Below are 115,343 nucleotides of genomic sequence, written 5' to 3'. Positions count from 1 at the left end.
CTGACCGCTGTTAAATTGCCCAAGTTGCTTGATTAACCGACTATCCCGCTGACTGAAGCCCGCGGTATCAATTAATATTAGCCGTTTATGGCGTAACTGAAAGAGTTGCTCTGATAATTCTTCACTACTTTGTGCTTTTCTAGTGGTACAACCAATGATTTTACCGTAGGTTGCCAGTTGCTCGTAAGCTGCAATACGGTAGGTATCAATGGTAATCATCGCCACTTGTTCCGCGCCGTACTTTTGCGCATACCGTGCAGCAAGCTTAGCTACCGTGGTAGTTTTTCCGGTACCAGTTGGCCCTACTAAAGCCACGACTCCAGTTTGATTTAGAATATCATTTCCACTGACATTCACGCGATTAGCTAAAAGATTAAGAAGGTACACCCAGGCCTCTCTTTCCGTATAGTGACCTGGCGTATAATGCACGAGTTGCTCCGCAAGTGGTGTACTCAGGCCCATGCCGGTTAAACACCGCATGAGGTAACTGTGAACAGGTTTTTGCTGGCGCTTTTTAGCGTCCATTAGGTCAGCCACCTGATGCTGCAATACGCTGCGCAGGGAGGCCAGTTCAGCTTTAATCCCATCGAGTTCATTGCCCGATGCCGCAGATTGAGAAGCGTTTTGCGGCGCGATAAACTCGGGGTTCATTTGCGAGGCTGGGGTATCGAATATAGATTCAATCTGTTCTGCATCACCGGAAAATAATGGCGCGTTATCGAAGGACATTGCATCACTTGTAGTCGCGGTGCCAGGCTGACTAGCCGACGCAGAAGTGCGTTGAGGTTGTGCCGATGCTGCGGTTTGTTTCTCCAGCAAAGCGCGAAGACTGTCTGAGCCGTCGTCGCCAATAATTTCGCTTAGCGTGGGAGTGGCCTTAGGCTGGGCCGGTTTTGCCGTATCATGGCGGGGGGTTAACTTCAGTTTGGCTTCCGGCTCTTTGTCGTAGGCGGCAACCAGCTCGATGCCGTCTGCCACTTTTCTGTTTGACATGATAACCGCATCGCTTCCCAGTTCCGCTTTAACCTGGCTCAGTGCCTCGCGCATGTCTTTACCAAAAAAACGTCTGATTTTCATTTCACCCTCTCCACACCCGGTGTCAGATTATTGACCCACTGAGCTGACTATTTTAATTTGTTTATCATCCGGTATTTCCTGATATGACAACACGTGTAATCCCGCGACTGAATACTTGAGGAATCGGGACAACACCGGTCGTAACATACCTGATGTCAACAGGACTGCGGGCTCGCCTTCCAACTCTTGCTGCTGCGCGGCCTGCTGCAGAGACTGCTGAAGTCTGTCGGCCAGTCCTGGCTCTATGCCAGCACCTTCTTCTCCACCTGCTTGTAGAGACTGGTGCAACATTTGTTCCAACTCTGGTGCCAGAGTTATGACGGGAACTTCCTTATTGCCTTGGCTAATCTCCTGAATGATGAGGCGTTTAAGCGCAATCCTAACCGCCGACACAAGTACATCAGGGTCCTGACTACGGGGTCCATACTCAGAAAGCGTTTGTACAATCGTGCGCATATCGCGAATAGGAACCCCTTCAAATAACAAGGTTTGCAGTACTTTTACTACCGTGCTCAAGGGCAGGATATCGGGTACCAGACCTTCCACAAGTTTAGGACTGTGCTTGGCCAGCATATCAAGTAATTGTTGAGTTTCCTCGTGGCCCAGTAACTGATATGCGTTGTTGCTAAGAAGCTGGCTAAGATGAGTGGCCACCACAGTAGCAGCATCGACCACCGTGTAACCAAGAGTTTGGGCATGCTCGCGCTGATTTGGCCGGATCCATACTGCATCCAGGCCAAATGCGGGATCTTTTGTAGGACGGCCGTCGAGTTGTCCAAACACCTGCCCGGGGTTAATTGCCAGTTCTTCATCGTGGCTCACCTGAGCGTCACCAATGGTCACGCCTAGCATGGCGATCGTATATGCGTTGGGGTCAAGGTCTAAATTGTCCCGAATATGAACAGGAGGAACCAAGAAACCCAGTTCCTGTGACAATTTCTTGCGGACACCTTTAATTCGGGTAAGTAACTCACCGCCCTGGCTTTTGTCAACCAATGGAATAAGCCGATAGCCAACCTCAAGACCAATGGTATCCACCTGCTGTACGTCATCCCATCCCAACTCTTTTATTTCAGGGGTGATCTGCTCACTGGCTTCTGATTTCACCGGAACACCTGGTTTCTCGGCTTCGCGTTTCCCCCTGTTATTCTGCCAGTAGGCATAACCTGCCGCTATTGCAGCAAAGCCCAGAAAAGCTATGTGTGGCATGCCGGGCACAATGCCCATGACAAATAATACCGCGGCTGCAATATACAGCGCCTGAGGATTGCCCAACTGGGCGCGAATTTCCTTGCCCATCTCCTGGGTTTCGTTTTCCCGCGTCACAATAATGGCGGTAGCCACAGAAAGCAGTAAGGATGGAATTTGCGCGACCAAACCGTCACCAATGGTAAGAATAGTATAAACCTCAAGGGCATTACCAAACGATAAGTCGTGCTGAATCATACCGATAAACAGGCCACCAACAATGTTGATGAGCATAATAAACAAGCCCGCAACAGCATCGCCTTTTACAAACTTCGACGCACCATCCATGGAACCATAAAAATCGGCTTCTGCGGTGATCTCTTCACGGCGACTGCGGGCTTCATCTTGATCGATATAACCCGCATTGAGATCGGCATCAATGGCCATTTGTTTTCCAGGCATAGCATCAAGAGTAAAGCGAGCGCTTACCTCTGATATACGGCCTGCTCCAGCGGTTACTACCTTAAAGTTAATAATCAGGAGGATGGCAAATACCACGACACCGACGGCGTAGTTACCGCCAATAACGACCGCGCCAAACGCTTCAATGACTTTACCTGCAGCATCCCCCCCCTCGTGGCCATACAGTAAGACCACCCGTGTGGAGGCCACATTCAGCGCAAGACGCAGCACAGTTGCAATAAGTAAGACTAAGGGAAAAATGCCAAAATCTACGGGTTTCTGTGTGAATACAGCAACCAGAATAATAACCAGACTCAACGCAATATTAAAACTGAACAGCACATCAAGCAAAAACGGCGGCATGGGTAAAATAACCATCCCCATGATTGCCAGAAGTACCACAGGTGCGCCCAATCCGTTGGTGAAGGTTTGCAACTGGTCTTTATCAAACCGCTGAAGGTAACCGGGTAACTGCATGGTATGAAAATCTCGCTAACAGAAAATTGACGCTCAATTCGAGTATGAAGAGAGTTCTACAACTACCATGCCAGTTTGTACGATTTAGCCTGCTTAGCGACGTAATTCAGGAGGGACGGGCAAATCTTTTTTAAGGGGTTTAGGTCGCTTGCCTTTACCGGCTTTGAACGCCCGTAACTGAAAGACATACGCCAAAACCTGAGCCACAGCCATAAATAGCTTGTGGGGTATTTCGTGCTCAACTTCTGTCGAGTAGTAAATTGCCCGCGCCAGCATGGGTGAGGGCACAATTGGCACCTCATGGGCGTCGGCAATTTTACGAATATGCATTGCCAGCTCATCTACGCCTTTCGCGACCAAAACAGGCGCCCTGCCGCCGTTGTCGTCGTATTTAAGTGCGACAGAATAATGCGTAGGGTTAGTTACTACAACATCGGCTTTTGGCACTTCCTGCATCATTCGACGCGCGGCAGCCTGATACTGCAACTTGCGAATACGACTCTTAACCTGCGGATTCCCATCTGCATTTTTGCGTTCGTCCTTTACTTCCTGTTTGGACATTTTCATTTCTTTATTGTGTTTGTAAAGCTGATAGGGTACGTCAAACGCTGCAATGGGAATCATCCCTAATGTCATTATCAGAAACGCCCACTCCAACATATCCAGCGCGTGAAACAGGTTTAGGGGGTACAACTCCATATCCAGGTGCAAGGCTTCGTCCTGAAAATACAGCAATGCACCAAACGCCATAGAACCAATAACCAGAAATTTGGCGAAAGCCTTGAGTAGCTCTACCAGGCCATTGACACCAAACATTCGTTTAACCCCTGCTAATGGGTTCATTTTGGCAAAGTTAGGTTTCGCAGAATACCAGGTAAAATTGTAACCACCCAAGGCAATAGAGCCGTAAATGCCGGCGATCATGGCGACTATCATGTAAGTGAGTACCGGTCCGGCCACCGACGTCAAGGCAAATCCCCATGCTTGAAACATATAAGTAGTATCGTACGTTTGCGAGCGCGAGAGCTGAAACATACTTTGCATCATGCCAAATACCGCTTTGGCGATGGTTCCGCCCATCACCAAAAACATCACACCGCTGACAACCAGAACCAACGTGGTGGACAACTCTCGGGATCGCGCCAGCCGCCCTTTCTTTCGGGAGTCATCAAGTTTCTTCCCCGTGGGGTCTTCTGTTTTTTCCTGTTCGTCTGCCATATCTACTTACCTTACACAGGACATATCTGTAGGAGCTCACACATAAACTGCTGAGCTCGCTGCCATTGACTGGCAAAGTGAGACGTAAAGTTATCGAGGGTTATCCATATAATGATAAGGCCCATAATTTGAGCGATGGAAAAACCAATACTAAAAATGTTTAACTGGGGGGCAGCTTTTGTCATCACACCAAAAGCCAGGTTAACGATGAGCAAAGAGACAATGGGAGCCAAAGAAATGGTCACAGCGGAAATAAACATCCATGCTCCCCACTCAGCAATGCTTTGAAATTGCTCTTTTGTCCACCATACTTCGCCAATGGGAAAGGCATCAAAACTCATGGTAATCATTTGTATCATGGCCAAATGACCATCCATCGTCCAGAACAACAAGGTAGCCAGTATGAGATAAAACTGGCCCACGGCCGGTACGTTAATCCCGTTTACCGGATCGACAATTGAGGCAAAACCAAGCCCTGTTTGCATTGCAATTATCTGTCCGGCAAGAACAAAGGTATTGAGCACCATCATCGAAATAAACCCAATGGCAATACCAATAATGAGTTGTTGTATTACCACGACGAAAGCTGCCACATCAACCAGGTTATCAACGGGTACTGGTTTCACCACTGGCATAATTACCAGAGTTAAAAAGATAGCGAGCAGTGCTCTTACCGTCGTGGGAATGGATTTAGCACTCAAACCAATCATAGCTGCAAACATGCCACTAATGCGCATAAATGGCAGTAGCATGTCAGCGAGAAACTGATTGACGGTGGCAAGCTCGACATTCATGAAAAACTAACCGACCACCTGAGGGATTTGGTCTACCATATGAAATGTGAAGTCCATGACCTTTTCCACCAGCCAGTTTCCTCCCCAACTCAGTGCCAACAAGGTGACTATTAAACGCGGCAGAAAGCTCATGGTTTGCTCATTAATGGACGTGGCGGCTTGAAACACAGCGACAATTAAACCAACGATCATACTTGGTACAATCACAGCAGATACCAGCAATATAACCATAAACATTGACTCGCGAAGAATTTCAACAAAAACTTCAGGTGACATATGCCCTAGACCCCCATCCCGAAGCTGGTAGCCAGCGTGCCGAAAATTAGGTTCCAGCCGTCCACCAACACAAACAGCATCAGCTTAAACGGCAACGACACTATCATTGGTGACAGCATCATCATACCCATGGCCATTAATATTGAAGCGACAACCAGATCGATAATGAGAAACGGTATGAACAGCATAAATCCAATTTGAAATGCTGTTTTCAGTTCACTGGTCACAAAAGACGGGATAAGAATCGTCATCGGAACATCTGCCGGCTCCTGATATTTATCCTCATCACCAGCAATCCGCACAAAGGTCTCCAGATCTTTTACCCGGGTTTGCGACAACATAAATGCCCTCATAGGCTGCGCGGCCTCATCTAACGCCTCTCTTGCTGTCATTGTCTCCTCAAGGTATGGCTGAAGCGCCCGCTCGTTCACCTCTTCAAAAACCGGTGTCATAATAAACATAGAAAGAAACAAACTGACGCCGATGAGAATTTGATTTGATGGCGATTGCTGCAAACCAATCGCCTGCCGCAAAATCGACAGCACCACAATAATTCTGGTAAAGGAGGTCATCATCATGATAAACGCCGGGATCAGACTGAGCGCTGTCATAATGAACAGTGCTTGCAACGTCATGGAGTAATCCTGCGAGCCATCGGGGTTAGTGGTAACAGTAACGGCGGAAATACCCTGTTGTGCCCAAGCTGGTGTAGCCAATAATACACAAAGCAACAGCGTGAAAAACCCGGCCGTAAACCAACTATTTTTCATCTTGTCTGCCTTCTTTTACTGATGGGTTGAGGGTGCCCGCCATGGCCTTTATGAGTTTTTCTTTGAAGTCAGCCCCCTGAGAGGACAATGGCTCTGGCGGGGACAACGGCGTCTCCAGCTTTGCCAGATGATTAATAGTATGAGCAGTTACCCCAACTATGTGCTGTTCATCGCCAACCTGAATTACCATAATGCGTTCTCGGGTACCGGCTACCATACTCGCCACCACCTTCATTTGACCGCTACTGGCATGAGTGACATTAAACCGACGCATAAGCCATGCGAGGGAGAAAATAATCCCCACAACCAAAAGTAATGATAGGAAAATTGACAGTACTGACGTGGGATTTGTAATTGAACTGCCGCTGTCTGCTACAGCTGCGTGGCTAAATAATAGGGGCAGCATAACGCAACCCCCTGTTTTAGAAAGCGTTTTACCTGAGCTTCTTAATTCTCTCGATTTGACTAATAACATCCGTTAACCGAATACCAAATTTATCGTTGACGACTACTACTTCTCCATGAGCAATCAACGTGCCATTTACCAAAACATCCAGTGGTTCGCCTGCCACCCTGTCAAGCTCAACCACGGACCCTTGGTTCAATTGTAGCAGGTTGCGGATACTTATCTGGCTTCGTCCCACTTCCATAGAAATGGTAACCGGAATATCTAAAATGGTATCCAGTTTCTTCTTTTCTTCTTGGGTGATGGGCGCGTCGTCGGTAAGTTCATCCAGTTCGGCCACCTGAACGTCGTCATTACCTTCTCCATCCCCCGCCTCGGCATCTGCCTGTTCGGCCATGGCTGCTGCCCAATCGTCCATTCCGTCATTTTCACTCATGACATTGCCTCTTTATTTGCAACCTGTGTCACAGGTCTTCTTCAAGTACTTGTAGCTCTGCGTCATTATCAATAACGCGCCCGCCACGTGTTAACAGTTGTAGTTCCGACTTAACTGACGTCGGTCTGGGGATTTTGTCTGAAATTTTCAGTGCCAGATTGTCCCGGGAACGCCCCAGTTTCGCTCTGAATGTAGGCAGATCTTCTATCAGTACGGTAATGTGTTCTGGCATTTCAACCGGAATAATATCGCCGGCCTTAAATTCCATTACCTCTCGCAGCGGTACATCAACCTCAAGCATATGTGTGGTTAGGGCCACGTGAACATCGAGAATTTCATCCCGCAAGGCTTTGCTCCACCTAAGATCAGTATCTTCTTTATCGCTTTGTACGCCTGCATCCAACAGCTCTCTGATGGGTTCCAACATCGAATAAGGCAAAGATACGTGAAAATCGCCGCCCCCTCCGTCCAACTCAATATGGAAAGAGCTGATGACCACCACTTCCGTGGGACTAACGATGTTTGCCATTGCTGGATTTACTTCTGAGTCAAGATACTCAAACGACACATCCATCACCGGCGCCCAGGCCTCTTTGTAGTCTTCAAAAATGATTTTGAGCAACATCTGGATAATCCGTCGCTCAGTTGGCGTAAACTCCCTTCCTTCTATTTTCGCGTGATAGCGTCCATCCCCTCCGAAGAAGTTGTCCACCAAAATAAACACTAACCGGGCTTCCATGGTAATGAGCCCCGTGCCTTTTAGAGGACGGAACCTCACCATGTTCAAGCTGGTAGGCACAAACAAGGTATGAATATACTCACCAAATTTGATCATCTGTATGCCGTTAATGGACACCTCGGCTGAACGCCGCATCATATTGAACAGACTCACCCGCAAATGCCGGGCAAACCGTTCATTGACAATTTCCAGTGTCGGCATTCGCCCACGAACAATGCGGTCCTGCGAGGAGAAGTCATACTCCAGGGCCGACGCATCGGATGGGGTTTCGGAGACCTCTTCTTCTTCGACGTCATCAACACCGTGTAGTAGCGCGTCAATTTCATCTTGTGATAGTAAATCGCTCACCGTGTTATCCTGTTATTGCATCACAAAGCCGGTAAATAACACTTGCTCTACCACATCTGAGCCCGTGTACTTTTTCATCGCAGCCTGCACTTCCTCCAGCGCTTTTTCCCGCAGTTCTATTTTTCCGGCTTCGGTAACTAAATCGTCTGCGTTACTGGAACTAAACACTTTTAAAAGGGTTCCCTGAATTAGCGGGATATTGACCTTCGCCGCTTCCTCATTTTCGCTTCCGCGCACTAATAATTGAATTTTAATTTGCACCGTTCTTTCCCGACCGCTGCCTGGAATGTGAAAAGTGATTGGCTGAGGAATAGCCACGTACAGCGCGCTGCCCACTTCGGCACTGCCTGAGGTATTTTCAGTTTCGTCAGCCACTAGCGCGCCGCCTTCACCTTCAGCGAGTTGCGCCGCGGCGGGTTCATCCTCGCCAGCAAACAGAAAGAAATAAGCAGCTGCGCCCCCACCGAGAAGTACGACAACAATGATGACAATCAGCATCAACTTGCTTTTCTTGCCACCTTCTTCTTCAATTTGTAACTCTTCGTCTGCCATGGATTACGCCTTTTCAACCATTTTCGCGAGTATTATGAGACATTAAAGATAATGTGCAACACACATCAAATATGCGCATGCACCATTAAGCATAGTCGTCGATGCCACCTTGCGCCTGTCTGGTTAACGGCTGTTCGCTAATTTGCGTATCGTCATCAGGTTCACCGGCAAACTCACCCTGTCCTCCCGGGCCGTTGCCGGACTGCCCGTCGCCAGTCCCTTGTTGCTGCTGTTGACTGACAACCGATTCGCCTAACGCAATTCCCTGCTCAGCCAGCATATCACGCAGCCTTGGCTCGGCCTGTGCCAAAGCCTCTTTTGCCTGTGGAGATTGCACCACAAAACTTACTGATGCCGAATCGCCTGCCACGTTCACCCTAACCTGCATACTCCCAAGCTCAGGAGGATCGAGACGAATCTCAGCCATTGCGTTTCTGGCATTCACCATCCAACGAATTTTTTCTGCCAGCTGTTGCTGACCTTCCGGCTGATGAATATTCACTGGCTTATTGTTGTCTTGAATATGTTTATCGTGTTGCTCTGCGGTAATTTGTTGTACCTCGTTCACTGCACTTATCGAAGTTTGACCCGCACTTTGTAACGTTGACGCAGACGACGTGGTACTTTGCGTAACATTGATCGCCACTGCCGCGAGCATACCAATTTGTCTCAACTCAGCACTAACCAGTTGCTCTGCCTGTTCCCGCCCCATCACTTCCGCATTGACGATTTCCTGAGTGATCACACTCTCTAAGGTCGCGGTTTCTGTGCCGGGCTCGGATAGTCCTTTTTGATACTGACTAACCGCTTCTGCAATACTCTGCTTCATTTCCGTTTTTTGGCTGTCACTCACGCCTGCTGGTAAGGCAGCAGCAACGCGTTCAACAATCGCGCCTGAGACAATCTCCCGGGTTGCATCTTTTCCATCAGAGATCAAAGCAGTCGTTACTTGATCTATGTTAATGTCGCTATCCCCGGAGCTGTCACCCATGCCGGCCAGCACCTTGGCAAGGTTCTCGGCCCCCGACCCGGTTTCGCTTTTAGGCTGGTTATCGCTGCCCGCTTGCCCCTGAGTATCGCCGGAAAGTTCAGCTTGGAGCATAGCCACCAGCAGACCGGCATCACTAGAAACATCCGTTTCAGTACCTGCTGCCGTTTGTGCCTCAGACCCACTTATTTCACGTTTGCTTTTTGTCTCAGAATGATGACCCAGCATCGCCAACAATGCCGCCGCCATTTGTGTCACCTCGGTGTTGTCAACTTGCGCTTGCTGCCCTCCCTCTTCTGACTCGCTTTCCGCGTCCATTAGTGTAGCAATCGCGTCAATAATCTTGTCAGCCAGGGCCTGTATCTCGTCGCCTTGGGTTGCACTCTGGTTTGACACTTCCCCGTTTGTTTCAGGGGTGCCTTTAAGCAATTCAATGAGATGAGCAAACTCGTCGGCAATATCAGAGGCGGCTTCAGGCAATGCCGGGGCGATATCCCCATCATCAAGCTCTGTTACAAGCTCTTCGCCGTTGTCCACAGATATTTTAACGCCGGATGTTGTTTCCTGGTTGCGTATGGAGTCTACATAAGCAAGCCAGTCAGTTTCTTCTGTTTGATTGCGTGTATGGGGGCGTTCTGATTCCACCAGTTGCTGCTCAGGCTCAGCTAGCAAATCTTCTTTGTCCCCATGACTGACATCACGTGCATCTCCATTTACGACATTTTTTTCGGGTAACTCATCTGCATCCACATCCGCCTTAACCCAGTTTTCTTTGGCTTTATCCGACGTTTCAGACTTACGCCAGTGCACGTCAGTAACATCATCCGCATTTTTCGCCTTATTCGCGCTACTTTTATTCTCGGGATTAGCTTGTGCGAAAGCTTCTGCAAACGCCGTCGAATTTTCACCGGCTGTATCTGCAGTTTTACCCGTGTCGATCGCTATCGGCAACGCGGCAATATCTGAACTCTTCGTGGCAACTTGTTGCATCATTAACTTGCACCTCTTCCCCCTGTTTGCCGGCTTTAGTGTCAAAAAAGCAGCGATTCGACGGGGTTGGAATTTTGGACACTAATACTTGAGCAAGAGCTGTTCCAACTGTGAGAGGTTGACCGGAATTTCGCATAAGTTTTTGCAATATACAGAAAAATATGACCCGTGTTGCTTGTCCTGCAACTGAGACGTTATTTAGCGTGGTGGGCCCGAAAGTGACGTTGCATGGCAAACTCGTCCATCATCGCCTGTTCAGCCCGGTTAGCTTTTGCAGTCGCGTCCTGAGCTTTTTTCTCCAGCAATAAATCAACCGCCTTTCTGCGTTTTTGCTGCTCCAGCCAAGCCCGCTTTCTTTGGTCGGCTGCCAATGTGGCTTTTGAGATAACATTTAGCTGCTGTTGACAGGCTTTTTCCAATTGTCCGACGAATGTGAGATGCTGATGGTAAGCTTTGGCGCCTACGCCACCTTTCGCGTTTAGCTGAATTTGACGCAAATAGTCAAGCCGATACTGCTGTAGACTGGACAACTTTTGTCGTTGCTGAGCAACTTGTTGTTGTGCCATCTGATAGAGTTGCGCCGCTTTTTGTTCCTTTTCTTTTTCGAAGCGGGCCACAAGTATTAACTGTTTCGATGCCATCAGCCTTTCCCTAACCCACCGGCAAGCGCTGTCATGCCTTGCAGGCAATCGTCATACGTGAGCACTTGTTTCATCCCCTGTTGCAAAAATGCGTTAATTGCAGGTTCTGCACGAATGGCAAGGTCGATTCTCGGATCAGAACCTTTAGCATAAGCACCGATGGAGATGAGATCTTTGTTTTGCTTATAAGTGGAATAAACCTGGCGAATACGTCTTGCCTGCTGCATGTGTTCATCACTGGTAACCATAGGCATAACACGACTTATCGATGCTTCAATATCGATGGCCGGGTAATGTCCACTATCAGCCAGGCTTCGCGATAGCACAACGTGGCCGTCTAAGATAGCTCTTGCCGCATCGGCAATAGGATCCTGTAAATCGTCCCCTTCTGTGAGTACTGTGTAAAATGCAGTTATAGAACCTTGCGTGTCACTTCCATTGCCAGCCCGTTCCACCAATGCAGGCAAACGCGCAAACACAGAAGGTGGGTAACCCTTTGTAGCAGGAGGCTCGCCAACGGCCAACGCAATTTCGCGCTGGGCCATAGCATAGCGCGTTAAAGAGTCGATGAGTAACAATACGTTCATACCCTGATCGCGAAAATACTCCGCGATACAAACCGCCGTTTCACACCCTTTTAGACGCATTAGCGGCGAAGTGTCCGCAGGAGCAGCAACGACCACTGCCCGCTTGCGCTCTTCTTCGGTGAGAATGTCGTGAATAAATTCTTTTACCTCGCGCCCCCGCTCTCCCACCAAACCGACCACGACCACGTCGGCTTCGCAACCTCGGGTCATCATTCCCAGCAACACAGACTTACCCACACCTGACCCTGCGAACAAGCCCATTCTTTGTCCTACACCAACCGTATTGAGGGCATTGATAGCTCGCACCCCGACATCCATCGGTTGTGAAATCTGCCTGCGGCTAAGGGGGTTCATAGGAGGACGTGCAACGGGTACTCGCGTATCGGCCTTCACCGGCCCAAGACCGTCTAAAGGTTGACCATTGCCATCTACAACCCGGCCGAGTAACCCCAGCCCGACAGCCAACCCACTTTCCCGGTTTAACGGCAGAACTCTGGAGCCGGGAACAATCCCCCGCACTGCCTCGGTAGGCATGAGATAAGTAATATTCTCGGCAAACCCCACGACTTCAGCTTCAATTTCACCTTCGACAGTTTGCACCATACACTGGCTGCCCACCGGTAATTGACAACCCACTGCCTCTAGGGTCAAACCAATTCCCCGCACCAATTTTCCCGCCGCAACGACGGGGGGCTGAGGGATATCACCAGTGAGGTTTTCAAAGTAATTTCCCCACGGACTACTCATTGGCCAGACCCTGTTCCAGTAGGAATTTATCCAACACATCCCGACAACGACGTTCTATGGATACGTCCACGGCATTTTGTGCGGTGGTAATATCGCATCCGCCCCTTGCCATTGCGGGCGTTTCTATGAGTTGCCACCCTTTTTCTGACACCGAATCTTCGCCGTAATGGCTTTTTACCAGTTCAATGTCATCTGGATGCATCGCGATTTGATAATTTGTTTCACTGGCTGGCAGAGCTTTAAGACCTTCGGACAAGGCCTGCAGAATACAGCTTTCGTTTGTGGTAACCTCGGTGCGAACCACCGCTCGGGACAAGGCGACAGCAAGCTTGACTAACTGCCTGCGGGTATCATCGTTTACTTGTGCCAGAGGTGCAGCAAGATTATCGGCGAGAGCCGACCACGCACTGGCGAGTTCGTTTATGTGCGCTTCTCCTTGCTGCAGCCCTTCATCTTTTCCAAGTTGCAAGCCTTCTGCGTAGCCGGCTTGCTTACCTTCTTCAAAGCCGGCAGCCTGACCTTGTTCAAACCCAGCTTGTTTTCCTTCGTTAAATCCTTCGTCATGGGCCGCTTGGCGGATTGCTTCAATTTCCTCCATAGTTGGAGGTTGAATTTCCTCTTCCTCAGGCTCTGGTGGTTCGTATTTCCAATCACTGCGACGATTTAACGCATTGGTTTTTCCCTGCTCTTCTGCGCTTTTTTCAACAGAAAGAAAAGGGAGATCCCAGGATTTCGCTTCCAGGAATTCATCGTCCGAATGGGGCTTATCACTCATGAAAACTCCGCGAAACAAGGCCGGTTACAGGAACTCTTCACCGCCACCACCGCCCAGCATAATTTCACCGGAATCAGCCAGTCGACGGGCAACAGACAAAATTTCTTTTTGCGCCGTTTCCACTTCAGATAAGCGAACCGGCCCCATGGCTTCCAAATCGTCCATAAGCATTTCAGCAGCCCGTTTGGACATGTTTTTCGCGATTTTATCTTTGAGCTCTTCATCTGCCCCTTTAATCGCTTTAAGCAGTGAATCCTGCTGAACTTCCCTCAAAATAGCTTGAATACCACGATCATCCACATCAATCAGGTTGTCGAAGACAAACATTAGATCCTGAATTTGCTGACTCATTTCTTCATCCTGCTCGCGTATGGCATCCATCAATTGCCCTTCAATAGACGTATCCAGGTAGTTCATAATGTCAGCAGCAGATTTCAAGCCGCCCATTTTGGCCGCTTGTGTACCGGCCTGACCTGCGAATTGTTTTTCCATGATTTCATTCAGCTCTTGCAGTGCCGCAGGTTGAACCTCCTCCAGATTAGCTATACGCATGAGCAAATCCAACCGTACTTTTTCCGGGAACTGCGCCAGAATTTCAGCGCTTTGCTCGGGTTCCAGATAGGAAAGCACGATGGTTTGAATTTGCGGGTGCTCGTTGCGAATAATACTGGCGACCTGTTTTGAATCCATCCATTTAAGGGAGTCGAGCCCTTTTGCGCCACTGCCCATTAAAATTTGGTCAATCAGATTTGCCGCTTTGTCTTCACCAAGTGCTGCAGTGAGCGCGCGTTTGACAAAGTCCTGGCTCTGGAATCCAATGGTACTGTAATTTTGAATTTCATCGATAAAATGCTTGTGCACCGAGGTGATCTTCGGCTGAGTCATATCGTCGACTTTTGCCATTTCTGCACCGAGCTTCTGGACCTGCTTAGGTTCAAGATGCTTTAAAATCTGCGCGGCGTCCTCTTCGGACAAACTCAGCAACAGAATAGCTGCTTTCTCAATACCTTCAAGCTTACTGATGTCGTAGCTTTGTTCGCCGCTATTGGCTAATTCTTCAGGCATTATGCTGACCCTTAATCGTCTTGCATCAACCAGCCCTTAACAACCTGTGCTGACAACTCCGGCTCGTTGGCCACCAGCGCACGCACGGCTTTAAGAACATCTTCGTCTTTGTGGAGGTCGGGTAACATCAACGAGCCATCAGCGGCAAAGCCAACCTGCCCCTCGTCAAACTCCTGCGACAACATGCTAATTGTATCGTCGCCCAAATCCAGTCCTTCATCAGCATCAAAGTTCTCTGCGTCTTTGGTATCTTCAGGGTTTATTAATCGGCGCAGCATCGGTCTGATCACAAACAGGATAAGCACGATGATAATTAGACCACCCACCACAAGCTTCAGTATAGGCAACATTTCAGGACGTTCCCAGAAAGGCACCTCTTCAAGGCCTTCTTCGTCCATTCGGGTAAATGGCACACTCACCACTTCCAGTGAATCTCCCCTGGCCACGTCAAACCCAATACCTCCCTGCAACAACCTGCGAATGTTGAGTAACTGCTCCTGACTTTTTGGCGTCGTCGTTACGCTACCATCCTCGGCAACAACCCGGTCGTGGTCTACCGCCACAGATACACTTAAGCGCCTTACTACCCCAGTTTGTTTCTTCGTATGACTAATGGTGGTGTCAAGTTCATAGTTTTTCTGGGTTTCGCGATTGTTACGCCCCGGTACTGGCAAGCTTTGTCCGTCGCCTGCCACAGCATTTTCCGGTATAGCAGAATCCAGTGGAGGCTGATTACTTAGTGCTCCGGGAATTCCTCCCGCGATAGAGCCCACGCTACTCGACTCTATGGACATTTCGCTGCGAACAGCAGGTAAATCTGGATTATAAGTACGCTGTGTTTGCTCCATGGCAGTAAAGTCCATGGTGACGTCAGCTTGGGCCGTATAGTTGCCAATACCCAATACAGGAATAAGAATCGCATCAATTTTCTCGAGGTACTTTTGTTCGCGTTGGCGCTCTACTTCATATTCCTTGCGGGCACGGGCACTCATAGAATCTTGTGAGCCCGAGTTTAATAGCCGTCCGTTGCTGTCGGTAACAGTCACTCGGGACGGTTCCATCATTTGCACAGCTGAAGCTACGATATCGATAACCGCGTCCACCTCTTCACCGGCAATAACTTTACCTCGTTTCGCCGTTAATACCACGGTTGCGCTGGCTTTTTTCTCCCTGCGTGCAAAGACATTTTCCTTGGGCATCGCCAGTAAAACCCGTGCTTTCTGAATACTGTCCATGTCCTCAATGGTGGCGGCAATTTGTTGTTCGCGCGCATGCTTCAACCGCTCTACTTCCACCCGCTGCGACACACCAAACCCCATATCCTGCATAATGATATCGGTACCAGCGTCATCTGCACGTACCAAGCCTTGCCGGGTCATCCCCAATCTAACAGATTGAAATTCATCGGTGCGCACGTAAATTGTGTTGCCTTGCAACTGGTAGTCAATTTGATTGGCGTCGAGATAATCGAGGGTTTCAATCAGTTCCTCGGTTTCCATTTTTGCCAAAGGCCGGTAATCGGGTTCCTGGGCCCAAATAAGAATAAACACCGCAATGGCCACGCAGATAACCAGCACCACAACAAGCGCCATTTGACGCATCATGTCGGCACTGCCAAGTGTATCCATAAAACCGGATTTATTTTCAGCCTCACTCGTGGTCAATTCGTCACTGGAGTCAGTCACCGTTAGATTGGTACCCGTTGCTTCAGCCATAACCTAATACTCCACTAAACCGGCATGTTCATGATTTGTTTGTAGGCTTCAAGTACTTTATTTCTCACCTGAACAGTCGCTTCAAAAGCAATACTCGCCTTTTCTTTGGTGACCATCACTTCCGCCAAACTCAGTGAAGGGTCTCCCATCTCGAAGCGTTGTTGCATGGACTTTGACTCCATCTGCATATTATTTACGCCATCGATAGCATTTTTTAGCATGACGGAAAAATCGTTGGCAGACGTGTTGACGCCATCCAATGATTGCTGAGGTAACTCGGTAGCCTGCAGACGAGTTTGCCCTATCATGGCTTGCATTTCCTGATACAAACTATTGGCCTTGACGTCCATAACCACTCCTGAAATTAAATAACTGTCAGAAACTTGTCTGACTCTTGCTTCTTAAACAGACAAAAGCAAGTCTGATACCAAGTTTAAATATCATCTATTAATCAATCACTTGAGATGTTCGCCAAATAAATGACAGCGGAGATAGGGTCAGTCGAAAAAAGCCACAGTACTAGACCGTGGCGAGAGGCTCAGGCATGGCGTTGCTATGCCTGAAATAAGATAGAAGGTGGTTACGCGGGAACGTCAATTCCTTCTTCGCGCATTCTGGCGAGTTTGTAACGCAGAGTACGAGGGCTAATTCCCAGCTTTTCAGCAACGTCTTTTCGCTTGCCGTTGCACAACTGAAGTGTGTCCAAAATAATTTGATGTTCTTGTTGACGCAATTCAGAGCCCAACTTGCTGTCATCTTCCTGTTCTTGCGGCTGCAAGCTTTGATGGCTAGCCAACGTAGCAGCCATATCAATCATAAGATCGGACGATTCAATCATATCGCCATCACACAAAATTAGCGCCCGTTGAATGACATTATCCAGTTCTCGTACATTGCCCGGCCAGTTATACTGATTGAGCTTATTTCGCGCCGCACCAGACAGCATAATTTTCTGATTATGGGGGTGATGCCGACTAATCAGATGTTCTGCCAAGGGCACAATATCACCCGGCCGCTGCGCCAGTGGTAACCATACAATAGGAAATACATTGAGGCGATAATACAAATCTTCCCTGAATTCGCCGGCTTCTACAGCCTGACGCAAATCACGGTTACTGGTAGCAATCACCCTGACGTTAAGTGAAATGGTTTTACGACCACCTAAACGCTCAACTTCTTTTTCCTGTAAAACCCGAAGTAATTTCGCCTGTAGGGCTAAATCCATTTCGGTAATTTCATCAAGGAGAATAGTGCCGTTTTGCGCTTGTTCAAACTTACCCGGGCACGCCTGAATTGCACCGGTGAACGCACCTTTTTCGTAGCCAAATAGGGTAGCTTCCAGCATGTTTTCTGGTATCGCCGCACAGTTAATGGCAACAAATGCTTCCCCGGCCCGGGCGGATTGGTCGTGAATATAACGCGAGAGCACTTCCTTTCCTGAGCCGCTTGGCCCTAAGACCATCACGGTCGCATCAGTGCCTGCCACTTTCCTCGACAGAGCCAACAACTGAATACTGGATGGATCAGCCACAACAGGTGTGCGAGACTCAACTCTGTTTGCTGGTGCATACCTGCTTACCAGATTTAACAAAACTTCAGGCGCAAATGGCTTTGACAAATAGTCGGTGGCACCATCGCGCATTGCCTGAACCGCATCATCAATAGTGGCATAGGCCGTCATCAACAGTACTGGCATCTGCGGGTAACGAGATTTAATATTTTTAAGCAGTGTAAGGCCATTCATCTCACCCATTTGGATATCGCTCACTACCAAATCGATTTTATGCTCGCCAAGCTGAAGCAAGGCACTTTCGGCACTGCTTGCCTCAACAACACGATAGTCGGCCAACAGCAATGTATCGAGCAAGGCTTCACGCAAACCCGCGTCATCTTCAACAATGAGAATAGTAGTTTGACTCATGAAACTTCTCCTGTAACGTCAGCGGACTGAACCAGAGTGCTTTTTTGAATTAAGGGCAAGGTAAGAGAAAAACACGCACCACCTGCTGGCAAATTGACAACACTTAATTGCCCCTTGTGGGCAGTGGCCACCGACTTCACTACCGCCAAACCAAGACCTGTGCCGTGGGTCTTGGTCGTGAAAAAGGGTTCAAATATTTTATCTCGCAATGAATCTGGCACACCTGGTCCAGCATCAGTGACTGACAGAATGAGCATCCCGTTGCGCTCACTTGCAGAAACAGTGACACACCCCCCTTTAATACTCACCTGAGCGGCATTATGTATAAGATTGAGTAGCGCGCCCTGTAAAGCAGTAATATTACCTCTCAGTAGTGAGCTTTGGTCAAAATCACGAAACACGAGCTGCAATTCAGCCTGCTGAGCCAGGGAGGTAGCCGTAGGTTCAATGGCCGCTTTCAATTGTTCCAAAGAAATGTCTGCGACCACCTGCTCTTCTCCAGATTTTGCAAAAAGCAGCATATCGTTAACCTGGCTTTCCAGTTCTTTTAGGCGCAACGAAAGTTTATCAGCAAAGTTCATGGTTGCCGCTTCACCCAACCCCTTGCGTTTCATGTTTGCAGCGTAGAGCATAGCTGCAGAAAGTGGTGTTCTGATTTGATGCGCCAAAGAAGCAACCATTTTGCCAAGAGCTGATAAGCGCTGCATGTGACTGACTCTGGCTTGTAGTTGGCGGGTTTCGGTCAGATCGGTAAGAACAATGAGTTGTCCTGGCTCGTTTTCCAACGGGGTAATAGACAACTTAACCCGACGGCCGTCTATTAACGACACTTCATGGCCGTCGTCAGCCCGTGGTTTAAACGAACGACTGATAATGGTTCGCCACACTTGCCCTTCCAGCGGTTCTCCGAGCAAATCCCGCGCCTGGTCGTTGGCTTGCCTCACGATTCCATGACCGTCAATGACAATAACACCCGCGGGCATCACCTTGAGTAAGTGAGACAGCCGACTGGCTTGTTTTTTCAAGCTTGGCACATCTTCTGTTGCGTGAGATGAAGGTGTTCCGGCACCAAAGTGAAATTCAGAAAACTGCTCAGACCCCTGGAGTAAACCAGCGAAACCTTGCCCATCATATGCCATTAGAAACCTCGTCAAAAACCAGACATTACGTCATAAACGAGTCAATGCATTTGGTGTGCCAGTTTTATTTTTATTTAAAATCAGTGAGTTATGATGATCTGTATGGATGAGAATGTTGTCAATTATCTGACGACACTGATTCTTCACGGTGAATATCATACTTGCGCATTTTTTCGACCAAGGTCGTGCGACGCATACCGAGTTTATCGGCTGCCCTTGCCACAACCCAGTCTTGTTGCTCCAACGCCTGGATAATGAGATTAATCTCAAGCTCCGACAGATATTCCTTCAAATTTACGCCCTCTTCAGGCAGTTGAGAAGAATCTTCGCTGTGAGAATACCCCGGTGGTGTTGCCCCTTGATCACTGTCTCGGCTTGCTTCATCCGCCGCAGATTCAGCAAATAACGCATTAAAGGCATCTCGTTCAAGTAGCTCTTCGGGGTAATCTGGTTCGTAAACCTGTATATCTCCATACTGATATTTAGCTGGGAGATCTTGAATATCAACGATTTGCGCGGGATAGAGTATGCTAAGCCGTTCAACCAGATTGGAAAGTTCGCGGACATTACCGGCCCAGTCGTGTTCCATAAGTGAGGATATGGCCATCTCGGTAAACTTCACAACAGACACGCCATCACCCTGAATTCGACTGATGAGCTCTTGCAACAACAGTGGAATATCTTCTCGGCGGTCACGTAATGCGGGGCTATCAATGGGAAAAACGTTTAATCGGTAATACAAATCCTCTCTGAATTTGTCATCCCGAATCATGGTTTCCAAGTTCCGGTGTGTAGCAGCGATAATTCTAACATTCGCCTGAATTGGCGTGTGCCCACCTACGCGCTCAAAGGTTCTTTCCTGTAAAACGCGCAACAACTTAACTTGCATTTGCAGCGGCATATCACCTATTTCGTCTAAAAACAGCGTACCGCCTTCTGCGAGTTCGAAACGACCTTTACGCGCACTAATCGCGCCGGTGAACGCACCTTTTTCATGTCCGAATAATTCACTTTCCAACAGTTCGCCGGGAATAGCACCACAGTTTACTGGAATAAAGGGCCCGTCTCGGCGAGCAGACATGAAATGTACATTCCGGGCGATAACTTCTTTTCCGGTGCCAGATTCACCAAGGATCAAAACTGTCGCGTCAGTGGGTGCAACTTGCTCGACTAACTGTCGTACAATTTGAATTTGTTGACTACGCCCAACCAAACTGCGGAAAAGACGGGTTTTCATACCTGCGGTTTTCGTATGGCCTGGTCGGTGGCGGGTATATTCCTGACAGCGATGGATAGCCTGGGTAAGCACAGGGTAGGTAATCGGTAATGTGACACAACTGACTAAATTGCAGTTCGCTGTTATCTGGCCATCACGAGATTGAATAGCAACAAAAGGAATGTGTGGAAATTGCGCAACCAATGCTTGAAGCTGCTCACCACCACTGGCGTCAACCAAAACGGCTTCAACGGAATGCGTATTCAGATAATTCAAACAATCAGCAAATGACTGGCCGTAACAAGCCTCACCCATAAAAGTGATAACCGTTTCCAGTTTTTGAATGAGTTCGCCGTTATCACTAACGAGCAGAATTTCCTTCATCAATTCCTCTAGAACGCGTTTTTATTATTTACAGTTTAGCGCATCTGTCTGATTGTAGCGGTAAAAGATAAGTTCGCAAACACCCATTCGCTTTCTAAACGCAAAAAAGCAGGCCAACCTGCTTTTTTGTTTAAATTTCCTACAAGCGCAGACTCACTAGTTCAGCAACGCTAATACCTGACCTTGTTGCTGGTTAGCTTGCGCTTGAACGGCCGTGGCAGCCTGCCCTAACACACTATTGGCAGCATTTTCTGACGCTGCCTGGGCGTAGTCAAGATCTTGAATTCTGCCTCGCGCTTCCGATGTATTTACATCGGCCTGGCTCAAATTACGTGCTGTACTCGCCAGCTGATTCTGCGTCGCGCCTAAATCTGACTGCGCGGCACCTACAGTTTCCAACGCTGCATCCGCAGCTTCGAGTACTGAATCCAAATCACCTGATGTAACATCGATATTTAGCAGGTCAGTAAGATTACTGCCTACATCCGATGTATTAACCCCAACCTGTTGACCTGCGTTAGCGCCTACCTGAAAGCTAATTTCGCCATCGCTGCTGAGCAGAGGCTTTCCCGCAAAAGTGGTTTGCTCAATGGTCTGACTGATATTGTCCTGAAGCTGTGTAATTTCAGATTGAATGGCCTGTTTATCGGCATCATTGAGAATACCGTTGCCCGCTTGTAAAGTCAGTTCACGAATACGTGAAACATCTTCGTTGATACCAGACAAACCACTTTCTGCAACCTGTGCCAACGAGATGCCGTCGTAAGCATTATTAATCGCTTGGCGATTACCTTCGACCTGAGAAGTGAGCCTGTCGATGATCTGCTGCGCAGCGGCGCCGTCGGAGGCACTGTTCACACGCTTTCCAGACGCAAGTTTCTCCATCAGGTTCGTTTGCTTTTCCTGAACCTGTTGCAGTAATGATGATGATGCGGATGAATCGCTGTTTAAATTTATCATAGAAGCCCTCCTGTTCGATATTTAATCATAGCACAAGGCGAAAAAACACGCTGTTTTTTTGATTAAAACGTATTGCTCTGCATCCCTTATTACCCATTTACATACTTGTTTTGCACTCGCGTCTTTAACTGAAGATAAATTTGCATAAGTTTCCTCATACATTCCAATAATATGTCGATACAATATCACTAAAAGTCATTATCACAGGTTCCTAGTATGCAATTTACCGGTGCCGTTTTAACACAAACAGGAAAACCACTTGCGCTTGTTTCCAATATTCAAGTACCTCGACTTGGCCGGGGACAGGTGCTCGTAAAAATCATCTACACTGGGATTTGTCACAGCCAGTTGATGGAAGTTCAGGGTAAGCGCGGGGAAGACCGCTGGCTTCCCCATTTTCTCGGTCATGAAGCAACTGCAATTGTCATTGACACTGGCCAAGACGTAAGAAAAGTTAGCGCTGGAGACAAAGTGGTTCTCGGATGGCTTAAGGGGAAGGGCATTGATGCTCCCGGTGCAAAATATAATTCTCCAATAGGCACGATTAATTCTGGTGGTGTCACCACATTCAGTGAATACTCGGTGGTATCTGAAAATCGCTGTTACCTTTTGCCCGATTCACTGAACATGCAAACTGGCGTGTTGTTTGGCTGCGCACTGCCAACTGGAATGGGAATGGTGCAAAACCAGTTGCCATACACACCTGACAGTCGAATTGGAGTCTTCGGTCTCGGTGGAATCGGGATGAGCGCATTAATGGCCATTTTACAAAATGCGCCTCAGCAAGTCGTTGTCTTTGACATCAATAACGATAAACTAGCACTCGCCAGAAAAATGGGCGCCAGTGTAGCTATAAACTCCGGCGATACCGACTGGTTGCAACAATTGGACGAATACACTCAGCAGCATAAGCTTGATTATATTATTGAGTGTGCCGGCAGTTGCCGAACCATCGAAATGGCATTCAGCGCACTGAATAGGCGTGGCAAGTGCGTTTTTGCATCGCACCCTGACCACGGATACAAAATATGCATTGACCCCTTTGAATTGATCAGTGGCAAAACGATTGAGGGTTCCTGGGGGGGGAAGGCTAATCCAGAAACCTTGCTAAACGAGCAAGCCGGTCAAACAGATAACGAGTTACTCATCAAACTTATGTCGTCGCCATATCAACTCGAAAATATTAATCAAGCCATGCAGGATTTGGCCGATAGCAAGGTAGTGCGGGCTATGGTGAAGGTAGCAGACATTCGATGAACAAACAGCAATACTGTATTAATGAAGCGAAACGCATCAAGCAAACGGGCAAACGCATTTGCTTTGTTTCTGGTAATTTCAACATTATTCATCCTGGCCACTTGCGGTTTCTTTTGTTTGCCAAAGAGCAAGCTGATATTTTAGTAGTCGGCCTGTATGAAAAATCATCGTCAATTAGCGCTTATTTCTCTGATGAAGAGCGTCATTCGGCCTTATCGGCATTGTCTTTTGTCGATGAGGTGATTCTGTTAGACAACACGCTTTCTGCTTTTCTAACCGCTCTTGAGCCCGACATTGTTGTAAAGGGAAAGGAGTGGGAAAACACGGATAACATTGAACAACAACTTGTAGACAGCTACGGTGGCAAGCTGGTTTTCTCATCTGGCGAAAAACAATTCTCTTCAAAAGAGCTCCTTCAACAACAATTGAATGAGAATACCAAGCTAACCCAGCAACTCCAGAAGTATCACGAGCGATACAACATTAGCAACGCGTTGCTAACAGGCTATCTGAATCGCGTCTGTGATATCAATATTGCTGTGTTTGGCGATATTATCGTAGACGAATACCAGGAATGTTTGCCCATTGGTATGTCGCAGGAAGACCCAACCATAGCTGTCAGCCCGTTGGAGTCATATCGGTATTTGGGGGGAGCAGGTATTGTTGCTGCCCACGCCAAAAGCCTAGGAGCAGAGACTGATTTTTACAGTGTAGCCGGACGTGATGCTGCCGGCGATTTTGCACAATCAAAACTAAGAGAGTACGGTGTAAACGCCTATGTGATACAGGACAGTTGCCGACCAACCACACACAAGCTGCGGTATCGCGCAAAAAATAAAACTCTATTGCGCGTAAATAGCTTCAGAAAGCACGCCATTGATAAGCCGTTGATAGATGCAATGTTGGATAATTTTATTAGCAACATACACAAATATGATGTAGTACTATTTGCTGATTTTAGTTTTGGCGTTTTGTGCCCAGCTCTAATCAAACATCTGCAGGCACTATGCCTTCAACATGACATTCCGATGGTTGCAGACAGCCAAACTTCTTCACAAATTGGCGATTTGACTAAATTTACACACCTGATGCTCACCACCCCTACAGAAATCGAAGCCCGTTTAGCGGCACAGGATGATGATAACGGATTAATTCAAGTATCAAAGGATTTGGCCGAACAGCTTATTGCTACAAATCTTATTGTTACGTTGGGAAGTGAAGGCATTCTAATCCGTCATCGCGTCTCACTTACTGATGAATTGCTTACCGATAACTTACCGGCACTTACGGATAACGCTATTGACACTGCTGGCGCTGGCGACGCATTGTTAGTAACGGCCACATTAATGCTGTGCACCGGCGCCAGTATCTGGCAAGCGGCATTTGTAGGCAGTGTCAGTTCGGCCATTCAAGTTAATACCCGGGGTAATTTGCCGCTACCGAAGCACAAGGTGCTCTCAAAGATTAGTGAGTTAGTAGGATGAAAGCGGTACTGCTAGCGGCCGGCCTGGGAACGCGTTTACAACCTATCACCCATACCATACCTAAGTGTCTTGTGCCCATTCGCGGCAAGCCATTACTAGATTACTGGTTAGCGATGTTGGTAAATCTTGACGATATTGAACACATTTATATCAATTTGCACTACTATCACGAGCAGGTTGAAGCCCATCTGTCTAAAAACTGGCCGAACCACAAGATTACAACCTGGTACGAAGAGGAACTAATGGGCACTGCTGGTACGCTTCGGGAAAATGCAAAAACTTTAGCAAACAGCGATTTATTAGTGATACACGCGGATAACCTGTCTTTTTTCGACATGGAACATTTTCTAAGCGCACATCACCATCGACCGCGCGACACTGAGATGACAATGATGCTTTTTCACACAGATACACCCCACTTGTGTGGCATTGTTGAGCTAGACGATCAACGTCGCGTTGTACATATGCACGAAAAAGTGGAATGCCCTCCGGGCAACCTAGCAAATGGTGCCGTCTATATTATGGCGCCCGGGGTCATTGAATACATTGTCGCCGAAGGCATGTCAGATTTAAGTACACAGTTGATTCCAAAGATGCTGGGGAGGATCCTTGGTTGGTTAAATGATGATTATCACCGAGATATTGGCAATCCCGAAAGTTATCGTTTAGCGCAAGCTGATGTTGAAGCGCGTAAGTAATCCTGAGTTTATTTAGTAAATAAGAATAGATGAGCACTGAACACATGAAAAACAATGGTCAAGACGAGCACGAATTAATAGCTGCTATCTCAGGTGGCCCCCTCGTTAGAGAGTCTCGATTCCCATGCCGAAACGTGATGGGTAAGTCTGCCTTTAATTGTGTTAAACGTGTTTTCGAATACTACTGGGAAAAAGGTCAGGACATTCCATACCAAGCCCATTTTGAAGACATATACTGCGAACAGTTTGCGGCTTTTTACGGTGGTGGTTATGCCGATGCCGTTAACTCTGGATCTGTTGCTGTTTATCTCGCCGTTCAAGCATTGGCACTCCCCAAGCACTCCAAAGTTCTCATATCTCCGGTGACGGATCCTGGCTCGGTGTCAGCGGTTCTTCTGGCAGGACATACTGTTGTAATTGCAGATTCAGCACCTGGGTCATTCAACGCTTCGCCTGACAGTATCGAAGACAGCCTTGACAAACACCCGGACATCAAAGCCGCTCTACTCACACATGTGGGCGGATTACCATTGGACTTACCTGCGATCTCCGCGTTGCTAAAGATCCACAATATTCCATTAATTGAAGACTGTTCACAAATACACGGAGGGAAGATTGGAGATCAAAAAGTGGGAACCTTTGGACGAATGTCAGTTTTCTCTACCATGTATACTAAAAATCAGACAACAGGCAGTACCGGCGGGGTTGTCCTGTGTAAAGAGAAATCGGACTATTGGCTTGTTCGCAGTTTAGCTGACAGGAGAAAACCTTTTGATCACGATGACTTTAATCCAAGAGATCCTGGAGCCTTTCTCGGCGCAGGCCTGAATTTCAACGCCAACGAAATCGCCTGTGCACTGGGATCGCAATCACTGGCGAAATTGCCAGCGGTTATCGAGCAAAGACAACAGCAGGTCGATTACATCAATCGATTTTTAGAAACACTTGAAAGCGTGACTCCTGTTCAGCCCCTTGCTGGTAGTTTGCCCTCATACTTTTTTCACAATGTCGTTTTTAATGACAATTGGACAGATCACCAAGTAAACGTTTTTAAAACCGCATTGGAAGCTGAAAAAACATCGGTCAATGCCAACTACTTATACGTTGTAAGTGAGTGGAATTGGCTGAGATCCCAATACGGTATTGCTGTTGATACCCCAAATGCAACACGTCACCGAGCACGAAGTCTCAATATTCTGTTCCATGAAAAATATACGAATCGAGACCTTGACGACATTTGTCTTGCTTTGAAACGCGCCGAGCACTACACCTTACACAGTGCAAATATCGAATAACGCTAAACACTCAGTGGCAATATTTGTCTACAGCGGCCAATATATCTGATACCGCAAAGGGGTTATTTTCACTGATATCACTCCAGTCCAAATACTGGCCAGGCGCCGCACTTATTCGTTGTGCCGTTCCAGGAATAATACCGATTTTCTTAAGGTGAGCTTCTGTGTTTGAGGAGCAGGTTGGATTGTACATTCCGAACAACACATACCTGCATGCCTGTGACAATGATACCAGGGCCTGAGCACCGTTACTCGTCATCAGATTGAACCAACACAATTCATAAAGCGCAAACCTCAGATGCACAGATAAAGCGGCTTCGGGAAAGTCGAAAATCCCTTCCCACCCAAGCGGCAGCATAGCTTTATCCGTATCTCTCAGTACCACTACGTAATAACCCCGAGATTTAAGTGCCTTCGCCACCTTGTGCCAGACAGGGAGAACACTGTTTCTTTCAACGTGAGCAGGACACTCCCGCAAAGAGATAACAATAGTGTTATCTAAGTCGATATTTCTCGCCCTTGCCCATTGACAGACTTTATTTTTAGCATTGTCTGAAGCACGTAATATAGCGATAGGCGTGCCATTGTTGTAAAACCTCAACAACTCACTAAAAAAATGCGACGCCTTGGGCTGTTTGAAACTGTGGTCAGTAGGAAAAACATGGGTTGCAGTATAAAAATACTCCCTTGCCTGTCGTCGAGAGTAACAAACAACAAACCTCGCATGCGGGTCTACCAGGGATATCAACGGAATGAGTAAGTTGTTAAACCTAAAATGCATTTCCTCCTCGGAAAAAAAATCGATATCTTCTCTAAACCCCCCTTTGTCGCCCGGACAAAAGATAATATTTAATGTGCGCAACCTTCGACGATTGGCCTCGAGCTTTGCATGCACCAAGAAATTGAGAAAATCAAAAGTAGGTGGTGCAATCCGAAAATCGTATACAACCGTAAGTATTTCTTCCTCTGCATATAATTGCCCTTGCCCATCCGCACAAAAATCGTTCATTTTTAAGAGTTGCTTCTCGACATTGTCATACCAATACAGTGGATTATCCGACAATCGCTCGAGGGCTGGGAGCAGATCTGTATATTCATAGATTGCAATAACGATGGCGTCATAATTCAATGCAGCTAGCTTGGATATTGCGTTTACCGGCTTGCCGCAGAATACTCCTTCACCAGACGAAGTGAAAAAGTCTACGCGACCTTTCGGCTTATGAATATCCAAAAAATTCCGAGCACTGCCTCCAGTGCCAATTACAGCCACTCGGCTCTGTTCGTCCTCAAATATCTTCATCGTATCACTCGTTTCTCAGAATTTACTGCTTCAGATTAAACAGTAGTTGTTCTCTTTTTCTTTCCCACGTTAAGAATCGCATTTCTATTGCATCGAAATTTGTGATCAAATCGGCATGTGGAATGCGGATCGTTTTTTGTATCCCTGTAGTTTCAAACAGCCCATTACCTTTGTTGTTCGAAGAAATCGAAGTGCCTAAAAATGACAATATCTCGTTTCCTTCATGGGTAAGGTCGGCATAATCAACAAAAAGATACGGTAGCGACCGCTTAAGGGAAATTATGTATCGTTCAGCGATAAGTGCATCGTGACAAAATGTATCGATATCTTCTTCGGAAACTGAGAAATTTGGTAACTCGTAAGTTTCTCTGTTTTTTGCCTCCTCCATAAACCCGCTGTTCGTTCTTATATGCCAAATACCTGTTGCATTAACAACTTTTCTGGAAACAAAATGCTCTATCAAGCTACGGGACAAATGCACAATCTTTATGTTTTCAATCGCAAGCTTGCCAATAACCTGTTTCCAAAAACTGTGACTAGCCCACTGATACCGGGGAACTGACAACTTACTCCCCACCACAGCATTCTCAGAGCATAACTGGCTTAACGCGTGTCTAAAAGAAAAGGAGGACTCTTGCAACGCAATTGATATATGTCCAGCGCGCAACTTGTCACTATCCCGATTCACAAGCTCGTAATCGCAAAACACGCCATCACATTGATTAAGACTCTGGCTCAACAATGTGGATCCACAACGTCCCAACGATACTATTAGAAAATATGTAGGCATATTATTTCTTTTTAATCAGGAATGGACCGATAAAAGTAGCATCCATGCCACTTGAGGCAAATGTCGTTAGCGCATCTTTAGCAGTCTCAACGATAGGTTGGCCCATCACGTTAAAACTCGTGTTTAATACTGCTGGTGTATCGGTCAATTTGTAAAAATCAGAGATAAGCTCGTGGAACAAGGAACCTGGTGTTTTTGCCACAGTCTGTACTCTGGCTGAGTTGTTAATGTGATTCACCGCCGGGATTTTATTCTGCCACGCTTCTTTCACATTGAACGTTATCGTCATGAAGGGCGATAACTGATTCATTTCAAATACATCACTTGCTTTCTCCGCAAGAACCGCTGGAGCAAAAGGCCTGAATTCCTCTCGAAATTTTATCCTTGCATTAACCTTGTCTTTCATATCTGATGCCGACGGATCTGCAAGAATAGAACGATGACCCAAGGCTCGGGGACCAAATTCAGAACGGCCCTGCATCCATCCAAGAATTTCACCTTGGGATAACCGTCTCGCGGCCTCTTCTGTCGGATATTCAATAGTTTTGTAGGGCAACCCCACTAGCTTTAGCGTATTTTCCAACTCTTCAACGCTATAATCAGGCCCGTAATAAGCGTGAGAAAGCGCAAAATCAGTATACCCCTCATCGACCGCACCTAAAATCGCACAACCCAGCGGCAAACCGCGATCGCTTGCCGCTGGCTGTACAAAGAGTTCATCAATAAATGGTAACTCCTGAATTACCTTATTAGCAGAACAATTAAGTGCCACTCCACCCGCCAGGCAAAGCTTTTTCAACCCCGTTTTGCGATGTAAATGAGTCACGAGTGACACTAAGCATTCTTCCAGTGCTCGTTGAGCAGACGCCGCAATATCCTTATGGCGCTGAGTTATTTGTTCCTCCATTACCCTCGGACTACCTAGTAGCTTAATGTAGTGTTCGTTATACGCTGGTTCAAAACTACACATTAGTCGGGGAGAAAAATCGAAAATTGACTCGTTTACCACAAAACCAGTGTCAGTCGGTTGCACTAAAGAAGACAAGTCATAAACGGGACTGCCAAATGAAGCCAGCCCCATTACCTTATATTCGTCTTCGTCTGCTTTAAAGCCAAGGAAAGAAGTAATCCCTGTATAAAACTGGCCAATTGATTGCGAATCAGGGCAGCTCCCCAATATTGCTAATTTTCCATTACGACCTGTTCCATACTGAGCGCTGAGGCCATCGCCAAATCCATCCCACGAAATACACATTGCTTCAGAAAAGCCTGAACAGTAATAAGCGGATGCCATATGGGCCGTTTGATGATGTACCATTTCTATTCGCGGAACATAACCATAATAATGTTTCAGGAAACGCTGTAGTCTTGGGAGTAAGTCATTGTGCGTGACACCGGAATGTACCACCAAGTCGATATCTTTCATGGTCAACTGATTGTCTTTCAGGAGCTGATACGTGCTTCGAACAGGCAATGTCCCTCTCGGCGATTTTACCCGGCAAAACCTTTCCTCTTCATAAACACCCACAAGGTTGCCGTCGATAATTAATGCAGCACCTGGGTCATGTTGATTTGCGGTAACACCGCAATGCAATCCTAGAATGTTCATAATAATTTCGCTCTCAATAGAGTAATTGATGATTTACCATCAACAGATGATGAAGAGAAAAAGAAAATCTCTATTTTTCTTTATCGGACACCGTTGTGTAATCTGAAGAGAAATAACAGCATGAATTTGTAATTAAACACTTTCACTCAATACCGCAGTATATATCAAACATTGTGCCTGCGTTTTTAGATTTACCAACAAATACTAAAGTCTCTAGCGTGCCGGCCGACATAAACGATATCAAATACAATGTAACAATGACTGGAACCAAATATGACGCCGAATTGTTTTATGATTGCCTCTTCAGGCTCAAGTGCAACAAAATGGGTTTCTAGGGTACTCAATCTGCACCCAAGTATTACGGCTTGGCATGCAAACGAAGAAACAGAAGACAAGTTATCGCTTAAAAGCGAGGATGCCCTTGCTGCCTCACTGAATGAAAAAGTAAAGCAGAGTGGAACCTTTGTCGGTACAATACATATAACACCTTGGCACGGCGTAGAAATGCAGCCCCACATTGAAAAACTAAAGGGGAGATTCTGTGGGCTATTGCGCCACCCTGTCTACCGTATTAATTCTCAATCTGAATCAAAAATCAAAAATAATGCCCCTCCAAACTATGACAGATACCGTGGAAATTTAAACCTACTTATCAATGAGATACCTGGCTTGTTTATCGCTTTCACTGAGAAATTTGGCACTGTATTTTCATATGGTCAGGTAGAGTTTGCCGTTGCGGCATATCGCGTATTTAATTACGAAGTCGATCTTCTCACATTACCAAAACGACAATTGTTCTTTTACGAGTCTCTCACGAAGGAAAAGAGTGAATTTTCACGATTTGTGACTTACCTTTGTCCAGGTCTCAATGTAACCGAGAGTTATCTTCACGATGTTTTCAATTTCGGTAAAATTAATTCTCATCATGCCGTAGTACCGGTCAGTGTCAAAGACATCTATAACACCTTTTGGGATGAGCCCAGACGGTTTATCTTTGAATACATACTGTCGTATTTTGCTGATAAATACGATGTTATTAATAAGTATCAGGCTCTCGACTACGATTTAACCACATTTCGTTAACAATACTGAGTAACAAACCTCCCTGGTTTGTTACTCACCTATCCCCCTCTCACGTCCTGCATACCTGCAAGGATAACATCACAAAAGTATGCATCCGGTAGTTCTCACATTCAGCTTCTGACTTTGCTATGGCACTTTGTTTTATTTCAATCGAGACCACCATGTGACATCAGTGGCGAGGTATAAAAATCAGGGGAGCTCTGTTTGAGCAGCCGGGAGGAGGATTAAACCGATCATCATTGACCGGAAAAACTGTTTGTTCCGCCAAATCACATGACCTTCATGTGTTCGACTATTCGATGATATGCCCGGAACAAAGCGACCAGGCTGAGATGGATATCAGCCTCCCCACCCCGGCGTTATGCTAAACGCCAGATGGGCTCACCGATCGCTTACTCAAAAAAACCTAAAACGGCCCTTGAAACCATTGGCCGGGCACATCATGGGGAGTGTCTCTTTTTGCGGGTAAAGGAAGTTCACGCCCCAGCATGACGCCCACCTGCCGTACTATATCAGAGGCAGTGTTGTAAAAATGCGAGGTTAACCCAAAACTGGTCGGCTCTGGATGCATGGGTAAACCCAGCCTCATAGGAGCGGCTTTCAAAGCGGAAAAACACTGCTCTGCACAGCTTGCTACTAACTCGCCACCCACTGAGAAATGCTGATGCGCACTGTCACAGACGAGTACCCGCCCCGTTTTATTTACAGCATCAAATACAGGTTTCCAGCACGACACATTCAGTTCGGTTGTTTCAATTACGTCACAGCGAATACCCAATTTCGTCAAAAATTCGGCAGCCTGTATCGCCTCTAGGACCATGTAGCTGTTTGCCACCAGTGTGAGGTCCTCGCCTGTAGCGTGAACCCTCACTGGTTCACTTCTATCTGTATACCGTCTTATCTGGCTTACATCTCCGTGTTGATTGTGCAACCACCGGTGCTCGATGAATACCGTTGGGTTGTCGTCCATTATTGCTTGATAGAGTTGTTGACCAACAGCGTCTGTTTTACTTGGCACCACCACTTTCAAGCCAGGTACATGTGCAAACCAACTCTGCAAATTCTGTGCATGCGTTGGCCCCTGCCCCCAGCCCCTGCCGACAATCAGTCTAATAGTTAACGGCACTTTCAACTGACCATTAAACATATAGTGCCATTTAGCCGCGTTATTCACTAACTGGTCCATCGCTAGCAAAAAAAAGTCCACTCGTTGGTGCGTCATAAGTACTCGGGTGCCGGCTTGAGCTGCACCAATACCCACGCCAGTCATTGCATTTTCTGCAGTGGGCGTATCAAATACCCTTTTGCTGCCAAAGTCTTCTGATAAGCCAGCTGTCGTACCGAATATAGCTTTGGGATCATCTATTCCTAACCCCATACAAATCATCTGCTTGTCAGCTCTCATCGCACTAGCCTGCGCTGCACATATTTGCTTGGCAAAAGTGGTGGTTTTATTCTGCATACACATAAACTTCGTTGTTGTCAGAATCGGGAAAAGGCGCATTGATTGCAGCGTCAAACGCCTCCCCGATTTCTTTTTCAATTTTCTCAATCATACTGGCTTTAGCTTTTTTCCAATGCGGGATGGCCGACAATATATCTTCCACCGTTTGTAACGGATCGCGTTTAAACCATGATTCGCGTTCTTCCTTAGGTCTGTACCCCAGATCATCATCAAAATGGGGCCCACAGTGCTCTCTGTGCCGATAGGTGTGAAGCTCTATAAATGCCGGGCCATTGCCCGCCCGAATATGTGAAACGGCCTGTGACGCACGTGCAGCGACTTCCCGAACATCGTTTCCATTCCCTTCGAGAGAATATATGCCTATTGCCTCTGCCAATGCCTTAATTGAGCGGTTTTTCGGTTGACGACAAGCGAGGCTACTGTAAACAGAATAACGATTGTTTTCGCATACTAATAACAGGGGTAACTGTTTGACCACAGCGAAGTTTGCCGTCTCATAAAAAGCACCTTCTTCGGTAGCACCTTCACCAAAATAAGACACTGTCAACTGCGTTTCGCCGCGCAATTGCTGATGTAATGCCTGTCCAGCAGCTACGGGAATACTGTTCGCTACAATCGCAGTACTGGCTACAAATCCCGCGTCTAAGTCAGTGAGATGCATAGAGCCTCCCCGGCCCCCGGTACAACCACTACCTTTGCCGTACAATTCTGCAATCAGTCGATTGAGATTCCCTCCTTTCGCCAGGTAGTGAGCATGTGCACGATGGGAGCTAAATACCTTATCCTTAGGTAATAGCTTCGCCGAAATCCCAACAGCGCACGCTTCCTGACCAATGGATAAATGGGTGGGGCAGCGCATTTTTTGCTCGCTGTAGCGCTCAGCTATGGCTTCTTCGATAAGCCGAATGCGCAACATGCTAAAGTAGTAATCCTGAAGTTGTTTCACGGCATAAACCAATAATAGTCGCCGGTGTAACCAACGTCGTTAAAAAATGCTTTCCACTCATCAACATGCATGATGGTTTTCGCTGTGAGATTCCATTCTAACATTCGCGCTTTCTCATCTTCATTGCGATAAGCATCGACAGTAATAAACGCTTTACCTTTACTAACCCGCATGATTTCCTGCAGTGCGATTGCGCACTCTGCCTGCTCTAGATTGTGTACAGTGTTTATTGAAATCACCACATCAAATGCATTGTCATTAAACGGTAAATGGGTAGCGCAGGCTTGTTGGATCCATTCCCTCACCTCTTCTTTGGCATTCGCAACTGCATAATCAGAAATATCAACACCGCGAACATCTATACCTGGGATAGCCTCACGCATATCGTGTAGCATAAACCCCTTAGCGCAACCCACATCAAGGACGCAACTATCTGAAGTAAGTGAAAAGTGGCGTTTAAAATCAGGTATAACAGGTTGCCAGAAACGACTGTTATAGTAAAAGCCGCCATATCCATACTGACGATCACCATCAAAAAACGCCTGACCAAATTGCCTTGCAATCTGTCTAACCTCCTCGGTTTTTGTCTCCCCTCTAGCTTTTGTATCTCGGTTCGTTCTCGGGTAATTTCTCAGTAAATCAATTTCCATCGCTAAACCTTGTGTCTGTATTCCATAGGAATTTTTTTTAGCACGCCGATGTTAGCTTGCGCCCAATTTATTGTTCGATTTATCCCGTCGCTTAATGATATTTTATCCTGCCATTCCAGCTCACTCCGAATTCGGCTGGTATCTAATAGATAGGCCGCATCTTTACCAGGACGGTCGTCAGCAATTTCACAGACCGCATGAAAATCACTCTCCAGGCGCTCGCAAATCAATTCAACCAGAGCGCGAATAGACACCGTTTCCCGCGTTGAAATATGATAAGTTCGACCAATTTTCCCATTTTCACCAACTTTCAGCGTCGCTTCAGATACATCATCAATGTGTATAAACGAACGTTCCGATTGACCACCACCGTGTAGCGGCAACGTCTCACCTCGTAGTATCGACAGAATGGTTTTGGGAATGATGCGATACAGAGGCTGCCCCTCTCCGTAAACATTGGCTGCTCGGGTAGTAACAACAGGAAACTGATGAACGTCAAAAAACGTCTTTAAACTCATATCGGCGGCAGCTCTTGATACGGCGTACGGCGTACTGGGGCTAAAGGCGTGATCTTCCTTTACAAACCCGGAACAGCTTCCATACACTTCAGGTGTTGAGATATGAATATACTTTTCCAGATAATCCTTGTAGCGAAGCATATTGTGTAGTTTTACCGATGACACCACATTGGTCATTAACCAGTGTTCCGGAAATTCCCAGCTTTGACCGACCATACTTTGTGCGGCAAAGTTATAAATATGCGTAGGTTTGTGTTTGTCAAAAAGAGTTTCAAACACCGCCAAATCGTGATTTAAATCCAACTGATGAAATTGGTAGCGGCTAATGTCCCCCCATAGGTGTGGTGCCAACGCGTTGATCGACTGTGCTGAACGACTGATTCCAATGACTTCACATCCCAAATTCAGTAAGTATCGAGAAAAGCTGGCGCCACTGAACGAGTTCGCGCCAATAACAACCACAGGTTTATTCATAGTGTTCTCTCAAAGCCGTATTCACAAGCCGCATAAGCATATGCCCGACCACCAATTGCAAGTCTTCTGAAATTTGCATGTCATCAATCGCAAAGTGTATCGACGTATCGACAAGTGCCAACGCTTTGCCGCCCTGATAACCTAAAACACCGACACTTTTAACTCCTTGTTTTTTAGCTTCTTTTACAACATTAATTATGTTTGGAGAATTACCACTACCAGACAATACTATAAGCATATCGCCCGGTTCTCCTTTTGTTTTCAATTGATGTGAATAAATTTGGTCATAGCCAATATCATTGCCCAAGCAAGTAAGTACGGCAGGATTTGCTGACAATGACTCCACCTTCAAAGATATTTTTGCAGAAGGGCAGATGCCATAGAGAAAATCGTTAGCTAAATGTATGGCATTACCTGCGCTCCCGCCATTTCCACAGAAATATAAAGTATGATTATTGCGTGCTAGCGTCACTAACTCAGATGCTAGCTTTTCAACGACTGTCCAATCGTACTGTTGCAAAATATTTGCTAATTTACTGGCATAATCACCGCAGCTTAATGGGCTCATAATACGTGTTTTTCCATCCACTTTAAGTTGTACCATTGCTCTCTGTCTTGCAGTTTGCCTGCATTAAACGCTGCAATAATTTCTTCAATAGCACTCTCTACTCCTTTTTTCGGCCGGAAACCTGTTGCCAGTAACTTATCAGAGTTAACTCGGTAAGAACGAGGATCATTTGACGGAGTGGTGATAACTTCAGCACCGGTTCTTCTGGCCAGAATATCTGCAATTTCGGCAATACTAATGTTTTCGAAGCCGGCATTATATACCCCGGTAATTTGCGGATTATCCAATAAAAAAACATATAAATCTGTAATGTCGTCTATGTGAATGTTAGGTCTTAATTGTGCACCGCCAAAAACCGTAATACGACCGTTCTTAATCGCCTGCATCGTTAGCATATTCACTGCAACGTCCAATCGCATCCGTGGAGACACACCACACACTGTAGCCGGGCGAACTATTTGAACCGTCATTTTGTCTTTGTAACTCAACAGCACCCTTTCAGAAACCATTTTTGTTTTGTTGTACTCTGAGATGGGTTCAAGTGACAGTGTTTCCGTCACCTGGTCTTCTTCTTTTACGCCATAGACGCTGCCTGATGAAGCATAAATAAAATGCTCGATACCTATTCTCGCAGCGTGATCGGCAATTTGCATGGTCGCCAGAGCACTCACTTCCCAAGTGAGTTTTGGATTGAGATCACCACACGGGTCATTGGCAATCGAGGCTAGGTGTATGATGGCATCAACGCCGGCAAAAGGAATGTCACTTATGTTTCTCACATCCCCCTTGACCACCGTAAGGTTGTTGTGAGCCGCTAGAAAGTTGCCAAACCATTGTGTATCAAAAGCCACGACTTGATGGCCTGCTGCCAATAACTTCGGAACGAGTACAGAGCCTTTGTAGCCTGTGGCGCCTGTGACGAGAATTTTCATAAATAACCTTCTTTTATTTCACGCTACATAAATACAAGCAGCTTTAACTCATATAAATACATGTCGTATTTTTAGGTACTTGTTGGGCGATTATGTCTGATGAACCTACAGAGGTAATACAAATTACCTTTACAGCAGCAAGTACATCTTCTTCAGGTAACCAAACAGGTTTATCCACACACAGCTCACCGGCCACAGCATTAGAATCGATGAACGCGACAATATCGATGCCTGACTCTAAAAGTTTATTATAGAGCTTTCTAGCAACCACGCCGGTTCCCCAAATACAAATATCGCATTTGATGCCCGTTGCGATAACCTTGGCGGCAAGCTTGTTAACAACAGACATGGCAACCAGTGCCATATCTTCTATGTCACTAGTGCGAATAAGTTCTTTATTAGCTTCAACGACATTAAAAAGTCCAAAGCGTTTGTTCATCTCCAGATTTTTCGCCTTTGACAGTACCTCTTCGATGGACAAACCTTCGCTGAGTAGTATTTCAACGCCGTTTAACAATGCCCCAGCATCAAAAATATCGGCCATTTCCGGCCAAAGAAAACCGGCGACTCTATCTTCATCCCGTTGAACGCTCTTTTTGAAAGCATTTATAGATTGAAAAATAGCTTGTTTCCCTTTTATGAGATTAGACTTTGCATTTTTTATATCGCTGACAAATAAATCAAGTTTCGCTAAATAATAATAGCTTTCAATAACTTTGATCGATAACACTGGACAAAACAGGTTCGTATCAACGTCGATAATTAAACCAAAATATCTTCGTGCAGACTGCCAATTACCCTGTTTAAATTGCGTGTTTGCATAGAGAAAGGTTAACGAAACAAACCAACGAAGTAAGAATGGATTCACCGTTCCTTGTTCAAGGTCAAAACTATCAATCAACAGGCTAACATCATGCTCCCAGGCTTGGCTCTGGATATCGGTATAACCCTGAACCGTTTTCAACATCAGTACATCGCCACTACCATTTTTGAGCAACTTTTCAGCGTAGTCATATCTTACCTGAGCATTTTCTATTCGTTGGCCAATCTGAACAATTTGTCGGTGGAGCCATGGGTTTTCATATCCTCTATTAAAATCAACATAGAGGGGCAGCGCGTCGTTTTTATATTCTGGATTAGAATAAGGTTCCTTACATCGCACCTGCCACAGAGGGTGAGACAAGTCTGGCGTAGCCACAACCACCAGCCATTCGGTGTCTATTTCACCCTCACTAATAGCCACAGAGTCAAACTCTCGGCCAACACTTGTTAATTTAAATCCACCGGGGGCGGTTTGATGATTCCTAGCTTCAATGATAAATCCATACTCAGCGAACAACGCACTGAATTTGGCCCAGTCAAACTCATGAAAATGAAAGGGATTTGGATCTTTTCCAGTTTCGTCCACCCACATATAAGGTACGCTGGCGATCAGTCGTCCATCTGGCTTTAAGTTGCGCAAACACAAACGGAAAAAAGCGTGATAGTCCACGACATGTTCAATTGTTTCAAAAGACGTAATCAGGTCATATTGTCCCAAACCTACCTGTTCAAATTCATCAATATTGAGAGTTTTGTATGTCAAATTCGCATTACTGTATACGTCGTTAGCATAAGAGATACTGTTCTCACAAATATCAACCCCTAGTACTTGCCCAGCTTTTCCTGAGGTTGATAAAATGTAACTGCCATAGCCTAAACCACAAGCGCAGTCTAGAACATTATCGTTCAGTCGAATATAACGACTGGCAAATACATAACGGTACACATGGGCATCTGATCTGCCGGAACACTCCCTGAGCATGTCCATATGTAGATCCCGTTCTGTGAGTAACGCCCCCATATCAGTAAGGAAATGGCCAGACTGCCTGACTTTGCGAAATGTCGTTGTAGTATAAAATTTAGCACCGTCCTGATTGGAATAATGCCTTTGTAACCATGTGTTTCCCGCAACGTGAAAGCCCTGTTGAAACATTTGATGTTCAACATCACGCTGATTTACTACAACATTTGAAAGAGCAATAACGGTAACCAAAAGCTCTTGATGTTCACGATAACGATAAACTTTGTTTAAGCACTCAAAAAAAACATCTAGCTGCTCAACATTGCATAACAAATGCCCCTCATACAGGGTTGCCGTATCAACTATTGTTACCAGTGTTTCAGGCTCATAAGAAATCACGTCCTGAAGCTCGCTTTCAGTAAATACCAACGCAGGACTAAGTGGCGTACCAATGTTTTTTAGAAATGTCTTCTCGACGATAAAACTCATAAAAGCCCTCAAGTATCAATAAGTTTTAGGTGCTTACAGCCCGCGAATCTTCAACTGTTATCGGCCACGATTTGCCACGCTTTAATTTATACTTATTCCACAATTCAGCGTTATTCTTCCTAGGTGCTGACTTTCTTCGGCGGACCAAATGTCCACCACTTAGGAATATATTCTCGGATTTGTCTTTCAGCATCGTCTTTGCTCACCAGATGCAGCACGAAATGTCTGGCCAAAGGCATCGACTTATGCACGACACCACAATTACCTAAGCTATCGACTAGCCTCGAAAACGACACATCTTTCCGAGGTATCAGCCAATAGGTCGGGTATTCGATCATAACTGTTTGTTTTCCTATGGCTTTGAGAATCGCTTTTCCGTAGCTTTCCGTAAAAGACGACATTGCGTTACCCTGTTCAACCGCAAGGTACTTTGGAATAATAGCTTTCGCGTAGCGACCAGTTATTGCCGCCTTTATTGTCGACATCAAATTAATATAATCATGTGCTAGAACAGCCTCACCTGCCAGATAGCGCGTCGCTTCTTGTGGTAAAGACAATGCAGGAGGAAGATAAACGACTGTCGAATGGCCAGGATACCGACGTTGAAGATCAGCAAGACGTTTCTGAACACTAGATTGTACGACAACCAGTGAATCAAAAGTGGCGTAAAGCGCGCTGGCTTCACTATCATCGTCGTCATTGATGATGATAATGTCAGTATTTTGTGTAGGCCGTGAAATGACAGGTAGTGCTTCTTTTTTAGCGAACTTGTGCACTAAGATGTCCAGTTTTTCTGTCTCAATCGGCGCAAGTAGAGAGGCAAACTGTTTATTCGCCAGATTCTGCTTAAGGTATACCAGTTCTCTTTCGTAGGAAAAACTGGAAACTATATCAAACTGATAGGGCTCAGCAGTAATCTTACAAGCAATCTGTACCAGGGTGTCTTTCCACAACTCCCTCATGTCATTTAATATCGCTAAGAGCTTTTTCTCTGGAAGAGACGCATACATCATTTTGCTCAGCATAGAATTGGCATAATTGACGGTACCGTAGAGATAATAAAATAACAGTGACTGTCCGCGGGTATAAGAAGCTAACAACATTTCTTTCTGCTTATCGGTCAGGCGCTCCACGTCTGATACTTTGGAAAAAGGTGTTCTAACTAGTTCTTCAAACCGATTTAACTCTTGATTGAGGATGTCATTGTCAAAATGCGCAAAAAACTGCTTGTCGTAAGTTTCACCGCTCTCAATAGGTCGAAATACCTCCGTCGTTAACAAATCGAGAGTCTTACGTTTTTGCTCACAGGAAGATGAAATTAAAATATAATCAACAGGAAGCGGTACACTTCCCACAATTTTGGCTCCGTTGCTGGTATTGAAGCAATCAGCATTAGACTGAGCCAAAGATCGCTCTATGATAATTTTGGAAACTTTAAATTCGTATTTGGTATAGACAAATTTCTCGAAGTTACCAGGAACCACTAAGCCAGTATTGTTTTCTTTCTGATAGTTGTATTTTTCTTCACCTTTGGCATCGTAGTAACCCGACTGTGACGAGTGGTGCTTTTTCTGATTGATAAAGCCAAGGTCCACACCAAACAAATACAACTGTTCAAAGCCAATCAACGTGATAATGTTGATCACAAAATTCGATACTGTTGGAAAAGCAAATTGCAGCTCTTCATAATTGTCCCGCCCAAGGATCTGCAATGCAGACACTGTCGACGACTCACCTTCTTTAAATGCGAGGTATGTATTGTTAAATAAATCACATGTATCGGGGTGAATACCATTGCAGGAAAGCAAGTTTATTTTTTTAAGATATTCGAAATCGCCCACTCTACTGCACCAGTCAAACGTTGAGCGATTCTGTTCAATTTCGGCATGAAAATCGGGCACAACCCCATTCTTATACAGTGGCATTAAGGCTGTACCACAAGAGATAATAATTGCGTTTTGCTGCCACTCTTTAATGGCGGACATAGAGGCATCCAATGATGGTCCATTACCAACAATAAACACCGGCACTTCTCTATCGAGAATAGCCAGTTTATCTTTCGGTTTTTTTTCTAGTAGTGGATATCGGCGCTTAATGGTTTCTCTGGTATGTGCGATACCATGGCGAGCATGATCGAAGTTCTCCCCCATGGCGATCACTACCTGCAATTGCTCACGCAATTGACTAATAGTGCTGGCTAAGGCGTCGTTGTGATACGTTTGGTAGAAATAAGTACTGGCTAAAATATACGGTCCTACCGAATAAAACTGATTAATGAGGTCCTTAAATAAATTAGTGCCATCATCTCCGACATTAATATAAAGTCGCCCTTTGTTGTCATCTATATTCTTGAGCAAGCTCGACCAGTCTAAGAAAAATAGCGAAGCATAGAAGAGTTCCTTATTAGGCTCACAGATAAATAGTTTTTCAACATTATATGCATCCATCAACAACGACAGTTGTGGCCCTATCCCAAAGACAATTATGGATTTTATCGTTTGAGGCAACTCACCAGCTTTTTCTTCTGTATCTTCGAATAATTTCTGTGCTTTCTTTACAAATTGAAAGTGCAAATAATCTTTGAGTTTCTGTCCTTCGTACCCTAGTACTAATCCGTCCTTGTTCGGATAACGAGCGAAATTCGCCAGATTGTATTTCGCGTCAGTATTAGGGGTAGTACTGTACCACGCAGTCAACGAAAAACGACTGAGGACATTGACGTTGCTTTGCTTATCCGTTACTGGCAGCCAGTACTTTGGTATGAAATCAGAAAACTCCTTTGCTATATCTGGAAAGTAATGTTCAAAAGCCTTGATATTTTGTTTGAACTTCGAATTAGTATCCGTTAGTAATTCATAATCATTCAGCGGTACGCTGGGTTGCCACGCCGTTAATGTATCGTCTCTATTTTTTTGCAAATAAGCGGCAAGCCCATTTTTGCTAAAGATATTCCAACTGGTTGTCAGTAATCCATTTTCCAGACAGTTGAACACTTTTTGATTGTAATGGCGATATAAGTAGAACCCCTCAAACTGATGATGCCCAGACAATTCATTTATATCGTTCACAAGAGTGTTTCCGTCGCTATCCAACTGAAAATAAATTCGCGTCTCTTTTTTCTGCGCCAGGCTAAGAACGGGATGCCAGTTCATACCCAGAACTGAACATTGAAAAAGTTGCACTTCAGGTTCGTAAATAATCAGATGCTTTATGGCATGATTTTCTATCAGTAGCCGAATGTGTTCACCTAGGCCGATACCCAACACCACTAACACGTCGATAGCTTCAGGCAGCTCTGGCTGGGAGAGTACTTCCTTATAAACAGGTAAATCGTTTAAAGACAAAAGCGTGTCGGGCTCTGTAAGTTCTGCCTTAGCCTCAAAAAAAGAGGTATATGTGCAGTTTTGCTTTTTCTGCTCGTATTGGGCGCGAATTTCTTGTGCAGGATGAAGACCATAGAACGTTCGCCCGTTACCATAATCAACAATATTCAGTTCACCGAATTTGTTTGCAAAAACAGAAATATTTTGGCTTTTCGCTTGTTTTACTACAGGTACCAATGACGGAATAAACGCTTTAAATGCCGCTTCATTTCGGCGTAAGTTTTTCATGATCCGTTGAGCAAGTACTCTTTCGTGGGCACTTTGCTGCTCATCATCTCTGTCGAGATGAATTCTGACATCTTTAAGCATGCATCATTTCCTGCGGTTCAAACAAGTCGATATAGTTCTAACTACACCGAGTTAAAGTGTATTGCACTTAGAAAGAAAACACTAATAAATCAGTTTTTTAGCACAAAAAACTATACACTGATCATCTGAATGTCATTCAAATATTTCTTCGTAGCCGCCTGGTTTATCCGGCTTACAATTTCTTCTCTAAATGCATACGATGAGATAACAAAGCGGTTCGCTCCACGCTGAAGGGCGTCTTCAAGCGTGATCACTGAATACTCTGCAACTGAGAAAACTTCGCCAGTCTCGGCCTTGCGATCGACCACATGTAGCACTTGAATACCGTGAGCATTAAAAAAGGGTAACATTTCACGAAAGAACTCACCGGCACCATACACACTTATCGAAGTCCAGCCTAATGCCTGCAATTTATCAAGTAACACTCGAATGTAATACTTGTTATCATTTGCGAGCAGCCCCAAAGAACGGGGAATAAATGCATCGTCTACAATGGCAATCACTCCTGCTGGCCAGTGAATTATGCCCAATTCCCATCCTCGGTTCCCCAATACATTGAAAAGCGTTGTTTCCAATCCGTGTTGCTTGACTTTTTCCACCTGTTTATCGTCAATGATGGGGTATTCGCCGTCAGTGCCAAAGTTATCCTGATGATAAAGCTTGGTAAATAAGCCCGCCTCGTCAGCCGTTGGCATCATGAGATAACGCGACACAACAGCTTGGCTTGTAACTCCATTTAACACCGGCTGATTGTGGTCATAGGCAGTCTGCAAAAAAGTAAGACAGCCAGCCAAGAATTGTTCGCAAATAGCTTTATTCGCGGGTATTCCCTCTGCCAATACTGGTTCAACGCTACCCTTGTATCGTTCATAACTCAGTGTTGAACCTTTATCTCCCAACAATAGTGCTTCAATACACTCAGGTGATCGCGAAAGATTTTTGCTCAGACTAAAACGCTCTGTCCCCTCAGAAATAAACGCCCGATAATATGTTTGGCTTACGAAACGATACGCTCGAAGAGAAGCGTAAAAAAGCAAATTTGCCCCTGCAGATTCCGCGAAAATATTTTCAAGGCTGTGCTGAATAGTTCCTCCATTGCCAAAGTCAACCACTGCGCATTGTGAATAACGCACTTGCGTTTCCTGTTCCAAATAAGACATAAGCAATGATTTTTGTCGTCGGATTTTATTTTTCAGGTACTCCGAATTGGCTTTTGCCTCTCTGTACAAGCGTGCATACAATGACTCACCCTCTACAAATAAGCCTTCAATGTTCTTGAGTTCCAGATCGCTGCTAAATGAAGAGAGTATGTCTTCGGACAATTGAAAGTCTCGTATAAAGTTGCTCAGCGAGTACCCTCTATACATCATCAAAGTGTCCATGACGTTCTCCAGCCATTGAGGTTGGGAAGTATCAATACCTGGCCAAAATGCTGACTTTCTCGACACATAAAACGCAGACACGGAGAGGTCCGTCTGTCCCATTAAGGCCAATTTTTTCTCAATTAAAGGTGTGAATAAATAGCCTTCACGCATCAGACAAAGAATATGCTTACATCCTGTCAGTTTACTTTGCTGTATTACCCAGTTTGCGAATGCATCAAACACTGGCCCCCACACAAATGCCCCCAATTCAAATGCCACACTCTCTTCGCGAGATTGTCCGTTACTCTGCAACGATGCGAGCAATCTGGTGGCAGAAGAGCACGACGCGGCGTGATATTGTTGAACTTCCATAGCACTAATGTGGTTCGCATCCAGTAATGGATGAAAATGCAACGTATTGATTCCGAGCATACCCGGAGACCCGACATCGGCTTTGTCGTTGTCACCAATGTGCAACCATTTTTGGTAAGACCATCCCTGTTGCTCCGCTAGCAAGCGAAACAGGTTGCCGCTGTGTTTGGTTTTTTTATACTCAGATGAAACAAACAAGGGTAACCGACACAAGTTTTCAGAGGAAGAAAGAAAGGTATCAGTAATTTGCTTGGCAGATAAATACATATCTGAAATCAACGCCACCGTTACACCTTGATCAATCAAGGTTTCAATGACGTTACACAATGCCTGATTAAGCATACTGTATGAATTTTCCGCAGCGAGCTCAGCATCCAATAAAGCGTGACGAGTCTGTTCATCAAAGGGCAAGCACTGAAATATCTCTTCCAGGGTCACTTCTTCTGCATCTGACGCCAATCCTCTTGCTGCTCTTTCTGCTTGCTCTCTTAGTATCCTGTAGTCTTCACCCGGAATGCCTTCTAAGGCTGGGACCGACGCGACTATTTTTTCAAATAATGCAGTTGGGTAATTTACATGTCTAAAAACAAGCGTATCGAATACGTCAAACGTTACAGTACTGAGCTTTCGTTCATTAACAATATCAATAATACGTTGATAGATTGTCATTACTTCCTCTTCTTACTGGGTTTCTCGGCGTAATTTCGAATAGCCTGTCATCATCTGGCGGTAAAACACGGGCGTTTCCACGCGCTCAAACACGCGTTCAAAACATTGGTAATCTGCTTTCAGGGCGGGTAAATCGCTTACCATACATGCATTGAGGTATCGATCGATAATGGCGTCACTACTGCTCTTTGCAGATAGGATATGCTCACAAACCTCAAGTTTGAGAACTCTACCTATAACCTCTCCTTCTGTATCACTCCCGACTACTACTGGCCCCCCTGCGTCTTCGAGTACTGCAGAAATACGCATTAACAATTCGTTGTCGTGACTGTGAACGCGGTAAGCATCTGTATCAGGCAAATACTCTTTAAAGCTATGTTGCCCTTTTTCGAGAATAGCTTCGGGCTGGGCAAACCAACGACCCGCAGCAAAATCGAGAATGGCAAGCTGCGCACTTATTGCTTGCGCCTGTACCCCTTTTCTGGCAGAAAAAAAAGCTTGTTGAGCCAGCTCATGGCAACGGTGCTTTGCCAGATCTTCAAATTTCGGCTGTGACAAATACTTGGCAAAAAAACGCAGTCTGTTACGTTCAAAATAGTAGTTACTGAAGGTATTAGTGGTATTCACCGCCCCCATTTTGTGTCTGACTCTCGCCTTACTGATGGCGTGAATCTCGTGACCAGCCCGTTTTACCCGCGTACACCAGTCCATGTCATCCCAATAAATAAAGTGCGCTTCATCAAAGGTGCCCACCTGCCGGACAATCTCGGTTCGAGTCACCATACAACACGCGGGCACATAGTCGCACACCACTGTGGCTGGCAAGCTAAGCGTGTCTCTTTGCCCTTTTAATGGCGTACTGACGTTGTAATTTTCCCAGTCTATAAACGCACCGAGTTCTTGCAAGACGTCTGGATTATCCATGGTACAAATTTTAGCGCCAGCCACCCCAACTGCTGGTTGCGTTTGTAGATAGGAAACCAAAGTTTGCAGGGTGTCGTCGTCAAGCAGAATGTCGTTGTCGAGTAAAGCGGTATACTCGCATTGGGACGCCACAGCAGCTTGCATACCACGGGAAAAGCCTCCCGCGCCTCCGGTGTTGGTGTCCAGAGCTATAAGCTCCACCCAATCAGCGTAATCAGTTTGAACCATTTTCTGACTACCGTCTTGTGAGGCATTGTCGACAACGAATACTTTCATGGCAGGCCAATTTTTTTTACTTACCCAAAGGGAATCGAGGCAGCCTTTAAGGTATTCGATTTTATTGTAATTACATATCACTACAGCCAGAGACGGTTTCACTATGCCCCCTCGCGTTCCAGCCAGGCTTTTATTTGCTCTGGATCATGGCGGTTTTCATATACCGTTCGATGCTTTTCATCAAAAAAATATCCCTGGCTGGCAGATTCGGTTATCCACTGTTGAAATCTGGTTGTGTTGCCACGAAACAAAAAATACAGGGCAGCGGCATACTGATGATGAGCAATGCCTGCCTTTATAGCGTTTTCATCTACACCAAATTGCGCGGCCAGCTCACAGGCATGACAAATATCTGCCAGACTTTGCTCCCTGCGTGCCGTACTGCGCTGAGTTTGCGCGCCAAAACTGTCCTGGTGAATGCGATAACGCCCAAGTACGTTTGGAATAAAATCGATATTCGCGTTCAGGTAACCTGCGTTTAAAATATAAAACGGGTAGTCCAGTATGATTTTGCATTCTTGCGCCACGGTTTCTGTTAACCAAGCATGGCGACGAAACATCACACTACTTGCCTGTAAGTACGTGCCGTATCGGATGAGATGGGTGATGTCAGAGCGCTGAGGAATATAGGACCAGTTGTAGGAAGACTGGCTATATAAACGCATCGTTTCATTGGTGTCCGAATCGAACATATCTGATTCGTGAAACACCATTTGGCAGTCTTCGTGGGTATCAAGGTAATCAATTTGTGTTTGTAATTTGCCCGGCAGCGCCACATCATCGCCGTCGAGATAAGCAATGTAATCGCCGGTAGCAGCCTCAAGTAAGGTGCGCATGTTATTTGCCAACCCGCCATTTTGCGTTTTAAGTATGGGTTTAAGCTGAGCAAACTCCTTAGACAACCCACGAATAATATCTGCCGTACTATCAGTGGACGCATCATCGCAAACAATCACTTCAAACGGAGCATTGACGGTCTGTTCCAGAACCGAACGCAAACACTCGCCTATGTACTTTTCCAGATTATAAGCAGGCACAATCACCGATAACTTCATTCGAATACCACACGTCGCGCTAATTGACTCAATAATTCATAGCCATCCCACTGAGAAGAAAATGCTAACGCATTGCCCAGAGGAACAACTCTGTCTATTCCAGCTATCGGCGCGTGAGCAAAAATCTTGAAAAGTGAGTCTTTACTCACCCCCGCGTAGGAGAGAGTTTGCCACCGCGGGTCGTCGTACTGAAGTAACTCTCTCGCGTTTATTACGGCTTTACAGCACACGGAATACTGGCCCGTATGACGGGCTAGTAAATCCGGTTTCCACGTTTCCACATGCGCAAGGTTCAACGAACCGGCTTGTTCACTGGCACTGACTAGTCCATTAGCCTGACACCACTGGCTGTATATGAGCTGCTCGTTTCTTCGCGTTAACGACGGCGCAGCGTTTCTCGTGATTGAAGACAACTCATTAGTGAATGCATCCCAATGTTCACTGTTACCCCGCCAGAACAGTATGCGGGGAGACGAACATGCCTGTTGTTCAAAAGGTTCACACTCGCGCCAAAATAACTCTGCTGTTTGTCGAATGTCAGTTACGCCATTGAAATCAATGTAAGAGGCAGAATAGCGGTCGGCAAAACTGATGTCCCGGCACCGCGGCTTACATGGCAGGGCCCTGATCGCACTAACGCTGTCATCGCCCCCCCAAAGTACCCTGGCATCGGCCAGTAAACTGATACAAGCGTTGTCAGCGTGCTCCCTTTCAAAGCGCACAAACTGATTTGCGGCCGCCACATCTTGGTATTCGGGTAGCTGCATGACAGATCTCATCACCTTCACCAATACCCCTTGAGTATGACCTTCACGACTGGACAAACGCACAATGTTTCGATTTCCCATTAGCAAAGCGCAAATCCAGCTGTATACAAACATGGTATCCACATTGGCAGGTGTATAATGCACCACAAGACCGAGCGGCTTATGTTCGCCCACTGCCAACGTACTTAGTACTTGCTGGATGTTGGCGCGACGCAACCAAAACCCCAGCGCAACCAACTCAGGTAGTGCTCTGCTTTCGGGCTGCTTTAGCAGCGCTTTGGAGAATGTTTCTATAAACGCCAGTACCATTTCTTCACCGGCACTGCCGTTACTAGCAGTTAACGCGGGTAACGAGTCTGCGTTAACTGCGGATTCAAAAGGCAAGATCTGTTGAATAGTCATGATTGCCCCGCTGTATCACTGCAGCCGCGCATTTCAGTTTTAGGTAACCTACCTGCAATACTGAAATAGCGGCCTTTTCTACCACATGCACAATCATCTTCTCCTAATAGCGTCCCCATGTCTTCGGTAAGAATACTAAAGCCCGGATAGCTGGTGGGAATGGCAGAAATCACCTGTATTAACCCCGTTTTCCCAAAAGGCAAAGGCACTAGGGAATAGGGACAACGCACGATAACATCCGCCAGGGAAGGGGCGTGCAGGTGGCCATGTTCACACTCAACAAACACACTGCCTACCTGTTCAGCCATGCCGTAAAAGTTGTGGATGCGCGTTATCCCGGTAACTGATGTCAGCCTTTTCTTAAACGTATCATTATTGACCTGTTGATCTGAGAGCTTTTTCCAGCCACCACTGTGAATTAACACCCCCTGACTAAAATCCAGAGAATCGCCAGTGTGTTCGAGGGCCTTCACAAAGTTCAGCCACACCATGAAGGTAAAACCAAACAACAATACCGGCTTGCCCCGGTTTTTATTCGCAAAATCTCGCACAGCATCGACATTTAAACTCATGTCTGAGTTTAGTGCATAGGTGTGCTCGCGACCGAAAAAGGCCATCCCCTGAATCCCTGCCCCCCTGGCAGAAAGGTGAGGTTTTTTAAGTACATCAGGCGAATCGATGATGAGCATTGGCAAACGTTGCTTGCCAATAAATGATTGCATGATGCTGACAAGCGCACGGCTCTGCCTTGCACTGGTTTGCCGATCTAGAGAAATTCTGGCTGGCGTTTGACCCGTTGTTCCTGATGAGCGGAGCTCACGAAATACGGCGTCTTTCGGTACGCTGAGTAAATCCATAAGCTTGAATAAACGCACTGCCAAAAAGGGCAACTGATCTTCATCGTCAAAAGAAACAGGCATATTGGCGAACAAAGCGTGATAAGCCGGACAATGACTCAAGTGATATCGGTGTAATTCTTCTAGTATTGCACGCAGACGCTGGGATTTGTCTTGCTGACAAAATCCAAACACTGGCTGCGAGGCATAGTCAGCAAACAATACTTCGTAGTGCGTTAACGCATAATCCGTCATCTCACGAAGCCGCCATTTTCAATATTGACGCGTAATCTGTTTTGCCATTTGCCAACAATGGCCACTGCCCGATACCGATGACGCACCTTGCTTTTGGCGGACACGTTACTATTTTACCTAATTGGTTAATTACCTCAGCCTCATCTGACGGATGGCAAGCTACCACGATAAAATCGTCCTGACCTGCAACTTTGACACTAAACCCCTTTTCTTCAAACAGGTTTTCCAACCCGTCTAAACTCAACCGTTCACCGAAAAGCTTGACAAATCGCTTTTTGCGGCCGGAAATATAGTAGTCTCCATCTTCATCACGGCGAGCCACATCGCCAGTATAGAGACGAGACTCCGGCGTAAAAGTCCCCAATTCAGAAGCGCTGGCCACATAACCAAGCATGGTATTTGGGCCCTGATAAACAAGCTCGCCATCAACGCCCGCACTTTCGATCAGCTCCCCGTTGTCATCCACTAACAAAAAAGCACCACCAGGAACGGGCCGACCGATAGAGTCTGGTTTATCAGATACCCTGTCTGGAGATAAGTAGCTCATTCGTGCGGTTGCCTCTGTCTGCCCATACATTACAAAAAATTGCTTATTGTACTTATCGGCATAATCACTCAATGTTTTAACATGCGTACCAGCCAGCTTGCCCCCGGCCTGAGTAAAATAGCGCAACTGAGGTAGCGCACGGTTTGTAAAGCGCAACCGGATTAACATCTCATAAAATGACGGCACCCCTGACAACGACGTGATGGACGCAGTTTCAAGTAGTTGCCAAAACCCTTTGTCCAAAATGGTCATCGTGGTCAAGTGAATGGAAGCTCCAGCTTCTAGATGTGTGTTGAGTACCGAAAGCCCATATGAATATGACAAAGGCAAGGTAAGCAATGCTACGTCCGAGGCGATCATAGGCAAATAGTCAATGATTGAATTCGTATTCGCTCTCAGGTTGTCGTAAGACAGCGCTACGTATTTCCCGCCACCGGTGGAGCCTGAAGTCGTCAGGATGACCGCGAGATTTTCATCAAGGTGATACTGACCACTTTGCCATACCGTTATCTCTTCGCCATCGATAAGAAGCGCCGGCGACAATGCAAGACGCATTTGGGCCTTCCCTGCTTCTGACAACGCAGGGGAATAAAGAATGACCGGGTAAGTCAGGCGTAAACACGCGAGATAGGCACAAATGGCTGCCGGCGTATTGCCCATGCGAAGTGCGACTAAACCTCGCTGAGGTAACACTTGATTCAAGCGCGTTTCCCAACGCGCTACCTGCTGACAAAGTTCGCGGTAAGTCAATGAGGAAGCGTCAGTGATCAGCGCTTTTTGATGTGATTCGTGTTTTTCGATAGTTCGCCAGAACACTGTACTCACGGGCAGAAAAGCCCATCCACAGGCAGTACATGCCCGGTTGTGTAAGCAGATTGACGAGACAGCAAGAACACTACAGCCCGGGCCACATCTCCAGCGCGCCCTACCCGTTTCATCGCTATGCGGTCTTCAATTTTCGCTCTGGCTTCGGGTTCAAAATGACGGGTTAACTCGGTATCGACAAACCCTGGCGCAATGGCGTTGACGCGAATACCAATGGCCGCAAGCTCTTTTGCCAGCGATTTTGTGGCGCCAGTTAATGCAGCTTTGCTAGCCCCATAAGCGCTCATGCCATTTGCCCCCAACTCTCCCACCTGGGAAACGATGTTGACGATACTGCCATGACGGTGTCGCGCCATGAGCCTGCTGGCCAGTTGCATGTGCTGATATGGTGCGAGGAAGTTAACATTCAACTGATTTTTAAGTCCGTCCATGGTGTTAACTGACAACGCCGCTTCCTCCATGATCCCCGCGCAATTCACCAGCCCCATCAAAGGCCCGACATTCGATTGATTCTGGTGTTTCTGAATGTGTCTGAAGGCTTCTTTTACCGCTTTTTCATCGGTAACGTCGTAATTGAGGGGCGTAACGCGCTTTTCGAACTGATGAACCAAAGCGTCCAGTTTCTCATCGTTCCTGCCAGCCGCAAATACCGCAGCACCAGCCTGCACGCACTCGGTCACAATAGCGCGCCCTATGTCACCAGTTGCTCCAGTGACCAAGACAGAACCACCTTTAAGAACAATAGATTCAGAAGGAGATGTCATAGTTTGCCAGTATTTCTTTCGCTTTCGCTACCGTACTCATGTCGATGATGTCGTCCGTATCTAACATCACATCGAATGTGTTCTCAATTTCTGAAATCAGGATCATATGAGCAGTTGAATCCCACTCTTTAATAGTATTGTAAGTGAGTTGATCCGTCACCTGACCTTCTTCTACCCCTAAAGCCTGAACAAACGATTGAACGAGTTTTTGCTGATTGTCCACAAAAAACCTCTTAATTGACTAAGACTTGCGCAAACGCGACAAGAATGACTTTAAAGTCACAGTTTGCCGTTCATAGGCCTCTTTTTGCAAGCACAAGTGTATAAAATCATCACGACTGCTGATTTGATACCCCAATTGCTGGTTGTATTTCAACGCAGCAACATTGGTCGATTTAACGGCTGCCCGGAACTTATCTACCTTCATATATTTGAAACAATAATCGTATAGCGCTAACGTTGGTGCAAATGCCAGTATATTACCCTGATATTTTGGTTCACCGATATACAAACCCGGCTCTAACGTGGTTGCCGTATTAACCGTCTCTCCGGTTACCGGTACTTTCACGTTTGTGGCACCGATAGGTTTGCCGCGATATTCAATCAACCAATGCATTTGGGTGTGATCATGGCAAATCTTCTTGAACCAAGCGTACTGTTGCTCCTCTGAAATCAATGACGTGGTTACCATTTTCTCACGTACAAAATCACTGTTTCGCCAACCGCGGAGCAAGGCCAAATCACTTTCTTTGATGGGGCGTAAAAGAACCTGATAGGCGGAAAGTTCAGGCGTACTCACCGGCAATGATTGTTTCACTGTCAAATCACCTCAGCGATGGCATTTAATAGCCGTTCAGCACCATCTGCACGGTATCGGCCCGCTAACGCATCGTGCATTTGGGCGAGTTGCCCGGGATTTTGCCACAGCGTTTTCACTCTCTTGGCGATATCATAAACGGGTGCGCGGGCAGTGCAATCAAACGCCTCACACCACCCCTCATCAACAACATGCGCTGTTGCCATGCGTTGATTTTCAGCGACCATGAGCAAAATGGAGGGCGTTTCACATACGCCAAGTTCAAATTGACTTCCTCCTGCGGCACTAATGGCCAGCTTACAGTGACGCCATACATCAGCCATATCCTGGCAATTGTGAATGTGTTGGATGGGTAAGGCACTGGCTTTTATTGCCCCTTGCAGTTCCTGTAACCCCTTGAAGGCCGCGCCGGTTATAACCCGTATAGGTACATCGGCCAGGGTCTCACTCAGCGCGCTTATAAGTGGAACAGTCAAGCCTTTGGGATCGCTGCCACCAATACAAAGTGCTATACCATGGCGCCGTTCAAAGGGTATATTCGCGCCTTGCTGAAACTCCCTTCTCATTAATCGGTACTGCGAGCCAGAACACACAGTTGCGCGAGGGTTGATGTGCATGTACTTTTCATCAAGCGCGCTGGTTGTGCTATTTACAATTAGTGACGCCTGCGCGACTAATGAGCGTTGTCCGTCATCCATAACTACCAAAGGAATACCGCTTTCCTTCACAGGCTGCAGTTGTTCAACACTGATGTCGTAGCCATCCGCTATCACGGCGCAGGCGTGGATTTCTGATGCCAAACCGCTCAACCACTCCCCTGCTTGATTATCAGGCAATGCAGGTATTTCTGTAACTGGGTAAATCCAGTCCTGACGTGCTATTGCCAGTGCCTTGCCACCAACGTCGACGACAAAATGGCAGGGTATATCACTGGCTTCTGCAGCTTGTGCCAGTGCCAGACAGCGCATAAGGTGGCCCATGCCGATTGTCGACGACACATTTACCCTAAACAGCAATGGTCTCACGGTACAATGTGCTCCCATTTCAGCGCCGTTCCCTTTTTAAGAGCACAACGGGCTGTTGCACCTGCCACGTCCTGCCAATATTTCGGCGCAAGACCAAATGCCGGCCGCACGATTTTTAGGTTGCTGTTATCCAGTACTTCGCCGGCAACTACATCCCGGCTCACATAAATAGAACGCCGATATTGTTTGGCTTTCTCTTCGTCGTGACTGCCGCCATATCGCACCTGCCCCATGGCCTGCCAGGCGCGCTCAGATTCTGTCACCAAGCTCTTGAGTTCCGCCGGTTCTAGTGAAAAAGCGGCATCGACGCCTCCGGCACTGCGATCGAGAACAAAGTGTTTTTCAATTACGGTAGTACCCAGCGCTACCGATGCCACCGACACACCTATTCCGCTGGTATGGTCACTTAACCCTACCTGACAATGAAAGGCCTCACGCATGTTTGGAATAGTGATCAAGTTCGTATTCCCGGGGTCTGCCGGATAGGTACTTGTGCATTTCAACAGAATAATATCGTCACAACCGTGAGAACGAGCACAGTGAACCGCCTGCTCAATTTCAGACAAACTGGCCATTCCCGTAGACATGATAAGCGGCTTTCCCTTGCTAGCAGCATGTGCAATAAGGGGGAGATCTGTGAGCTCAAAAGACGCGATTTTAAAACACGGCACCTGCAAATTGTCGAGAAAATCTACGGCGTCAATGTCAAAAGGAGAACTAAACGCCAGCATTCCAAGTGCGTTTGCTCGCTCAAACAGAGGCTGATGCCACTGATACGGGGTTGCGGCTTTTTGATAAAGCGCATAAAGCGACTCACCGTGCCACAAACTGTCTGTTTCCCCGATGACAAAATCGTCAGTTTGGACATCCAGCGTCATGGAGTCGGCGGTGTAGGTCTGCAACTTAATAGCATGAGCGCCGGCTTCAGCTGCCGCGTCGATCATTGCACAAGCGAGTTCAAAGTTCTGACTGTGGTTACCACTGAGCTCTGCAATAATAAACGGGGGTTCATCATGGCCGATGATTCTGTTGCCTATTTTCACATCATGCATGATTGCGCTCCTCCAGAATAGACAGCACGCCAGCGACTATCGCCTCAGAAGAAACTGGTTCTGCAGACATGTCAGTAGCATAATCCGGCATAAGCGTTCTCGGATCAACCTCTCCGCTTATCACCAAAGAAGGGGTTCCCACAGTAGCTGCCAGCCATTGTGGAGCCGATGGTACGGTAACTAACAGTGCACTGGCTTTTAGCTGCGCCAGGGTTTGCGCCATAGAACAACGCCCATCAAAGCCAGTCCATACCTCACAACCTGCCTTTTCCAACTGCACTTGCAATGCATCACCGTAGGGGTAATGTCGTTCTTTCGTTCTCGCATTTGTCGCCAGTGCGACAACAGGCCGATCAACTGCAGATAACCGCTTGTCTGCTTCAACGGGAATAGAAAAATCCATGTCTATGGCGCTGAAGCCACAACATCGGCGCAAATAAAATTCCGGATAACCCCGTTCGGGAGGTTCTCCGTATTCCCACCATGTGGTGTGCCATTGTTCCATGCTTAGCCAAGAACTCTGCATATACTGTGCTGGCGTATTCACATAATCGGCAGACAGTGTTTGATTTTGAAATTTATCAACTAGCTCGGCCACGCCAATACTCATTGTGTTGCCTATTACAGGCTCGCCTGCATCTTTGAGAAAGCGCGCCAGAAAACAAGGCATAAACCAGGTATCAAGGTTAATAATCTGTGTATATTCTTCTCCAAGAATAATTTCTGCCAACCCCAAAAACGTCTGCATGGCATCAACGATATTTTCTGGCCACTCACCATGCTTTAGTGCATGGACCCTTAGTGAGGGTTCGGCAAGGTTGAGAATATCTTCCCCTGCCGCATAGGTTAGCGCGTGTAATTCAGCATGAGGAAACTGCTTGCGAATATGCCTTACCGCCGGAATACCGATGCACGTAACATCGCCTAGCCCGAGCATCCGAATGATCAGTATCTTTTCTTTCATGTTATTCCATAGCTACATATGCCCGGTACATTAACTCAGCCCTTTGCCAATCTTCTGGCGTATCGATATCCTGGACGAGATAGCGGGGAAGTACAATAGGTATGCTGGTAGATGCAAAAGTCGGCTTACCGGATAACCACGCATCTGTCGTCCCCCAGTAGAACTGGCCCGCATCGTGATAACACTCTACGAGATCCTGTGAACGCTTTGCCATATTTTCCGGTTGAATGGGAACCACGCCTTTCCCCTGCAAGCGAATTGCGCGCTGAATGGGAAACGGAAATGTGGTAACGGAAAAAGCAAAGTGCATGTCGGCATCCGCCTGAAGGCTTTGAAGCCCTTCCTTTAATTTGTCGGGCTGTAAAAAGGGCGCGGTGGCGTATATGCAACACACGTAGGCCAATATCCCCTTACCTTTTTGATAAACATCTATAGCATGCTGCACAACAGGAAAAGTGCCGACAACATCATTGGCAAGGTCTGCAGGCCGCATAACCACATAGGTCGCGCCATAATTTCTCGCGACAGCCGCGATTTCTTCAGAATCTGTCGTCACGACTATATCGTCGAATAATCCAGATTGGTTAGCAGCTTCCAACGAGTAAGCAATTAAAGGTTTGCCTGCAAAGGATTTGATATTTTTACCTACAATGCGTTTACTGCCACCTCTGGCCGGTATCACCGCTATATTCACATCAATGCCTCTTTGAGACTGTTGATAACCTTACCCTGGTTATCGGCTGAAAGATCGGGATATAAAGGCAACGTGATTGCTTTTTGATAATAGGTTTCGCTATTGGGGAAGTCGCCCTTCGCAAAACCCATGCCCTGATAATAGGGGTGTAAATGAATGGGAATGTAGTGCACGTTCACACCAATCCCCTTTTCACGCAGCGCTTTGAACACCTGGGTTCGATCGTGTTCAGGTAGCTCAATCACGTACAAATGCCAGGCGCTGTTTTCGTCCATGAGAGGACGCGTTACCGGTAACGCCGCCAGTGCCTCGTTATAGTATTTGGCCTTCTCGAACCTGGCGCCGACAAAGGCGTCGAGTTTAGCAAGTTGCACTAAACCCAATGCCGCGTGCAGATCGCTTAATCGGTAGTTAAAACCCAGATCTATCTGGGCATAGAACCACGACTCATGTTCGTGCCCAACTGGCATTTTCGCTTGCTGTTTAGTAATACCGTGGGAGGCAAATAAGCGGAGTTTTTCCGCTAGCGTACCATCATTGGTAAACACCACACCGCCTTCTGCAGTAGTGATGGATTTGACCGGGTGAAAACTACTTACCACCATCGCTGAATAGGTACATGCGCCAACCCGGTTACCAAGCTTATCTTTACCACCGAATGCATGGGCTGCGTCTTCAATTAATGTAATGCCCAGGGGCGCGGTTAACGCGGCAATGGCCCGCATATCGCAACTGCTGCCAGCAAAGTGTACAACCACAATTGCTTTGGGCAACCGCCCTGCTGCTGTAGCGTCGTTAAGCTTATTGCTGAGCGCCGATACACATAGATTGCGTGTGACAGGGTCAATATCGACAAAATCCACCGCTGCGCCGCAATAAAGCGCTGCATTGGCAGAAGCAGCAAAGGAATTCGGCACGGTCCATACCACATCACCGGCTCCAACACCTGCGGCCAAACAGGCCATGTGCAAACCCGATGTACCACTGTTACAAGCTACGGCATAACCGGCTCCAGTGTAGTCACATAACGCTCGCTCGAACGCCGGCACCTGCTTCCCTTGGGTTAAAAACTCATTTTTAAGAACATGAACAACTGCTTCGACGTCTTCGTCACTTACCGAGTGTTTACCGTAAGGGATCATAACGTTATTTTATCCAACTCTCTTAGTTCATCCACACTGAGAAAATGAGGGTTCTTACCCGAGTGATACTCAAACTTGTCTTCCACAGAGTTGCCGGATTCATCCAGGCGGTTTTTAAAGTAATCGACATTTTTGTCAAAGAAGGTTATCGCGGGTGCAATGACAAAATGATTGTCAAATTCTATGGAATGGTGTGCCATTTCCTCTGGCACCATTACTTCGTGCAGTTTTTCGCCCGGGCGAATACCAATGATATCAAACTCCCGTTTGCCACTCATTGCCTCAACCAGATCTACAATACGTATGGAGGGAATTTTGGGTACAAAAATTTCTCCACCCTGCATACGTGAAAAATTGTCCACCACGAACTTAACACCTTCATCCAGCGTTATCCAGAATCGGGTCATTTCCGGGTGTGTAACGGGTAATGCCTGCCGCCCTTCCGCTAACAATTTACGGTAGAACGGCACAACAGAGCCCCTCGAACCTACCACATTGCCATAGCGGACAACAGAAAAACGCGGACCAGAGGCACCGGAAATATTATTTGCCGCCACGAACAACTTATCTGACGCGAGTTTAGTGGCCCCGTATAAATTAACCGGGTTTGCGGCTTTATCTGTAGACAGTGCAATGACACGGGATACATTGTTGACAATACAGGCATCGATGACGTTTTGTGCGCCGTTTATGTTGGTCTTAATGCACTCATTGGGGTTGTATTCCGCTGCCGGCACTTGCTTTAATGCAGCAGCATGCACCACGTAGTCCACGTCCTTTATTGCCGTTATTAAACGGTCTTTGTCTCTTACGTCACCAATAAAATAACGCATACAGCCAGCATCATAATGTTGCTGCATTTCAAATTGCTTCAACTCGTCTCGGGAGTAAATAATGATTTTTTTCGGCGAGTAATTGGACAACAGGTAGCTGACAAACTTTTTGCCAAAAGAGCCTGTTCCACCGGTAATGAGGATGTTCTTATTATTAAACATGCTATTTATTCCACAGTTATCTGCTGTTCGTTGTCAGCCTTGAAATATTGAGCGCAACTTAAAGCCACAAACGCATCAGCGATATTTTTTGGCCGCCTTTTGGCTTCGTAAAAAGTGACTAACGTCGTCTTTAGCTGATTTTAGCAAAGTCTGCGCCACTTCTGATAACTTATTATTGACGCTAACTTCCTGTTCTGCAAAAGATCTCGCGGAATTTTTGTCGAGTGTGAGTAAATGGGATTGAATAATGTCGTCTCTGGCTTGAATAAGCTTGAGTAGAGATTGATAGCGCGTTTCTTCGTCTTCCCCCGCCAAGCACTGCAAAATTTTTGCATTAATATCTGCGAGTGCCGGAGGGGTCAGGGAATGATTGAGTTCTTTGTTCACACGGCCTGACGTTTTTGGCGCTGGGCTTCATAGGCTTCGTCTTTTGCAGCCTGAGGAATTTGTACCCATGCGTCCCGAATTGGAGTTAACAGGCTAATCACTTCATCGAGGATCTGCAAGTCATTACGCACATGGGCTTCTCCGGTTCGCTCAATCATGTACTCGTAGAGAGAAAACATGTTTTCAGCGACTTCTCCCCCAACGTCTAAATCCAACGTATCACGCAAATTCATCAAAATGGCAGTAACACGTGAAAGAAACTCAGACTTCGCTGCGTACTCTTTTCGCTCCATCGCCCCTTTTGCGTAGGCGAGGCGGTCTAATGCGCCTTGCATCAGCATGAGCGTAAGCTTGTGAGGATCAGCATTGGCAATATCCTGTTTCAGACTGCCTTTACGATAAGCATTAATGCCTTTAAGTGCCATGATAACTCCTAACTTAACCTAAGGATGCCAATAAAGCAGAGCCTGTCTGATTCAACTGCGCCACCGTTTGATCGAGGTTTAAATACTTGTCGCGCAAAATCTGTTCATAGCTTGCCATTCTCAATTCCAATCGCTCGCGATCATCGTATATTTCTTCACGATTATCCTTCGCAGCGCGTTCGCGCAGACTGATTAAGCCACTGTATGATGTATACTGATCGGCAAACTCATAGAGTTTAACGGCAATACCTTCGTTTTCATCAGTAAAAAGTTTAGCTATTTCATCAAAATTGTCTTCTAAAGCATCTTCGAGACGTTCATTGCCCGACCCAAGTCCGAAATCTGTATCGCCGATTTCCAGTTCACCGTCTGAGTTTAGTTCAACACCCAGTTGGAAAAGACCGCCAAGAGATGAAGAAGCTACGTTACCGCCAACAATTGAACCCAGGCCGGTCATAATGCCACGCATAAGAGAATCGCCGGCAAGGGCCCCATCTTCTTCCAGTTCTGATTCCCCATAACGGGTCAGATTTTGCAGCTCTTTCATGACTTTGTTGTAGTTGTCGACGAAGTCGCGGATTTTCTTGTCCAAACCGTCGCGATCATAGCCAATTTTTAATGTTGATGCCTGGTACGTCACACCATCTGCAGCTAAGGGAGAAACCCGTTCAGCCTCAAAAGACACGTTTTGAATGGTATTTTCAAATTCATTGGTGCTGCTTTCTACAACAATGCCATCGATATTTGCCCGCGCATTGGACGCTGCTGAAATGTTTGATGCAGAAATAAGACCGGTGGGGTTACTGCTGCTGGTAGCCACGCGATTAAGCTCAGCAACGCCAGTATCGTTAACGATCTCCAGGTCGTTACCCGCTCCGGTGACATCTGATGTAAATACAAGTTTAGGGCCGGCAGAGGTGCCGGTATCGATAATATTAGCGTTCACACCGAAGTTATCTTCGCTGTTGTTGATCGCTTCCCGAAGCTGAGTGAGCGTCATACCAGCAGAAACATTGATGCTAAAGGAGTCACCTGTGCCACCGACGTTAAACGTCAAAGAACCGGAACCAGAAGACAGTACGGCATCATCGGGGCTGGTAAAATTGCCGTCATCGGAAACAATGCGACTTCCGCTAGCAAGTTGCTCTACCACTATTTCATAGCTACCACGAAGTGCGGAATTTGATGCTTCAGCGGTAAAAATATCCACGTCATCATCAGGATTGGAGATAGTGGGTTTACGACCGTTAATATCGTTATCACTGCGCAGGTCATCCACTGAATCTTTAAAATCTGACAGCAAGGACTTAACCTGCCCAAGACCGGAAATTTCTGCCTCTACACGATCTTCACGCTCGTTTAACGCCTCAGTTTTGGGCGTACGCTCAGCATCAAGCAATTGCGTGACTAGATCGTCAAGCGCAAGTCCAGAACCAACACCCAACGATTGTATAGTCATTTGTTACCTCGTCTTAAACCTGGTTGTTTACGAGCACTCCCACACTACTTCCAACGTCTTCCTGCAAATTTTTTATCCGCTCGGCAAGTCTTAAGACTTCGTCGGAAGGAATTTGCCGGATAACATCACCAGATTCAGAATCTTTAACTGTGACAACAGAGCGCTTAGTCTCTTCGTCTACAGAAAACGCTAAATTTCGATTCTGAACTTGTAGAAATGCCTCGACCTCACGGGCAGCTACCTCAACATCATCAAGGTTCTGCACCTCTCTGATCGGGTTATCGGCTGGCGCAGTACTTCCTTGAACATTTTCTTTAGCCGAAGCGCTATCAATTTGTCCAGATGCCACATCGCCAGCACCATTTTCAGTTCGCGTATTCCGCAGTGGTGAAGATGCCTGTAATTCCGCCAAAGTCGAAGCAATATTTTGGCCACTTTGTACATTTACGATTTCCACATTACCCTCCCATTCTCAAATGAGCAAAAGGGAAACACCCGTTGTATTTCCCTTACCCTTTAAGTACGGATCCTCTGTTATTATCCTAACAGAGAAAGCGCTGCTTGTGGACGCTGATTCGCCTGGCTCAATACTGAAATTGACGCTTGCTGCACAATCTGATTTCTCGTCAGCTCAGCCGTTTCAGAAGCGAAATCTGTATCGCGAATACGCGAACGAGCTGCAGACAGGTTCTCAGAAATACTGCTCAGATTTCGAATAGTAGATTGAAAACGGTTTTGCAATGCCCCTAAATCAGCTCGCACGCCGCCGATTGAAGAAATGGCACTGTCAATGGCCGTCAATGCTGAGCTTGCTCCACTAGCGGTCGCAATATCAATAGAACCTACACCTAATCCGGAAGCGCCAAAGCCGCTGGTGCGAGACAGGTTGATGCTAATGGACTGACCCGCGTTGGCACCAACCAAAAAAGTAGCAGAGTAATTGCCTTTGAGCAGATCTACACCACCAAACTGAGTGTCAGTTGAAATACGAGAAATTTCCGTTTTCAAAGCAGAAACTTCTTTCTGCAATGCTGCGCGGTCAGACGAACTGTTGATACCACTTTGCGATTGCACGGCTAACTGACGAATCCGTTGCAGACTGGTCGTTACCTCGGCCAATGCGCCTTCTGTCGTTTGTGCCAAAGAAATGGCGTCATTCGCATTGCGAACAGCCTGGTTCAACCCCTGTACCTGAGACGTCAGGCGGTCTGAAATTTGTAAACCTGCGGCATCATCGCCCGCACTATTAATGCGAAAGCCAGATGACAACCTTTCGAATGAAGTACTTAACTTATTGCTTACATCGAACAACTGACGCTGTGCGTTGATAGAAGAAGCATTAGTATTTACATATAAAGACATTTGAATACCTCCTAGGGATTCGATGCATTCAATGCTACAATCAAACCCTGCCAGTTCAGATTCGTCGGGTCACTACTCCCGTTGAATCCCCTCTTCAGTAATGCAAAAACGCATCACGTTTAAAGTAATTAAATTACCCCTCAACTAAAGGTATCGGCCAAACCTTTAGGTTCTTTAGTTTTTTTTCAAAAAAAATTAAATAAATTCACAACCAATTGTTTTAATTGAATTATTTAGATTGAAAAACAAGTTTAAACGGGCTTTTGGGTTGGTTTGAGATAAAAAATATTCTTGCGTCAGGGCAAATTTGGGGGAAAAATGCAGAAAGAAACCGGCAATAACGTGGTATTGAAAGTTATACCTCAGTATTGGCTGTCGTTTTTTTGACGTAATTTTGGCACAGCTTGTGCTTTATTTTTACTAGCGTGGACGTGGCGCAGAGTTCTGGCGAAAAAAGAAAAAAGGCCAGAACAGATGTTCTGGCCAATTTGCTCACGTTAGGAGATAGAGCAAAAAAGTAAAATCGTTTCCAGTCGGCTGGCAGGAACAATAGTAGAATTAACTGGCCTCTCAACCACACTTCTACCTCTCAGTCCTGTTAGTCGGCGTTTTCTTCTGTTAGCGGCTCCTTTTGGGGCCGCCAACGTTGGGTTGGCCTCTCAACTCCTCCCCACTCACTCACCGAGTGCAATACCTTCAGTGAATCAATTCTATCTTATCCGAGTAGCGATAGCGCTGCTTGTGGTCGCTGGTTTGCTTGGGACAACACAGTAGTGCTCGCCTGTTGTAAAATCTGATTTCGGGTCAGTGTTGCCGTTTCGGTGGCAAAATCTGTATCCCGGATGCGCGATCTTGCCGCAGATACATTCTCAGAAATGTTACTCAGATTGCGTATCGTAGATTGAAAACGGTTTTGAATCGCCCCCAAATCTGCACGCTTAGCATCGACAATAGAGATAGCCGAATCTACCGCAGTCAGTGCAGCAGACGCAAGATCCGCCGTTAATACGGATGTATCACTGTTGCCAACTAAACCGGAAAAGCCAAACCCGCCGCTTCTGGAAATATTAACACCAATAACTTGCCCGGCATTTGCTCCCACGAGAAAAGATGCAGAATAGCCCCCATTGAGAATATCTACGCCAGCAAATTGTGTTGTTGAGGCAACTCTTGAAATTTCGGTTTTTAATGCCGATACCTCTTTTTGCAGTGCCAGACGATCAGACGAACTGTTGATACCGTTCTGCGATTGTATCGCCAAAACCCGAATACGCTGCAAGGCAGTCGTGATCTCCTGCATGGCCCCTTCAGCTGTCTGTGCCAGGGAAATCCCATCATTGGCATTTCTAACCGCCTGATCAAGCCCCATTATCTGGGATGTCATCCTGTCAGATATTTGCAGACCGGCGGCATCATCCGCGGCACTATTAATTCGAAAGCCTGAAGACAAACGCTCAAACGCTGTCGTTAGTGCATTTCCCGAATTAAATAATTGTCGTTGTGCGTTCAAAGCCGACACGTTGGTATTTACATACAAACTCATGAGTTTCTCCTAACAAAAATGTCCGCGTTGTATGAGTGCTTATTGTCAACGCCGTAAACTAAAAACTGGCACATAGTGTGCTAGTACTTTTTAGTCAGTGATAAAAAACTGACGCATTACCGGTTCACTCCCGGTAGTGGCCGGGCAAAGTTCGCTTTGCTCCAGCTGACGGGCGGGTATGTCGTTCCAGACCTCATACCTCTCACTACCTCCTGGCTTCATTCCTGCCAGTCAGCGCCCTAGTGAGTACTCACTTCACTTTCAAGACGACATTTCTCAAATCGCGTTAAACATCACCTTTAATATGAAGGAATATTACCCTCCCAGCAGACTTAAGGCAGCCTGTGGACGCTGGTTCGCTTGAGACAGTACCGTTGTACTGGCTTGCTGCAGGATTTGATTGCGCGTTAACTCTGCTGTTTCTGTAGCAAAATCAGTATCGCGAATACGTGAGCGTGCAGCTGACACATTTTCAGAAATGTTGCTCAAGTTGCGAATGGTAGACTGAAAACGATTTTGAATGGCACCGAGATCAGCCCGTTTGGCGTCCACAATAGAGATTGCGGAATCTACAGCTGTCAATGCCGCAGAAGCGAGCGCCTCTGTAAGTACGGAAGTATCGCTACCGCCGACTAACCCCGAAAACCCAAAGCCACCTGCACGACTGACATTCACTCCAATGGTTTGACCCGCATTGGCGCCCACCAGGAACGAAGAAGAAAAAGTACCGTTTAAAATATCTACGCCAGCAAATTGTGTGGTGCTGGCAATCCGTGAAATTTCCACTTTCAGAGCAGATACTTCTTTTTGCAGCGCCAAACGGTCAGCCGAGCTATTTATACCGTTTTGTGACTGAATTGCTAAAACCCGAATACGTTGCAACGCAGTAGTGATTTCCTGCATAGCGCCTTCAGCCGTCTGGGCCAAAGAAATACCGTCATTCGCGTTTCGTACTGCCTGATCCAACCCCATGATCTGCGATGTCATGCGGTCAGAAATTTGCAAGCCAGCAGCGTCATCCGCTGCACTGTTGATGCGAAAACCTGACGACAAACGCTCAAAAGCTGTGCTCAGACCATTGTTAGTATTGAACAGTTGTCGTTGGGCATTTAACGACGACACATTGGTGTTTACAAATAAACTCATGTTTCTTTCTCCTAACGATTTTTGATACGCCGCTTTTTTTTGTTTTATACGGCTTTTGGATTTCGCTTATTGTTGTTTTTATTAGCGAAACTGAAACTGGCTTGCTGTTTTTATTATTCCCAGTCCCTTTGCTTTATGTATCGTACGCAGAGGAAAAATCCTTTAGGCTTTTTTTCGTTTTTTTAAAAATAAGCAGGTTATGGTTTTCTTAATACTTGTTTTAAAACGAAAATGGCCGGAACAAAGTCCGGCCAGTATGCTCAACGTTAGGAGATTGCGAGCAAACTCTCACGCATAGGGCTCTCAGAGTCACTACCTCCCGGCTTCATTCCCACGCGTTAAATTCATCAACTTATCCCAGTAACTGCAATGCAGCCTGAGGTCGCTGATTAGCCTGCGACAGTACTGTTGTACTCGCCTGCTGAATGATCTGATTTCGTGTCAGATTGGCTGTTTCAGTCGCAAAATCAGTATCGCGAATTCGCGAACGAGCAGCGGACACGTTCTCGGCAATATTGCTTAGATTACGAATGGTTGACTGAAAACGGTTTTGCAAAGCCCCCAGGTCAGCACGTACACCACCGATAGCGGAAATTGCCCCGTCGACTGCCCCCAGAAGACTGGAAGCGCCGGTAACAGTCGCGACTGAGCCGCTACTGATCCCCAATCCACCAGCACTAAAGCCGTTTAATCCCGCCAGATTTCCTGCAGATAAATTTACAGAAATTGTCTGTCCGGCATTGGCACCTACCAAAAACTGGGCGGAGAAACCACCGGTTAAAATATCTACACCGTTAAATTGTGAATCGGTGGAAATACGGGTAATTTCAGTTTTTAGTGCTGAGACTTCTTTTTGCAGTGCCAAACGGTCAGCAGAACTGTTGATGCCGTTTTGTGATTGCACTGCCAACTGACGGATGCGCTGAAGGGCTGTTGTGGTTTCATCCAATGCACCTTCCGCTGTTTGCGATAAAGAAATCGCGTCGTTAGCGTTGCGTACGGCTTGGTTCAAACCTTGTACCTGTGAGGTCATTCGGTCGGTGATTTGCAAGCCTGCAGCATCGTCTTTCGCGCTGTTGATCCGGAAACCAGATGACAAACGCTCAAACGAGGTGCTCAGGGCATTGCTAACGTCGAAAAGCTGACGCTGTGCGTTCAATGAAGACGCATTAGTATTAACGTACAAAGACATAAGTCTCTCCTACACTCTCAGTCCAGCAGGGCTGGCTGCCGGAACTACCGGCGATTACAAATAGTAGTCACCACAACCTGAGGGGTAAATGATGAACTGGCTCTCTCAATTTTTATATCGACTGTTGCACAGAACCCTTTAGAATAAATTTACTAAAATTGCCGGAAGGCGGCACAAACTTGCCGCTTCTATTACGATAACGCATTGGTTTTTATTGCATTCCAGACTAAGAGAAAATATGAAGATCCATCAAATTTCGCGTGTATCCAGCCCCGCTTCACATGCCGCCTTTACCGATTTGACCGCTTGCGGCGACGCTTTCCTATGCTGCTATCGACAAGCAACGAACCACGTTAGTGGCGATGGAAAGATTGAAATAGCCAGGCTGAATTCCGATGGCAACGTATTGGAACGCGCACGTATTGTGGTACCCGGTGTTGATTTGCGCGATCCGAAGCTCAGCTGCGATCCAAACGGACGAATATGGTTACTCGCGTTTGCCCGGTTTCAGGCAAATGAATATGGGCACAGCGATACAAGAATGATGAGTTGGTTTAGCGACAATGGTCGTTCATGGTCAGGTGCTCATCATTTTGGAGAAAGTCACTGGTGGATTTGGCGAATTGGCTGGGGCAAAAAGCAGGCTTATGGCCTGGCCTATAACCGCGGACTTGACAGGCTGGATTTGTGTATAGGACACCCACACAAGCAGATGTTTCGACACCCCAAACCTGCGATGAGTCTGGCGAAACACGGCTTAGGTTACCCAAACGAAAGTGCGCTTATCATTGATCAGTGTGAACAAATTACGGCATTGGTCAGGCGCGATGCAGACACATTCACGGCACAGTTAGGGCAAAGTAAACCGCCCTATCGGCAATGGCACTGGAAAAGCACAGGAACCTATGTTGGAGGGCCGGCAATCACGCCCCTTACATCGAGCCATGCTCTGGTCGCAGGGCGACGATGGACTGGCAGAAAGTTGGTGACACAACTGTGGCGAATGAACCTTTCCAACGCAGTCCTGACGCCACTCATAACGCTTCCGAGTGCTGGAGATAACAGTTATCCGGGGCTGGTATTACAAGGTGATAACCTGTATATGTCTTACTACTCCGGGCACATTGACAATCAGACAAGGGTGTACTTCGCCAAGTTGTCGGGTCTAAACGCACTGCGCCGCCAGCTTATTGATAACCCCGTTAGATATAATTAAACAGGGACAAGTTACTAACTTTGGGAAAGGTGGCAAGCGCGGCACTCAATGCCGTTTCTTGCTTGGCAAATTCAGCGGACGCTTCGGCGTAATCGGTATCCTGTATGGCTGAGCGTGCACTCTTTGCAGATATTTCCAGATCCAGATTAGTTTCGTAAATAGATTCAGCAACATTGAGCCGCCCCCCTAAAGAAGAGCGCTCTAAGCTGATTTTTTCCATGCCGTTATCCAAGCCCACCAATGCATCATTCAGCGCTTCGGTTAATGCATCACCCGACAGGTTGTCGTTAATCAACTGGTTCGCCAAATCGTGCAGCGTCTCAGCCACATTTTTCTTTTCTGGTGGGTTGAGCGAAAAATCCACCGTATCACCTGGTGCGGCATCAAGGGTAAAGCTCATGCCTTTTATCGTCACAGGCTCTGTGCTGGTATAATCGACAGTATCGACAACGGCACCGGTTCCTGTGTTGGTCAGTTGTAATTGTCCAGAGGCCAACACTTCGAGTTGATAATTATTGTTGATCGACACTAAGGGGTCGTAATTGTTGTCGTAAAAATTATCAAAAGTGCCCTGCTCGGATACCTTAGCACTTTCTACAGAGGCACCTACAACCGGGCCTACAGTAAAGTTATGCCTTGCCAGTACGTTTTCAAAGATCTCCTGACCAGAAGTACTGCGTTGAACTGATACACTATCAGATAAGCGAACGTCGGTGGCCCCGGCATCGCCATTGTATGCTACCGCCGTGCCTGTTGCCGCCGGGTTGAATGTAAATGCCTGCTGTTGCGACTGGTTACCGGCAAAAATGTAGTTACCATTGGCGTCCTGTGTGTTCATCAAATCCAATACTTCATTACGGATTTGCTCAATCTCAACACCAATGGCCCGTTTGTCCTCATCAGACATAATACCAGAGCCGGCCTGAATCGCTTTTGTGCGAGCTTCTTGAAGCGAATTGTGGATGTTACTCAACACGGTTTCCTGTTGTTCCAGGGCATTGGTGAGTAAATCATTGTTGCGCTGATACTGACTGAGTTTATCAAGCTGTTCAGTTAAGCGGATGACACTAGCGGCCCCCACAGGGTCGTCACTGGGGCGGTTGAGTTTTTTACCTGTTGACAAGGCTTCCTGCGTTTGTGCCAAACCTGATTGATTATCCATAATGGCACGGATATTCTGATCGTAAAGCTGATTGGTTGATATACGCATATTAATACCTACCTTGCCGCCGCCAGAATCGTATCAAACAGTTCCTGCGCGGTAGTGAGGATCCGCGCAGCTGCTGCATAAGATTGCTGATAGCGCACCAAATTTGCCGCCTCTTCATCAAGACTAACACCAGATGTCGAATCAAACCAATTTTCTGACTGTACTTTCATTGCCTCTGCGGCATCCAAAGAAATCTGTCCGATAGCTGCTTTTTCGCCCACTCTGCCCACCAGCGAAGAATAGGCATCGTGAAATGTACGTTGGTTATTATTACTGTCACTGCTAAGTTGTACCAATGCCTCCCGCTGTAATTGAGCGATCTCCAGGGCATTTGTGTTATCCGCAACGCCATCAGTGTTGTAATTCAATGTGAACGTGTCGCCCGCTGCCGGGACGCCATTCAGGCTTATGTCATACCCGGGGTAATCATTTAAAGCGCTAAAGGCAGCAGGCCATGGCGGCAAAGTGCCATTAGCAGCGGCATCTGCAAGTAAATTTTCATAGTCCGTCACATTGCTCACCGTGGTGATTAACCCACCCGCACCGTCTCTCACTTCAAAACTGGTAGCTGAGGTAAATAGTATTTGCGCTGGCGCCCCCACCAAACCGCCAGGAGCAGAGGCCGCATCGTGAATACCTCCCGCGCCGTCAAAAGCGGAAGCATCAGGTCCCAGGCCTGCATCTACATTGGTATTGCTCATGGTTACTGAGCCTACCGATGCATCCCCCAGGTTGTTGCTATCCGCTTCCACCCGCAGTGGCGCGGCAAACGCCAAATCTTCAGGTCGCTCTGTGGCCAGGGTCAAATCAGAGGCCGCGTACTTCGAGGGTTGGATCAGAAACTCGTTACCAGCACTGTATACCGCAGTGCCTTCAAATTCTACCTGAATGCCCGCAGGTAATTCGTTGTATCCTGGTAATACCGCTAGCCCGGGATACTCAACCGGGCTATTCGATGCATCCAGCTTAGGCGTTCCATCACTATTTAACAAACTCAGTGTAACTGACGTTGGAAATCCAGAGCCATCAACCGCATCCACGGTGATTTTATAATCGGCGTCAGTGAGTTGCGCTCCTTCTCCCGGTGTAACCTGAGCTCTCACGGGGAGATTATCAGGCGTACCTTCAAAATTTAGGCCACGAAAGGTGGGCATATTGAAAATGTCGCCGCCCAACTGCATATCGAGGTCCATACCCAAGCGGTTTTGGGTATTTACTGCATCTGCCATCGCCAGTGCCATCTGACCAATGTCCCGCTGCGTCGGCCCTAGGATTTCATCTCTAAAACGAAACAACCCGCCTATTGAACCGCCTAATCCTGACTCATTGACGTTTATCAGAGTATTTTGCTTAGGCAAACTAAAATCCGTGGCCAATTGCAGTTCTTTAAACGTAAGATCTGCGTCGCTACCCAATTCAAAAAGGTTAAAATCGCCGTTTTCCAGCACCAAAGATTCACCGGAAGATAAGTTTACCACCACTGAACCGTACTGGTTCTCTCTCACTTCAATAGACATGAGTTCCGCTAACTCATTAATAGCTTTATCCCTTTCATTAAGCAGTGCGGAAGGCTCTCCCTGACCATTGCCTCGCGCTGTTAGAACAGCAGTATTAAGCTCTCCGATACTTTCTATAATGGTATTTGCGCGGTTCACCTCGCTGGTAAACTGCAAATTTAGCTCTTCTTCTTTCGCTTCCATAAAATCTGAAAGGGTGTTCAGGCGCGAAAGCAACCCTGATGCCTTGCCCAACACAGCTTCCCTTGATGCCAGGTTGCTCGGATCATCAGATGCCGTTTGCACAGAAGCAAAAAATTCACTGAGTCCACTGGCAATGGAATTTGCCTCGCTGGCCAACAAATTATCCAGGGTGTTGGTTTTCTCCACAAAAGTATCCAATTCACCCACAGAGGTGATATCCCGGCGCAGTTGGTTTTGTGCAAATATGCTTATCACCCGCTCTGTGCTGGCTTCACCAACGCCACCCATGGTATTGCTTTCAAATACCGTGCGCTCTCGCACATACCCTTCTGTATTTACGTTGGCGATATTGTTAGATGTAGTGTTTAGCAATTTGCTGGAAGCGGTAACACCACTGTTGGCGATGGTAAATAAATCACTGCGGATCATAGCTCAACACTCCGGAAAAGACGGCGCATTATGGCTCAAACCTTTGCAGTGTATCACTGCGGTATACCGACATGACTTTGCTGGCATAATCTGGGTCCGTAGCATAACCCGCTTGTTGTAATTCGGAAAAATACTGCTGTGTATCACCCGAGGCGGCTACCGCCTGCGCGTAACGCGGTTGCGAACGGACAAAATTCACGTAGTCAGCGAGGCCCTCTTCCAGCGACGTGTACTGCCTGAACGCGGCCTTTCGCCGTTCGGGAACACCATTGTTAAATTCAATGGTATCCACCACCGCTTGACTTCCCGTCCATTGGGGACTGGCTTTAATCCCAAAGAGATTATGAGAGCTCTGCCCCTGGGAATTGTGAATAACATACTGACCCCACCCCGTTTCCACTGCGGCCTGGGCAATAATGGCTTTTGCATCAGTACCAAGTTCCGCAGCGGCTCTTTCAGCATGGGGGTATAACGCAGCAACAAATGCTTGTTGATCATCAAACATTGCAGCTTTGTAAGCCGATGGACTGCCTTTTGACGCCGACTGCAACATCGTGTCCTGTGCCTGCGTGACAGCCTCGACGGTTGCCCGATTAATGGATGACAAGTTTCCGTCTGAGCGGATGGTGCTTGCCGGTCGATAATTTGGGTCCTGTTGCCCTAATTGCTTAACAATTAAATCAGCAAGGCCCATTCCTCCATTGCTGGACAAATCAACCGCCAACTGCTGATCATGCATGTCGCGATAGAACTTTACCTGTTGTGAATTAAACGGACTGTCCTGATCTGCTAACGCGTCCTGCGCTTTACGCATGGATTTCAGCATCATTTGTACGAAAATCGCTTCAAACTGCTGGGCAGCCTCTTGTAGCACCTCGCCATCACCTTCTGCAATAGCTTGTCGCAACGTATTCAACCCACCTATATCATTTGCATTGCGGGCCATTTCCAACTGGCTATTTGTGTGGTTCAGTGTATCCATTAGATAATCACCAGTTCACCGCGCAACGCGCCGGCTTGACGCAAAGCTTCCAAAATAGCCATTAAATCGCCGGGAGCGGCCCCCACTTCATTCACCGCTCGGACTAATTGATCCAGGGTTACCCCCGGCTCAAACTTAAACATTCTGCTGTCGGCCAGATCCACGTCCACGATCGACTGTGTAGTGACTACCGTATCACCGTCAGCCAGCGCGTTCGGCTGTGCCACCTGTTGATTTTCAGAAATGGTAACCGTGAGTCCACCATGGGTAATGGCTGCGGGAAGCAAGCGTACGTCACGCCCGATGACAATTGTGCCGGTTCTGCTGTTAATCACCACTCGAGCAGGAGCATCAGCAGGTTCAAACTCAAAGTTCTCAACGGTGGCTAAAAAACCCACTCTCTGGCCCACATCCCGTGGTGCACTCACCCGCACTGACGCGGCATCGATAGGCGTAGCAATAACATAACCTTGGTCGGGCTGGGCGCCTAACCGGGTGTTAATAGTGTCAGCTAGACGCTTGGCGGTAGAGAAATCCGGATAGTGCAAATTGAGTGTCAACGTGTCGCCATTAGCGAATCCCGAAGGCACCGCTTGTTCAACAAATGCTCCATTTGGAATACGGCCTACTGTGGGCGTATTCACGACGATTCTCGACCCATCTCCTCCCTGAGCGCCAAACCCGCTAACAACCAAACTTCCCTGAGCCACCGCATACACATTTCCGTCAACACCACGCAGGAACGTCTGTAACAAAGTACCGCCTTGCAGACTGCTGGCTTCGCCGACCGACGAGACAGTTACATCTATGGTTTGGCCTGGTTTAATAAACGGTGGTAGTTCGGCGTGAACTGCCACAGCCGCCACGTTTTTAATTTTCGGCTTAGTATTCGGATCCAGACTGATGCCAAAGTTCGTCAGCATTGTTCTGAAACTTTGTTCGGTAAACGGGCTTTGTTCGCCGGTTCCCGGTAAACCGACCACCAGACCGTAACCGACTAACTGGTTACTCCGCACCCCCTGAATACTGGCGACATCTTTAATTCGCTGAGCGGTTGCCTGCGTGCTTAGTAGCAACAACAAAACCGCACTTATGTGTTGTAGCAATCGCATGACAATCTCCTAGAAAGGCCACAGTTCAGAAGAGAAAAACCGGGTTAACCAGCCTTTTTCCTGTGCTCTGGCAAAGCTACCGGTGCCACTGTACTGAATACGGGCATTGGCAATTTTGGTAGACACAATTTCATTTTCCGGACTAATGTCTGCCGGGCGAATAATGCCGGTCAGTCGGATGTACTCGTCGCCGTGATTCAACGTAAGCCACTTCTCACCACGGATAACCAAGTTTTGATTTGGCATCACATCTACCACGGTGACAGAAATAGCCCCAGTCAGACTATTACTTTGATTAGCACTGGCATCTCCAGTAAATTCATTACTTGAATCAATACCCAATTGAATAGACTGACTACCTATATTAAGCGCATTTCCGCCTAATCCGGTTATTGGCTGTAAATCAATCTCTGTTTCTTTTGATGTGGCGGTGTTAGCTGATTTAGTCGCGGCGGTATTCTCGCTTAACGTTACCGTAATTATATCGCCAACCCGACGAGCTGTTACATCAGAGTAAAGGCTATTAGCCATGTAAGGACGAAACAGCGCACCGTCTTCAGTGATTTGTTCCCGAGGAATATCGGGAACCACTGGTGCGAATGCCGGGTCATTAGCCTGAACCGGCGTTTCAGGCGTACTGCTGCACCCCGTCATCACTGCGCATAACACTACGAGACTGAATAACCGCATTACATCACCTGCTATAGTTGTTGAATGACCTGTCCAAGCATCTGATCCACTGACGAAATCACCTTGGAGTTCATTTCATACAAACGCTGGCTCTCTATGAGATTTACCAGTTCTTCCGTGACGTTTACATTAGAAGTTTCAAGCGTCCCCTGGGAAATGGTACCCAACCCCTGTAAGCCAGGTACTCCCTGAATAGGTGCGCCACTGGACGCTGTTTCAACATACAGGTTTTGTCCTGTGGGTTGCAGCCCAGTAGGATTGACAAAATCAGAAATATTTAGCTGCCCAAGTACTTGTGGCTCAGCTTCTCCGCGAATAGAAGCGGAAACTTCACCGTCTTGGGAAATCGTAATTTGCTGTGCATCTTCGGGGACGGCGATTTCGGGTTGCAGCAAAAAGCCAGCGCCTGATGTTACAATTTGCCCCTGGTCGTTCATCGTAAACTGACCATTTCTGGTATAGGCAATAGTGCCGTCGGGTTGCAATATTTCGAAATACCCACGCCCCTGAATAGACATATCCAGCGCATTTTCTGTCGTCAGCAAATTTCCTTGGGTATGCGCCTTTTGGGTCGCGACCACTTTGGAACCCGATCCAAGCATTAAACCCGATGGCAGTTCTGTGTCTGCTGACGAACGGCCACCAGGTTGATTGATATTCTGATACAAAAGATCTTCAAAAATGGCGCGGTCTTTTTTAAAGCCTACTGTCGAGGCGTTTGCCAGGTTATTCGATACTACTGCCACATCGGTTTGTGCGGCATCTAGACCTGTTTTACTAATCCATAACGCAGGATGCATATCAACCTCCTGACTACCCGCGGGTAGTCGTTTAACTCATTAAATTATTCGCAGTAACATGTTGCCGCGGGTAGACAGTTCATCGGCTTGTTTCATCAGCTTTACTTGCATTTCATAGTGCCGTTGCAAGCTAATCATATTGACCATTTCATCCACGGCATTAACGTTTGAGCCTTCGAGCATTCCCGTCCTGACCATAACACTGGCATCCGCTTGAGCGATTGTGCCGTCTACAGTGCGGAATAACCCATCGTAGCCACGCTCCATGTTGTTAAGATCCGGATTCACCAGCTTTAGGCGACCCACCTCTTCAGCAACATTCTCTGGCGCGCCCACCGGACGGGTGGAAATTGTTCCGTCCATCGCGATATTCAGGTTGTCCAAGGGTACTGGCAGATAAATGGGCCCATTGTCTCCCATGATCATATTGCCGTTCATATCGGAAAGTACCCCATCAGGGCCAAGTTGAAAGCTGCCATCCCGACTATATGCCTCCTGTCCATCTGCCGCTTGTACTGCAAACCAGCCGTCACCTTGAATGGCAACATCTAGATCGCGGTTTGTCTGCACCATGGCACCAGATTCATAGTTACTCGATGGGCTTTCTGTCATGGAAAATACCCTAGACGGCAAACCTTCGCCGTATGCCGGCATCGCTCTTGCCTGTTCTAACTGTGCGCGAAACCCGGTGGTTTGCGCATTCGCCAGATTATTGGCGCGTACTCCTGTAGCCAGGAGGTCTTGTTTGGCGCCGCTTGCAGCAATATAAAGTAATTTATCCATGACTGACTTTTGACGATTAAGTACCCGTACTCAATAGAACTGCAAATGAGATGCCAACAAATCGAAACCGGTAGATTTTTATACGATAAAAGCCTTGAAGTGAAATAAATGAAAAAGGCCGCGTCGGCGGCCTTTCTAATAATAGGAAAAAATTAGCGGATATTCAGTATGGTCTGATTGAGCTGATTGTTGACTTCCAACGCACGGGAGTTAGCCTGGAAATTTCGCTGTGCAATAATCAGATCAATCAATTCCGTGGTCAGATTCACATTGGCCTGCTCCAGAGCAGATGAATTGATTTCACCAAACGTTCCCGTCGTAGCCTCACCGGCCAGTGCTTCGCCTGACTCAATTGACTCTTTCCACTGAGTACTGCTTTGTTGTGTTAATCCCTGCTCATTGGAAAATCTTACCAGCGCCACTCGCACAATAGGTTCAGAGGTACCATTTGAAAAAGTAGCCCGTACAAGCCCGTCAGGACCGATGTCAATACCTGTCAAACGGCCTACAGGTAGTCCGTCCTGCTCTAAAGACGTCACTTCAAACGCCGAGGCGAATTGTGTGGGCTCGTTTGGTGTCGCGCCGCTTGGATCAAGATTAAAGTCGATGGCAATTTGTTGCGAGGGGTCAGAACCATTCGCCAAAATTGTGGCACCCAGCGCTTCCGTTTCTATTTTGTAATCAGGTTGACTTAAACCATCGGGGGACTCGATAGCAATAAAGTCACCGCCTTGGCTGAATGATAGCTTTGCCGCTGTGACAGCAAAACCCGATGCAGTTCCCACGGTATTAGTCGCCGTGGCCGTATCGGAGTTGCTACCATCTGAATTAACCAGATCCACAAGGTTGTCGTCAATTGCGGTAGCAACAAACCAGTCATTAGTCGTTGTGGCGGCTGGATCCTTGATAAAATAGTAGGTCATAACATGACTGTCACCCAGCGAATCATAAACCGTAACAGAGGTCGCGGCATTATATGTCAACGGATCATCAGGATTAAACTGAGTAGGATCCAGCGCCTGGTCCGCTGCAGGTAGGTTCATGCGAATATCCACTTCATGAGTTTGTTGCGGGGAGCCAGAGGAATCGGGAATGCGCACCGGCTCTGTGGTACTTAACGCCACGGAAGAACTTGTACCATCTGAATTCACGGGGAATCCAAGTAGATTGTCACCATTACTGTTAACCACGAAATTATCTTCATCAAGCTTGAATTGACCAGCACGTGTAAATGAGAAATCCCTGGACGTTATTTCAGGTACTGTGGCAAAAAAACCGTTTCCTGTGATAGCCAGGTCAAGGGATGTATTGGTGAATTGCAAACTACCCTGAGAAAATTGCTGGGCTACGTCTTGTGTCAAAACACCGTCACCCACTTTGGTTTTACCACCCGCTAACAAGGATGAGGCGTATACGTCGCCAAATTCCGCTCTTGATTCTTTAAAACCTACCGTATTGACGTTTGCAATATTGTTGGCGGTTACGTCCAAATCTTTTTGCGCGGCAGAAACACCACTTAGTGCAATATTAAAAGACATCGTACTTTCTCCTATTCACTGCCAATCTGGATGACGTCGTCAAGACTGATACTGACATCACCCGCCAAATTCAAAACTATTCCCTGACTGCTACCTGTCATACTGACACTTCCTACGTGACGGTTAACGGCAATGGGGACTGACGTGCCTTCGCCGTCAACACTGCCGTTTGCACTGATGACATAGTCACCAGCCGGCATAGGATTGCCATCACTGTCTGTGCCGTCCCATTGGAACTGTATATTGCCTGCGGCTTGTGTGCCCGCATCAATGGTTTTAACGATTTCACCATACTGGTTTTCGATGGTAATTTTTAAATCCTGAATGGTCTTATCGTTAACCAATACACCACTGAATCCTTCGCCTTCCTGACTCATGTGGCCGATATTGCCTTCCACCAACACGTTCTGACCAATCAGGCTGGAAGCTTGTAGTGCTTGATTAGATGTCATCGACGCAGCAAAGGATTCAAACTTTTCATTCAGTTGCGAAATCCCTTCTGCCATGGTGAATGATGTCATCTGGGCAACCATTTGATCGTTGTCTACGGGTTTGCTCGGATCCTGATTCGCTAACTGCTCAGTAAGCAGGGAAAAAAAGTCTTCCTGGGATAAGGTCTGTTCGGTGCCATCGGCTACGGCAACAGACTCCTCCTGCCAATAGAGATTTGACGTCAAGCCGGTATTTGAAACTGTACTCACACTAATGCCCTCTGCTCAACAAGTCAGCTTACTGACCGCGTCCTAACTGAAGTACCTGACGGAACAAACGCTTAGTGGTATCGGCTACCTGTACGTTTGTTTCATAGCCCTTTGACGCAGACATCATATTTGCCATTTCTTCAACAATGTTCACATTTGGCTTATAGATGTAACCGTCTTTGTCTGCCATAGGGTTGTTTGGTGCGTACTCAACTTGCAAAGGTGCGTCACTTTCGACGATGCCTTTAACCTGAACGCCGACGCCTTTGCTCTGCTCGTCTGATGCTCTGGCCAGTTCCGCAGCAAACACGGGATAACGGGCCTTGTACGTTTGGTCGTAACTACTACTAACACTATTGGCATTGGCGATGTTACTTGCCGTAGTGTTCAAACGGACGCTCTCTGCCTCCATGCCAGTCCCGGAAATAGACATCACATTAAATAAACTCATTAGGCTTGCCCTCCACTTAAGGCTTTCTTCATCCCTTTCAACTTTCCTTCCAGAAACTGTAAGGTGGCCTGATACCGCATTCCATTATCTAAAAACGCATTTCTCTCGGCCTGTACTTCTACCGTGTTGCCGTCACCCGTATCCGGTTGAGTAGGGATCCTAAAATCAACATCGAAACTGTTCACGCTGAGTCTGCCGCTAAAATGCGCTTCGTGTGTTCTGGTCATAGTGCTACCGCTTTGCTGTGAGCGTGCGTCCTGCATGGCTTGTCGAAAGTCAATATCACGGGCCTTGTACCCAGGCGTGTTGGCATTTGCCAAATTTCCTGCGATGACTTCCATCTTTTCTTCGCGGATATTCAGCGCTTTTTGATGAAAGCCTGTCAACTTGTCCAAATTGATCGCCATAACAGGCACCTCCCATGCAGTTTTCACTCTTCAGAGAATACTTTGCAAATGAAGTGCCAATAATTTTTGACGCAGGAATATACAGGGAGAGAAGATTAGCCTTTCTTTTGAAAATAAAGGCCTGGGTGGCATTTTACCATAGAGAAAAGGGAAGCGGCCTCGCCGATTGATTCCGAAGCGCCGAGGAATAAAATTCCCCCTGGCTGCAACTGAGCGGCAATTTGTTGCAGTATCTTTGTCTTTACGTCGGCAGGAAAATAAATTAGCACGTTACGGCAAAAAACGATATCGAACCGCCCCAAGCCGGCATAGGAATTCAGTAAGTTCAGACTTCTGAATGAAACCATGCGCTTTACTTCAGGAATAACCTCCTGCATACCTCCACCATTGGCTTTAAAATAACGTTGTCGGCGCTCTGCTGAAAGTCCACGGGACAGAGATAATTCGTCATAGGTGCCTTTGTTACACTTATCCAGCATAGATGAAGAAATATCGGTACCTACAATTTCTACGCCACTGCGCAAACTACCTGGCCTCGTGCGCTGATATTCCAACACAGACATAGCAATAGAATAAGGTTCCTGACCAGACGAGCATGCTGCACTCCAGATTCGAAGCCGGCGATTTTGCGCAGTCAACGCGGGAAAAATTGTATTAATAAGCAATTCATAGGGGTAACTGTCGCGAAACCATAGAGTTTCATTGGTGGTCATTGCGTCGAGGACTGCTTGCAACAAGGAACGGTTTCCACCGCGAATGGTACCGGCAATCAGTGCATCCATACTGTCGAAATTAAATTGGTGCATAAGTGACGCCAAGCGACTTCGCACTAAATACTGTTTATTATCGCCCAGAGAGATACCGCACTGCTGTTGCAAAAATTCCCCAAACTGGCGGTAACTCTCTACTGAGACATCTTTGTTATTCAAGTTGAGATGGCCCCAAAAGCTATTTTTTTAACCATTTATTTACTGCTGTGGCAAGTTCATCAGGGTGGAATTTTGCGATAAAATCATCCGCGCCAACTTTTTGCACCATAGCTTGGTTAAAAACGCCACTAAGAGATGTGTGCAGCACCACGTGTAGTTTTTGTAACTCGGGCGTGTTTTTGATTTCCGCCGTTAGCGTATAACCATCCATTTCCGGCATTTCAATGTCAGAAACCAGAACACCCACTTTATCCGTTACATCACCGGTTTCTTCGGCGATTTCTTTAAGGCGGTTAAGCGCTTCCAAGCCGTTTTTAGCCACCTCAATCTCAAGTCCCAGGGCGGTAAGTGCTTTTTTCACCTGACTTCTGGCCACTGACGAATCATCGGCAATAAAGATAATCTTGTTGGTACTGCCAGAGGTATCAAGGGTTGATGCAATATCATCACTTACATCGGTTTTTAATGGCGAAATTTCATTCAGGATTTTTTCTACGTCCAGAATTTCAATAAGCTCATTTTCCACCTCTGTTACCGCTGTCAAGTAACTCGCTCGCCCCGTACCCTGTGGCGGCGGCATGATGGCATCCCAATTTGTATTGATAATGCGCTCAACCGCACCGACCAGGAAACCTTGAACCGAGCGATTGTACTCAGCAATAACGATAAACGCGGTGTCGAGATTTTCTATACGTCGGCCTCCCGTAGCCATACTCAAGTCAATGACAGAAATAGTCTGGCCGCGAATGTGAGCAATACCACGGACCAGTGAGTTGAGTTTAGGCATTGCGGTTAGCGGTGGACACTGCAAGACTTCCCGTACTTTAAACACGTTAATTCCAAAGCGCTGACGACCGTTTAATCTGAATAACAATAGCTCCAGTCGATTCTGCCCCACTAACTGCGTGCGCTGGTTAACGGAATCAAGAATTCCTGACATACATCACCTCTAAATAAAATTGGGCACGAACATTGCGTTGCACCATATCACTTAATGCTAAAAAGTAGAATCGCCAAAAAAGTGACACTGAGACATCGTACCGTTTGTTTCTACTTCTCATCATAGTCAAATTGCGTTCAGGTGAACAAGAAAAAGTGATCATGAAAAAAAAGACTTCATACCGGGTTGGCCAATTTCCCTATGTACCAATGGCGACAATACTTGCTTTGTTGTTAAACATAGTCAGTTTTTCGACTTTTGCCCAACCGGAAAAGCAATTACATTCGACAATTCAGGAAGGCGCTGAGGCTTATCTGCTGGCCGCCATTGGGGACAGATATGGAGACGAAAACCTTCAGGTAGAGATTGTCCCTATTGATGACAGGATTCAAATTCCCTCTTGCCCTGTGGGTTTTCAATATCACGCCGACCCATCCAGCTTATCGCAAAGCTACGTATCAGTTCGGGTTAGCTGTGGAAATAATGACTGGTATTTATTCACCAACGCACGGGTATCCCGAACCCGAACAGTGGTTGTGACCTCAGGTATGATAAGTCCAGGAACTGTGCTCAGCGCCGAAAATCTGTCATTTGCAGATGTTGACGTTAACATGCTTCGGCACACCAGTTTCGATGACATGACCCAACTGATCGGTGCCCGGGTGAAGCGCAGAATAAGAAACGGTCAACCTATTCAATCTAATATGTTATGCTTCGTCTGCAAAGGTGATCGTATTACCATCCTTGCGCAAGCTGGAGGCATGCGCGTTAAAACCGCTGGCATAGCCAAACAGGATGGCGTAATTGGTGATAATATTCAAGTAGTTAACGCATCCTCAAACAAAACGTTGATCGCCGAAGTCGCCAACACGCAAACCGTCGTGGTAAATTTATAGAATATGACAAAAATTATTGTAAAAAAGGTTAAAGATGCGCCACGTAATGCCGATAAAGTGTTTGAGGTGTTATTGGTAGTGGAAAATGAATATGGCTATTAACAATGTAAATGGCGGTGGCGTTAAAACCCCCATCGACAATACAAAACTGAATAATCAGCAAAATCAGACGCAGAATACAGGACAGCAGGAAGCCGCAGCGAAGGCGCAAACAGCTGCCGCTCCCCGTCAGGACAGTGTTTCTCTGACACAGTCTGCGCAGCAATTAAATCAGGTTCAGAAAAAAGGAACCGAAGCGCCCGTGAATCAAGAAAAAGTTGATAAACTTAAAAAAGCGATTCAAAGTGGTGAGTATAAAATCGATCCGGACTCTTTAGCGCAAAAAATAGCCCGTCTGGAAGCACAGGTCTTTGGCTTAAAATCCTAATCACTGAGATTTGAATACTATGACACAACCCCTCGAAGAGTTACTGGAGCAACAAATTGCCAACCTGGCTCATTTGTCCGCTCTGCTCGAACAGGAGTTGCACCTGATTAGCTCCAGAGATGCCGAAGCCCTAATGAATCTGCTCAAGGAAAAAGAGCAAACCCTCGACACCATCCAACAGTCTGATGTCGCAATTAGCAAGCGGTATCAGGCGCTGTATACCAACGCGGATGCCCCAGATTCAGTCACTGCTTTAATTGCCGATGCGCAAAAACGTCTGGAAGATTGTCAGTATCAAACTCAAGTCAATCAGAAAGCCGTTGAACAAGGACAACTCCGCCTAAGTCATCTGCGCAACCTTATGCTAGAGATCCGAGCCAAAGAATCGCTTACCTATGATAAAAGCGGGAAACCCAAGGGTTCGGGCCTTGGGCGTGGTGTAAGCGCGTAATACCGGGTATTTAACACATACTTTTGCCTTCAAAAAAAGCGCCTCAGGCGCTTTTTCCATTAGCTGGACTGAAACGTTTAATAATAGGTAACCTTTTTAATGCGTTTCGGCTTTGCTGTAGTCAGGTAAATATCGTATACCTTCCGCATATCCAATGTGAGCTCTGTGACATAAGTATCATTGCCAACAGGATAGCTTTTGATCACCTCGGCCCCCCGTATAACGCCTTCTACAGAAGCCTTAAGCGTGGAGTTTTGCATAACAAGACTCGCCACAGATTGATTTCCTTCTAAGCGCTGGCCATATACTTGCTCGGCCAACTCTCTGTACGCATCCAATTTTGAAGCACGCATGGCCATGAGCGACTTTTCACTGTCGTTGTTCCCGCGTTGTTTCGCAATGGGCGCATATCCAACAGCCGTTAAAACAGGGTAAGATTCAGGCTCTACCACTTCCCATTCGACCTGTTTATCAATAAAACTGCTGCAACCACTTAGCAAGATACCAGAGGCCATCATGGTGAGTACTGCTAACCGTAAATTTCGCTTGTTCATTTTACCCTACCTATACAGTGCCTGTGTTGTCAGCGAGACCGCAAGTCCCATAGCCGAACCTAATGACACCAATAGTGTCGGCCATGAAGCTTTTGGCGAGAAAGTTTTCTGTATGCAATTTTTGCATTCCAATAACGGTAGTTCAGCAATTTTTATGCCTTATTCTGTGCGTCAATGTTTAGTCATCAAAATGGGAACGTTTTTTGCTGTTACCCCGACATAGTTGAGTTTATTCAATACCTCTGCGTGCGTACCGTACCCTGTGGTAGACAAAGCTTTTGGCACAACCGCTTAAAAAACCTGCTGACCCGCGAGATGAAAGAGTATGATTAACGTCGTTGTAAAATACCTGTTCCTACTGGCAATAAGTGTAGTGCTTATGGCTGTCAGCGGGCAAACATCTGCCGCCTGGTTTGAAGCCCAAGGACAAGCCTTAATTCAACAGGGCAACCGAGCTGCAGCAAAAGAACGCGCAACCGAAGAAGCTATTCGACATGCACTGATGTTTGCGGGCGCGTCAGTGCAAAGTGTACAAATGCTAACAAACGGATTACTCAGTGAAGACAGCCTGAAGATTCGGGCTTCCGGGGAAGTCCAGAACCTCGAATTAATAGACGAGTACTGGCACGACGGCTACGTCACGGTAAAGATCCGCGCAGACATTTTTCCCAACGTGGCACAATGTCACGCTGCAGCGTTCCAAAAAACCTTAGTTACCACTTGGTTTCCCCTTGAAAACCGTCAGCAGGCGCAGGACGGACAAATCCATCAACTGTCTGAAGCCGCTCCCCGCTTTCTGCAACAACAATTCCGCAGCCAGGCTGAGTACGCTTCACTGATCAGAATTGAACCGTATACGGTAAAATGGAGTGAGGCAAATGTACTGTCTCAGGCGCCCTCCCTGGCCAGATTAAGTCGAGCTCAATATATTCTCGCAGCCGTTATCACCGATGTGAGCTTGCACAGGCCCCCATCCTCTGCTCTGGCATTTTGGAAAAGCGACGATGCTACGCGACAGTTTGCCATGAATGTTTTCCTGGTAGATGGTATGAACGGTGCCATGCTTATTCAAGAGCAGTATCGCACGGAGGCACTATGGGAGTTTGACAGATTCACTCCCGTTGATGTGACAGGCGATGTGTTTTGGCGAAGCCAATATGGTCAGGCAATTACCCAGTTATTTACCAGAGTGGTAGAAGATGTTGACCAGATACTTACCTGTCAGCCCGCAACTGGCAGAGTGCTCGCTGTTGAGGGAGATCAACTTCAAGTATCGTTAGGTCGCGCCCACGGCATTCAGCCCGGCGATGAACTTACCTTGTACAAAACCAACCAAGTTATTGACCCACAAGGCATGCAATTCCTGCAGTACCAGCTTTACCCTACAAAGGTTAAAGTGGTAAATGCCTCTGTTGACAACGCCACAGTTGTCGCAGTTAACGGCGGCATTCTGGCTAATATTCAACCTAACGATTTTGTTGCCAAGGGACGCTAGCAGACAAATGACATGTCCACAGGCGCCGACATAATAAAACTGACGTGAAAGGGTTAACACAGCGTTGATTTTACGTATAATTGCTTCTGCAAAAAAGCACTGTCCCCATAGTTTAACTGGATAAAACAAGAACCTCCTAAGTTTTAGATCTGCGTTCGAGTCGCGGTGGGGACGCCATCATCTCATTCGTTAGCCATACATCGCGAACGCACAAAAATACAGATAACAGCAATGGCGCGCTACTCTCCTCCTGTACCGCTTCCAGTAGCATTTCTGAGTACGCTAAAGTTCGACAATGCCATTGGCAATATTCCCAGCACCGCACTTAATACCGCTAGAAAGGTTTGTATGGAGTCGGTGGCCACGTATATCATGACTGCGATACCGTTAAACTTTGCCGGCTAACACTTTGTCCACATACCCGTGTTGCAAAGATCCGTTTGTTAAAGGCAAAATACTGTCAATGAACAACGCCGCCCGTAATTCCGTATAAATGTATTGCGGGTTGTATTAGTGAGGTGTGATATGGGCAATCAGGTTGAAAATGATGACGTGTTGTCGTTTCTTGAAGAAATGGGTGATGTTCAACGTATCAATACCCACGACAAAGTGTTCACCTATAACGCTTCTGACAACTTGGCACGGAAAGCCAAGCGCGCCGCGTTAACGCAAGACAATCACGAAATGTTTAATCCTTTGAGCATGGATAATGTGAAACCAGTGCAGCCGGACGACTTTATTGCCTATCAACAGCCGGGTATTCAGGATGGCGTATTTAAAAATTTACGCATGGGAAAATACGACATGGAACAGCGCATTTCGTTAAAAGGCCTTACCTTGAAAGCTGCCAGAGACATGCTGTACCCCGCTTTGAAGAAAGCCCATGAGAAAGGAGTACGAGCACTGCTGATCCAACACGGCAAAGGTGAAAACAGTCAACCTGTACCAGCGCTGAAAAAACGCTATGTTAACCACTGGTTGAAAGAACTGGACTTTGTGATTGCTTGGCACACGGCACAGCCAATGCACGGTGGATTTGGGGCAACGTATGTTTTACTGAAGAAACACCCACAACAAAAGCTGATCAATCGGGAGAAAAACAGAAGAAGGTAGCAGGCGCACTCTATGCGCCTGTATCAGGATAATGTCTGTTTACACAGAACCAGCTTGCGTTTTGACGTCTACAGCGTCGCAGTCTGGTTTTCCGTACTCACCTTATTTGCGCACAAATCTGCTGAGTTTGCGGAAGAACTGAAAACAGCGGTTAAAATCATTAACGCCACTGCCACTGCTACACCCGTCAGGCCGAAACCCTTTCCAGAACGATACATGTTCGTCTCTTATTATTTAGTTAACCACGGATCAAACAATCCAATACTGACCCCAACGCTCTCCATAATCGTTTGCAGTCTTCCTGACCAGATCTAATGTAAAACAGAGACTTGCAGATAACAAGACACTGATTCAAAAATTTGACACTTTTGCATCATTTTTTAGTACAAAAAGAAAACGCGCGATAAATATTTACATTATCATCGCGAGTTTCCTTAAAAGTGGTAGCGGCTCTTACCCGGCAAAGACTCTCGCATTACGGAAAATCCGCATCCACGCGCCATCTTCCTCCCAGTCTTCCGGATACCACGAATTAGCCACTGCACGGAAGACCCGCTCGGGGTGTGGCATCATGATGGTAGCGCGACCATCTTCAGATGTAAGACCCGTAATACCCGCAGGTGAACCGTTGGGGTTGGCCGGGTAAGTATCAGCAACCTGACCATAGTTGTTTACATAGCGCAACGCCACTTGATTTGCCGTCTGTACAGCATTCAGTGCGTCAGTTGACGCAAACTCGGCCTGGCCCTCGCCGTGAGATACGGCAATGGGCATTTTAGACCCCTGCATACCTTGCAACAAGACAGAGCGAGAATCAGTCACTTCAACCATGGCTACACGTGCTTCAAAGCGCTCTGAAACATTAGTGACAAAATGCGGCCAGTTAGCAGTACCAGGGATCAGTGCTTTTAGGTTTGACAACATTTGACAACCGTTGCACACACCAAGACTAAAAGTATTGTTACGAGCAAAGAAGGTGGCGAATTGATCCCGCGCCTGACTATTAAACAAGATAGATTTTGCCCACCCTTCACCGGCACCGAGAACATCACCGTAAGAAAACCCTCCGCACGCGGCAAGCCCGTGGAAAGCATCCAGTGTAACTCGTCCAGATAATACGTCACTCATGTGCACATCAATGGCATTAAAGCCAGCGCGGGTAAAAGCAGCAGCCATTTCAAGGTGAGAATTCACACCTTGTTCCCGCAAAATTGCCACTGTAGGCTTCACGCCTTTTGCAATGTAAGGCGCAGCAACATCTTCATTAACATCGTAGGTCAACTCAGCGCTTAGGCCTGGATCTGCGGCATCCTGTTTCGCTGCGTGCTCTTCATCTGCACAAGCAGGGTTGTCTCGCAAACGCTGCATATGGTGCGTAGTTTCCGCCCATATAGTTCTCAAGTTCACTCGGGAATCTTGAAAAACTGCACTGCCATTGCGAACAAACTCCACGCTGTCATGGGTATTGAGTGTGCCAATGTCGAAAAGCAGGCCTGAAAGACCGTGTTCTTCTGCTATGGCTTTGACTGCGGCTATATGTTCTTGTGCAACCTGAATTACCGCTCCGAGTTCTTCACTGAACAGTACGGCTAAGTCATCAGCCGGCAATGCATCTAGGGACACTGTGACACCGGTTTTACCTGCAAACGCCATTTCAGTCACAGTCGTAAACAGGCCACCATCAGAGCGGTCGTGATACGCTAGTAAAAGCTCTTCTTCTACCATTTGCTGCACTGCGTGGAAGAAACCCTGAAGTATAGAAGCGTCGTCAACATCAGCAGGATCATCAGCCAACTGTTGATATACCTGCGCCAGTGCACTTCCACCGAGACGGTTTTTGCCCGCGCCTAGGTCAAGTAACATTAAGCGACTGTCACCGTTGCCGGTACGCAACTGGGGAGTAAGGGTTTTCCTGATGTCTCTAACAGCGCCAAAAGCCGAAATAACCAGAGACAGAGGGGCTGTTACACACTTATCAACGCCGCGTTCGTCTTGCCATGCCGTTTTCATCGACATGGAGTCTTTACCTACCGGTATGGTTAAGCCAAGTGCGGGACACAACTCTTCGCCCACAGCTTTGACTGCTTCGTAAAGACCAGCATCTTCACCGGGGTGACCTGCTGCAGCCATCCAGTTTGCAGACAATTTAATGCGCTTAATGTCGCCAATATTTGACGCTGCAATATTCGTTAAGGCTTCGCCGACAGCAAGCCGTGCGGATGCACCATGTGACAGAAGGGCCACCGGCGTTCGCTCACCCATTGACATAGCTTCACCGTGATAGGTATCAAATGTACTCGCTGTTACTGCAACGTCTGCCACAGGTACCTGCCATGGGCCAACCATTTGATCGCGGCTCACTAACCCGGTTACCGACCTGTCACCAATGGTGATGAGGAACGTTTTTTCTGCCACAGTGGGCAACCTTAAAATTCTCTGAGCAGCATCTGACAAAGTAATACTGCCTCGTTCCAGAGAAATGCCCTCAACAGATGCAGATTTCACATCGCGATGCATTTTCGGCGGTTTGCCCAACAGAACATCAAGAGGCATATCGATGGGCTGATTGTTGAATTCACAGTCGTTGAGCAACAGGTGTTGTTCTTTGGTTGCTTCACCAACTACAGCATAAGGTGCGCGTTCGCGTTCGCAGATGGCTGTAAAGGTTGCCAGATTCTCCGGTGCAACTGACAGCACATATCGCTCTTGAGATTCGTTGCACCACAATTCCAGTGGCGTCATACCAGGCTCGTCAGACAGCACATCACGCAATTCAAAACGACCACCGCGTTCACCGTCATTGACGAGTTCAGGCAGCGCATTGGATAAACCTCCAGCGCCCACATCGTGAATGAACTGAATAGGGTTGTTGTCACCTAGTTGCCAACAGGCGTCAATGACTTCCTGGCAACGGCGTTCCATTTCCGGATTATCTCGCTGCACAGATGCAAAATCTAAATCTTCATTTGATTGCCCCGATGTCATGGAAGATGCCGCCCCACCGCCTAAACCGATGTTCATTGCCGGCCCGCCGAGCACGATAAGCTTGGCACCTACGGTGATCTCACCTTTTTCGATGTGATCCTTGCGAATATTACCCAAACCCCCTGCTAGCATGATGGGCTTGTGATAGCCCCGCACCTCAACGCCGTTAAAGCTCGTAACTTCCTGCTCGTATGTTCTGAAATAACCGAGTAAGGCAGGCCGACCAAATTCATTGTTAAAAGCCGCGCCCCCCAAGGGTCCTTCAAGCATAATGTCCAACGCGCTGACAATTCGCTGAGGCTTGCCGTAATTCACTTCCCAGGGGAGCTGGGCGCCGGGAATGCACAAATTAGAAACGCTAAAACCCACCAAACCAGCTTTTGGCTTGGAGCCGCGTCCTGTAGCGCCCTCGTCGCGAATTTCCCCCCCCGATCCTGTTGCTGCGCCGGGGAAAGGAGAAATGGCGGTTGGGTGATTGTGGGTTTCCACCTTCATCAGAATGTCGATATCTTCGTGGTGATACTCATACTGGTGAGATTGGGGGTTAGGGAAAAAGCGACCAGCTTTCCAACCTTCCATAACCGCGGCGTTATCTTTATACGCTGAGTGGACAAACTCGGGATGAAGCTCAAAGGTATTTTTGATCATTTTGAACAAGGACTTGCTCTGAACTACCCCATCGATGGTCCAGCTGGCGTTGAATATCTTATGTCGGCAATGCTCAGAGTTGGCCTGCGCAAACATATAAAGTTCTACGTCGTTAGGATTTCTTCCCAAACGACTAAAACTCTCAAACAAGTATTCTATTTCATCGTCAGCCAGTGCAAGCCCCAGCCCGATATTTGCGTCAATAAGCGCCTGTTTTCCCCGACCGATGATGTCTACTGAGGTATAGCTTTGCCCTTTTGCCTGTTCAAACAGTGATACTGCAGCCGCAGGCGAATCAAAAACCGATTCCGTCATTCTGTCGTGAAGTACATCAGAAACCTGCTGCCATTGTTCGTCAGTGAGCACACTGGCTGTGTCGATATAGTACGCACAGCCCCGCTCGATTCGCTCTACCGAGGACAAGCCACAATTATGTGCAATATCAGTCGCTTTTGAAGACCATGGAGATATAGTACCCGGTCGTGGCGTAACAAAAAAACAGCGACCCGCAGGCGTTTGTGACTGTTTTTTAGGGCCGTAAGTCAGTAGCTTATCCAACACATCCTGAGCCTTGTCATTCAGTGTTCCAACGGTGTTAATAAGGTGGATAAACTCAGCGTAAATACCGTTAACGGTGATGCCGGATTGACCCAGCCGTTCAATAAGTTTAGTTTGTCTGAATTCAGACAGTGCGGGAGCGCCTCTAAGGACCAACATATCGCTTTACCTGATTGTTTGGAAACAGCGTCTGACAGCTCAACACGCTATCTCTTTAATGGACGAGGATTTCGGCGCGGATTATAGAGGAATTCTGTCTCTTTGATAACCTGCATTGCAGACATTGTTGTTTTTTTTTAACTATTCACTAAGGTAAAAAAGTAAAACGTGGTTTCTCTGCTCTTATTTGCCCTCACTCAATTCTTCCGACGCTGGCCGGAAACCGCGGTATTTATTTTCCTCCTATCAGTTGCCGTGCCGGGTCAGTGTGGCTCATTGCCGCATTCACTTCAACATGTCGTTGAACGCGGCAAACTACGCGTGGCTATCCTGTATGGCACTGACACCTATGCCATCAACGCCACGGGGCCGTCGGGGTTTCACTATGAATTAGCGTCAGGGTTTGCTTCGTATCTTGGTGTAGATACTGACATAACGCCTTATCACGACTATTCCGCAATACTATCAGAACTCGACAATGGCAATACCGATATAGCGATAACAGGCAAGGGGCTTCCCCTGTCGATACTGGTATCAGGGCGTTTCGGCCCGCATATTCAAACCGTTGATCAACTAGTTATTACCCGCAGCGATACCGGTTGCTCGCCAGAGGCTGCTACCCCGTTAAGCGCAGTTTATTATGCTGCCGACACCAATGCAGTCGCGCCTGCGTTACCTCAAGCAAAAGAAGTTATAGCAGTCTCCAATGTAAGCGAAGCAGAACTTCTAGAAGGGCTGGTTCGCCGCGACTACCAGTTTGCTGTGACAAATGCGAACACATGGACATTGCTACAGCCGCGATTTCGACAATTATGTGTATTAACCACAGCTGCGCGCATGCTGCCAGTTGCATGGCAAGTGCCTGAACACACAGACGACTCATTTATGGGGGCGTTGTTCGAATATATTTCTTCAATGAGACAAAACGGAACATTTAAAATACTGGAGAAAAAATACTTTGCTACACCTTCGCTTCCCCCTGAAGCGCGTCACGAGACATTTATCATAGAGACCAGTGCTAATATTCGCAGTCTTAAAAGCCAGTTTGACGATCTACCACTTTCACTTCCATGGCCTGTTGTGGCTTCTGCCCACTACACTTTCCACGGATGGGATGGCGATTCCAGTTTCGCCACGACGGCTGGTCACCTATCAGACATTGCCGCCAAAATCCCTGCAAGAATTCGTGGCGAAAACCGCTGGAAAATGAGTCTCGCAGCGTTGTATTCGGGGATGTCGCACCTTGAAGATGCCCGTGCTCTGACCCGGCAACAAGGAGGGGATCCAGACCTGTGGCTTGATGTAAAACAGCGCTATCCCCTGCTTCGTTTGAAAAAATACTACCGACAATCTGCTGCTGGTTACGTGCAGGGCGACGATACCGTAAAGTTTGTGAATATCGTCGAAGACTACTGTGATTTACTCAATGCCGTGATAGCTAACCATGCCCTTCCTTCGAAGGAAAATAACGGCGATTAACCCGACAACGCGTATGATGGAATATTGAAATTTGTCATATTGCCTTCATGTTTCTCACGTAAAACACCCATAACCATTGCCTTTTCAGTTGAGGCTAGATACAGCCAGACTGATTGAAAGGGGGAGGCGAATGAGAAAACACAGATTTATGAGAGCAAAGAAAGTGATGAAGAATACCCAAAGAAGAAAACTAATGTTAAAACGAGCACACCAGCGTGTTCTGCAACGCAGACGTCGTTTTATGATGAATGAATTGTTTTCCGCTTAGCACCTGAAATTTCCCTCCAACCGGTCCCTTACTTTTCAAGGCTATCAGTAATGACGGCTTTGAGTTTACTGGCCTTTTTTTCCGCCCGACGACGTCGGAAAAAGGCGGAGATTTTCTCTGCACACGCCTGCTGCAATATATGTGATGTGATATCTACCTGATGGTTCAACGCATTGTGCTGAAGCAATTGCATAACCGACCCCGCAGCCCCGGTTTTTAAATCAGGTGCCCCAAAAACAACCCTGGCAATTCTGGCATGGACTATCATGCCCGCGCACATTGCACAGGGCTCAAGCGTGACATACAGTGTCGCATCTACCACGCGGTAGTTTCCTTTGTGCAGTGCTGCTTGTCTTACAGCCCTTATTTCCGCATGTGCCGAAGGATCATGATCGGTAATGGGCGAATTCCAGCCTTCACCGATAATATTGCCGTTAAGTACCACTACCGCCCCCACAGGCACTTCACCCATCGCTTCGGCTTTATCTGCTAAGGACAGCGCATGGCGCATCCACTTCTCATCTTCTTCCTGATTAACAATATGCATTGGTCTTTTTGACTAAAAAGTTATTGTATAAGCCAAATATGGCAAAAACCATAAAAACATATAAATATAACACCTTGATTTATATGGTTAATTAAATTTGGTCACAAAATTGCTGTGGTAATCTACAACGGGTGGCGTATGGTTATTACCATACTACTCGCAACATTTACGGGTAACAGGCAATAGGTGACAGCCGCTGCTGCACAACTGCTTTAACTACATTCTACTTTGTCGAGGGAACAAAATGAACATGACAGCGATTTTCATTGTGGGTATTTGTGCATGGGCACTGGTTGCAATTGTTAACGGTGTTAAAGACAACCGCAAATCAAAAAAGCACATACAAAAAGACGCGGCTATGGAAAGCGAAATTGCGCAACTCAAAGAGCGTATCGAAGTATTGGAAAAAATTGTCACTGACGAGAATTACGATCTAAAAAAGCAATTTAAAGATCTCGAAAAAGACCGCGTCGCCTGATAGTGTTTGTTGAATGTGTGCAGGACAAAAATCGTCTTTTGCACACAATTTTCTTCAATCACCTTCTAAAAATCGTCGCTCTGCCCGCTCCACACGTCTAGGCTTACCAGCAATAACAAGCACATCACCGGCTTGCAACAGCAGTTCACCAGATGGTAGCTCCATTTCTTTTCCATAGCGCCTGAGTCCTTGCAAGCGCACTCGCATTCTCGGAAAGTCTATAGATCCGAGGGAGCTGCCTAAACAAGCTGCATCGTTATTTAGTACAACAGCGTGGACAAACTCCAATTTATCTTCTGTACCATAACTGATTTCTGTTGTTTCACCGGGATAAAAGCCGTGCAAGTGATCATACCGCCCTTGCCTTTCTTCTCTGACCCGCTTGAGTATTCTGGACATGGGGACCCCTGCATAATGCAGCACTTGTGAAATCAACATCAAACTGCCTTCCTGTATTTCAGGGACTACCTGACTCGCACCGGCCCGATACAGGGCATCGAGGTGATAATCCCTTTTCGTGCGCACCATCACATTGATGTCAGCCGAAATTTGCTTACATGTACTGATCACCTGTTTAGCTTTGTCCGGTTGATCAAATGTGACCAATACTAAACGCGCCCGGGCAACTCCAGCGTTTTCAAGAATGTCTTTCTGACTGGCATCGCCAAACAAAATGGGCTCTCCTGCATTGCGGCTCTCGTGCACCCGCACAGGATCAGCATCGATGGTTATACAACGCACGCCTTCGACTTTTAGTAGCCGTGCTACCGACTGACCCACTCGGCCGAAGCCTGCAATAACAATGTGGCCGTCAAGGTCGTACGCCTCAGGTATGTTGTTTTCAGGCTCGGTACTGGCCGGCTGATTCTTCACCAGCTTTTTCGCCAGAGAAACACTTCTGTCGACGAGCATGGGGGTAAGAGCCATACTGATCACGCCGATACTGATAATCATCGAAGAGATCCTGCTGTCAATAACGCCATGCGAACTGGCCAACGCCGCGATCACAAAACTGAACTCGCCAATCTGACAAAGTTTAAAGCCAGTCGCCCAGGAATCCACCGGATCGGACCGCAAGATAAACCCGACTCCTCGCAGTAGAAGCACTTTCAATATCATCAGACATATAACGCCGGTAAAAATCCACTCTCCATCTTCAATAAGCACGTCAAGCTCGAGTTGCATGCCAACGGTAACGAAAAACAGCCCCATGAGAATATCCCGGAAAGGCCGAATATCTGCTTCCAACTGATATTTGTATTGGCTCTCCCCCAACATCATACCAGCGAGAAATGCCCCCAATGCCATAGATAATCCGGACACATAGGTCAAACCACCGGCCAGAATGGCCACTAAAATAGTAGTAAGTACAAACAATTCGTCTGTGCGTGTTTTCGCCACCTCGCGAAAAATCCACGGCAATATCCACTTGCCCACTGCCAGCAACACTGACACCACAACGACACCTTTCACCAAAGCTTGAATGAGGGCCGTAACCAAACTGATATCACTGGCTCCGCTCATCAGCGGAATGGCAATAAGAAAAGGCACCACAGCTAAGTCCTGAAACAACAGAATACTGATAGCCATTTCAGTCCGGCGGTGGTTTAACGATCCAGTCTCAGTAAGTTGTTTTATGACGATGGCGGTAGAGCTCAGAGCAAGAGTGCCGCCTACCACAATTGCCGGGCCCAGGGCCAAACCAAACACAAGGGCAATAGACGAGAATACGCCAGTAGTGATAACCATCTGACCTAACCCCACTCCGAAAACCAAGCTTCGCATCGACATTAGCTTTGGCAGTGAAAATTCCAAGCCAAGGGAAAACAACAAAAATACAATGCCAATTTCTGCCAGTAAGTGCATGTCTTCCGGATGGAGAAATAAGGCTAACACTTGCGGTCCGGTAACCACTCCGGCAAAGAGATACGCCAAAATAGGAGGAAGGTGTAATTTTCTGAATACTGCGACACTCACCACAGATATGGTCATCAGAATGACGAATTGGCCAAATCCACTTTCGATCACGACAACTCCTTTGATAATACTACCAGGCACGTTAATTGCTAATTGAATTATCTATATACTGCGCTGTCAGCATTTTGACGACGCTATAACTCTACTTTTACTGAGTATAACTCACTGACTATCGAGGAGTACGGTTTTGGATTTAACAACCTCCCTTTATGAACATGCTGTGCCGGATAGTATCTATCCCGTGGCGTATTCCGGACCACGGTTGAATGCTGAACAGAAAAATACATTCCTCAGTCAGATGCTCTCAACTATCGATATATCTGCTTTAGGATCTTTGTATTATCATCAGCTTCGTCAACACGTGTCGTTAATTCACCTCAATTTGAGTGCATCAGGACGCAAGTTGTCTTACGGACGAAACCCCGGTGATAATGATGAAAATTGCGCATTCAGCTTACCACTAAAGGGGCACGCAAGTGACATTCGCCGTCACCACATCAGGTATACTTTTTCTACACCGCCAAGTCGGGAAGAACGACAGTGCGTTGGCGAGTTACACGTCCTATTCGCGAATCAATTCGCAAATGCACTAGAATTCGACCGCCTGAAAGAGCTGGCAACTAAAGATGCACTAACCTGTTTGGGAAATCGTACCGCTTTTAACGAGTCGTGCCTGAAGCTCGCCAGCAAAGCTTTTCGCCATGATGATATTTTCGGGTTGCTTGTCATTGACTTAGATAATTTTAAACGCGTAAACGACACTTTTGGCCATCAGGAAGGTGACTTGGTTCTGCAGGCGGTTGCCGACGAAATCCGCTCCGTGCTGCGTTCAGAAGACGAACCTTTTCGCATTGGCGGAGACGAGTTTTGTTGTTTGCTGGATTGCCAAGACAAAGATGCATTGCAAAAAGTTGCAGCCCGCTTACACCATCAATTTGCACAGAATGTGCTACTCACCAGGCACAGAATATCCTGTAGTATTGGCGGCACCACTTATCGCAATGGCGATGATATACAGTCGCTCTTCCAGCGTGCGGACAAAGCCATGTATCAGGTGAAAGCATCTGGAAAAAATGCCTATTTAGCGGCATAAACGAAGCTAAGGAGGCAAAGGATTGCCGTTGTATAGCACAACATTAATACCTTCTGTGCGCTCAAGCCAGATCACGCTCTCCCTGAGCATTATAACGAGGGGACGATGCTCATAACACAATACAGGCACGTTATTTCTCTCCCAAGCCGGCACTCCCCAGTCTTTTAAATACTTTCTTGTAGAGCGCGGTGCACGCTGGTTTTCAGGCTGTATTTTGTCTGACTCAACAACCGGTTTAAGGCACAGTGCATCCTCTTTCAAATGAGCAGAAAGGGAAATACAAAAACGTCCCGGCCACCAGGTAACTTCGGTCCACACATTGGCTTTCACCCGCGTGGGTTCAGCTTGTGGCAACGGATAGCACACGCGAAGTGAACCGCGATAGTAGCGAACCTCGTAATTGCCTGTACGTACCACTGGTTGCGCGTCGTCTTTTGTATCCAATATACGTAACATTTCATTTAACTGTGTATAGCTCGGCAGCGTCAGACCTTTGCGTTTCAGCCAACCGCGGCACAACGCCCGTTGCCATGGCACTGAGTAGCTTTTTAGCGCTTCGGTGTTGAGATATCCTTGCTCGCTCGTAATGCCAGCGAGGCGCTCGCCAACAACCTCATCCATTAACGTATTTTGTTCGACAAGTAACTGACTGCTTCTGCCCGCTGCTGCGGAGAACTCAGGCCAGCGCTTTGACAACCCCGGAAGAATCGCATTGCGTAAGAAGTTACGATCAAAGCGGTTATCATCGTTAGATTCATCATGGATCCACGTTAACGATAAAGCCTTCGCAGCTCTTTCAATTGCCTCCCGGCTAAGGTTAAGCAATGGCCGCAATACAGTAACCCCTCGCTTTACTACTCGCTCCGGCATTCCCGCTAGCCCTGCGGGGCCACTCCCTCGTTTTAGCGCCAGCAGTATCGTCTCTAATTGATCGTCCTGATGCTGACCAAGAAGCAGTACGCCACTGTGTTGCTTGCAGTAATCGAGTAAAGCGTTGTAGCGCGCTTCTCTGGCAGCAGCTTCCAGACTAACCCGGGGACGAATTTCAACGCTAACCTCAATGGCAGTAAATGGAATATTTCTGACTTTGCAGAACCGCTTACAATGGTCTTGCCAGTCATCAGCGTGCTGGCTTAAGCCGTGGTGAATGTAAACTGCATGTACCGGAATACTGGGGTGGCGAGAAACAGAGTGAAGTAACAACGACGAATCAACACCACCGCTAAAACCCACAACGAGGCAGGACGGCGGTGTCTCCAGTGCAGAAAGCTGCCCACTTAGGGTAACGGCAATCTGAGACATTAGCCCGGATGGGTCGTATTCAGACATAGTTACCCGTTGGTGTTTAACAGTAACCGAAAGACATTAAACGCTGATAACGCTCTTCCAGAAGATTTTCCACATCCAATGACTTCAACTGGCTCAACTGCTGTTTGATAGTTGCTTTCAAATTCGCAGCCATACCATCATGGTCGCGATGCGCGCCGCCCAGGGGTTCCTCAACGATGCTATTGATAAGGCCCAATTCTTTAATTTGCGGTGCACTCACTCCCATGGCTTCTGCGGCCAAAGGTGCTTTGTCTGCGCTCTTCCACAAGATAGATGCACAGCCCTCCGGAGAAATAACCGAATAAGTTGAATACTGTAACATGTTAACTCTGTCGCCCACACCAATAGCCAGGGCACCTCCGGAGCCGCCTTCACCGATCACGGTGCAAACAATAGGAACCCGAAGTTGTGCCATTTCAAATAAATTGCGGGCGATGGCTTCACTTTGACCGCGCTCTTCAGCGCCCACCCCAGGATAAGCTCCCGGTGTGTCAATAAGGGTTACGATAGGCAAATTAAAACGCTCAGCCATTTTCATTAAGCGCAGCGCTTTGCGATATCCCTCAGGCTTGGGCATACCGAAGTTTCGCTTAATTTTCTCGTGAGTGTCCCGTCCTTTCTGATGACCAATTAGCATGATGGGCTGATCATCTATTTTAGCCAATCCACCGACAATGGCTTTGTCGTCTGCGTACGCACGGTCGCCAGCCAGCTCGTCAAACTCCGTAAAGACTCGTCCAACATAATCTAATGTGTACGGTCGCATAGGGTGACGGGCAAGCTGAGAAATTTGCCAGGCTCCGAGATCAGAGAAAATTTTATTTGTCAGATCTGAACTCTTTGCACGTAATTTAGTGATTTCCTCTTCGATGCCAACATCGAATTCACCACCTTGGTTAACCAGCCGAAGCTCTTCAATTTTTGCTTCTAGTTCCGCAATCGGCTGCTCAAATTCCAAAAACTGTATACTCATTGTGTGTCCTATATTTACTGCCTAACACGCCTGTTAGTGATAATGCATAACCACCGACTGTTCACCCAGACACTGTTTCAACTCATGTAACAGTTGATCTTCCGGTGTTACATACCATTGTGCACCACAGGCCAGGACGGCTTCGGCGTCGGGATGGATGACATGTAACTGAACCGGACAACTTCCGCCTCGATAAGGCAGTAAAATTGCTTGCAACGCTGACAGTTTTTCGTCATCACATTGCACTGTATCTACATGTAGCGAAAGCGCCTTCGCATTTTGTTCCCGCGCCTGAACAATGTCCATAGCATCGCGGGCTGAGATTGTATTGCCACCCGAGAAATCATCAAAGCTGACCTGTCCCTTAACAACGAGTATTCTGTCAGATTCCAGGATACTTTCATACTTTTCGTACATTTCGGGGAAAAAACGTACATCCATTCGCGCGCTCTTATCGTCTAAGGTCACGATGGCCCAGCGTCGCCCCCGTTTGTTAGTCATAACCCGCACGCCAAGTACCAACCCAACTGCAGTTGAGGTTTGATCTTTGCCCGTTGGCTTCAGATCTACCAAGCGGCCATCGCTATAATGACGAATTTCATCGGCATATTGATTGATGGGATGGCCGGTAAGATAAAGCCCCAGGGTGTCTTTCTCACCTTCCAGCCAAACCTTTTCTGGCCATGGGGGTACATCAGCAAAAGCTTGCTTCACGTCATCGGGTTCGGTGGTAAGCAATCCAAACATATCCGATTGTCCGAAAGATTCAGCTTTCGCATGTTGGTCTGCCGCAGCGATGGCTTCCGGTAACGAGGCCATAATTGCCGCGCGGTGAGGACCTAAGTTGTCCATTGCTCCGGCCAGAACCAATTTTTCTAATACCCGTTTATTAACCCGCTTAAGGTCTACTTTAGCACAAAAATCAAACAAATCAGTAAACTTGCCTTGCTGTTCCCGCGCTTCGATAATAGCTTCAATGGGACCTTCACCTACGCCTTTTATAGCGCCGATGCCGTAAACAATACGACCTTTATCATCCACGGTAAACTTGTACCGACCGACGTTGAGATCTGGTGGCAAAATACTCAGCCCCATACGATCAACTTCGTCAACCAGGGTAACAATCTTGTCTGTGTTATCCATATCAGCAGACATTACCGCCGCCATGAACTCTGGCGGATAGTGAACTTTCAACCAAAGGGTTTGGTAAGACACCAGTGCATATGCTGCAGAATGTGATTTATTAAACCCGTAACCGGCAAACTTTTCCACCAGGTCGAAAATCTTCATCGCCAAGTTTGGATCGATGTTATTGTTCTTCGCACCTTCTTCAAATGTCGAACGTTGTTTGGCCATCTCTTCGGGTTTTTTCTTACCCATAGCTCGACGCAATAAGTCGGCCCCACCCAGACTATAGCCAGACATGACCTGTGCGATCTGCATTACCTGTTCCTGATACAGAATAATACCGTAGGTAGGTTCGAGAATTTCTTTCAGGCATTCGTGCTGGTATTCAGCATCGGGATAGGATATTTCCTCACGCCCGTGTTTGCGATCGATAAAGTTATCCACCATGCCCGATTGCAATGGACCGGGACGGAACAAGGCCACCAATGCGATAATGTCTTCGAAATTGTCAGGTTGAAGCCGCTTGATGAGTTCTTTCATCCCCCGGGATTCAAGCTGAAATACCGCTGTAGTTTCCGCCGCTTGTAAAGAGCGAAAACTCTTTTTATCAGCAAGCGGGATGGAAGTAATGTCGACGTCAACACCCCGGCCTTCCTTAATCATGTCCAGCGCCCACTGGATAATGGTCAGGGTTCTTAAACCAAGAAAGTCGAATTTCACTAACCCGGCAGTCTCTACATCATTTTTGTCAAATTGTGTAACCGGGTTTTTGCCTTCATCATCACAATATAAAGGCGCAAAATCTGTAATGGTTGTGGGGGCGATAACCACGCCTCCGGCGTGCTTACCAGCATTTCGGGTGACCCCTTCGAGTATGCGCGCCATATCGATAAGGTCTTTCACGTCCTCATCTTCGTTGTACAACTCGGGGAGTCGAGGTTCCACTTCAAAAGCTTTACTCAGGGTCATCCCAGGATCGGACGGAATTAGCTTCGAAATGCGATCGACAAAGCCGTATGGATGACCGAGTACACGGCCTACATCCCTCACCACGGCCTTTGCCGCCATGGTTCCGAAAGTAATGATTTGCGACACCGCCTGCCGACCGTATAGATCGGCAACGTGATCGATAACCTCATCACGCCGGTCCATACAGAAATCAACGTCGAAATCCGGCATTGATACCCGTTCCGGGTTAAGGAATCGTTCGAAAAGCAGGTCGAATTCCAACGGATCGAGATCTGTGATTTTAAGCGCGTATGCCACCAGAGAGCCTGCACCGGACCCCCTTCCTGGTCCTACCGGTATCCCGTTGTCCTTACTCCATTGAATAAATTCCATAACAATGAGGAAGTAACCCGGAAACCCCATCTGGTTTATAACGTCCAATTCGATTTTTAAACGCTCGTCGTATTCTGGTCGTTTTTCAGCGCGTTCAGATTCATCGGGAAACAAAAACGCCAGGCGCTCTTCCAGTCCTTCTTGTGATTTTTTAACCAGGAAATCTTCTGTGGTCATGCCGCCGGTGGGAAACTGGGGCAAAAAGTACTCACCCAAACGCACAGTAACGTTACAGCGCTTAGCTATTTCTACTGTATTCTCAATAGCTTCGGGAATATCACTAAACAGGGCCACCATCTCATCAGCACTGCGCAGATATTGCTGATCGCTATATCGCTTAGGTCTGCGAGGGTCGTCCAAGGTATAACCATCGTGGATGGCAACCCGTATTTCGTGGGCGTCAAATCCCGCCTGCTCAATGAAACAGACTTCATTGGTAGCCACTACCGGCAACCCCTCAGATTCAGCCAGTGCCACGGCGCGATGCAGATAGTCTTCTTCTCCAGGCCGGCCCGTACGCAATAACTCGAGGTAAAAACGATCTTTAAAATGCGTCTTGTAAAAAGACAGCGAAGCTTCGAGAATACTTGAGTTATTCTTCGTCAGCGCGATGCCGACGTCGCCGTGAAGCGCACCGGACAAGACAATTACCCCTTCGGCGTGATCGGCCAACCAGGCCTGATCGATAACCGTTTTGTGATGCACTGCGCCACGCAGGTATCCTTTAGAAATTAACAAGGTGATATTTTTATATCCCTCGTTGTTCATTGCCAGTAGTGTCAGCCGAAAAGGTGCTTCGTTGAGAACATCGCTCTGTACCCAAAAGTCACTGCCAATGATAGGCTTGATACCGCGGTTATGAGCCTCAGAGTAAAATTTAACTAAGCCGCACATATTCATTTGATCGGTGATGGCCACCGCAGGCATGTTTAAAGCTTCGACCTGACTGAGTATGGGTTTAATTTTATTCAACCCATCCATCATGGAGAAATCGCTGTGAACGCGTAAATGTATAAATGGCGAGGACATGAAAATTATCTCTTACTTACCAGCGGCCAAACGCGCCTGTACAGGCTTGAAACTCATACGATAACACGGCAAAACACCATATGTCTCAAGTGCTTGAAAATGCGCTTTGGTGGGATAGCCCTTGTGCCCTGCAAAATTATACTGCGGGTGTAATGCGTGAAGTGCAACCATGTCGCTGTCGCGCTCTACTTTCGCCAAAATGGATGCTGCAGATATTTCGGCGTGCAGACTATCGCCTTTTACTACCGCCTCAGCTTTGAAATGCCAGTTGGGTAATCGATTGCCGTCTACTCGCACGAAGTCCGGGGTGACAGATAAGCCCTCTACTGCCCGTTTCATAGCAAGCATGGTAGCGTGTAAAATATTGAGTTCATCAATTTCCTGGGGACTTGCACGCCCAATACTCCAACTAAGCGCTTTCTGCTTAATTTGCTCAGCCAGTAACGTGCGCTTTTTTTCAGATAACTTTTTTGAGTCGTTAAGCCCTTCAATGGGATTGGCGGGATCCAGTATTACTGCAGCAGTAACCACGTCCCCCACCAGTGGACCACGACCTACTTCATCGACACCGGCAATATACTTATTCATTGATGACCTCTACCACAGCTTGTGTCGCCATTTTATCTGCATTGAGCTTTAATGCTTTATGGATTTCAGTGAAACGCGCTATCAGAGCACTGTTGTCCTGGGTGAATAACGGCAACAGATGCGCTGCGAGTGTTTCAGGGTTTACATCGTCTTGTAACAGTTCAGGTACAAGCTTCTCATTTGCCAACAAATTGGGCAGCGAAAAATAAGGCGCTTTGTATAATCGCTGCATTATTTTATAGGTTAGCGAAGATAACTTGTAGCAAGAGACCATAGGGCGTTTGCACAACATGGCTTCCAGGGTAGCAGTTCCTGATGCAAGAAGGATCACGTCACTGGCAACCATTGTTTCTCTGGCATTGCCAATCGTGAGTCTGATTTGCTTGCCGGCGACTAATTCTGGTACCGATTCTTTTAAATAAGTCTGTATGGTCTCCATACGGTATTGATTTGCCGCCGGAATAACAAACAAACACGCTGGAAGTTGTTGTTTGACCTGTTTAATGGTAGCGACGAATACCGGCAAGAGCGCTTTCAATTCCCCGCCTCTGCTACCTGGGAGCACCGCCATCACTGGCCCGGTATCCGGTAAATCCAGGGCGGCTCGGGCGGCCACCTGATCGGGCGCCAATTCAATGGCGTCGGCCAGCGTATGACCGACAAAGGTATAAGGTACCTGGTATTTTTCGTACACTTGCGCTTCAAAGGGAAAAAGCCCCAGCACCCGGCTGGCAGCAGCTTTGATTTTGTGGATCCGTTTCTCCCGCCACGCCCATACTGTTGGACTGACATAGTGCACAGTTTTGATACCCCGTTGCTTGAGCACTTTTTCGACCCGTAAGTTGAAGTCTGGAGCGTCTACACCAACGTAAACATCCGGCGGAAATTTTTCCAAGTATGCAAGAAGATCATTTTTAACTTTCAAGATGGCGGGTAAGTGTCGCAGCACTTCTACCAACCCCATTACAGACAAGGTTTCCATATCAAATAATGAGTGGAAGCCCATTCTTTTCATATTGTCGCCGCCAATCCCTTCGAGAATGGCATTGGGGTAGCGCTTGCGAAGCTCGGCCACCATACCGGCAGCAAGGACATCACCGGAGGGCTCTCCGGCAACGATTGCTATGCGAAGAGGTGAATCAGGCATCTAGCGAATGATGCCTCGTTCTGCACTTTTTAAGAAATTCACCAAAGTCTGAACCGCCGCAAACTTTTCTGCTGCTTCGGCTAACTTGACAATGGCTTCTTCGATGGTGTTATTGTCGCGGTAGATAACCCGATAAGCACGTTTTATCGCCATGATTTCTTCTGACGTAAAACCACGTCTGCGCAGCCCTTCTGAGTTAATACCGGCAGCAACGTGCTTGTGACCATTAACCATCACAAAGGACGGCACATCCCGAAGCACAATAGCACCGGCACCGACGAATGCATGGTCTCCCACTTTGCCGAACTGATGAATAGCAGAGCCCCCGCCAAAAATGACAAAATCCCCCAAATGTACATGACCAGCTAATGAAACATTGTTAGCCAGAATGCAATCATTGCCAATAACACAGTCGTGTGCTACATGGGCATTAATCATCAGAAGATTGCGGGAACCAATGCGGGTTACCCCTTCGTCCTGTATCGTGCCTCGATGCACAGTACAGGTCTCGCGGAAAACATTGTCATCACCAATTTCCAGTGTGGTTTTCTCTCCGGCGTATTTTTTATCCTGGCATTCTTCTCCGATAGAGCAAAACTGGAAGAATCGATTGCGTTTGCCAATGGTTGTAGGCCCTTTAATCACAACATGGGATAACAGTTCACAGTCATCACCAATAACAACATCATCACCAACATAACAAAATGGGCCAACCGTGACATTATTACCCAGCCTTGCTTTGTTGGAAATCACGGCAGTAGAATGGATCACGTTATACTATCTCTCTAATTGCACACATGAATTCTGCAATGCACGCCTCTTCGCCATCAACACTTGCAGTACCTTTAAATTTCCAGATCCCTCGGCGCTCTTTCAACAAGGTTACATCGAAGTCAAGCCTGTCTCCTGGCGTCACCGGACGCTTGAATCTCGCGCTGTCGATACCGGCGTACAAATATAGCTTATCCGATTTACCCATTGTCTTGAAACCCAGTACACCCGCAGCCTGAGCTAATGCCTCAAGAATAAGTACACCTGGAAAAATTGGACGATCAGGAAAATGCCCCATAAAACAGGGCTCGTTCATCGTGATGTTTTTATAGGCTTTAATAGATTCACCTTCCACGTAGTGGGTAACGCGATCAACCAGTAAAAACGGATAGCGATGGGGGAGTAAATCCAGTATTTCCTGGATATCAATTGTATTCAGTGTGTTGGCCAAAAAAACGCTCTCCTATGCCAAAACCAGCCTTGTGAGTAAAAATGGGAGGCTGTTTGCCGTATTTTAATTTTAAATGGCGGCAACCATACGCGCATATACGCTAAAAACAAATCAGACCAACGTCTCCCGACGTTAGTCTGGCCTGTTTGCACTTTTCATGCATGTAACTCGTGACATGGCTCACTGAGCCCTGTCTGGCTACTTAATTTTCTTGACCTGCTCAAGCACTTCTTCAGACAAGTCGTGTTCTTCATTGGCAAATGCAACAGCTCCCGCATTCAGCACCAAGTCATAGTTTTGTTTAGCGGCAACGGCATCAATAGCCTGCTTAATTAAACCGAGTAGCTTGTTGCGTTCCTCATTGCTTCGACGCTGGATATTTTGCTGCAAAGGTTGCGCTTTTTCGGCCAGCTGTTCACGTACGTTTAGAATTTTTTGTTGAAGATCTTTCTTCTCATCTTCGCTCATTGTGGCAGCATCACGCTGAAGACGCTCCGCATAAAACTGACCGTCTTTTTGAAGCTGATTTACTTCTTCAATTTGATCTTTAAACTCCATTTGAATGTTGTTTGTGATCTCAGTAGCCTGAGGCATCGCCTGAAACACACCCTGTACATCCACTACACCGATTTTTTGCTCTGCCATTGCAGAAGCACTGACTAATGCACTACCTAACACCAGGGTTGCAACGAATTGTCTTGCCAACTGTTTCAAAAGGCACTCCTTTTTAAAAATTAAGCCCGGTTTCTTCCGGATTAGAATTAGAATGTTTGACCAATATTAAAGGTAAAGAATCTAGCATCGTCACCATCGCGTTCTTGTAATGCCCGCGAGAAGCTAAATACCATTGGTCCCATCGGTGATATCCATTGTACAGAAATACCGGCGGAACTACGATACTGTGTCCAGTCTGAATAGTCCAACAACTTCCCGTCAGCTATATTAATCTGATCAAGTTGCTTATATTTATCATAATCAAACTCTGTATCCCAGACGTTACCCACGTCAAAGAAAACACTGGTACGAACAGAATTGTCGTACTCTACATCAACAAAGGGGGTAGGTACAATCAACTCCAGGCCACCCAGGGCCATGGCATTGCCCCCAAGACTACGTCTGGAAATTGAGATGCTATCCGTAGACGGGTCACCGGGATACACCTGACCATCCGGGCCGGTGGTAGTATTAAAGTTACCGCGGATCACACCACGAGGGCCAACGGTATTGTTTTCAAAACCGCGAAGTGTATCTGCTCCACCAGCGGTAAAGTTCTCAGTAAAAGGCAAGATTTGATCATTGCCGTTAATATCGCCATAACCATTTCCGTATCCAAGGCGTAGTCGCGCCAGGAACGACCAGCGTTGATCGCGGGATAACGGGAAGTAGAACTTGGTATCAAAAATAGTTTTGAAAAAGTTCACGTCTGAATTCGGTGTGGTAATACTAAAACTGGCCCGTTGGGACGATCCTGCTGTTGGGAACAACCCACGGTTCAATGTACTTCGGCTCCAAGCGACACTTGCCTGGTAGCTGTCGTATTTCACAGGGGCTTCAGGGTCACCCGCATTGCGGAACTGGTTGTAAAACTGCTCCGTCTGTTCGTAATAACCTGTGTTATACAATTCGACACTCGAGTAGGTTAAACCAAAATTAATACGATTAAATTCATTAATGGGGTAACCAACGTTAGCGCCCACAGACCAACGCTTAGAGTTATATTGAATAACATTAAAGTCAGAACCGTCAAACTCGCTGTACCCAATAGTGCCCCCTAAACTGATCCCATCAATAGTAAAGTATGGATCGTTATAGGTTATTTGAGCCGAGCGCTGATAAGAAACCGTACTGATATTCAGGCCAACCTGTTTGCCGGTTCCCAGGAAGTTATTTTGCTGGATACCCGCCTGCAAGCTCAGCTTAGTAGTATCACCATAACCAATACCGGCGTTAAACGATCCGGATGGCTGTTCTTTAACGGAGAAATCCACATCGACCTGATCTTCTTTGCCGGGCAAACGGGTAGTTTCAAACTCAACTTCTTCCATGTAAGTTAAACGTGACAATGCGCCTTTGGATGACTCGAGTAATGAGTTGGACAACCAAGTGCCTTCCATTTGATGCACGTTGTGTCGCAACACGTTATCTGACGTAACTGAGTTTCCATTAAAATTGATACGGCGGACGTATATACGCTTACCCGGATCAACAGACAGAGTAAGCTTAACGGTTTTATCTTCGTCGTTGATATCAGGTACAGTGGTTACTGTGGGATAGGCGTAGCCAAATCGTCCCAGGTATTTGCTGATAAACTCTTCGGTGTATGTTACTTCTGCCTGGTCGTACAATTCACCTACAGTAATAGGTAAAACCCGCTCAATATAAGCTTCATTGCCCAACAGATCGCCCACCAACTCAACACCACTGACTGTATACTGCTCACCTTCAGTGACGTTAAGAGCAATGTAAATACCGTCTTTTTCCGGCGTCATAGACACCTGGGTGGAGTCAATGTTAAAGCGTAAATACCCTCGATCCAGATAGTGATTGCGCAAGGTTTCCATGTCTCCTTGCAACGTTTGCTGCTGATAACGGGTTTCAGACAGGAAATCCCACCACGGCGTGTCAAACTGCAGCTCCAGATCTTCCATCAATTCCTGATCAGAAAAAACTTCGTTGCCGACGATATTGATTTGCTGGATTTCCGCAGCGTCACCTTCTTCGAAAAGCAGCTTCAGATCTACGCGGTTACGGGGAAGAGGCGTGACAATGGCGGTTACATCCGCGTTGTATTTCCCTATACTGTAGAAGAAGTCCTTCAGTCCGTTCTCTATGGAAGTCAGAACCGTTTTGTCCAACGGTTCGCCAATGCGTATTCCGTTGCCGTCGAGACTTTCCTGTAGCTGCTCGTCTTTAATGTCGTCGTTACCCTCAAAGATGATGTTACTGATGGTGGGACGTTCCGCAACCTTCACAACCAACGTATTCCCTTCGCGGAGAATTTCAACACGCTCAAAGTGCGTGGAGGAATACAAAGAGCGGATTGCCTGAGTAACGCGGAAACTGTTTAAACGGTCACCAACTTGAACGGGCAAATAAGTTAATGCTGCCCCCAACGCAACGCGCTGTAGTCCAACAACTTTAATATCTTCAACAACGAATTCACTGTCAGACGCTGCAGCATTGGCGAAGCTAGCACTGGACACCATGAGTCCGGCTGCTACTAACTGATTTAACTTCATCTATTCTTTTATTCCTGGCCGCGTTTGCTGTTTTTAATTAATTCTGTCGTCTACCGGTTACCCGGCCACACGACTTATATCGTTAAATATCGCGATACTCATCATTGTGAAAAGTAACGCCCCACCAATTTTAAAGCCCCACTCTTGCACCACTTCGGGTACGGGTTTGCCGGTAAGCCACTCAACGACATAAAACAACAGGTGGCCTCCATCTAACATAGGGATTGGCAGTAGGTTGATAATGCCCAAACTGACACTGATCAACGCTAGAAAATTCAAAAAATAGGCTAATCCGTAACTCGCACTGGCACCCGCTCCCTGGGCGATTGAAATAGGGCCGCTGAGGTTATTCAACGACACATCTCCGGTTACTAATTTGCCGAGCATATCAATACTGACAGCTGTTAACCGCCCGGTTTTAGCTACAGCTCTGCTCATCGCATCAACGGGACCGTACTGATGAGTAAATACATACCCTTCAGGCCAAGCCTCTGCAAGCGGGCTAACGCCGAGAAATCCCCGCTGACCATCTTCGGTATCACGGCGAGCGATAGTGACATCAACCACACGCTCTTGTCCATCCCGAGACACCACAAATTGAGCATCTTGTCCCGGCATATTTTGAATTCGTTCAACCAGAGACATCCAGCTTTTGATTGGCTCATTGTCAATCGAACGCAATACGTCGCCTTTTTCAATACCAGCCATGGCTGCCGGACTACCGTTAGACACAACAGCCACTTCCAATGTAATTGCAGGACGAAATGGCACAATTCCCAAACTGTTTAAAGCAGACTCTTTATCCGGGTCAAAGTTCCAGTTGCTAATGGCTAATGTTACCTGACGGGTTAAGTTTTGTTCGTTTCGCACTACTATACTAACAGAATCACCACCTATTGCAGATACCAACTCCAAGTTCACAGATTCCCAATCAGGTGTGCTGTGGCCATCAATTTCCACGATTTCCACACCCGCCTGCAATTGCGCTGCCGCAGCGATACTCGCAGGTTTTATCTCTCCGACTACCGGCTTTACGGTTTCCTGGCCAATTAAGAACATAAGAAAAAGCGCTAACACGGCAAAAATAAAATTCACCGCAGGTCCAGCGACAATAATCGCCATGCGCTGAAGCACAGGTTTATTGTTGAAAGCCAAATGGCGTTTATATTCAGGAACGTCATCAATACGCTCATCAAGCATCCGGACATACCCACCTAAAGGAATGGCCGCAACGGCAAATTCGGTGCCTTTTTTATCAACACGGGTCCAAAAGGGCTTGCCAAATCCAATGGAAAAACGCTCAACATGCACACCGCACCAGCGAGCGACAATAAAATGCCCCCACTCGTGTACTGCAACCAAGATGCCCAATGCAACAATAAACGCCACCAGGCTTTGCAAAAATACCAACACTATCTGAGCCCTCTTACTAAACTGAGTGCCATTTGGCGTGCTTTCTGATCTTCCTCCAGAATTTGTTGGAGCGATGAAACTATCGTTGGTTCCATCCTGTTTAGTGTTTCCTGATTGATCTCGGCGATCCGGGTAAAACCAATCTGCCCCTCCAGGAAGGCAGCAACTGCCACTTCATTTGCAGCGTTCAAGCGCGTGGTTGCCGCCTGACCTGCTTCGCAAGCCATAATGGCAAGCTGGAGGTTAGGATAACGCTCGTAACATGGAGAATCGAATGATAAATCGCGCATTTGCGCGAAATCCAGCGGTGCAACGCCAGCATTAATCCGCTCTGGCCAGGCCAAGCCGTAAGCGATAGGTGTTCGCATATCAGGGTTCCCCAATTGCGCAATCACCGAACCATCGGTGTATTGCACCATGGAATGCACCACACTCTGGGGATGTAAAACCACAGTAATATCTTTGGCAGTTGCACCAAACAACCAACAGGCTTCAATAAACTCTAAGCCCTTGTTCATCATAGTAGCGGAGTCCACGGTAATTTTACGGCCCATAGACCAGTTGGGGTGAGCACACGCTTCACTGACAGTTATATCTGAAAAAGTACTCAACTCTCGGGTTCTGAAAGGTCCGCCAGATCCTGTGAGCAAAATTTGATGTATACCGGACGCTGCAAATTGCCCATAAGAAAATGTATGAGGAAGGCACTGAAATATGGCGTTGTGCTCACTGTCGATTGGCAGGATTTCAGCACCCGACTGATTGGCAGCGTCAATAAAAAGCTCACCAGACATAACCAGAGCTTCTTTGTTCGCCAACAATACACGCTTTCCCGCTTTCACGGCGGCTAACGTAGGCAAAAGGCCGGCTGCCCCGACGATAGCGGCCATCACTGTAGTGACCTGTGCATCACTACTGACTTCTTCGAGGGCTTTTGCACCACACAGAATTTCAGATGTAACACCGTACTGCTCAGCCAACGCAATAGCATCGAGATAACGGGCTTCATCGGCTACTACCACATAGCGAGCAGAACAGGCCTTGGCCTGTTCCATCAGTTTTTCCAACTGATTATTTCCAGTAAGCGCAAAAACCCGATAGCGATCCGGATGCCGTTGTAATACGTCGAGCGTACTGCAACCGATTGACCCTGTTGCCCCTAATACCGTTACTGTTTGCATCATGCCATCCAGGTTACATAACAAAATGCAAAAATGGGAAATGCCGCGGTAAGGCTGTCTATGCGATCTAAAATTCCGCCGTGGCCGGGCAACAGTCGACCGCTGTCTTTTATTCCAGCGCAGCGTTTCAGCATACTTTCGTTTAAATCACCTAAGGCTGACACGGCGACGGTTATTCCGCCGATGAGAAGGTGCAACCAAATTCGCGACCCAGCCACCTGGTAGTGTAAAGCTGCAAAAGCTATTATGGCAAACGACGCTGCCACCCCACCTAACAAACCTTCCAGGGTTTTGCCCGGTGACACATTGGGTCTTAATTTGTGACGACCAAATTTCACACCTACGAAAAAAGCACCGATATCGGCCGCCCAGACAATGCCCAACACATAAAAGATCAATGACGAACCGTACAACGGGTCAACATCGTGAAGGCTGGTGCGCAGGCTAATGACTGCCACCCAGGTTGGCACCAGTGTGAGGACACCAAATATCATTCGTATCGCGTTGTTATTTTTCCAAAATCCACTGTACTTCGGGTAGGCGATAATCATACATAATGAAGCTATCCACCAGATGACCGATACGCCCAATATAATGTGATACAAACTGTGAAGCTGGCCCTGATACCAAATGAGATCTGCATCTACGATTGATGACAACCCCAAACAAATTACAAACACACCACAGGCAAACGCCCCCTTGTAAAGGCGAGGGCCTACACCGGACATGTTTGCCCATTCATACGCTCCCAGCCCAACAACGCCTGCAATAGCAAGCTCAAACCACCACACGGGAAGAAAAAGAATGGCGATTAGCGCGAGGGGCGCCAGGATTAATGCTGTTATTATACGTTGTTTTAGCATAGTGGGCGTAGTGCTCCTTGTAGCAAAATAAGTCGCCGGTCAATGGCCACTTATTTTGCGATGACGTCTACTTGATCGCCTGTCAGTCCAAAGCGACGCTGACGCCGTTTAAAATCGTCCACGGCCTCTTGGAATACCTCTTCTGAGAAGTCAGGCCATAGAACATCGGTGAAAAAGAGTTCAGCATACGCACACTGCCACAAAAGGAAATTGCTAATGCGATGTTCTCCACCAGTGCGAATAAGCAAATCAAGCTCGGGCAAGTCTGCGGTAGACATCTTGCTGTCGAACAGGGACTCATTGATATCTTCGATGGAAACCGCCCCTGTTACCACCTCATTCGCCAATTGTTGTGCAGCGTTAACAATATCCCAGCGCCCGCCGTAATTCGCGGCAATATTCAGCACCAACGCCTCATTTTCCGCAGTCATGTCTTCGGCTTTGCGAATCTTCTCTTTCAGTTTGTCGTCAAACGCAGAGACATCACCGATGACTTTTAACCGGACACCGTTTTTGTGCAGACGCTTCGCTTCGTTATTTAAGACCAGGTTGAACAATTCCATCAACACAGAAACTTCTTCTTCCGGGCGTTTCCAGTTTTCACTGGAAAACGCAAAAAGCGTTAAGGATTTGATATCGTTTTGCCTGGCAAACCGAACCACAGCCCGCACAGACTCGACGCCTGCCTTATGCCCAAAAGTTCGGATTTTACCTTTCTTCTGCGCCCAGCGACCATTACCGTCCATGATAATCGCAACGTGCTGAGGCCCCGGCACGCTTACCGGGGATTCAGTTTCCACTGACGCTTTGTTAGACCGCTTTCCTAACATAGTATCTGCTTACACTTCCATGAGTTCTTTTTCTTTGTCTGCCAACATGGCATCCACTTTTTTGATGAAATCATTCGTAAGTGACTGAATGTTTTCTTCTGCTGCACGACTTTCGTCTTCGCTAATTTCCTTTTCTTTCAGGAGTTCTTTGACATCGCTGTTTGCGTCGCGACGGATATTGCGAATAGCCACCCGGCCCCCTTCCGCTTCGTTGCGCACTACGCGAATGAGATCCTTACGGCGTTCTTCTGTCAGCGGAGGCAATGGAATGCGAATAGCCGCGCCGGCACTCATTGGATTTAAGCCCAAATCAGACTGCATAATCGCCTTTTCAACAGCTTGAATAGCGCTCTTGTCGAACACGGTTAACGCCAGGGTTCGGCTGTCTTCAGCGACCACGTTGGCCACTTGTTTCAGCGGCGTGTCAACACCGTAGTAAGGTACCATAATGCCATCAAGCAAACTGGGATGCGCACGACCTGTACGAATTTTACTCAACTGGCTTTTCAATGCACTGATGCTCTTTTCCATACGCTCACGCGCATCTAATTCAATTTCATCAATCACAAATATATTCCTATTCTTTTTACTTAAAATTTTCGGGATGGTCGATTAGCGTGCCTTCCGTTTCACCCATCACTACACGCTTCAGGCAACCCGGTTTGTTCATGTTAAATACGCGAATCGGCAATCTGTGGTCACGGGCCAGTGTAAAGGCTGACAAGTCCATGACTTTGAGTTCTTTCTCAAGTACTTCTTGATAAGACAATTGAGGGTACATAGTGGCTTCAGGGTTTTTCACCGGATCATCACTATACACACCATCAACTTTGGTAGCTTTGAGCACCGCATCTGCTTCAATCTCGATACCGCGGAGACAGGCTGCTGAATCGGTAGTGAAAAACGGATTACCGGTACCGGCAGAAAAAATAACCACACGCCCGGATTTCAACAAGCTAATAGCTTCTGCCCAATTATAAGCATCACACACGCCATTCAACGGAATTGCCGACATCAGCCGGGCATTTACGTAGGCTCGGTGCAATGCATCCCGCATGGCCAAACCATTCATCACAGTGGCAAGCATCCCCATGTGGTCACCCACTACCCGGTTCATGCCCGCTTTCGCCAGACCTTCACCGCGAAACAAGTTTCCACCGCCAATGACCAGTCCAACTTGTACGCCCAACTCTACCAGTTCTTTAATTTCCTGGGCCATACGGTCCAGCACTTTCGGATCGATACCAAAGCCTTCGGCCCCCATTAGAGCCTCACCACTGAGTTTTAACAAAATACGACGATAGGCTGATTTTGGTGTGATACTCATTGTTTGAATAATCCTTCTGAATTCGGCTTGCCTCATATTTCGCCAGTGCCTGAAGCCACAAAAAATGAAGCAAATCGACTCTTTACGAATACGGGTGTGTTACGCGGTAAAATGCATACCCTGCTTATAAAAAAGCACCTCCGAAGAGGTGCTCTGTAGTGTATCCGACATTGGCCGAATGAAAAAGCGAAACGCTGAATTATTTCTTTGCCGCTTCCATTTGTGCAGCAACTTCTGCCGCGAAATCTTCAGATTTTTTCTCGATACCTTCACCAACTTCAAAACGGATGAAGTTGATAACATCAGCGCCTTTGCTCTTTAGCAATTCACCAACAGACATTGAAGGATCCTTAACGAAAGGCTGACCCGTCAGGCTGATTTCGCCAGTGAATTTCTTCATGCGGCCAGCAACCATCTTTTCAGCGATATCCGCAGGCTTGCCGGACTGGATAGCCAACTCAACCTGAATTTCTTTTTCTTTTTCAACAACTTCCGAAGGAACATCATCAGGCTTAACAAACTGAGGGCTCGCTGCAGCGACGTGCATTGCAACGTCTTTAGCCAGCTCTTCATCACCGCCATTGAGGATGGCAACTACACCAATTCGACCGCCGTGTACGTATGCACCTAAGTTGTCACCTTCCACGTTAATCACACGGCGAGGAGAAATGTTTTCACCAATTTTGGCAACTAAGTTGTCGCGAACCGTAGCGATTTTTACGCCGTCAATTTCTGCGTCGTTCAGTGCATCGATATCGTTGATGTTGTTTTCTGAAGCAACGGCCAGAATTTGATTGCCGAATCCCAGGAAACCTTCGTCACGAGCAACAAAGTCAGTTTCGCAGTTTACTTCCATCATGGTGGCGCGGTTGCCTTCAACCTTTGTCAGGATGACACCTTCAGCAGCGATACGGCCTGCTTTTTTGGCGGCTTTTGCCTGACCGGATTTACGCATATTTTCGATGGCCAGTTCGATGTCACCATCGGTCTCAACCAGCGCTTTTTTACAATCCATCATACCTGCGCCGGTACGCTCACGCAGTTCTTTAACAAGTGCTGCAGTCACTGCCATTTTTCAATTCCTCAGCATTAAACATTTAAAAAGGTAAAAGGGGCTATGGGCCCCTTCTAGAGATATTCGTTACTTTTGATGACAGTGGCATGTCATTGTCATCACCACTGTCATCAAACAGGTCTGATTATTCAGCCGCTTCTACGAAGTCGTCTTGTTCAGCCTGCACTTCCAGGTTGCTTTCGCGACCTTTGTTTACTGCATCAGCAGCTGCATCGAGATACAGTTGGATAGCACGAATTGCATCATCGTTACCTGGGATGATGAAATCAACGCCATCTGGGTTAGAGTTAGTATCTACAACACCAACGACAGGGATACCCAGGTTGCGAGCTTCAGTTACAGCAATGTGCTCGTGGTCAGCATCGATAACAAAAATCACGTCAGGCAAACCGCCCATGTTTTTGATACCGCCCAAGCTGCTTTCCAGCTTGTCCATTTCACGTTGCAACATCAGTGCTTCTTTTTTAGTCAGCTTCTCAAACGTGCCGTCTTGTGCTTGTTGCTCAAGCTCTTTCAGACGTTTGATCGATTGACGAACAGTTTTCCAGTTAGTCAACATACCGCCTAACCAGCGCTTGTTCACGTAAAACTGATCGCACTTCACTGCCGCGTCTTTAACAGCTTCACCCGCTGCACGCTTAGTGCCAACAAACAGGATTTTACCTTTCTTAGAAGCAACACCAGACAGGTAGCTCATTGCTTCGTTAAACAGCGGAACTGTTTTTTCCAGGTTAATGATATGAACCTTGTTACGCGCACCAAAGATGAAAGGCTTCATCTTAGGATTCCAGTAACGGGTTTGGTGACCGAAATGCACACCGGCTTTCAGCATGTCACGCATTGATACGTTAGCCATAATATTTTCCTCTTGGGGTTAGGCCTCCATATACCCCTTGCATCGATCCACGCAGCACTGAGTCTGGCAGACACCCCGATGACAAGTGTCGGTATATGTGTGTTATTTAAAGATTAATTTACGTTTAAACCGCAGGACAAAACCCGAAGGGTACATCAAGGGTTGCAAAACGCGGGCGCTTTATACCATAAGTGACGCTACAGCTCAAGTTTATCAGCCCTTTATTGAACGCGACTATACACTGCGCCTCTCAAACGTTAACATAGTCAATATTGTGCAGAGTGTGCAAAGTACGGCAATGGTTTTTATCCTTGCGGTATCAGTATTTGTACACACTGCGTATTCATAAAAGTTTCAGACTATCGAGGATACAGTGGCCGCAATCATCAAAACCGCTGAAGAAATTGAAAAAATGCGCGTAGCAGGAAAGCTTGCTGCCGAGGTGCTCACAATGATTACCCCCTATGTAAAAAAGGGCGTAACCACCGATGAGTTAAATACCCTTTGCCACGACTACATCGTCAATGTGCAAAATGCCATCCCGGCGCCGTTAAACTATGGTCACCCACCGTTCCCAAAATCTATTTGTACTTCTGTGAATCACTGTATATGCCACGGAATCC

Annotated in this window: 106 protein-coding genes and 1 tRNA gene (2 of these 107 running past the window's edge); 16 read left to right on the top strand and 91 right to left on the bottom strand. The window is 47.0% G+C overall.

What is annotated here, in order from left to right:
* From flhF to KO518_RS10285, 21 genes are all read right to left on the bottom strand, one after another.
* A protein-coding gene (flhF, locus tag KO518_RS10385; RefSeq protein ID WP_216025785.1) for a flagellar biosynthesis protein FlhF crosses the window boundary here: on the bottom strand, positions 1-1,077 show its 5' portion. The gene continues 327 nt to the left of window position 1, outside the view; the window shows 1,077 of its 1,404 coding nt (coding positions 1-1,077); its start codon is at positions 1,075-1,077; the stop codon falls past the left edge of the window.
* Between the two features lie 27 nt (positions 1,078-1,104).
* The gene (gene flhA / locus KO518_RS10380) at positions 1,105-3,204 is read right to left on the bottom strand and encodes a flagellar biosynthesis protein FlhA (protein ID WP_216025784.1); all 2,100 of its coding nucleotides are present in this window, start codon (positions 3,202-3,204) and stop codon (positions 1,105-1,107) included.
* A gap of 93 nt (positions 3,205-3,297) precedes the next feature.
* Positions 3,298-4,422, bottom strand: coding sequence for a flagellar biosynthesis protein FlhB (flhB, locus tag KO518_RS10375; RefSeq protein ID WP_216025783.1), 1,125 nt, complete (start codon positions 4,420-4,422; stop codon positions 3,298-3,300).
* A gap of 11 nt (positions 4,423-4,433) precedes the next feature.
* On the bottom strand, positions 4,434-5,216 hold the full coding sequence (gene fliR, locus KO518_RS10370) for a flagellar biosynthetic protein FliR (protein WP_216025782.1): 783 nt from the start codon (positions 5,214-5,216) through the stop codon (positions 4,434-4,436).
* Positions 5,217-5,222: 6 nt separating this feature from the next.
* Positions 5,223-5,492 carry a flagellar biosynthesis protein FliQ gene (gene fliQ, locus KO518_RS10365; protein WP_216025781.1) on the bottom strand — a complete coding sequence of 90 codons (270 nt, stop codon included), beginning with the start codon at positions 5,490-5,492 and terminating at the stop codon, positions 5,223-5,225.
* A 5-nt stretch (positions 5,493-5,497) separates the two neighbouring features.
* Positions 5,498-6,262: a flagellar type III secretion system pore protein FliP gene (fliP, locus tag KO518_RS10360; protein ID WP_216025780.1), complete on the bottom strand. Its 765-nt coding sequence runs from the start codon at positions 6,260-6,262 to the stop codon at positions 5,498-5,500.
* On the bottom strand, positions 6,252-6,668 hold the full coding sequence (fliO, locus tag KO518_RS10355; RefSeq protein ID WP_216025779.1) for a flagellar biosynthetic protein FliO: 417 nt from the start codon (positions 6,666-6,668) through the stop codon (positions 6,252-6,254). Before fliO ends, fliP begins: the two co-directional genes overlap by 11 nt.
* A 28-nt stretch (positions 6,669-6,696) precedes the next feature.
* Complete coding sequence (fliN, locus tag KO518_RS10350; protein ID WP_216025778.1) at positions 6,697-7,104, bottom strand: flagellar motor switch protein FliN; 408 nt, start codon at positions 7,102-7,104, stop codon at positions 6,697-6,699.
* 28 nt (positions 7,105-7,132) lie between these two features.
* A complete protein-coding gene (gene fliM, locus KO518_RS10345; protein ID WP_216025777.1) occupies positions 7,133-8,191 on the bottom strand; it encodes a flagellar motor switch protein FliM in 1,059 nt (352 codons plus the stop codon).
* Between the two features lie 12 nt (positions 8,192-8,203).
* Positions 8,204-8,743 carry a flagellar basal body-associated protein FliL gene (fliL, locus tag KO518_RS10340; RefSeq protein ID WP_216025776.1) on the bottom strand — a complete coding sequence of 180 codons (540 nt, stop codon included), beginning with the start codon at positions 8,741-8,743 and terminating at the stop codon, positions 8,204-8,206.
* A gap of 85 nt (positions 8,744-8,828) precedes the next feature.
* Positions 8,829-10,724 carry a flagellar hook-length control protein FliK gene (locus tag KO518_RS10335; protein ID WP_216025775.1) on the bottom strand — a complete coding sequence of 632 codons (1,896 nt, stop codon included), beginning with the start codon at positions 10,722-10,724 and terminating at the stop codon, positions 8,829-8,831.
* A gap of 191 nt (positions 10,725-10,915) precedes the next feature.
* Positions 10,916-11,362 (bottom strand): flagellar export protein FliJ, encoded by a 447-nt coding sequence (gene fliJ, locus KO518_RS10330; RefSeq protein WP_216025774.1) that lies wholly within the window; start codon positions 11,360-11,362, stop codon positions 10,916-10,918.
* On the bottom strand, positions 11,362-12,696 hold the full coding sequence (gene fliI, locus KO518_RS10325) for a flagellar protein export ATPase FliI (RefSeq protein ID WP_216025773.1): 1,335 nt from the start codon (positions 12,694-12,696) through the stop codon (positions 11,362-11,364). Before fliI ends, fliJ begins: the two co-directional genes overlap by 1 nt.
* Positions 12,689-13,471 carry a flagellar assembly protein FliH gene (gene fliH / locus KO518_RS10320; RefSeq protein WP_216025772.1) on the bottom strand — a complete coding sequence of 261 codons (783 nt, stop codon included), beginning with the start codon at positions 13,469-13,471 and terminating at the stop codon, positions 12,689-12,691. Before fliH ends, fliI begins: the two co-directional genes overlap by 8 nt.
* Before the next feature lie 24 nt (positions 13,472-13,495).
* Positions 13,496-14,536 (bottom strand): flagellar motor switch protein FliG, encoded by a 1,041-nt coding sequence (gene fliG, locus KO518_RS10315; RefSeq protein ID WP_216025771.1) that lies wholly within the window; start codon positions 14,534-14,536, stop codon positions 13,496-13,498.
* Between the two features lie 11 nt (positions 14,537-14,547).
* Positions 14,548-16,251: a flagellar basal-body MS-ring/collar protein FliF gene (gene fliF, locus KO518_RS10310; RefSeq protein WP_216025770.1), complete on the bottom strand. Its 1,704-nt coding sequence runs from the start codon at positions 16,249-16,251 to the stop codon at positions 14,548-14,550.
* 14 nt (positions 16,252-16,265) lie between these two features.
* Positions 16,266-16,601, bottom strand: coding sequence for a flagellar hook-basal body complex protein FliE (fliE, locus tag KO518_RS10305; RefSeq protein WP_216025769.1), 336 nt, complete (start codon positions 16,599-16,601; stop codon positions 16,266-16,268).
* Between the two features lie 230 nt (positions 16,602-16,831).
* Positions 16,832-18,172 (bottom strand): sigma-54 dependent transcriptional regulator, encoded by a 1,341-nt coding sequence (locus KO518_RS10300; protein WP_216025768.1) that lies wholly within the window; start codon positions 18,170-18,172, stop codon positions 16,832-16,834.
* Complete coding sequence (locus tag KO518_RS10295) at positions 18,169-19,311, bottom strand: PAS domain-containing sensor histidine kinase (protein WP_216025767.1); 1,143 nt, start codon at positions 19,309-19,311, stop codon at positions 18,169-18,171. The genes KO518_RS10300 and KO518_RS10295 overlap by 4 nt, the downstream gene beginning before the upstream one ends.
* Before the next feature lie 118 nt (positions 19,312-19,429).
* Entirely contained in the window at positions 19,430-20,911 is a 1,482-nt protein-coding gene (locus tag KO518_RS10290) for a sigma-54 dependent transcriptional regulator (RefSeq protein WP_305855276.1), read from the bottom strand.
* Between the two features lie 156 nt (positions 20,912-21,067).
* Complete coding sequence (locus KO518_RS10285) at positions 21,068-21,871, bottom strand: flagellin (protein WP_216025765.1); 804 nt, start codon at positions 21,869-21,871, stop codon at positions 21,068-21,070.
* A 216-nt stretch (positions 21,872-22,087) separates the two neighbouring features.
* On the opposite strand from KO518_RS10285, the gene KO518_RS10280 reads away from it, so the two are divergent.
* From KO518_RS10280 to KO518_RS10265, 4 genes are read left to right on the top strand one after another with little or no spacing between them, the layout of a single operon-like run.
* Positions 22,088-23,128, top strand: coding sequence for a zinc-binding dehydrogenase (locus KO518_RS10280; protein ID WP_216025764.1), 1,041 nt, complete (start codon positions 22,088-22,090; stop codon positions 23,126-23,128).
* Positions 23,125-24,612: a PfkB family carbohydrate kinase gene (locus tag KO518_RS10275; protein WP_216025763.1), complete on the top strand. Its 1,488-nt coding sequence runs from the start codon at positions 23,125-23,127 to the stop codon at positions 24,610-24,612. The genes KO518_RS10280 and KO518_RS10275 overlap by 4 nt, the downstream gene beginning before the upstream one ends.
* Positions 24,609-25,310: a nucleotidyltransferase family protein gene (locus tag KO518_RS10270; RefSeq protein ID WP_216025762.1), complete on the top strand. Its 702-nt coding sequence runs from the start codon at positions 24,609-24,611 to the stop codon at positions 25,308-25,310. The genes KO518_RS10275 and KO518_RS10270 overlap by 4 nt, the downstream gene beginning before the upstream one ends.
* Positions 25,311-25,354: 44 nt before the next feature.
* Complete coding sequence (locus KO518_RS10265) at positions 25,355-26,605, top strand: DegT/DnrJ/EryC1/StrS aminotransferase family protein (protein WP_216025761.1); 1,251 nt, start codon at positions 25,355-25,357, stop codon at positions 26,603-26,605.
* Positions 26,606-26,615: 10 nt separating this feature from the next.
* Here the strand turns inward: KO518_RS10265 and KO518_RS10260 are convergent, their stop codons facing one another.
* From KO518_RS10260 to KO518_RS10250, 3 genes are read right to left on the bottom strand one after another with little or no spacing between them, the layout of a single operon-like run.
* Complete coding sequence (locus KO518_RS10260; RefSeq protein ID WP_216025760.1) at positions 26,616-27,905, bottom strand: hypothetical protein; 1,290 nt, start codon at positions 27,903-27,905, stop codon at positions 26,616-26,618.
* 22 nt (positions 27,906-27,927) lie between these two features.
* Positions 27,928-28,695, bottom strand: a complete 768-nt coding sequence (locus KO518_RS10255; protein WP_216025759.1) for a sulfotransferase domain-containing protein — start codon at positions 28,693-28,695, stop codon at positions 27,928-27,930.
* Position 28,696: 1 nt separating this feature from the next.
* Positions 28,697-30,304 (bottom strand): carbamoyltransferase C-terminal domain-containing protein, encoded by a 1,608-nt coding sequence (locus KO518_RS10250; protein ID WP_216025758.1) that lies wholly within the window; start codon positions 30,302-30,304, stop codon positions 28,697-28,699.
* A 273-nt stretch (positions 30,305-30,577) separates the two neighbouring features.
* Between KO518_RS10250 and KO518_RS10245 the strand changes: the two genes are divergently transcribed.
* On the top strand, positions 30,578-31,387 hold the full coding sequence (locus KO518_RS10245; RefSeq protein WP_216025757.1) for a hypothetical protein: 810 nt from the start codon (positions 30,578-30,580) through the stop codon (positions 31,385-31,387).
* Positions 31,388-31,793: 406 nt separating this feature from the next.
* Here the strand turns inward: KO518_RS10245 and KO518_RS10240 are convergent, their stop codons facing one another.
* From KO518_RS10240 to KO518_RS10090, 32 genes are all read right to left on the bottom strand, one after another.
* Complete coding sequence (locus KO518_RS10240; protein WP_216025756.1) at positions 31,794-32,849, bottom strand: alpha-ketoacid dehydrogenase subunit beta; 1,056 nt, start codon at positions 32,847-32,849, stop codon at positions 31,794-31,796.
* Positions 32,839-33,798: a thiamine pyrophosphate-dependent dehydrogenase E1 component subunit alpha gene (locus tag KO518_RS10235; RefSeq protein ID WP_216025755.1), complete on the bottom strand. Its 960-nt coding sequence runs from the start codon at positions 33,796-33,798 to the stop codon at positions 32,839-32,841. Before KO518_RS10235 ends, KO518_RS10240 begins: the two co-directional genes overlap by 11 nt.
* Positions 33,795-34,448, bottom strand: a complete 654-nt coding sequence (locus KO518_RS10230) for a class I SAM-dependent methyltransferase (RefSeq protein WP_216025754.1) — start codon at positions 34,446-34,448, stop codon at positions 33,795-33,797. The genes KO518_RS10235 and KO518_RS10230 overlap by 4 nt, the downstream gene beginning before the upstream one ends.
* A 2-nt stretch (positions 34,449-34,450) precedes the next feature.
* The gene (locus KO518_RS10225; protein ID WP_216025753.1) at positions 34,451-35,440 is read right to left on the bottom strand and encodes a GDP-mannose 4,6-dehydratase; all 990 of its coding nucleotides are present in this window, start codon (positions 35,438-35,440) and stop codon (positions 34,451-34,453) included.
* Positions 35,433-36,008, bottom strand: coding sequence for an SIS domain-containing protein (locus KO518_RS10220; protein WP_216025752.1), 576 nt, complete (start codon positions 36,006-36,008; stop codon positions 35,433-35,435). Before KO518_RS10220 ends, KO518_RS10225 begins: the two co-directional genes overlap by 8 nt.
* Positions 36,005-36,940 carry an NAD(P)-dependent oxidoreductase gene (locus KO518_RS10215; RefSeq protein ID WP_216025751.1) on the bottom strand — a complete coding sequence of 312 codons (936 nt, stop codon included), beginning with the start codon at positions 36,938-36,940 and terminating at the stop codon, positions 36,005-36,007. Before KO518_RS10215 ends, KO518_RS10220 begins: the two co-directional genes overlap by 4 nt.
* Positions 36,941-36,983: 43 nt before the next feature.
* Positions 36,984-39,212, bottom strand: a complete 2,229-nt coding sequence (locus KO518_RS10210) for a bifunctional 2-polyprenyl-6-hydroxyphenol methylase/3-demethylubiquinol 3-O-methyltransferase UbiG (protein ID WP_216025750.1) — start codon at positions 39,210-39,212, stop codon at positions 36,984-36,986.
* Positions 39,213-39,331: 119 nt separating this feature from the next.
* Positions 39,332-42,904 (bottom strand): 6-hydroxymethylpterin diphosphokinase MptE-like protein, encoded by a 3,573-nt coding sequence (locus KO518_RS10205; protein WP_216025749.1) that lies wholly within the window; start codon positions 42,902-42,904, stop codon positions 39,332-39,334.
* A gap of 110 nt (positions 42,905-43,014) precedes the next feature.
* A complete protein-coding gene (locus KO518_RS10200; protein WP_216025748.1) occupies positions 43,015-45,309 on the bottom strand; it encodes a hypothetical protein in 2,295 nt (764 codons plus the stop codon).
* 12 nt (positions 45,310-45,321) lie between these two features.
* A complete protein-coding gene (locus KO518_RS10195) occupies positions 45,322-46,611 on the bottom strand; it encodes a glycosyltransferase family 2 protein (RefSeq protein ID WP_216025747.1) in 1,290 nt (429 codons plus the stop codon).
* Positions 46,611-47,564, bottom strand: coding sequence for a glycosyltransferase family A protein (locus tag KO518_RS10190; protein ID WP_216025746.1), 954 nt, complete (start codon positions 47,562-47,564; stop codon positions 46,611-46,613). The genes KO518_RS10195 and KO518_RS10190 overlap by 1 nt, the downstream gene beginning before the upstream one ends.
* A complete protein-coding gene (locus KO518_RS10185) occupies positions 47,561-48,733 on the bottom strand; it encodes an acyl-CoA reductase (protein WP_216025745.1) in 1,173 nt (390 codons plus the stop codon). The genes KO518_RS10190 and KO518_RS10185 overlap by 4 nt, the downstream gene beginning before the upstream one ends.
* Complete coding sequence (locus tag KO518_RS10180) at positions 48,730-49,824, bottom strand: acyl-protein synthetase (RefSeq protein ID WP_216025744.1); 1,095 nt, start codon at positions 49,822-49,824, stop codon at positions 48,730-48,732. The genes KO518_RS10185 and KO518_RS10180 overlap by 4 nt, the downstream gene beginning before the upstream one ends.
* Position 49,825: 1 nt before the next feature.
* Positions 49,826-51,196 carry an AMP-binding protein gene (locus tag KO518_RS10175; protein ID WP_216025743.1) on the bottom strand — a complete coding sequence of 457 codons (1,371 nt, stop codon included), beginning with the start codon at positions 51,194-51,196 and terminating at the stop codon, positions 49,826-49,828.
* Entirely contained in the window at positions 51,193-51,960 is a 768-nt protein-coding gene (locus KO518_RS10170) for an SDR family NAD(P)-dependent oxidoreductase (protein WP_216025742.1), read from the bottom strand. The genes KO518_RS10175 and KO518_RS10170 overlap by 4 nt, the downstream gene beginning before the upstream one ends.
* Complete coding sequence (locus tag KO518_RS10165; protein ID WP_216025741.1) at positions 51,944-52,183, bottom strand: acyl carrier protein; 240 nt, start codon at positions 52,181-52,183, stop codon at positions 51,944-51,946. The genes KO518_RS10170 and KO518_RS10165 overlap by 17 nt, the downstream gene beginning before the upstream one ends.
* Before the next feature lie 18 nt (positions 52,184-52,201).
* Positions 52,202-52,777: a GNAT family N-acetyltransferase gene (locus tag KO518_RS10160; protein WP_216025740.1), complete on the bottom strand. Its 576-nt coding sequence runs from the start codon at positions 52,775-52,777 to the stop codon at positions 52,202-52,204.
* Between the two features lie 2 nt (positions 52,778-52,779).
* Positions 52,780-53,802, bottom strand: coding sequence for a UDP-2,4-diacetamido-2,4,6-trideoxy-beta-L-altropyranose hydrolase (pseG, locus tag KO518_RS10155; protein WP_216025739.1), 1,023 nt, complete (start codon positions 53,800-53,802; stop codon positions 52,780-52,782).
* Entirely contained in the window at positions 53,799-54,854 is a 1,056-nt protein-coding gene (pseI, locus tag KO518_RS10150) for a pseudaminic acid synthase (RefSeq protein ID WP_216025738.1), read from the bottom strand. Before pseI ends, pseG begins: the two co-directional genes overlap by 4 nt.
* Positions 54,847-55,818 (bottom strand): glycosyltransferase family 9 protein, encoded by a 972-nt coding sequence (locus tag KO518_RS10145; protein ID WP_252736091.1) that lies wholly within the window; start codon positions 55,816-55,818, stop codon positions 54,847-54,849. The genes pseI and KO518_RS10145 overlap by 8 nt, the downstream gene beginning before the upstream one ends.
* Position 55,819: 1 nt before the next feature.
* Entirely contained in the window at positions 55,820-56,512 is a 693-nt protein-coding gene (pseF, locus tag KO518_RS10140) for a pseudaminic acid cytidylyltransferase (protein WP_216025737.1), read from the bottom strand.
* Complete coding sequence (gene pseC / locus KO518_RS10135; protein WP_216025736.1) at positions 56,509-57,654, bottom strand: UDP-4-amino-4,6-dideoxy-N-acetyl-beta-L-altrosamine transaminase; 1,146 nt, start codon at positions 57,652-57,654, stop codon at positions 56,509-56,511. Before pseC ends, pseF begins: the two co-directional genes overlap by 4 nt.
* Entirely contained in the window at positions 57,651-58,649 is a 999-nt protein-coding gene (gene pseB / locus KO518_RS10130) for a UDP-N-acetylglucosamine 4,6-dehydratase (inverting) (protein WP_216025735.1), read from the bottom strand. Before pseB ends, pseC begins: the two co-directional genes overlap by 4 nt.
* Before the next feature lie 75 nt (positions 58,650-58,724).
* Positions 58,725-59,036 carry a hypothetical protein gene (locus tag KO518_RS10125; protein ID WP_216025734.1) on the bottom strand — a complete coding sequence of 104 codons (312 nt, stop codon included), beginning with the start codon at positions 59,034-59,036 and terminating at the stop codon, positions 58,725-58,727.
* Complete coding sequence (gene fliS / locus KO518_RS10120) at positions 59,033-59,461, bottom strand: flagellar export chaperone FliS (protein WP_216025733.1); 429 nt, start codon at positions 59,459-59,461, stop codon at positions 59,033-59,035. Before fliS ends, KO518_RS10125 begins: the two co-directional genes overlap by 4 nt.
* Positions 59,462-59,474: 13 nt before the next feature.
* Complete coding sequence (fliD, locus tag KO518_RS10115; protein ID WP_216025732.1) at positions 59,475-60,920, bottom strand: flagellar filament capping protein FliD; 1,446 nt, start codon at positions 60,918-60,920, stop codon at positions 59,475-59,477.
* 13 nt (positions 60,921-60,933) lie between these two features.
* On the bottom strand, positions 60,934-61,377 hold the full coding sequence (locus KO518_RS10110) for a flagellar protein FlaG (RefSeq protein ID WP_216025731.1): 444 nt from the start codon (positions 61,375-61,377) through the stop codon (positions 60,934-60,936).
* Positions 61,378-61,457: 80 nt separating this feature from the next.
* Positions 61,458-62,282, bottom strand: a complete 825-nt coding sequence (locus KO518_RS10105) for a flagellin (protein WP_216025730.1) — start codon at positions 62,280-62,282, stop codon at positions 61,458-61,460.
* Between the two features lie 715 nt (positions 62,283-62,997).
* Positions 62,998-63,825, bottom strand: coding sequence for a flagellin (locus tag KO518_RS10100; protein ID WP_216025729.1), 828 nt, complete (start codon positions 63,823-63,825; stop codon positions 62,998-63,000).
* 90 nt (positions 63,826-63,915) lie between these two features.
* Positions 63,916-64,047, bottom strand: coding sequence for a hypothetical protein (locus KO518_RS20085; RefSeq protein ID WP_256444431.1), 132 nt, complete (start codon positions 64,045-64,047; stop codon positions 63,916-63,918).
* A 93-nt stretch (positions 64,048-64,140) separates the two neighbouring features.
* A complete protein-coding gene (locus KO518_RS10095) occupies positions 64,141-64,971 on the bottom strand; it encodes a flagellin (protein ID WP_216025728.1) in 831 nt (276 codons plus the stop codon).
* 352 nt (positions 64,972-65,323) lie between these two features.
* The gene (locus tag KO518_RS10090) at positions 65,324-66,163 is read right to left on the bottom strand and encodes a flagellin (RefSeq protein ID WP_216025727.1); all 840 of its coding nucleotides are present in this window, start codon (positions 66,161-66,163) and stop codon (positions 65,324-65,326) included.
* A 238-nt stretch (positions 66,164-66,401) separates the two neighbouring features.
* Between KO518_RS10090 and KO518_RS10085 the strand changes: the two genes are divergently transcribed.
* Positions 66,402-67,379, top strand: a complete 978-nt coding sequence (locus KO518_RS10085) for a hypothetical protein (protein WP_216025726.1) — start codon at positions 66,402-66,404, stop codon at positions 67,377-67,379.
* On the opposite strand, the gene flgL is transcribed toward KO518_RS10085, so the two are convergent.
* From flgL to KO518_RS10020, 13 genes are all read right to left on the bottom strand, one after another.
* A complete protein-coding gene (gene flgL, locus KO518_RS10080; RefSeq protein WP_216025725.1) occupies positions 67,366-68,589 on the bottom strand; it encodes a flagellar hook-associated protein FlgL in 1,224 nt (407 codons plus the stop codon). The two genes, KO518_RS10085 and flgL, sit on opposite strands and share 14 nt — an antisense overlap.
* Positions 68,590-68,597: 8 nt before the next feature.
* A complete protein-coding gene (flgK, locus tag KO518_RS10075) occupies positions 68,598-70,718 on the bottom strand; it encodes a flagellar hook-associated protein FlgK (protein WP_216025724.1) in 2,121 nt (706 codons plus the stop codon).
* Positions 70,719-70,746: 28 nt separating this feature from the next.
* The gene (gene flgJ / locus KO518_RS10070) at positions 70,747-71,700 is read right to left on the bottom strand and encodes a flagellar assembly peptidoglycan hydrolase FlgJ (RefSeq protein ID WP_216025723.1); all 954 of its coding nucleotides are present in this window, start codon (positions 71,698-71,700) and stop codon (positions 70,747-70,749) included.
* Positions 71,700-72,812 (bottom strand): flagellar basal body P-ring protein FlgI, encoded by a 1,113-nt coding sequence (locus KO518_RS10065; RefSeq protein WP_216025722.1) that lies wholly within the window; start codon positions 72,810-72,812, stop codon positions 71,700-71,702. The genes flgJ and KO518_RS10065 overlap by 1 nt, the downstream gene beginning before the upstream one ends.
* Positions 72,813-72,821: 9 nt before the next feature.
* A complete protein-coding gene (gene flgH, locus KO518_RS10060) occupies positions 72,822-73,502 on the bottom strand; it encodes a flagellar basal body L-ring protein FlgH (RefSeq protein ID WP_216025721.1) in 681 nt (226 codons plus the stop codon).
* Positions 73,503-73,513: 11 nt separating this feature from the next.
* Positions 73,514-74,302, bottom strand: coding sequence for a flagellar basal-body rod protein FlgG (gene flgG / locus KO518_RS10055; protein WP_216025720.1), 789 nt, complete (start codon positions 74,300-74,302; stop codon positions 73,514-73,516).
* Positions 74,303-74,341: 39 nt separating this feature from the next.
* Positions 74,342-75,085, bottom strand: a complete 744-nt coding sequence (flgF, locus tag KO518_RS10050; protein ID WP_216025719.1) for a flagellar basal-body rod protein FlgF — start codon at positions 75,083-75,085, stop codon at positions 74,342-74,344.
* A 152-nt stretch (positions 75,086-75,237) separates the two neighbouring features.
* A complete protein-coding gene (gene flgE / locus KO518_RS10045; RefSeq protein WP_216025718.1) occupies positions 75,238-76,623 on the bottom strand; it encodes a flagellar hook protein FlgE in 1,386 nt (461 codons plus the stop codon).
* Positions 76,624-76,634: 11 nt separating this feature from the next.
* Positions 76,635-77,324 (bottom strand): flagellar hook assembly protein FlgD, encoded by a 690-nt coding sequence (flgD, locus tag KO518_RS10040; RefSeq protein WP_216025717.1) that lies wholly within the window; start codon positions 77,322-77,324, stop codon positions 76,635-76,637.
* A gap of 28 nt (positions 77,325-77,352) precedes the next feature.
* Positions 77,353-77,775, bottom strand: coding sequence for a flagellar basal body rod protein FlgC (gene flgC / locus KO518_RS10035; RefSeq protein WP_216025716.1), 423 nt, complete (start codon positions 77,773-77,775; stop codon positions 77,353-77,355).
* A complete protein-coding gene (gene flgB, locus KO518_RS10030; protein WP_216025715.1) occupies positions 77,775-78,182 on the bottom strand; it encodes a flagellar basal body rod protein FlgB in 408 nt (135 codons plus the stop codon). Before flgB ends, flgC begins: the two co-directional genes overlap by 1 nt.
* 95 nt (positions 78,183-78,277) lie before the next feature.
* Entirely contained in the window at positions 78,278-79,111 is an 834-nt protein-coding gene (locus KO518_RS10025) for a protein-glutamate O-methyltransferase CheR (RefSeq protein WP_216025714.1), read from the bottom strand.
* Positions 79,112-79,130: 19 nt separating this feature from the next.
* Positions 79,131-80,051 (bottom strand): chemotaxis protein CheV, encoded by a 921-nt coding sequence (locus tag KO518_RS10020; RefSeq protein WP_216025713.1) that lies wholly within the window; start codon positions 80,049-80,051, stop codon positions 79,131-79,133.
* 161 nt (positions 80,052-80,212) lie between these two features.
* Between KO518_RS10020 and flgA the strand changes: the two genes are divergently transcribed.
* The 3 genes from flgA (at position 80,213) to flgN (ending at position 81,825) form a co-directional block, all read left to right on the top strand.
* Positions 80,213-80,947, top strand: a complete 735-nt coding sequence (flgA, locus tag KO518_RS10015; RefSeq protein ID WP_252736090.1) for a flagellar basal body P-ring formation chaperone FlgA — start codon at positions 80,213-80,215, stop codon at positions 80,945-80,947.
* Positions 80,948-81,038: 91 nt separating this feature from the next.
* Positions 81,039-81,374, top strand: coding sequence for a flagellar biosynthesis anti-sigma factor FlgM (flgM, locus tag KO518_RS10010; protein WP_216025712.1), 336 nt, complete (start codon positions 81,039-81,041; stop codon positions 81,372-81,374).
* Between the two features lie 19 nt (positions 81,375-81,393).
* Positions 81,394-81,825 (top strand): flagellar protein FlgN, encoded by a 432-nt coding sequence (gene flgN, locus KO518_RS10005; RefSeq protein ID WP_216025711.1) that lies wholly within the window; start codon positions 81,394-81,396, stop codon positions 81,823-81,825.
* A 77-nt stretch (positions 81,826-81,902) separates the two neighbouring features.
* On the opposite strand, the gene KO518_RS10000 is transcribed toward flgN, so the two are convergent.
* Positions 81,903-82,343 (bottom strand): LPP20 family lipoprotein, encoded by a 441-nt coding sequence (locus KO518_RS10000; protein ID WP_371742344.1) that lies wholly within the window; start codon positions 82,341-82,343, stop codon positions 81,903-81,905.
* 361 nt (positions 82,344-82,704) lie between these two features.
* On the opposite strand from KO518_RS10000, the gene KO518_RS09995 reads away from it, so the two are divergent.
* Positions 82,705-83,874 (top strand): flagellar assembly protein T N-terminal domain-containing protein, encoded by a 1,170-nt coding sequence (locus KO518_RS09995; RefSeq protein ID WP_216025709.1) that lies wholly within the window; start codon positions 82,705-82,707, stop codon positions 83,872-83,874.
* 101 nt (positions 83,875-83,975) lie between these two features.
* Positions 83,976-84,051, top strand: a tRNA-Arg gene (locus KO518_RS09990).
* 62 nt (positions 84,052-84,113) lie between these two features.
* Here the strand turns inward: KO518_RS09990 and KO518_RS20080 are convergent.
* Positions 84,114-84,248, bottom strand: a complete 135-nt coding sequence (locus KO518_RS20080) for a hypothetical protein (RefSeq protein ID WP_256444429.1) — start codon at positions 84,246-84,248, stop codon at positions 84,114-84,116.
* A gap of 151 nt (positions 84,249-84,399) precedes the next feature.
* Here KO518_RS20080 and smrA point away from each other — a divergent pair, with 151 nt between their 5' ends.
* Positions 84,400-84,987 (top strand): DNA endonuclease SmrA, encoded by a 588-nt coding sequence (gene smrA / locus KO518_RS09985; protein WP_216025708.1) that lies wholly within the window; start codon positions 84,400-84,402, stop codon positions 84,985-84,987.
* A 453-nt stretch (positions 84,988-85,440) separates the two neighbouring features.
* Here the strand turns inward: smrA and purL are convergent, their stop codons facing one another.
* Complete coding sequence (gene purL, locus KO518_RS09980; RefSeq protein WP_216025707.1) at positions 85,441-89,337, bottom strand: phosphoribosylformylglycinamidine synthase; 3,897 nt, start codon at positions 89,335-89,337, stop codon at positions 85,441-85,443.
* 168 nt (positions 89,338-89,505) lie between these two features.
* On the opposite strand from purL, the gene KO518_RS09975 reads away from it, so the two are divergent.
* Complete coding sequence (locus KO518_RS09975; RefSeq protein WP_216025706.1) at positions 89,506-90,816, top strand: transporter substrate-binding domain-containing protein; 1,311 nt, start codon at positions 89,506-89,508, stop codon at positions 90,814-90,816.
* A 296-nt stretch (positions 90,817-91,112) separates the two neighbouring features.
* Here KO518_RS09975 and tadA read toward each other — a convergent pair whose 3' ends face one another.
* Positions 91,113-91,631 (bottom strand): tRNA adenosine(34) deaminase TadA, encoded by a 519-nt coding sequence (gene tadA / locus KO518_RS09970; protein WP_216025705.1) that lies wholly within the window; start codon positions 91,629-91,631, stop codon positions 91,113-91,115.
* Between the two features lie 250 nt (positions 91,632-91,881).
* Between tadA and KO518_RS09965 the strand changes: the two genes are divergently transcribed.
* Entirely contained in the window at positions 91,882-92,109 is a 228-nt protein-coding gene (locus tag KO518_RS09965; protein ID WP_216025704.1) for a hypothetical protein, read from the top strand.
* Between the two features lie 54 nt (positions 92,110-92,163).
* Here the strand turns inward: KO518_RS09965 and KO518_RS09960 are convergent, their stop codons facing one another.
* Positions 92,164-94,134 carry a cation:proton antiporter gene (locus tag KO518_RS09960; protein WP_371742343.1) on the bottom strand — a complete coding sequence of 657 codons (1,971 nt, stop codon included), beginning with the start codon at positions 94,132-94,134 and terminating at the stop codon, positions 92,164-92,166.
* A 139-nt stretch (positions 94,135-94,273) separates the two neighbouring features.
* Between KO518_RS09960 and KO518_RS09955 the strand changes: the two genes are divergently transcribed.
* On the top strand, positions 94,274-95,179 hold the full coding sequence (locus tag KO518_RS09955) for a GGDEF domain-containing protein (protein ID WP_216025703.1): 906 nt from the start codon (positions 94,274-94,276) through the stop codon (positions 95,177-95,179).
* 6 nt (positions 95,180-95,185) lie between these two features.
* Here KO518_RS09955 and tilS read toward each other — a convergent pair whose 3' ends face one another.
* The 17 genes from tilS to rpsB all read right to left on the bottom strand — a co-directional run bounded on the left by tilS (position 95,186) and on the right by rpsB (position 114,720).
* Positions 95,186-96,508: a tRNA lysidine(34) synthetase TilS gene (gene tilS, locus KO518_RS09950; protein ID WP_216025702.1), complete on the bottom strand. Its 1,323-nt coding sequence runs from the start codon at positions 96,506-96,508 to the stop codon at positions 95,186-95,188.
* A gap of 16 nt (positions 96,509-96,524) precedes the next feature.
* Entirely contained in the window at positions 96,525-97,481 is a 957-nt protein-coding gene (gene accA, locus KO518_RS09945; protein ID WP_216025701.1) for an acetyl-CoA carboxylase carboxyl transferase subunit alpha, read from the bottom strand.
* A gap of 33 nt (positions 97,482-97,514) precedes the next feature.
* Positions 97,515-100,979 carry a DNA polymerase III subunit alpha gene (gene dnaE / locus KO518_RS09940; protein WP_216025700.1) on the bottom strand — a complete coding sequence of 1,155 codons (3,465 nt, stop codon included), beginning with the start codon at positions 100,977-100,979 and terminating at the stop codon, positions 97,515-97,517.
* 12 nt (positions 100,980-100,991) lie between these two features.
* A complete protein-coding gene (rnhB, locus tag KO518_RS09935; protein ID WP_216025699.1) occupies positions 100,992-101,567 on the bottom strand; it encodes a ribonuclease HII in 576 nt (191 codons plus the stop codon).
* Positions 101,560-102,714 (bottom strand): lipid-A-disaccharide synthase, encoded by a 1,155-nt coding sequence (gene lpxB, locus KO518_RS09930; protein ID WP_216025698.1) that lies wholly within the window; start codon positions 102,712-102,714, stop codon positions 101,560-101,562. The genes rnhB and lpxB overlap by 8 nt, the downstream gene beginning before the upstream one ends.
* The gene (lpxA, locus tag KO518_RS09925) at positions 102,715-103,485 is read right to left on the bottom strand and encodes an acyl-ACP--UDP-N-acetylglucosamine O-acyltransferase (protein ID WP_216025697.1); all 771 of its coding nucleotides are present in this window, start codon (positions 103,483-103,485) and stop codon (positions 102,715-102,717) included.
* Between the two features lies 1 nt (position 103,486).
* A complete protein-coding gene (gene fabZ / locus KO518_RS09920) occupies positions 103,487-103,936 on the bottom strand; it encodes a 3-hydroxyacyl-ACP dehydratase FabZ (protein WP_216025696.1) in 450 nt (149 codons plus the stop codon).
* A gap of 198 nt (positions 103,937-104,134) precedes the next feature.
* A complete protein-coding gene (locus KO518_RS09915) occupies positions 104,135-104,650 on the bottom strand; it encodes an OmpH family outer membrane protein (RefSeq protein WP_216025695.1) in 516 nt (171 codons plus the stop codon).
* Between the two features lie 47 nt (positions 104,651-104,697).
* The gene (gene bamA, locus KO518_RS09910) at positions 104,698-107,175 is read right to left on the bottom strand and encodes an outer membrane protein assembly factor BamA (RefSeq protein WP_216025694.1); all 2,478 of its coding nucleotides are present in this window, start codon (positions 107,173-107,175) and stop codon (positions 104,698-104,700) included.
* A 57-nt stretch (positions 107,176-107,232) separates the two neighbouring features.
* The gene (gene rseP / locus KO518_RS09905; protein ID WP_216025693.1) at positions 107,233-108,588 is read right to left on the bottom strand and encodes a sigma E protease regulator RseP; all 1,356 of its coding nucleotides are present in this window, start codon (positions 108,586-108,588) and stop codon (positions 107,233-107,235) included.
* Positions 108,588-109,769 (bottom strand): 1-deoxy-D-xylulose-5-phosphate reductoisomerase, encoded by a 1,182-nt coding sequence (ispC, locus tag KO518_RS09900; RefSeq protein ID WP_216026863.1) that lies wholly within the window; start codon positions 109,767-109,769, stop codon positions 108,588-108,590. The genes rseP and ispC overlap by 1 nt, the downstream gene beginning before the upstream one ends.
* The gene (locus KO518_RS09895; RefSeq protein ID WP_216025692.1) at positions 109,769-110,632 is read right to left on the bottom strand and encodes a phosphatidate cytidylyltransferase; all 864 of its coding nucleotides are present in this window, start codon (positions 110,630-110,632) and stop codon (positions 109,769-109,771) included. The genes ispC and KO518_RS09895 overlap by 1 nt, the downstream gene beginning before the upstream one ends.
* Positions 110,633-110,682: 50 nt before the next feature.
* Positions 110,683-111,462: a polyprenyl diphosphate synthase gene (gene uppS, locus KO518_RS09890; protein WP_216025691.1), complete on the bottom strand. Its 780-nt coding sequence runs from the start codon at positions 111,460-111,462 to the stop codon at positions 110,683-110,685.
* Positions 111,463-111,471: 9 nt separating this feature from the next.
* On the bottom strand, positions 111,472-112,029 hold the full coding sequence (gene frr / locus KO518_RS09885; protein WP_216025690.1) for a ribosome recycling factor: 558 nt from the start codon (positions 112,027-112,029) through the stop codon (positions 111,472-111,474).
* Positions 112,030-112,048: 19 nt separating this feature from the next.
* Positions 112,049-112,789 carry a UMP kinase gene (gene pyrH, locus KO518_RS09880; protein ID WP_216025689.1) on the bottom strand — a complete coding sequence of 247 codons (741 nt, stop codon included), beginning with the start codon at positions 112,787-112,789 and terminating at the stop codon, positions 112,049-112,051.
* A gap of 199 nt (positions 112,790-112,988) precedes the next feature.
* Positions 112,989-113,861, bottom strand: coding sequence for a translation elongation factor Ts (gene tsf / locus KO518_RS09875; protein WP_216025688.1), 873 nt, complete (start codon positions 113,859-113,861; stop codon positions 112,989-112,991).
* A gap of 127 nt (positions 113,862-113,988) precedes the next feature.
* Positions 113,989-114,720 carry a 30S ribosomal protein S2 gene (gene rpsB / locus KO518_RS09870; RefSeq protein WP_216025687.1) on the bottom strand — a complete coding sequence of 244 codons (732 nt, stop codon included), beginning with the start codon at positions 114,718-114,720 and terminating at the stop codon, positions 113,989-113,991.
* A 373-nt stretch (positions 114,721-115,093) separates the two neighbouring features.
* Between rpsB and map the strand changes: the two genes are divergently transcribed.
* Positions 115,094-115,343: the 5' portion of a type I methionyl aminopeptidase gene (map, locus tag KO518_RS09865; protein WP_216025686.1), read on the top strand. Its footprint extends 542 nt past the window's final position; the window shows 250 of its 792 coding nt (coding positions 1-250); the start codon lies at positions 115,094-115,096; its stop codon lies off the right edge, out of view.

Origin of the sequence: Aestuariibacter sp. A3R04 (genome assembly GCF_018860805.1) — a bacterium.
GTDB lineage: Bacteria > Pseudomonadota > Gammaproteobacteria > Enterobacterales > Alteromonadaceae > Alteromonas.
This window is presented reverse-complemented; position numbering and strand designations above follow the sequence as displayed.

What these genes read in the sequence shown, in the direction of transcription:
- KO518_RS10240 (WP_216025756.1), bottom strand. Translation starts at nt 32,849, where the DNA reads ATGCAGAATAAAACCACCACTTTTGCCAAGCAAATATGTGCAGCGCAG.
- tsf (WP_216025688.1), bottom strand. Translation starts at nt 113,861, where the DNA reads ATGGCAGTGACTGCAGCACTTGTTAAAGAACTGCGTGAGCGTACCGGC.
- fliS (WP_216025733.1), bottom strand. Translation starts at nt 59,461, where the DNA reads ATGGCACTTAAAGGCATTAATGCTTATCGTAAAGGCAGTCTGAAACAG.
- KO518_RS10275 (WP_216025763.1), top strand. Translation starts at nt 23,125, where the DNA reads ATGAACAAACAGCAATACTGTATTAATGAAGCGAAACGCATCAAGCAA.
- flgC (WP_216025716.1), bottom strand. Translation starts at nt 77,775, where the DNA reads ATGAGTTTATTTAATGTGATGTCTATTTCCGGGACTGGCATGGAGGCA.
- flgE (WP_216025718.1), bottom strand. Translation starts at nt 76,623, where the DNA reads ATGTCTTTTAATATTGCACTAAGTGGTGTTTCTGCCGCGCAAAAAGAT.
- KO518_RS10335 (WP_216025775.1), bottom strand. Translation starts at nt 10,724, where the DNA reads ATGATGCAACAAGTTGCCACGAAGAGTTCAGATATTGCCGCGTTGCCG.
- pseI (WP_216025738.1), bottom strand. Translation starts at nt 54,854, where the DNA reads ATGCATGATGTGAAAATAGGCAACAGAATCATCGGCCATGATGAACCC.
- KO518_RS10245 (WP_216025757.1), top strand. Translation starts at nt 30,578, where the DNA reads ATGACGCCGAATTGTTTTATGATTGCCTCTTCAGGCTCAAGTGCAACA.
- smrA (WP_216025708.1), top strand. Translation starts at nt 84,400, where the DNA reads ATGGGCAATCAGGTTGAAAATGATGACGTGTTGTCGTTTCTTGAAGAA.
- fliL (WP_216025776.1), bottom strand. Translation starts at nt 8,743, where the DNA reads ATGGCAGACGAAGAGTTACAAATTGAAGAAGAAGGTGGCAAGAAAAGC.
- flgN (WP_216025711.1), top strand. Translation starts at nt 81,394, where the DNA reads ATGACACAACCCCTCGAAGAGTTACTGGAGCAACAAATTGCCAACCTG.
- fliR (WP_216025782.1), bottom strand. Translation starts at nt 5,216, where the DNA reads ATGAATGTCGAGCTTGCCACCGTCAATCAGTTTCTCGCTGACATGCTA.
- pseB (WP_216025735.1), bottom strand. Translation starts at nt 58,649, where the DNA reads ATGTTTAATAATAAGAACATCCTCATTACCGGTGGAACAGGCTCTTTT.
- KO518_RS10215 (WP_216025751.1), bottom strand. Translation starts at nt 36,940, where the DNA reads ATGAAAATTCTCGTCACAGGCGCCACAGGCTACAAAGGCTCTGTACTC.
- KO518_RS10065 (WP_216025722.1), bottom strand. Translation starts at nt 72,812, where the DNA reads ATGCGATTGCTACAACACATAAGTGCGGTTTTGTTGTTGCTACTAAGC.
- KO518_RS10270 (WP_216025762.1), top strand. Translation starts at nt 24,609, where the DNA reads ATGAAAGCGGTACTGCTAGCGGCCGGCCTGGGAACGCGTTTACAACCT.
- flgH (WP_216025721.1), bottom strand. Translation starts at nt 73,502, where the DNA reads ATGCGGTTATTCAGTCTCGTAGTGTTATGCGCAGTGATGACGGGGTGC.
- flgK (WP_216025724.1), bottom strand. Translation starts at nt 70,718, where the DNA reads ATGATCCGCAGTGATTTATTTACCATCGCCAACAGTGGTGTTACCGCT.
- fliN (WP_216025778.1), bottom strand. Translation starts at nt 7,104, where the DNA reads ATGAGTGAAAATGACGGAATGGACGATTGGGCAGCAGCCATGGCCGAA.
- flgL (WP_216025725.1), bottom strand. Translation starts at nt 68,589, where the DNA reads ATGCGTATATCAACCAATCAGCTTTACGATCAGAATATCCGTGCCATT.
- fliH (WP_216025772.1), bottom strand. Translation starts at nt 13,471, where the DNA reads ATGAGTGATAAGCCCCATTCGGACGATGAATTCCTGGAAGCGAAATCC.
- pyrH (WP_216025689.1), bottom strand. Translation starts at nt 112,789, where the DNA reads ATGAGTATCACACCAAAATCAGCCTATCGTCGTATTTTGTTAAAACTC.
- KO518_RS10105 (WP_216025730.1), bottom strand. Translation starts at nt 62,282, where the DNA reads ATGTCTTTATATGTAAATACTAATGCTTCTTCTATCAACGCACAGCGT.
- flgM (WP_216025712.1), top strand. Translation starts at nt 81,039, where the DNA reads ATGGCTATTAACAATGTAAATGGCGGTGGCGTTAAAACCCCCATCGAC.
- KO518_RS10020 (WP_216025713.1), bottom strand. Translation starts at nt 80,051, where the DNA reads ATGTCAGGAATTCTTGATTCCGTTAACCAGCGCACGCAGTTAGTGGGG.
- KO518_RS20085 (WP_256444431.1), bottom strand. Translation starts at nt 64,047, where the DNA reads ATGAAGCCAGGAGGTAGTGAGAGGTATGAGGTCTGGAACGACATACCC.
- purL (WP_216025707.1), bottom strand. Translation starts at nt 89,337, where the DNA reads ATGTTGGTCCTTAGAGGCGCTCCCGCACTGTCTGAATTCAGACAAACT.
- KO518_RS10090 (WP_216025727.1), bottom strand. Translation starts at nt 66,163, where the DNA reads ATGTCTTTGTACGTTAATACTAATGCGTCTTCATTGAACGCACAGCGT.
- flgJ (WP_216025723.1), bottom strand. Translation starts at nt 71,700, where the DNA reads ATGGATACACTGAACCACACAAATAGCCAGTTGGAAATGGCCCGCAAT.
- KO518_RS10180 (WP_216025744.1), bottom strand. Translation starts at nt 49,824, where the DNA reads ATGACGGATTATGCGTTAACGCACTACGAAGTATTGTTTGCTGACTAT.
- KO518_RS10085 (WP_216025726.1), top strand. Translation starts at nt 66,402, where the DNA reads ATGAAGATCCATCAAATTTCGCGTGTATCCAGCCCCGCTTCACATGCC.
- KO518_RS10285 (WP_216025765.1), bottom strand. Translation starts at nt 21,871, where the DNA reads ATGATAAATTTAAACAGCGATTCATCCGCATCATCATCATTACTGCAA.
- KO518_RS10265 (WP_216025761.1), top strand. Translation starts at nt 25,355, where the DNA reads ATGAAAAACAATGGTCAAGACGAGCACGAATTAATAGCTGCTATCTCA.
- KO518_RS10145 (WP_252736091.1), bottom strand. Translation starts at nt 55,818, where the DNA reads ATGAAAGAAAAGATACTGATCATTCGGATGCTCGGGCTAGGCGATGTT.
- fliF (WP_216025770.1), bottom strand. Translation starts at nt 16,251, where the DNA reads ATGGCTGAAGCAACGGGTACCAATCTAACGGTGACTGACTCCAGTGAC.
- lpxB (WP_216025698.1), bottom strand. Translation starts at nt 102,714, where the DNA reads ATGCCTGATTCACCTCTTCGCATAGCAATCGTTGCCGGAGAGCCCTCC.
- flhA (WP_216025784.1), bottom strand. Translation starts at nt 3,204, where the DNA reads ATGCAGTTACCCGGTTACCTTCAGCGGTTTGATAAAGACCAGTTGCAA.
- flgB (WP_216025715.1), bottom strand. Translation starts at nt 78,182, where the DNA reads ATGGCGATCAATTTGGACAAGTTGACAGGCTTTCATCAAAAAGCGCTG.
- KO518_RS20080 (WP_256444429.1), bottom strand. Translation starts at nt 84,248, where the DNA reads ATGATATACGTGGCCACCGACTCCATACAAACCTTTCTAGCGGTATTA.
- KO518_RS10230 (WP_216025754.1), bottom strand. Translation starts at nt 34,448, where the DNA reads ATGGAAATTGATTTACTGAGAAATTACCCGAGAACGAACCGAGATACA.
- fliP (WP_216025780.1), bottom strand. Translation starts at nt 6,262, where the DNA reads ATGAAAAATAGTTGGTTTACGGCCGGGTTTTTCACGCTGTTGCTTTGT.
- KO518_RS10255 (WP_216025759.1), bottom strand. Translation starts at nt 28,695, where the DNA reads ATGCCTACATATTTTCTAATAGTATCGTTGGGACGTTGTGGATCCACA.
- flgG (WP_216025720.1), bottom strand. Translation starts at nt 74,302, where the DNA reads ATGCATCCTGCGTTATGGATTAGTAAAACAGGTCTAGATGCCGCACAA.
- fliO (WP_216025779.1), bottom strand. Translation starts at nt 6,668, where the DNA reads ATGCTGCCCCTATTATTTAGCCACGCAGCTGTAGCAGACAGCGGCAGT.
- KO518_RS10260 (WP_216025760.1), bottom strand. Translation starts at nt 27,905, where the DNA reads ATGAAGATATTTGAGGACGAACAGAGCCGAGTGGCTGTAATTGGCACT.
- KO518_RS10290 (WP_305855276.1), bottom strand. Translation starts at nt 20,911, where the DNA reads ATGAAGGAAATTCTGCTCGTTAGTGATAACGGCGAACTCATTCAAAAA.
- accA (WP_216025701.1), bottom strand. Translation starts at nt 97,481, where the DNA reads ATGAGTATACAGTTTTTGGAATTTGAGCAGCCGATTGCGGAACTAGAA.
- KO518_RS10185 (WP_216025745.1), bottom strand. Translation starts at nt 48,733, where the DNA reads ATGACTATTCAACAGATCTTGCCTTTTGAATCCGCAGTTAACGCAGAC.
- KO518_RS10280 (WP_216025764.1), top strand. Translation starts at nt 22,088, where the DNA reads ATGCAATTTACCGGTGCCGTTTTAACACAAACAGGAAAACCACTTGCG.
- flgF (WP_216025719.1), bottom strand. Translation starts at nt 75,085, where the DNA reads ATGGATAAATTACTTTATATTGCTGCAAGCGGCGCCAAACAAGACCTC.
- fliE (WP_216025769.1), bottom strand. Translation starts at nt 16,601, where the DNA reads ATGGACGTCAAGGCCAATAGTTTGTATCAGGAAATGCAAGCCATGATA.
- tadA (WP_216025705.1), bottom strand. Translation starts at nt 91,631, where the DNA reads ATGCATATTGTTAATCAGGAAGAAGATGAGAAGTGGATGCGCCATGCG.
- KO518_RS10225 (WP_216025753.1), bottom strand. Translation starts at nt 35,440, where the DNA reads ATGAATAAACCTGTGGTTGTTATTGGCGCGAACTCGTTCAGTGGCGCC.
- KO518_RS10095 (WP_216025728.1), bottom strand. Translation starts at nt 64,971, where the DNA reads ATGAGTTTATTTGTAAACACCAATGTGTCGTCGTTAAATGCCCAACGA.
- fliI (WP_216025773.1), bottom strand. Translation starts at nt 12,696, where the DNA reads ATGAGTAGTCCGTGGGGAAATTACTTTGAAAACCTCACTGGTGATATC.
- KO518_RS10000 (WP_371742344.1), bottom strand. Translation starts at nt 82,343, where the DNA reads ATGATGGCCTCTGGTATCTTGCTAAGTGGTTGCAGCAGTTTTATTGAT.
- fliJ (WP_216025774.1), bottom strand. Translation starts at nt 11,362, where the DNA reads ATGGCATCGAAACAGTTAATACTTGTGGCCCGCTTCGAAAAAGAAAAG.
- KO518_RS10300 (WP_216025768.1), bottom strand. Translation starts at nt 18,172, where the DNA reads ATGAGTCAAACTACTATTCTCATTGTTGAAGATGACGCGGGTTTGCGT.
- flgA (WP_252736090.1), top strand. Translation starts at nt 80,213, where the DNA reads ATGAAAAAAAAGACTTCATACCGGGTTGGCCAATTTCCCTATGTACCA.
- rpsB (WP_216025687.1), bottom strand. Translation starts at nt 114,720, where the DNA reads ATGGCTAACGTATCAATGCGTGACATGCTGAAAGCCGGTGTGCATTTC.
- KO518_RS09995 (WP_216025709.1), top strand. Translation starts at nt 82,705, where the DNA reads ATGATTAACGTCGTTGTAAAATACCTGTTCCTACTGGCAATAAGTGTA.
- dnaE (WP_216025700.1), bottom strand. Translation starts at nt 100,979, where the DNA reads ATGTCCTCGCCATTTATACATTTACGCGTTCACAGCGATTTCTCCATG.
- KO518_RS10250 (WP_216025758.1), bottom strand. Translation starts at nt 30,304, where the DNA reads ATGAACATTCTAGGATTGCATTGCGGTGTTACCGCAAATCAACATGAC.
- KO518_RS10100 (WP_216025729.1), bottom strand. Translation starts at nt 63,825, where the DNA reads ATGAGTTTGTATGTAAATACCAACGTGTCGGCTTTGAACGCACAACGA.
- pseC (WP_216025736.1), bottom strand. Translation starts at nt 57,654, where the DNA reads ATGATCCCTTACGGTAAACACTCGGTAAGTGACGAAGACGTCGAAGCA.
- bamA (WP_216025694.1), bottom strand. Translation starts at nt 107,175, where the DNA reads ATGAAGTTAAATCAGTTAGTAGCAGCCGGACTCATGGTGTCCAGTGCT.
- KO518_RS10205 (WP_216025749.1), bottom strand. Translation starts at nt 42,904, where the DNA reads ATGCTTAAAGATGTCAGAATTCATCTCGACAGAGATGATGAGCAGCAA.
- KO518_RS10200 (WP_216025748.1), bottom strand. Translation starts at nt 45,309, where the DNA reads ATGACAATCTATCAACGTATTATTGATATTGTTAATGAACGAAAGCTC.
- tilS (WP_216025702.1), bottom strand. Translation starts at nt 96,508, where the DNA reads ATGTCTGAATACGACCCATCCGGGCTAATGTCTCAGATTGCCGTTACC.
- KO518_RS09965 (WP_216025704.1), top strand. Translation starts at nt 91,882, where the DNA reads ATGACAGCGATTTTCATTGTGGGTATTTGTGCATGGGCACTGGTTGCA.
- ispC (WP_216026863.1), bottom strand. Translation starts at nt 109,769, where the DNA reads ATGCAAACAGTAACGGTATTAGGGGCAACAGGGTCAATCGGTTGCAGT.
- KO518_RS10210 (WP_216025750.1), bottom strand. Translation starts at nt 39,212, where the DNA reads ATGAGTTTTATCGTCGAGAAGACATTTCTAAAAAACATTGGTACGCCA.
- KO518_RS10190 (WP_216025746.1), bottom strand. Translation starts at nt 47,564, where the DNA reads ATGAAGTTATCGGTGATTGTGCCTGCTTATAATCTGGAAAAGTACATA.
- KO518_RS09895 (WP_216025692.1), bottom strand. Translation starts at nt 110,632, where the DNA reads ATGCTAAAACAACGTATAATAACAGCATTAATCCTGGCGCCCCTCGCG.
- KO518_RS10170 (WP_216025742.1), bottom strand. Translation starts at nt 51,960, where the DNA reads ATGACATCTCCTTCTGAATCTATTGTTCTTAAAGGTGGTTCTGTCTTG.
- fliG (WP_216025771.1), bottom strand. Translation starts at nt 14,536, where the DNA reads ATGCCTGAAGAATTAGCCAATAGCGGCGAACAAAGCTACGACATCAGT.
- uppS (WP_216025691.1), bottom strand. Translation starts at nt 111,462, where the DNA reads ATGTTAGGAAAGCGGTCTAACAAAGCGTCAGTGGAAACTGAATCCCCG.
- flhB (WP_216025783.1), bottom strand. Translation starts at nt 4,422, where the DNA reads ATGGCAGACGAACAGGAAAAAACAGAAGACCCCACGGGGAAGAAACTT.
- KO518_RS10295 (WP_216025767.1), bottom strand. Translation starts at nt 19,311, where the DNA reads ATGGCATATGATGGGCAAGGTTTCGCTGGTTTACTCCAGGGGTCTGAG.
- KO518_RS10220 (WP_216025752.1), bottom strand. Translation starts at nt 36,008, where the DNA reads ATGAGCCCATTAAGCTGCGGTGATTATGCCAGTAAATTAGCAAATATT.
- rnhB (WP_216025699.1), bottom strand. Translation starts at nt 101,567, where the DNA reads ATGAATAAGTATATTGCCGGTGTCGATGAAGTAGGTCGTGGTCCACTG.
- fliD (WP_216025732.1), bottom strand. Translation starts at nt 60,920, where the DNA reads ATGACTATACAATCGTTGGGTGTTGGTTCTGGACTTGCGCTTGACGAT.
- fliQ (WP_216025781.1), bottom strand. Translation starts at nt 5,492, where the DNA reads ATGTCACCTGAAGTTTTTGTTGAAATTCTTCGCGAGTCAATGTTTATG.